103 protein-coding genes (2 of these 103 cut by a window edge) are annotated in these 114,013 nt (G+C 63.4%); 56 read left to right on the forward strand and 47 right to left on the reverse strand.

The window, feature by feature from the left end; genetic code table 11:
- From AC07VH_RS15260 to AC07VH_RS15285, 6 genes are all read right to left on the reverse strand, one after another.
- Positions 1-955, reverse strand: partial view of a TonB-dependent siderophore receptor gene (locus AC07VH_RS15260; RefSeq protein ID WP_494788394.1) — the 5' portion only. The gene continues 1,463 nt to the left of window position 1, outside the view; 955 of the gene's 2,418 nt are visible here — the first part of the coding sequence; the start codon lies at positions 953-955; the stop codon falls past the left edge of the window.
- 113 nt (positions 956-1,068) lie between these two features.
- Entirely contained in the window at positions 1,069-2,034 is a 966-nt protein-coding gene (locus tag AC07VH_RS15265) for a FecR family protein (protein WP_494788393.1), read from the reverse strand.
- Positions 2,035-2,046: 12 nt separating this feature from the next.
- A complete protein-coding gene (locus tag AC07VH_RS15270; RefSeq protein ID WP_494788392.1) occupies positions 2,047-2,547 on the reverse strand; it encodes an RNA polymerase sigma factor in 501 nt (166 codons plus the stop codon).
- 339 nt (positions 2,548-2,886) lie between these two features.
- A complete protein-coding gene (locus AC07VH_RS15275; RefSeq protein WP_494788391.1) occupies positions 2,887-4,467 on the reverse strand; it encodes an isocitrate lyase in 1,581 nt (526 codons plus the stop codon).
- A 401-nt stretch (positions 4,468-4,868) separates the two neighbouring features.
- The gene (locus tag AC07VH_RS15280; protein WP_494788390.1) at positions 4,869-5,462 is read right to left on the reverse strand and encodes a cysteine hydrolase family protein; all 594 of its coding nucleotides are present in this window, start codon (positions 5,460-5,462) and stop codon (positions 4,869-4,871) included.
- Between the two features lie 83 nt (positions 5,463-5,545).
- Positions 5,546-6,850: an MFS transporter gene (locus AC07VH_RS15285; RefSeq protein ID WP_489628671.1), complete on the reverse strand. Its 1,305-nt coding sequence runs from the start codon at positions 6,848-6,850 to the stop codon at positions 5,546-5,548.
- A 152-nt stretch (positions 6,851-7,002) separates the two neighbouring features.
- Between AC07VH_RS15285 and AC07VH_RS15290 the strand changes: the two genes are divergently transcribed.
- On the forward strand, positions 7,003-7,719 hold the full coding sequence (locus tag AC07VH_RS15290; protein ID WP_475417419.1) for an SDR family oxidoreductase: 717 nt from the start codon (positions 7,003-7,005) through the stop codon (positions 7,717-7,719).
- A 3-nt stretch (positions 7,720-7,722) separates the two neighbouring features.
- On the opposite strand, the gene AC07VH_RS15295 is transcribed toward AC07VH_RS15290, so the two are convergent.
- From AC07VH_RS15295 to AC07VH_RS15310, 4 genes are read right to left on the reverse strand one after another with little or no spacing between them, the layout of a single operon-like run.
- A complete protein-coding gene (locus AC07VH_RS15295) occupies positions 7,723-8,241 on the reverse strand; it encodes a hypothetical protein (RefSeq protein WP_475417418.1) in 519 nt (172 codons plus the stop codon).
- A 51-nt stretch (positions 8,242-8,292) separates the two neighbouring features.
- Positions 8,293-9,024, reverse strand: coding sequence for an Lcl C-terminal domain-containing protein (locus AC07VH_RS15300; RefSeq protein ID WP_494788389.1), 732 nt, complete (start codon positions 9,022-9,024; stop codon positions 8,293-8,295).
- Positions 9,008-9,529 carry a DUF1993 domain-containing protein gene (locus AC07VH_RS15305; protein WP_494788388.1) on the reverse strand — a complete coding sequence of 174 codons (522 nt, stop codon included), beginning with the start codon at positions 9,527-9,529 and terminating at the stop codon, positions 9,008-9,010. The genes AC07VH_RS15300 and AC07VH_RS15305 overlap by 17 nt, the downstream gene beginning before the upstream one ends.
- A gap of 51 nt (positions 9,530-9,580) precedes the next feature.
- On the reverse strand, positions 9,581-10,075 hold the full coding sequence (locus AC07VH_RS15310) for a hypothetical protein (RefSeq protein WP_494788387.1): 495 nt from the start codon (positions 10,073-10,075) through the stop codon (positions 9,581-9,583).
- Between the two features lie 129 nt (positions 10,076-10,204).
- Between AC07VH_RS15310 and AC07VH_RS15315 the strand changes: the two genes are divergently transcribed.
- The 9 genes from AC07VH_RS15315 to AC07VH_RS15355 all read left to right on the forward strand — a co-directional run bounded on the left by AC07VH_RS15315 (position 10,205) and on the right by AC07VH_RS15355 (position 19,197).
- Positions 10,205-10,636, forward strand: a complete 432-nt coding sequence (locus AC07VH_RS15315; RefSeq protein WP_494788386.1) for a hypothetical protein — start codon at positions 10,205-10,207, stop codon at positions 10,634-10,636.
- Positions 10,637-10,729: 93 nt separating this feature from the next.
- Complete coding sequence (locus AC07VH_RS15320; RefSeq protein ID WP_494788385.1) at positions 10,730-11,686, forward strand: bifunctional helix-turn-helix transcriptional regulator/GNAT family N-acetyltransferase; 957 nt, start codon at positions 10,730-10,732, stop codon at positions 11,684-11,686.
- A 107-nt stretch (positions 11,687-11,793) separates the two neighbouring features.
- Positions 11,794-12,432 carry a TetR/AcrR family transcriptional regulator gene (locus tag AC07VH_RS15325; protein ID WP_035825265.1) on the forward strand — a complete coding sequence of 213 codons (639 nt, stop codon included), beginning with the start codon at positions 11,794-11,796 and terminating at the stop codon, positions 12,430-12,432.
- Positions 12,433-12,548: 116 nt separating this feature from the next.
- Positions 12,549-13,358 (forward strand): alpha/beta fold hydrolase, encoded by an 810-nt coding sequence (locus AC07VH_RS15330; protein WP_489628663.1) that lies wholly within the window; start codon positions 12,549-12,551, stop codon positions 13,356-13,358.
- A 307-nt stretch (positions 13,359-13,665) separates the two neighbouring features.
- Positions 13,666-15,870: a TonB-dependent receptor gene (locus AC07VH_RS15335; RefSeq protein ID WP_494788384.1), complete on the forward strand. Its 2,205-nt coding sequence runs from the start codon at positions 13,666-13,668 to the stop codon at positions 15,868-15,870.
- A 124-nt stretch (positions 15,871-15,994) separates the two neighbouring features.
- Positions 15,995-16,990 (forward strand): extracellular catalytic domain type 1 short-chain-length polyhydroxyalkanoate depolymerase, encoded by a 996-nt coding sequence (locus tag AC07VH_RS15340; protein ID WP_494788383.1) that lies wholly within the window; start codon positions 15,995-15,997, stop codon positions 16,988-16,990.
- Positions 16,991-17,064: 74 nt separating this feature from the next.
- Positions 17,065-17,928: a hypothetical protein gene (locus AC07VH_RS15345; protein ID WP_494788382.1), complete on the forward strand. Its 864-nt coding sequence runs from the start codon at positions 17,065-17,067 to the stop codon at positions 17,926-17,928.
- A gap of 142 nt (positions 17,929-18,070) precedes the next feature.
- Positions 18,071-18,718, forward strand: coding sequence for a hypothetical protein (locus AC07VH_RS15350; RefSeq protein ID WP_494788381.1), 648 nt, complete (start codon positions 18,071-18,073; stop codon positions 18,716-18,718).
- Between the two features lie 38 nt (positions 18,719-18,756).
- Positions 18,757-19,197, forward strand: coding sequence for a DUF695 domain-containing protein (locus tag AC07VH_RS15355; protein WP_070282412.1), 441 nt, complete (start codon positions 18,757-18,759; stop codon positions 19,195-19,197).
- A gap of 117 nt (positions 19,198-19,314) precedes the next feature.
- Here AC07VH_RS15355 and bla read toward each other — a convergent pair whose 3' ends face one another.
- Entirely contained in the window at positions 19,315-20,208 is an 894-nt protein-coding gene (gene bla, locus AC07VH_RS15360; RefSeq protein WP_494788380.1) for a class A beta-lactamase, read from the reverse strand.
- The gene (locus AC07VH_RS15365) at positions 20,201-22,876 is read right to left on the reverse strand and encodes a hybrid sensor histidine kinase/response regulator (protein WP_494788379.1); all 2,676 of its coding nucleotides are present in this window, start codon (positions 22,874-22,876) and stop codon (positions 20,201-20,203) included. Before AC07VH_RS15365 ends, bla begins: the two co-directional genes overlap by 8 nt.
- A 515-nt stretch (positions 22,877-23,391) precedes the next feature.
- Between AC07VH_RS15365 and AC07VH_RS15370 the strand changes: the two genes are divergently transcribed.
- Complete coding sequence (locus AC07VH_RS15370) at positions 23,392-25,623, forward strand: TonB-dependent receptor (RefSeq protein ID WP_494788378.1); 2,232 nt, start codon at positions 23,392-23,394, stop codon at positions 25,621-25,623.
- A 192-nt stretch (positions 25,624-25,815) separates the two neighbouring features.
- On the opposite strand, the gene gluQRS is transcribed toward AC07VH_RS15370, so the two are convergent.
- Entirely contained in the window at positions 25,816-26,742 is a 927-nt protein-coding gene (gluQRS, locus tag AC07VH_RS15375; RefSeq protein WP_494788377.1) for a tRNA glutamyl-Q(34) synthetase GluQRS, read from the reverse strand.
- 317 nt (positions 26,743-27,059) lie between these two features.
- Complete coding sequence (locus AC07VH_RS15380) at positions 27,060-27,872, reverse strand: outer envelope protein (RefSeq protein WP_326458616.1); 813 nt, start codon at positions 27,870-27,872, stop codon at positions 27,060-27,062.
- A 452-nt stretch (positions 27,873-28,324) separates the two neighbouring features.
- Between AC07VH_RS15380 and AC07VH_RS15385 the strand changes: the two genes are divergently transcribed.
- The 6 genes from AC07VH_RS15385 (at position 28,325) to AC07VH_RS15410 (ending at position 35,650) form a co-directional block, all read left to right on the forward strand.
- The gene (locus AC07VH_RS15385; RefSeq protein WP_494788376.1) at positions 28,325-29,839 is read left to right on the forward strand and encodes an ABC transporter ATP-binding protein; all 1,515 of its coding nucleotides are present in this window, start codon (positions 28,325-28,327) and stop codon (positions 29,837-29,839) included.
- Positions 29,832-30,914: an ABC transporter permease gene (locus AC07VH_RS15390; protein ID WP_494788375.1), complete on the forward strand. Its 1,083-nt coding sequence runs from the start codon at positions 29,832-29,834 to the stop codon at positions 30,912-30,914. The genes AC07VH_RS15385 and AC07VH_RS15390 overlap by 8 nt, the downstream gene beginning before the upstream one ends.
- On the forward strand, positions 30,907-31,836 hold the full coding sequence (locus AC07VH_RS15395; protein WP_494788374.1) for an ABC transporter permease: 930 nt from the start codon (positions 30,907-30,909) through the stop codon (positions 31,834-31,836). The genes AC07VH_RS15390 and AC07VH_RS15395 overlap by 8 nt, the downstream gene beginning before the upstream one ends.
- Before the next feature lie 21 nt (positions 31,837-31,857).
- Positions 31,858-32,943, forward strand: coding sequence for a BMP family ABC transporter substrate-binding protein (locus AC07VH_RS15400; RefSeq protein ID WP_494788373.1), 1,086 nt, complete (start codon positions 31,858-31,860; stop codon positions 32,941-32,943).
- A 120-nt stretch (positions 32,944-33,063) separates the two neighbouring features.
- On the forward strand, positions 33,064-33,900 hold the full coding sequence (locus AC07VH_RS15405; protein ID WP_326458580.1) for an HDOD domain-containing protein: 837 nt from the start codon (positions 33,064-33,066) through the stop codon (positions 33,898-33,900).
- A gap of 136 nt (positions 33,901-34,036) precedes the next feature.
- Positions 34,037-35,650 (forward strand): M28 family peptidase, encoded by a 1,614-nt coding sequence (locus AC07VH_RS15410; RefSeq protein WP_494788372.1) that lies wholly within the window; start codon positions 34,037-34,039, stop codon positions 35,648-35,650.
- 170 nt (positions 35,651-35,820) lie between these two features.
- Here AC07VH_RS15410 and AC07VH_RS15415 read toward each other — a convergent pair whose 3' ends face one another.
- Together AC07VH_RS15415 and AC07VH_RS15420 are read right to left on the reverse strand one after the other, a co-directional pair.
- Positions 35,821-37,035, reverse strand: a complete 1,215-nt coding sequence (locus tag AC07VH_RS15415) for an MFS transporter (RefSeq protein ID WP_494788371.1) — start codon at positions 37,033-37,035, stop codon at positions 35,821-35,823.
- A gap of 171 nt (positions 37,036-37,206) precedes the next feature.
- Positions 37,207-38,205, reverse strand: coding sequence for an LLM class flavin-dependent oxidoreductase (locus AC07VH_RS15420; protein WP_494788370.1), 999 nt, complete (start codon positions 38,203-38,205; stop codon positions 37,207-37,209).
- A gap of 216 nt (positions 38,206-38,421) precedes the next feature.
- Here AC07VH_RS15420 and AC07VH_RS15425 point away from each other — a divergent pair, with 216 nt between their 5' ends.
- From AC07VH_RS15425 to AC07VH_RS15450, 6 genes are all read left to right on the forward strand, one after another.
- Positions 38,422-39,927, forward strand: coding sequence for a dipeptidase (locus AC07VH_RS15425; protein ID WP_494788369.1), 1,506 nt, complete (start codon positions 38,422-38,424; stop codon positions 39,925-39,927).
- A 69-nt stretch (positions 39,928-39,996) separates the two neighbouring features.
- Positions 39,997-41,100, forward strand: coding sequence for a galactose-1-phosphate uridylyltransferase (gene galT, locus AC07VH_RS15430; protein WP_494788368.1), 1,104 nt, complete (start codon positions 39,997-39,999; stop codon positions 41,098-41,100).
- Entirely contained in the window at positions 41,097-42,203 is a 1,107-nt protein-coding gene (locus tag AC07VH_RS15435) for a M24 family metallopeptidase (RefSeq protein ID WP_475417395.1), read from the forward strand. The genes galT and AC07VH_RS15435 overlap by 4 nt, the downstream gene beginning before the upstream one ends.
- Positions 42,200-43,267: a galactokinase gene (gene galK, locus AC07VH_RS15440; RefSeq protein WP_494788367.1), complete on the forward strand. Its 1,068-nt coding sequence runs from the start codon at positions 42,200-42,202 to the stop codon at positions 43,265-43,267. The genes AC07VH_RS15435 and galK overlap by 4 nt, the downstream gene beginning before the upstream one ends.
- Positions 43,268-43,444: 177 nt before the next feature.
- Positions 43,445-45,181, forward strand: coding sequence for a glycoside hydrolase family 2 protein (locus AC07VH_RS15445; RefSeq protein WP_494788480.1), 1,737 nt, complete (start codon positions 43,445-43,447; stop codon positions 45,179-45,181).
- 54 nt (positions 45,182-45,235) lie between these two features.
- The gene (locus AC07VH_RS15450) at positions 45,236-49,054 is read left to right on the forward strand and encodes an NAD(P)-binding protein (protein WP_494788366.1); all 3,819 of its coding nucleotides are present in this window, start codon (positions 45,236-45,238) and stop codon (positions 49,052-49,054) included.
- Between the two features lie 232 nt (positions 49,055-49,286).
- Here the strand turns inward: AC07VH_RS15450 and AC07VH_RS15455 are convergent, their stop codons facing one another.
- Entirely contained in the window at positions 49,287-49,778 is a 492-nt protein-coding gene (locus AC07VH_RS15455) for a hypothetical protein (protein WP_475417392.1), read from the reverse strand.
- 264 nt (positions 49,779-50,042) lie between these two features.
- Here AC07VH_RS15455 and AC07VH_RS15460 point away from each other — a divergent pair, with 264 nt between their 5' ends.
- Entirely contained in the window at positions 50,043-50,342 is a 300-nt protein-coding gene (locus tag AC07VH_RS15460) for a hypothetical protein (protein ID WP_475417391.1), read from the forward strand.
- Here AC07VH_RS15460 and AC07VH_RS15465 read toward each other — a convergent pair whose 3' ends face one another.
- From AC07VH_RS15465 to AC07VH_RS15485, 5 genes are all read right to left on the reverse strand, one after another.
- Positions 50,343-50,756 (reverse strand): VanZ family protein, encoded by a 414-nt coding sequence (locus AC07VH_RS15465; RefSeq protein ID WP_475417390.1) that lies wholly within the window; start codon positions 50,754-50,756, stop codon positions 50,343-50,345.
- A 542-nt stretch (positions 50,757-51,298) separates the two neighbouring features.
- The gene (locus AC07VH_RS15470; protein WP_035825332.1) at positions 51,299-52,063 is read right to left on the reverse strand and encodes an SDR family NAD(P)-dependent oxidoreductase; all 765 of its coding nucleotides are present in this window, start codon (positions 52,061-52,063) and stop codon (positions 51,299-51,301) included.
- Between the two features lie 71 nt (positions 52,064-52,134).
- Positions 52,135-52,656, reverse strand: a complete 522-nt coding sequence (locus tag AC07VH_RS15475; RefSeq protein ID WP_475417389.1) for a TPM domain-containing protein — start codon at positions 52,654-52,656, stop codon at positions 52,135-52,137.
- Complete coding sequence (locus AC07VH_RS15480; protein WP_494788365.1) at positions 52,656-53,501, reverse strand: TPM domain-containing protein; 846 nt, start codon at positions 53,499-53,501, stop codon at positions 52,656-52,658. The genes AC07VH_RS15475 and AC07VH_RS15480 overlap by 1 nt, the downstream gene beginning before the upstream one ends.
- Before the next feature lies 1 nt (position 53,502).
- The gene (locus AC07VH_RS15485; protein ID WP_070313665.1) at positions 53,503-54,117 is read right to left on the reverse strand and encodes a LemA family protein; all 615 of its coding nucleotides are present in this window, start codon (positions 54,115-54,117) and stop codon (positions 53,503-53,505) included.
- Between the two features lie 167 nt (positions 54,118-54,284).
- Between AC07VH_RS15485 and pyrF the strand changes: the two genes are divergently transcribed.
- The gene (gene pyrF, locus AC07VH_RS15490; protein WP_494788364.1) at positions 54,285-55,109 is read left to right on the forward strand and encodes an orotidine-5'-phosphate decarboxylase; all 825 of its coding nucleotides are present in this window, start codon (positions 54,285-54,287) and stop codon (positions 55,107-55,109) included.
- Between the two features lie 109 nt (positions 55,110-55,218).
- Here pyrF and sbcB read toward each other — a convergent pair whose 3' ends face one another.
- On the reverse strand, positions 55,219-56,667 hold the full coding sequence (gene sbcB / locus AC07VH_RS15495; RefSeq protein WP_494788363.1) for an exodeoxyribonuclease I: 1,449 nt from the start codon (positions 56,665-56,667) through the stop codon (positions 55,219-55,221).
- A gap of 143 nt (positions 56,668-56,810) precedes the next feature.
- Between sbcB and AC07VH_RS15500 the strand changes: the two genes are divergently transcribed.
- On the forward strand, positions 56,811-57,434 hold the full coding sequence (locus AC07VH_RS15500; protein ID WP_494788362.1) for a DUF5610 domain-containing protein: 624 nt from the start codon (positions 56,811-56,813) through the stop codon (positions 57,432-57,434).
- 26 nt (positions 57,435-57,460) lie between these two features.
- On the opposite strand, the gene AC07VH_RS15505 is transcribed toward AC07VH_RS15500, so the two are convergent.
- The 5 genes from AC07VH_RS15505 to AC07VH_RS15525 all read right to left on the reverse strand — a co-directional run bounded on the left by AC07VH_RS15505 (position 57,461) and on the right by AC07VH_RS15525 (position 62,332).
- Entirely contained in the window at positions 57,461-58,426 is a 966-nt protein-coding gene (locus tag AC07VH_RS15505; RefSeq protein WP_475417383.1) for a GGDEF domain-containing protein, read from the reverse strand.
- Between the two features lie 264 nt (positions 58,427-58,690).
- Positions 58,691-59,068: an HPF/RaiA family ribosome-associated protein gene (locus AC07VH_RS15510; RefSeq protein WP_070221366.1), complete on the reverse strand. Its 378-nt coding sequence runs from the start codon at positions 59,066-59,068 to the stop codon at positions 58,691-58,693.
- A gap of 200 nt (positions 59,069-59,268) precedes the next feature.
- Positions 59,269-59,934: a DUF1345 domain-containing protein gene (locus tag AC07VH_RS15515; RefSeq protein WP_494788361.1), complete on the reverse strand. Its 666-nt coding sequence runs from the start codon at positions 59,932-59,934 to the stop codon at positions 59,269-59,271.
- A 31-nt stretch (positions 59,935-59,965) separates the two neighbouring features.
- On the reverse strand, positions 59,966-61,222 hold the full coding sequence (locus AC07VH_RS15520; protein WP_494788360.1) for an MFS transporter: 1,257 nt from the start codon (positions 61,220-61,222) through the stop codon (positions 59,966-59,968).
- 84 nt (positions 61,223-61,306) lie between these two features.
- Positions 61,307-62,332, reverse strand: a complete 1,026-nt coding sequence (locus AC07VH_RS15525; RefSeq protein WP_494788359.1) for a CDP-6-deoxy-delta-3,4-glucoseen reductase — start codon at positions 62,330-62,332, stop codon at positions 61,307-61,309.
- Between the two features lie 12 nt (positions 62,333-62,344).
- Here AC07VH_RS15525 and AC07VH_RS15530 point away from each other — a divergent pair, with 12 nt between their 5' ends.
- From AC07VH_RS15530 to AC07VH_RS15545, 4 genes are all read left to right on the forward strand, one after another.
- Positions 62,345-63,262, forward strand: a complete 918-nt coding sequence (locus AC07VH_RS15530; RefSeq protein WP_494788358.1) for an SDR family oxidoreductase — start codon at positions 62,345-62,347, stop codon at positions 63,260-63,262.
- Positions 63,263-63,345: 83 nt separating this feature from the next.
- Positions 63,346-63,606 carry a hypothetical protein gene (locus AC07VH_RS15535; protein WP_475417378.1) on the forward strand — a complete coding sequence of 87 codons (261 nt, stop codon included), beginning with the start codon at positions 63,346-63,348 and terminating at the stop codon, positions 63,604-63,606.
- A 183-nt stretch (positions 63,607-63,789) separates the two neighbouring features.
- Positions 63,790-64,059: a hypothetical protein gene (locus AC07VH_RS15540; protein ID WP_475417377.1), complete on the forward strand. Its 270-nt coding sequence runs from the start codon at positions 63,790-63,792 to the stop codon at positions 64,057-64,059.
- A gap of 242 nt (positions 64,060-64,301) precedes the next feature.
- Positions 64,302-64,541, forward strand: a complete 240-nt coding sequence (locus AC07VH_RS15545; protein WP_029496207.1) for a hypothetical protein — start codon at positions 64,302-64,304, stop codon at positions 64,539-64,541.
- Between the two features lie 87 nt (positions 64,542-64,628).
- Here AC07VH_RS15545 and AC07VH_RS15550 read toward each other — a convergent pair whose 3' ends face one another.
- From AC07VH_RS15550 to AC07VH_RS15560, 3 genes are all read right to left on the reverse strand, one after another.
- Positions 64,629-65,342 (reverse strand): glycine-rich domain-containing protein, encoded by a 714-nt coding sequence (locus AC07VH_RS15550; RefSeq protein WP_475417376.1) that lies wholly within the window; start codon positions 65,340-65,342, stop codon positions 64,629-64,631.
- 185 nt (positions 65,343-65,527) lie between these two features.
- Entirely contained in the window at positions 65,528-67,306 is a 1,779-nt protein-coding gene (locus AC07VH_RS15555) for a CHASE domain-containing protein (protein ID WP_494788357.1), read from the reverse strand.
- 270 nt (positions 67,307-67,576) lie between these two features.
- Complete coding sequence (locus AC07VH_RS15560) at positions 67,577-69,343, reverse strand: glutamine--tRNA ligase/YqeY domain fusion protein (protein WP_489628628.1); 1,767 nt, start codon at positions 69,341-69,343, stop codon at positions 67,577-67,579.
- A 162-nt stretch (positions 69,344-69,505) separates the two neighbouring features.
- Here AC07VH_RS15560 and AC07VH_RS15565 point away from each other — a divergent pair, with 162 nt between their 5' ends.
- From AC07VH_RS15565 to AC07VH_RS15580, 4 genes are all read left to right on the forward strand, one after another.
- The gene (locus AC07VH_RS15565; RefSeq protein WP_010395442.1) at positions 69,506-69,799 is read left to right on the forward strand and encodes a DnaJ domain-containing protein; all 294 of its coding nucleotides are present in this window, start codon (positions 69,506-69,508) and stop codon (positions 69,797-69,799) included.
- A gap of 208 nt (positions 69,800-70,007) precedes the next feature.
- Positions 70,008-70,520, forward strand: coding sequence for a hypothetical protein (locus AC07VH_RS15570; RefSeq protein WP_489628627.1), 513 nt, complete (start codon positions 70,008-70,010; stop codon positions 70,518-70,520).
- Complete coding sequence (locus AC07VH_RS15575; protein ID WP_475417372.1) at positions 70,510-71,310, forward strand: hypothetical protein; 801 nt, start codon at positions 70,510-70,512, stop codon at positions 71,308-71,310. The genes AC07VH_RS15570 and AC07VH_RS15575 overlap by 11 nt, the downstream gene beginning before the upstream one ends.
- A gap of 19 nt (positions 71,311-71,329) precedes the next feature.
- Entirely contained in the window at positions 71,330-72,202 is an 873-nt protein-coding gene (locus AC07VH_RS15580; protein WP_494788356.1) for a hypothetical protein, read from the forward strand.
- Positions 72,203-72,321: 119 nt separating this feature from the next.
- Here the strand turns inward: AC07VH_RS15580 and AC07VH_RS15585 are convergent, their stop codons facing one another.
- Positions 72,322-73,224, reverse strand: a complete 903-nt coding sequence (locus AC07VH_RS15585) for a LysR family transcriptional regulator (protein ID WP_494788355.1) — start codon at positions 73,222-73,224, stop codon at positions 72,322-72,324.
- Positions 73,225-73,327: 103 nt separating this feature from the next.
- Between AC07VH_RS15585 and AC07VH_RS15590 the strand changes: the two genes are divergently transcribed.
- On the forward strand, positions 73,328-74,602 hold the full coding sequence (locus AC07VH_RS15590; protein ID WP_494788354.1) for an MFS transporter: 1,275 nt from the start codon (positions 73,328-73,330) through the stop codon (positions 74,600-74,602).
- A gap of 6 nt (positions 74,603-74,608) precedes the next feature.
- Here the strand turns inward: AC07VH_RS15590 and AC07VH_RS15595 are convergent, their stop codons facing one another.
- Positions 74,609-75,256, reverse strand: coding sequence for a hypothetical protein (locus AC07VH_RS15595; RefSeq protein WP_494788353.1), 648 nt, complete (start codon positions 75,254-75,256; stop codon positions 74,609-74,611).
- A 164-nt stretch (positions 75,257-75,420) separates the two neighbouring features.
- Between AC07VH_RS15595 and AC07VH_RS15600 the strand changes: the two genes are divergently transcribed.
- Positions 75,421-75,747, forward strand: coding sequence for a hypothetical protein (locus AC07VH_RS15600; protein ID WP_141171999.1), 327 nt, complete (start codon positions 75,421-75,423; stop codon positions 75,745-75,747).
- Here the strand turns inward: AC07VH_RS15600 and AC07VH_RS15605 are convergent, their stop codons facing one another.
- A complete protein-coding gene (locus AC07VH_RS15605) occupies positions 75,748-76,590 on the reverse strand; it encodes a LytR/AlgR family response regulator transcription factor (RefSeq protein WP_475414296.1) in 843 nt (280 codons plus the stop codon). It lies immediately after the preceding gene.
- Positions 76,587-77,690: a sensor histidine kinase gene (locus AC07VH_RS15610; RefSeq protein WP_475414297.1), complete on the reverse strand. Its 1,104-nt coding sequence runs from the start codon at positions 77,688-77,690 to the stop codon at positions 76,587-76,589. Before AC07VH_RS15610 ends, AC07VH_RS15605 begins: the two co-directional genes overlap by 4 nt.
- Before the next feature lie 201 nt (positions 77,691-77,891).
- Between AC07VH_RS15610 and ugpQ the strand changes: the two genes are divergently transcribed.
- A complete protein-coding gene (ugpQ, locus tag AC07VH_RS15615) occupies positions 77,892-78,635 on the forward strand; it encodes a glycerophosphodiester phosphodiesterase (RefSeq protein WP_489628620.1) in 744 nt (247 codons plus the stop codon).
- 163 nt (positions 78,636-78,798) lie between these two features.
- On the opposite strand, the gene AC07VH_RS15620 is transcribed toward ugpQ, so the two are convergent.
- Positions 78,799-80,856 carry a TonB-dependent receptor domain-containing protein gene (locus tag AC07VH_RS15620; RefSeq protein WP_494788352.1) on the reverse strand — a complete coding sequence of 686 codons (2,058 nt, stop codon included), beginning with the start codon at positions 80,854-80,856 and terminating at the stop codon, positions 78,799-78,801.
- Between the two features lie 157 nt (positions 80,857-81,013).
- Between AC07VH_RS15620 and AC07VH_RS15625 the strand changes: the two genes are divergently transcribed.
- From AC07VH_RS15625 to AC07VH_RS15650, 6 genes are all read left to right on the forward strand, one after another.
- Complete coding sequence (locus tag AC07VH_RS15625) at positions 81,014-81,469, forward strand: Fur family transcriptional regulator (protein WP_475414300.1); 456 nt, start codon at positions 81,014-81,016, stop codon at positions 81,467-81,469.
- Positions 81,470-81,589: 120 nt separating this feature from the next.
- Positions 81,590-84,202, forward strand: a complete 2,613-nt coding sequence (alaS, locus tag AC07VH_RS15630; RefSeq protein ID WP_494788351.1) for an alanine--tRNA ligase — start codon at positions 81,590-81,592, stop codon at positions 84,200-84,202.
- 237 nt (positions 84,203-84,439) lie between these two features.
- On the forward strand, positions 84,440-84,667 hold the full coding sequence (locus tag AC07VH_RS15635; protein ID WP_010395510.1) for a sulfurtransferase TusA family protein: 228 nt from the start codon (positions 84,440-84,442) through the stop codon (positions 84,665-84,667).
- A 256-nt stretch (positions 84,668-84,923) separates the two neighbouring features.
- Positions 84,924-85,673 carry an electron transfer flavoprotein subunit beta/FixA family protein gene (locus AC07VH_RS15640; protein ID WP_070221859.1) on the forward strand — a complete coding sequence of 250 codons (750 nt, stop codon included), beginning with the start codon at positions 84,924-84,926 and terminating at the stop codon, positions 85,671-85,673.
- Between the two features lie 42 nt (positions 85,674-85,715).
- Positions 85,716-86,648, forward strand: a complete 933-nt coding sequence (locus AC07VH_RS15645; RefSeq protein WP_034781780.1) for an electron transfer flavoprotein subunit alpha/FixB family protein — start codon at positions 85,716-85,718, stop codon at positions 86,646-86,648.
- Positions 86,649-86,741: 93 nt separating this feature from the next.
- Entirely contained in the window at positions 86,742-88,532 is a 1,791-nt protein-coding gene (locus AC07VH_RS15650) for an acyl-CoA dehydrogenase (RefSeq protein ID WP_494788350.1), read from the forward strand.
- A gap of 134 nt (positions 88,533-88,666) precedes the next feature.
- Here the strand turns inward: AC07VH_RS15650 and AC07VH_RS15655 are convergent, their stop codons facing one another.
- Both AC07VH_RS15655 and AC07VH_RS15660 read right to left on the reverse strand, forming a co-directional pair.
- Positions 88,667-89,293: a glycine zipper 2TM domain-containing protein gene (locus AC07VH_RS15655; protein WP_070221856.1), complete on the reverse strand. Its 627-nt coding sequence runs from the start codon at positions 89,291-89,293 to the stop codon at positions 88,667-88,669.
- A gap of 136 nt (positions 89,294-89,429) precedes the next feature.
- Positions 89,430-89,864: an NINE protein gene (locus AC07VH_RS15660; RefSeq protein ID WP_475414304.1), complete on the reverse strand. Its 435-nt coding sequence runs from the start codon at positions 89,862-89,864 to the stop codon at positions 89,430-89,432.
- A gap of 277 nt (positions 89,865-90,141) precedes the next feature.
- Between AC07VH_RS15660 and rpsP the strand changes: the two genes are divergently transcribed.
- The 10 genes from rpsP (at position 90,142) to AC07VH_RS15710 (ending at position 97,522) form a co-directional block, all read left to right on the forward strand.
- Positions 90,142-90,393, forward strand: coding sequence for a 30S ribosomal protein S16 (gene rpsP, locus AC07VH_RS15665; RefSeq protein ID WP_076567307.1), 252 nt, complete (start codon positions 90,142-90,144; stop codon positions 90,391-90,393).
- A 13-nt stretch (positions 90,394-90,406) separates the two neighbouring features.
- The gene (gene rimM, locus AC07VH_RS15670) at positions 90,407-90,964 is read left to right on the forward strand and encodes a ribosome maturation factor RimM (RefSeq protein WP_475414305.1); all 558 of its coding nucleotides are present in this window, start codon (positions 90,407-90,409) and stop codon (positions 90,962-90,964) included.
- Between the two features lie 50 nt (positions 90,965-91,014).
- On the forward strand, positions 91,015-91,761 hold the full coding sequence (trmD, locus tag AC07VH_RS15675) for a tRNA (guanosine(37)-N1)-methyltransferase TrmD (protein ID WP_489628617.1): 747 nt from the start codon (positions 91,015-91,017) through the stop codon (positions 91,759-91,761).
- A gap of 134 nt (positions 91,762-91,895) precedes the next feature.
- Complete coding sequence (gene rplS, locus AC07VH_RS15680; protein WP_035825414.1) at positions 91,896-92,279, forward strand: 50S ribosomal protein L19; 384 nt, start codon at positions 91,896-91,898, stop codon at positions 92,277-92,279.
- Between the two features lie 80 nt (positions 92,280-92,359).
- Positions 92,360-93,019, forward strand: a complete 660-nt coding sequence (locus AC07VH_RS15685) for a CoA pyrophosphatase (RefSeq protein ID WP_099410619.1) — start codon at positions 92,360-92,362, stop codon at positions 93,017-93,019.
- Between the two features lie 97 nt (positions 93,020-93,116).
- A complete protein-coding gene (locus AC07VH_RS15690) occupies positions 93,117-94,076 on the forward strand; it encodes a CobD/CbiB family protein (RefSeq protein ID WP_475414306.1) in 960 nt (319 codons plus the stop codon).
- Between the two features lie 224 nt (positions 94,077-94,300).
- Positions 94,301-94,630 carry a DUF3579 domain-containing protein gene (locus AC07VH_RS15695; RefSeq protein WP_475414307.1) on the forward strand — a complete coding sequence of 110 codons (330 nt, stop codon included), beginning with the start codon at positions 94,301-94,303 and terminating at the stop codon, positions 94,628-94,630.
- An 81-nt stretch (positions 94,631-94,711) separates the two neighbouring features.
- Positions 94,712-95,161, forward strand: a complete 450-nt coding sequence (locus AC07VH_RS15700) for a CBS domain-containing protein (protein ID WP_070221849.1) — start codon at positions 94,712-94,714, stop codon at positions 95,159-95,161.
- Between the two features lie 88 nt (positions 95,162-95,249).
- Positions 95,250-96,068, forward strand: coding sequence for a GyrI-like domain-containing protein (locus AC07VH_RS15705; protein ID WP_494788349.1), 819 nt, complete (start codon positions 95,250-95,252; stop codon positions 96,066-96,068).
- A gap of 2 nt (positions 96,069-96,070) precedes the next feature.
- Positions 96,071-97,522 carry a nitrilase-related carbon-nitrogen hydrolase gene (locus AC07VH_RS15710; protein ID WP_494788348.1) on the forward strand — a complete coding sequence of 484 codons (1,452 nt, stop codon included), beginning with the start codon at positions 96,071-96,073 and terminating at the stop codon, positions 97,520-97,522.
- 193 nt (positions 97,523-97,715) lie between these two features.
- Here the strand turns inward: AC07VH_RS15710 and AC07VH_RS15715 are convergent, their stop codons facing one another.
- Complete coding sequence (locus AC07VH_RS15715; protein ID WP_034759852.1) at positions 97,716-98,456, reverse strand: GntR family transcriptional regulator; 741 nt, start codon at positions 98,454-98,456, stop codon at positions 97,716-97,718.
- Positions 98,457-98,844: 388 nt separating this feature from the next.
- Here AC07VH_RS15715 and AC07VH_RS15720 point away from each other — a divergent pair, with 388 nt between their 5' ends.
- From AC07VH_RS15720 to AC07VH_RS15730, 3 genes are all read left to right on the forward strand, one after another.
- Positions 98,845-101,529 (forward strand): TonB-dependent receptor, encoded by a 2,685-nt coding sequence (locus AC07VH_RS15720; protein ID WP_475414310.1) that lies wholly within the window; start codon positions 98,845-98,847, stop codon positions 101,527-101,529.
- A 176-nt stretch (positions 101,530-101,705) separates the two neighbouring features.
- A complete protein-coding gene (locus tag AC07VH_RS15725) occupies positions 101,706-104,405 on the forward strand; it encodes a TonB-dependent receptor (protein ID WP_494788347.1) in 2,700 nt (899 codons plus the stop codon).
- A gap of 61 nt (positions 104,406-104,466) precedes the next feature.
- Positions 104,467-105,588: an acyltransferase family protein gene (locus AC07VH_RS15730; protein ID WP_494788346.1), complete on the forward strand. Its 1,122-nt coding sequence runs from the start codon at positions 104,467-104,469 to the stop codon at positions 105,586-105,588.
- Between the two features lie 2 nt (positions 105,589-105,590).
- Here AC07VH_RS15730 and AC07VH_RS15735 read toward each other — a convergent pair whose 3' ends face one another.
- The 8 genes from AC07VH_RS15735 to AC07VH_RS15770 all read right to left on the reverse strand — a co-directional run.
- Positions 105,591-106,793 (reverse strand): DUF5009 domain-containing protein, encoded by a 1,203-nt coding sequence (locus AC07VH_RS15735; RefSeq protein WP_494788345.1) that lies wholly within the window; start codon positions 106,791-106,793, stop codon positions 105,591-105,593.
- Positions 106,794-106,873: 80 nt separating this feature from the next.
- Positions 106,874-108,181, reverse strand: coding sequence for a tetratricopeptide repeat protein (locus tag AC07VH_RS15740; protein ID WP_494788344.1), 1,308 nt, complete (start codon positions 108,179-108,181; stop codon positions 106,874-106,876).
- A 159-nt stretch (positions 108,182-108,340) separates the two neighbouring features.
- On the reverse strand, positions 108,341-109,486 hold the full coding sequence (locus tag AC07VH_RS15745; protein ID WP_494788343.1) for an ABC transporter ATP-binding protein: 1,146 nt from the start codon (positions 109,484-109,486) through the stop codon (positions 108,341-108,343).
- A 14-nt stretch (positions 109,487-109,500) separates the two neighbouring features.
- Positions 109,501-110,823, reverse strand: a complete 1,323-nt coding sequence (locus AC07VH_RS15750; protein WP_494788342.1) for an MFS transporter — start codon at positions 110,821-110,823, stop codon at positions 109,501-109,503.
- 26 nt (positions 110,824-110,849) lie between these two features.
- Positions 110,850-111,686 (reverse strand): carbohydrate ABC transporter permease, encoded by an 837-nt coding sequence (locus AC07VH_RS15755; RefSeq protein WP_475414317.1) that lies wholly within the window; start codon positions 111,684-111,686, stop codon positions 110,850-110,852.
- A gap of 13 nt (positions 111,687-111,699) precedes the next feature.
- Complete coding sequence (locus AC07VH_RS15760) at positions 111,700-112,569, reverse strand: carbohydrate ABC transporter permease (RefSeq protein ID WP_475414318.1); 870 nt, start codon at positions 112,567-112,569, stop codon at positions 111,700-111,702.
- A 7-nt stretch (positions 112,570-112,576) separates the two neighbouring features.
- Positions 112,577-113,836, reverse strand: coding sequence for an ABC transporter substrate-binding protein (locus AC07VH_RS15765; protein ID WP_475414319.1), 1,260 nt, complete (start codon positions 113,834-113,836; stop codon positions 112,577-112,579).
- A gap of 132 nt (positions 113,837-113,968) precedes the next feature.
- A protein-coding gene (locus AC07VH_RS15770) for an SIS domain-containing protein (RefSeq protein WP_494788341.1) crosses the window boundary here: on the reverse strand, positions 113,969-114,013 show its final stretch. Its footprint extends 969 nt past the window's final position; only the last 45 of its 1,014 coding nucleotides appear in the window; its start codon lies beyond the right edge, outside the window; it ends in the stop codon at positions 113,969-113,971.

The following is a 114,013-nucleotide window of genomic DNA, read 5'->3' on the forward strand; positions in this document are numbered from 1 at the left end:
GATAGCTGAAGTCACTGTTTGGGGCTAACGTGTCGCCCAGGTCGATGCCGATCTGCTTGCGATTGAAGCTGCCGTACTGCAGCTCCACCTCGCGTGCCGGCTCGCCGCCTGGCTGCTTGCTGATACGGTTGATGATGCCGCCCGCATCGGCCTGGCCAAACATCACCGAGGCCGGTCCGCGCAGCACTTCCACGCGCTCGAGCAGGTAGGGTTCGGTCATACGGTAGACGATGCCGAAGGGCGTTTGCGACAGGCCATCGCGGAAGTTGCCGCTGTTGCCGCTGAAGCCGCGCAGGGAGATATATTCCCAGCCGCGATTGTCCGGACCATAGGTATTGACGGAAATGCCGGGCGTCTGGGCAACGATGGCCATCACGTCCTGCGCGCCGCGCGCCTCGATTTCCGTGCGTCCGATTACCGAGACCGATTGCGGGATTTCGCGCATGGGCGTGCCGGTCTTGGTGGCCGTGTCGGCGCGGCGGGCAATATAGCCGAAGACGGGCTCGTTGGCCGTTTCCTGTTCGGCCTGGACGGTGATGCCGGGCAGCATCTGCGCTATGGCCTGGCTGGCGGGCACGATTACCATGGCCGAGCCATTCCCGGCCGCCGCCAGGCCGCTGCCCGCCAGGGCTGTCTCGAGCGCCTGTTGCAGCGTCATCTTGCCTTGGATGGCGGGCGCATTCTTCCCTTCTGCCAGCGCGGCGTTCATGGAGATCGCCGTGCCCGCTTGCTGTGCCAGCGCATTGATGGCCTGGCCCAATGGCAGGGGCGGGATGGCGAATTGCCTTTCCACCGCCACCGCGGCAGCGGACGAGGCGCCTTGGGCATGGGCGAACGAAGGATTGCCGAAGATGGCGCATGCCGCCAGCAGCGTTGCCGATAGGGCAGACTGGCGCTGTGCCGTGGTGCCGGCGCGATGCTTGATGGGGGTTCCGCGGATGTGCTGCACAGGCATGGTATGTCCTTGAGGTAAGTTGTTTTGCTGAAGACGCAGAACTCGCTGAATACCGGACAATTATTTTTCAATGCGCCCCAGACCGTTTACAGCGCGGGGCTCGGCCTTACTATTTACCTGGGCAGGATGATGGCTTGCCCATCCTCGTACCGTCCCAGCCTGACCGGCAGGATCGTTGGCAGCACCCGCAGGAAAACGTCGAGCTCGGCGAGACGGAAGCTGCCCGTCAGCCGGAGGCCGGCAAGAGACTTGTCCGTGCCCAGCATCAACGGTCGCGCAAGGTAGTCGTTCCAGCGCAGGATCGCTTCGCCGAGCGGCGTGCGGTTAAATACCATCCAGCCATCTTTCCAGGCGCCAACGCTGGCGGCCGCCACGGCGTGCACTGCGCCAGCGCCATCGGCGCCCATGCGAACCGCCTGCCCCGCGCGCAGGCTGACGCTTGGCGCCCGCGCGGGCAAGTGGCTGTCCTGGCCGCTCCACACGGCCACATGGCCTTCCGCGACTTCGACGAACATGGCGCTGTCGCGCACGGCCACCGTGAAAGTGGTGCCCAGCACCGCCACCTTGCCCCAGCGGGTGTGCACGCTGAACGGCCGCGCGGCATCGCGGCTGACTTGCAGGTGGATTTCACCGGTCTTCAGCGTCACTTCGCGGCGGTCGCGGTAATACGCGACAGCGGCACTGGTGCGTGCGGCCAGATGCAGTTCGCTGCCGTCCCCCATGCGCTGGACCAGCAGCTGCGAGCGGCCAGTGTTCAGTGTGGCCAGCTCCACCGGCTGCAGCCAGTGCCAGCGTCCCACCGCTCCGCTCAGGGAGGCCATGCCCAGCAGGCCCAGCGCCACGACTATCTTGCGGCGTGCAATGCCGGCAGGCAGAGGGCGCGCAATGCGATCCTGCAGCCCGTCGGGACTGGAAGCATGCCAAGCGTCAAGGGCCAGGCGATAGATGGCATCGTTGTCGCTGCTGTGCTCACGCCAGTTGCTCAGTTCCTGCTCGGCAGCCAGCTCCGCAGCCGCACCGCCGCCGTGGCGGCGGGCGATCAGCAGCAGGGCGTGCTCGAAGGACTGGCGCGGAGACATGGCGGGTCAGAATCAATGCCTGGCGTCAGCGAACAGGCGGCTTAAATCGATGCAATCGATGACGCCACGCACGATGTGCTTTTCGATGGCGGCTTCCGTGCACGCCATCTGCCGTGCCGCTTCCGCATGCGTCAGGCCATACAGGCGCACCAGGATGAAAGCCTCGCGGCGCTTGCGCGGCATCGCTTCCAGGCGGGCCAGCAGGCGCTCCAGCTGCTGGCGCGCGCATGCTTCGCGTTCCAGCGAAGGAGCGGCATCGGCGGCGACCAGGGCCAGGGTTTCCAGCATGCGCGACTCGGCCAGCTTGCGCCGGGCGCCGTCGGTGACGATGTTCTTGCCGATGCGATACAGCAGGGCGCGTGGGTTATGCGGCGCGGCGCGCGCTTCCATGGCGATCAGCCGCGCATAGCACTCCTGGACGATGTCGGTTGCCGTGTGACGGTCAGACACGGAGCGGGTGAAGAATCCAAGCAATTCGTTGTAATAATGCAGGGTCACGCGCGCTGCTCCCATGGCGGCTGCCATGCCCGGCGATGCCGTCCCTCGCGGCGCACACGAGCGGCTCGATGGCGTATGCGCGGTGAGACGCTGGGCAGGATGTTGATTATAAATAAGAATCATTCTTATTTAATTATACTGGACTTGATTACTTTTGGTAATGAACTTGAGCATGGCCAAGCATGCCGTTCGGCCAGGACTGAACGGCAAAGTGCAGATCAAGTGTTGATTGCGGACGCGAGTACCGTCAGTTGCGTGTCGGACATGGTAATGCCGCAGCGATGGGGGCTGTTTCGCAGACGCAAAAAAGCCCGCCGAAGCGGGCTTTTGTCACGCTACCGTCAAGCCAAAAGCTCAGAACTGGTTCATGGTGTTGTCTTTACCGGCAGCTTTGAGCGCCGCTTCGCCGCTGAAGTAATCCTTGTGATCGTCGCCGATGTCCGAGCCGGACATGTTTTGATGTTTCACGCAGGCGATGCCCTGGCGGATTTCCTTGCGCTGCACGCCGGCCACGTAGCCCAGCATGCCCTGGTCGCCGAAGTATTCCTTGGCCAGGTTGTCGGTCGACAAGGCTGCCGTGTGGTAGGTCGGCAGGGTGATCAGGTGGTGGAAGATGCCGGCTTCGCGGGCCGAGTCGGCCTGGAAGGTGCGGATCTTTTCGTCGGCGGCGATCGCCAGTTCCGTCTGGTCGTATTCCACGCTCATCAGCTGGGCGCGTTCGTAGGCGGACACATCTTTGCCTGCCGCTTTCATCGCGTCGTAGACCTGCTGGCGGAAGTTCAGGGTCCAGTTGAACGACGGGCTGTTGTTGTACACCAGCTTGGCGTTCGGGATGACCTTGCGGATTTCGCTGACCATGCCGCCGATTTGCGCGATATGCGGTTTTTCCGTTTCGATCCACAGCAGGTCGGCGCCGTTTTGCAGCGAGGTGATGCAATCCAAGACGCAACGCTCTTCGCCGGAACCGGCGCGGAACTGGAACAGGTTGCTTGGCAGGCGTTTTGGACGCAGCAGCTTGCCTTCGCGCTTGATGATGACGTCGCCATTGCCCAGCGCGTCGGCCGACACTTCTTCGCAATCGAGGAAGGAGTTGTATTGGTCGCCCAGATCGCCTGGCTCATTCGTCACGGCGATCTGCTTGGTCAGGCCGGCGCCCAGGGAGTCCGTGCGGGCGACGATGATGCCGTCGTCCACGCCCAGTTCCAGGAAGGCGTAGCGGATGGCGCGGATCTTGGCCAGGAAATCTTCGTGCGGCACCGTGACCTTACCGTCCTGGTGACCGCATTGTTTCTCGTCGGATACCTGGTTTTCGATCTGGATGCAGCAGGCGCCCGCTTCGATGAACTGTTTCGCCAGCAGGTATGTTGCTTCGGCATTGCCGAAACCGGCGTCGATGTCGGCGATGATGGGCACGACGTGGGTGACGTGGCCGTCGATCTTGGCCTGGATGGCTTGTTTGTCAGCACCTTGGGCCGCGTCCAGCTGGCGGAACAGGCCGCCCAGTTCACGGGCATCGGCCTGGCGCAGGAAGGTGTAGAGTTCCTTGATCAGGGCCGAGACGGCGGTCTTTTCATGCATGGACTGATCCGGCAGCGGGCCGAACTCGGAGCGCAGGGCGGCCACCATCCAGCCGGACAGGTAGAGGTAGCGGCGGTCGGTGCTGTTGAAGTGTTTCTTGATCGAGATCATCTTCTGTTGACCGATGAAACCGTGCCAGCAGCCGAGCGACTGGGTGTATTTCGATGGGTCTGCATCGTAGGCAGCCATGTCGTTGCGCATGATCTTCGCCGTGTACTTGGCGATGTCCAAGCCGGTCTTGAACTTGTTCTGGGCGCGCATGCGGGCGGCGGACTCGGGATTGATGGCGTTCCAGGCGCTGCCTTGTTGGTCTTTCAAACCAGCAACAGCCTTGATGTCGTCTTGATATTGGGACATGTGAATCTCCTAAAAAGAAAAGCTATGTTTGAGAAAATCGCCGAGTGCGCCACAACGTCTTGTCGAAGCAAACTGCATGACTAAATAGTAGGCCGATTCGCGCCGATCTTCAAGTCTTATATAAGACATATAACTTAAATTAAGTCTTTGTTTTTCAATGGCTTAATTATTGTTTTTCATGATATGAAATGAATTTTCAAAAAGTGAGAGGATTTATTGATGAGTCTGCTGTTCGGAATTCCGCGATGTGAAACGTCTTTTCAGAATTTGGTGCAGCGCGACAAAATCGGGGCGAAAAAAAGCCACCCGAAGGTGGCTGTGGCTTGTTTATGCCTGTTTGCAATGTGGAAAGGGCACTGCGCCATTGCTTTTCAGTGCAAGTGTCGCGTGCCAGCTACAGCTTAGCGGACAAGCTGCCGTCCTGGCGCAGGAGCAGGGCTGGGCAGCCCTTCAATCACCTGCGCCGTCGTCACCACTTGCGCATACTCGCCGTGCAAATTGGCCAGCGCCATCGCATGCACCTCGTCCGCCGTTCTTGGCGTGCCCGCATAATCGATTTGAGCAAACGCAAAACACGCATCGGCGACCACCTGCGTGGCAAAGCCCAGATTACCCGCCGTGCGCGCGCTCGATTCCACGGAATTGTTGGTGCTGACGCCCACGATGACCAGCTTGCTGATGCTGCGCACGCGCAGCCAGCGTTCCAGTCCCGAGTGGATGAAGGCATCTGGCACATTTTTCTCCACGACATGCTCTTCCGGTAACGGCGCCAGCGCTGCCTGGAATTCCACGCCGGACTGGCCGGGCCAGAAGGGCGAGCCTGGCGTTCTGGAAATGTGGCGCACATGCACGACGGTGGTGTCCGCTGCGCGCCAGGCTTGCAGCAGGGTGGCGATTTGGCGTTCCGCGGCGGGATTGTTGCGGCTTCCGGCGGCAGGGCTGGCCATGCCTTGTTGCATGTCGATAATAATCAGGGCGGGAGTGTGGAGATGCATGCTGGCAGCCTGGAAATGATGGCAGGCGCACCTGGCGCCTGCCTGGGGAAATAGTGTTGCGGTGATTGCCGCAGGGCGCGAATCTAGCGTCCCACCGTCTGCCGCTGGTCCTTGATGAACAGCGCCGTCAGCATGCCGATCACGCACACGCCGATCACATAATAGGCGGGGCCCAGCACGTTGTTCTTCAGCATCAGGGTCACGACCACGGGCGTCAGGCCGCCGAATATCGCGTACGACAAGTTGTAGGAAAACGACAGTCCCGAGAAGCGCACTTGCGCCGGGAACGCCTGTACCAGCACGTAGGGCACGGCGCCGACGACGCCGACGAACAGGCCCGTCATCGCGTACAGGGGCAGCAGCAGGTCGGGGCGGCTGCCTATCGTCGTGTAGAAGATATACGTGCTGATGGCCAGCAGCACGGAGCCGGTGAAGATCACGCGCTTGCCGCCCAGGCGGTCGGCCAGCATGCCGGCGATGATGCAGCCGAAGGCCAGGCACAGGGTCGCCACGGTATTGGCCACCAGCGTGGTGCGCGGCGCGATGTGGTGGATCTTTTGCAGCAGGGCAGGCGTCATCAGGATGACGACGACGATGCCGGCCGACAGCATCCACGTCAGCAGCATCGACACGACGACGGCGCCGCGGTGGCTGCGCAGCACGGATTTCAAAGGCATTTCCGTGGCCAGCGCCTTGCGCTGCTGCATTTCCGCGAAGACCGGGGTTTCATGCAGCCAGCGGCGCAGATACATGGCGCCAAAGCCGAAGATGCCGCCCAGCAAGAACGGATAGCGCCAGGCGCCTTCGGTGATTTCTGCCGGCGTGTAGACGGTATTCAATCCCGTCGCCACGAGCGAACCGAGCAGGATGCCGACCGTCAGGCCGGCCGTCAGCACGCCGCAGGCAAAGCCCGTGTAGCGGCTCGGCACGTGTTCGGAGACAAACACCCAGGCGCCCGGCACTTCGCCGCCCACGGCCGCGCCCTGGAAGATGCGCATCAAGAGCAGCAGCAGCGGGGCGGCCAGGCCGATGCTGGCGTAGGTCGGCAGCAGGCCGATCAGCAGGGTCGGCACGGCCATCATCAGGATGGAGAGGGTGAACATGCGCTTGCGGCCGAGCAAGTCGCCGAAGTGGGCCATGACGATGCCGCCCAGCGGACGCACGACGTAGCCGGCGGCGAAGATGCCGAAGGTTTGCAGCAAACGCAGCCAGTCCGGCATTTCCGGCGGGAAGAACAACTGGCCGATGGCGTTGGCAAAGAAGACGAAGATGATGAAATCGTAGAACTCCAGCGCGCCGCCGAGGGCGGCCAGCGACAGGGTCTTGTAGTCTTGTTGCGTGAGGGGACGGCTTGCGGCGTTGCTTGCGGCGGTGTTGGAGGTAGGCATGTGTCTCGTTCTTGTGTGTTATCGGAGATTGCCCGATCTAGCATACGCATTTCCGCCGCGTGAGTAAACGCGGCGCGTATGGGGAGCCGCCTCAGCTGTGCTTAATACAACGCCGCTATCATCCGCGTTGACTTCATTGGAAAGGACACAGTATGCATATCATGATCGTGGGCGCCAGCCGGGGCCTGGGACGCGCGCTGGTGGACGGTTTGCTCGCTGACGGCCATGCCGTCATCGGCGTATCGCGCCAGCAACCCGCCGACTTGCCTGCCGGCCAGGACACACGGCTGCAATGGATCGCGGCGGACCTGGCCGCACCCGCCGAGGCCGTCGAACGCATCGCGCGTGAAGCGCCGGCTACGCTGGACGCGGTGATCTACAACCTGGGCATATGGGAAGAAAAGGCCTTCAGCGATGACTACGCGTTTCTCGGCGATGCGGATGACACCATCGTCGACATGGTCAATACCAACATCACGTCGACCATTTTGCTGCTCAAGCGCCTGGTGCCGCGCTTGCTGGCCAGCAGCAAGCCGCAGCTGATCCTCACGGGCTCGACATCCGGCCTGCGCCAGAGCGGCCGTCCGGAAGTGACGTTCAGCGCCTCGAAATTCGCCCTGAACGGCATCGCCGATGCCTTGCGTGAAGGTTTCCGTGCACAGGGGCTCGCCGTGACGGCGCTGCAGCTCGGTTATCTGAATACCTACGACGGCTTGTCCGTTCCGCTGGCGGACGCCGCCGCGCGGGGCGAGGGCGAGCTGATCCCCGTGCATGACGTCGTCGCCGTCGTGCGCATGTTGCTGAACCTGTCGAATGCCTCGTTCGTGCGCGAACTGGTGCTGCCGGCGCTGCGCGACGAGCGTTTTTAGCCGCTAGACGTCTGCGCCATAGACTTCGGACCAGCCGAGACGCTCTTCCAGCCACTCGTCCGCTTCGGACGAGTCCATGTGCAGCAGCAGGGCGCCCAGGCGCAAGCTGCCCTTGGCCAGGGCCAGCACGGCGAACACGGATTCGAGCATGGCGGGGTCCAGCTGGCCCTGCAGGTCGCGCGCGGCGATGGCGGGCAACTGCGTCCAGGCCGCCTGATAGCTGGCGGCCAGCCAGTCCGGCAGCGGCGGATTGTGCGGGCGGTGGCGCTCCAGCTCGATCAGGGCGATGAGCGCATAGAAATCTTCCTCGCGCGAATCGGCGCCGCCCAGCAGGTGGACGAGCTGGGGCACGGCCGCATACGAGGCGACGCCCACGTCGCCCTGGTGGTGCAACTCTTCCCACAGCTCATGCCAGACGTCCTCGCCCGCCTGCATGGCCTTGAGCGCCCCGGCCACGTCATAGGGCATGCGGTAGCCGCCTTCCAGGGTTGGCCAGATGGGATCGTCGAGTGATAGCAGCATGGGTTTCCTTGATGGGACGGCTCGGGTGAGCAAACGCGCACTATACAAGCGCTAAGCAAGCACGCGGCGCACGCAGCGCGCATAGCCGTCAAATTCGCGCGCGTTCTGGTAGGCGACGCCCGTGTCGAAATCCTTGCACCAACTTTCGCTCTCGATGTCGCCGGGCTCGCTCGACCAGTGCCAGTTCGGCCGGAATGCGTCTTTCAAGGTCGCATACAGCAAGGTCTGCTCGCGCCGATCCGGCAGGCTGTGGCCCAGGCTGGCGGCCCAGTTGGATGCGGCTTGCCAGGACTGGTATTCCGGCTCGCACTCGTCCGGCAGCAGCAGCAGGTGGTAATCGGGTGCGCCATCCGTACCGAGGATCAGGCCGGCGTAGCGTTCGCCCTGCCGCAAGGGGACGGGCGCGGCGGCCGAGGGCGGCAGTTCGGCCCGGCGCACGGCGCAGGCGCGGCCAGAATAAGTCTTGCGATAGTTGTACTGGGTGCCGTTGTCGAAATCGTGGCTCCAGGCCATGCGTGGCAGGATGGCGTCCGCTTCCGACGACCAGTACCAGGCATCCGGGACGGCGTGGCCCAGGTTGGCGTGCAGCAGGGCCAGTTCGCTGCGCGTCGGCAAACAGGCGCCGCGCGCCGCGGCCCAATCCAGCGCGGCTTGCCAGGGCAGGGCATCGGCCTCGCCGGGCAGCAGGAACAACTGGTAGCCGGCGGCGCCATCCTCGCCAGGCATGACGCCCGCGTAGCGTTCGCCGGCAACGGCTACCTCGTGGCTATGCCGGGCGTGCATAGGCAAACATATGTTGTACGTACTCGGCCTTGCCAAGCGGCACGCCGTTATGGCGCAGGATGTTGTAGGCCGTCACCAGGTGAAAATAGAATTGCGGCGTGGCCCAGTTGAGCGCGTATTCCAGGCCCGTCATGTCGAACGTCAAGCCGCCAGCCAGGGTGATCGACACTTGCTGCTGGGCACTGTCGTCGATTGCGCTGCGGTCCGCGGCGGCCAGCAAGTCCAGCGTGTGCGCGATCAGCGCCTTGGCTTCCGCCATGCTGGCGGGCGTGGCGAGCCGGGGCAGCGCTTGCCGCGTCAGCCGGCACACGGCTTCCTGCGCCTGCGTACACGTGAATTCCACCTGCCGCGCCAGGGTGTGCATGTCGGGCGCCAGGCGCGCATCGAGCAGGTTCTGCGGATCGAAACCCAGCGCCTGGGCGCGCTCCTCGCCTTTAGTTAACAGCGTCGTCAGGGAGCGCAGCATCTGTGCAAAGCTGGGGATGGTGATGGCGTAGACCGACATTGATATTCCTCAAGTAGTTATATGGACAGGGAGTGGAAAGGCAGGCGGTCCCTACGGATGCCCCAGCACGCCCGGGCAATGCTCGAACCAGCCATCGTCTTCTTCCTCGGCAATAAAGGCCGCGACCAGCGCCTGGGACTCGGGCGGCGCGCCGGCCAGCAGGGCGTTGAAGCAGGCAATAGCCGAGGCGTGGGATGTGCCGGCGCCGTTGGCGATACCGACGAGAAAGTCGCCGGCCCAGTCGGGCAAGGTGGCGATCAGGCGCGGCAATTCGTGCAGCAGGGCCGTGCAATACGCGGTCTCGCCGAAGCGCCAGGCGGCGCGGTTGGCCGTCTGGTAGGCGCCGTAATCGTGCTCGGCCTGCACGGATTGCAAAACGGCCAGCGCGTAGTGCGCGCCTTCATTCCCCGTCAGCGCATCGAGCATGGCGCAGTAGCGCTGGAAGCGCCGCTGGGCTTCATCGGGCGGCGTGGTGCTGTCGCCATCCTGGACGATATTGCCCACAATTAGTAATTCGGCTTTCCAGAGTTCAAAGGCGGTTGGCATGGCTGTGGCTGGCGAGAGTGGCGTCGGCCATGATTATGCCCCGTTCATTGGTCTTTCAGCGTGCTGATTGAACATGCTACAGTCCGCCTTTGCCGCCAGCCTGGCGCTGCACTACCTGGATCAAGATTGATGCCCACCTGGACTTCCCCGCCCCAACTCGTCGCCCTGGCCGCTTTTTATGCGCAAGCGCAAGCCCATCCTGAAACGATCAGCGACGCGGCCTTCCTCGATGCCGTCAAGGCTGCCCACTGGCCCAGCAACTGCTGGAGCTACGTGGAAGCGTCGTTTGCCATCATCGCGCCCGCCTGCCTGCTGCGTCCGCATCTGACCGCCGAGCTGATCGCCTTGCCCATAGGCGCCATGATCGCCGGCGGCCTGGACGATGCGGGGCAAGTCATCGCGATCGGCCGGGCCTGCGCCACGCGCGATGCGCCGTATGTGGAGATGAGCGAGGAGGGCAGGCGCTGGCTGACACAGGTGTGGCCGGGGCTGGGGGAGGTCGTCGATACCGTGTTCCAGGCCAGGCTGCAGGCGGCGCTGGCCGATGACGATGATGAATAAGCGATGAACAAGCGATCAACAAACGCCGACGCTTGACGTCGAAAGCCCGTTTACGTTAGGGTATACGTAACTACTTACATATATTCTGATCACATGTCTTCCAATCTGCAAACCTACGGCTCGCTGATGCTGGCCAGCCGGCTGCGCCGTCTTTCCGATCAACTGTATGCTGGCGTCGATACCAGCTATCTGGCGGCCGGCGTCGAGCTGACGTCGCGTTGTTTTCCCTTGTTATTGCTGCTGCGCGACAACGGCCCCACGTCGATCACGGCCCTGGCCGCGCAGATCGGGCAGACGCATCCGGTGGTGGTGCAGCTGGGGCGCAAGCTGCTCGATGCCGGCGTGGTGGCGGAGCTGCCGGACGCCAAGGATGAGCGCCGCCGCCTGCTGGCGCTGTCCGACGCCGGGCAAGCCTTGCTGCGCAGCATGGCGCCCCTGTGGGATGACGTGCGCGCCGCCGTCGATATGGTGTTCGAGCACGGCACGCCGCAGCTGATGGCCAGCCTGGACCGGGCCGAGGCGCGCTTGCAGGCGCAGGGTTTCGGCGAGACGATCGCCGCCTGCCGGCGCCAGCGCGAGCGGGCCGCCGTGGAGATCATCGATTACGCCGCACCTTACGCGGCCGATTTCAAGCGCCTGAATATCGCCTGGCTGGAGCGCTACTTTTATGTCGAGGCGCTGGACGACAAGGTGCTGTCCGATCCGCAACGCTCGATCCTCGACGCTGGCGGGCAGATTTTCCTGGCGCGCCTCGATGGCCGCATTGTCGGCACCTGCGCCCTGATCCGTGCCGGCGGAGACAACATCGAGCTGTCGAAGATGGCCGTCACGCCCGAGTGCCAGGGCCTGGGCATCGCGCGCCGGCTGATCGAACGGGCCTTCGACGCCTTCGAGGCCAGCGGCGCGCAACTGCTGTTCCTGGAGTCGAACAGTAAGCTGGCGCCCGCCATCCGCCTGTACGAAAGCAGCGGTTTTAGCCACGTGGCGCGGCCCGCCGGCGACGTCCATTACCAGCGCGCCGACGTCTACATGGAGTGGCAGGGCAGGTAGCGCGCGCCAGGGCGCCACGCGGCGCTCCCCATCGGCCGTCTCCCGCGTTACAATACGTGCTCCCATAACGGAACCACGGTTCCACTATCGAGAGACGCCGACGCCGCATGCCTTCCTTTCCGATGCCCTTCCCGCAGATGATCGTTCCCCCGGAGCCCACCCAGGCGCGCAGCAAGCAGGCGTTCGAGCGCCTGTTGCAGGTGGGCGAACAGTTACTGGCGGAAAATCGTTTCGATGAAATCGGCGTGGCCGACCTGGCCAAACTGGCGGAAACCTCGGTGGGCACGTTTTACCGTTTATTGGGCGACAAGGACACCCTGAGCCGCTTGCTGCTGCAGCGCTTTTTTTCCGACATGGTGGAAAAGGTCGAAACCCTGACGGAACTGCGCCAGTGGGAAGGACGCAGCCTGGAAGAGTTCATCCGCGCCATGGTGGCCATGTTCGTGGCCGTGAATGGCGGGCGCAGCGGCGTCCTGCGCGCCTTGATCACGCGCGCGTCGCAGGATGCGCAATTCCGCGACAGGGTGCACCAGATCAACCATCTGATTTCACAGCGCACGGTCGCCGTGCTGGCCAGCAAGTCGTCCAGCATCCGCCACCCGAACCCCACGCAGGCGATGATGGTGGTGCCGCCCGTGCTGCTGGGCATCCTGAACCAGCATACCTTGACGGGTTCGCTGTCCTTTTTGTCGGGCGCGGCGCTGGAAGATGAACTGGTGCGTGTTGCTTTAAATTACCTGACCTGAGATATTTAGCGATTTAACTTGAAATCGGAATTCGGATTCCGTATTATGTTTTCCAACAGCAGGAAAACATATTCCTGCACCTGAACACAAAGCATGTTCAACAGCAAGGAGACAGAATGCGGCGTCACACGACATCCGATGTTCCATTGCATTACCTCGACCTGGGCAGGGAGCAGGGAGATCCTGCGCAGTCAGAGCCTATTTTCCTGCTGCACGGCCTCGGCTCCTGCGCCGAAGACTGGCGCCCGCAAATCGATGCCCTAGCCACCAGCTATCGGTTGATCGTGCCCGACCTGCGCGGCCATGGCGCCAGTCCCGCGCCAAACGGCGACTGGCAGATCGGCGACTTCGCCAACGACCTCTTCAACCTGATGGACCAGCTCGACGTGCCGCGCGCGCACATCGTCGGCTTTTCCCTGGGTGGCATGGTGGGCCTGGAAATGGCCAACCGCGCCCCTGGCCGGGTGGCCAGTTTGTGCCTGATCAATTCGCAACCGTTTCAGGGCAGCAAGCCGGCGTCGCTGCTGTTTGCCTACTGGCTGCGGCGCACGGTGATCGCCACCTTCGGCCTGAAAGCCATGGGCAAGATCATCGGCAAGAAACTGTTTCCCGATCCTGCACAGCAAGCGCTCGTCGAGCGCTTCGCCACGCAGATGGCGGGCATGGACAAGCGCGCCTACCTGGCCGCGCTGGACGCCATTTTCCACTGGGATATCGACATCCATTTCCAGGCCCTGGTCATGCCCGTCTTCATCATGGCGGCCGACCAGGATTACACGCCCGTCGCCAGCAAGCGGGCCTTTGCCGCACAGTTTCAGCAGTGCGAGATCGAGATCATCGCGAACTCGCGCCATGCCACGCCCCTGGACCAGGCGCAGCGTGTGAATACCTTGTTGCAGTCCTTCCTCGCCACACATTCAAAATAAACAGGCCACTCGCCGCACGGGCAGGGGCCGGGAAACAGTCATCGCAGGGCAGGTGCTCGCTAAGTAATCCTCAGGAAATTATTGTGAATTTATCACGAACAGAACCGGATGCTGTGCAAGGCGCCTGCAGCGACGCAGTGCGAGCACTGCTAGCTGCGGGCAACACCGCACAGCGCCGGTTATGGAAGTCAGAAATCACAATAATTTATTGGGGGTTACTTAGATGCGCGCGGGTACCGTGACGTCTTGCGATTCTGCAAACCGGCCGTCTTCCCTGGTGGTAAGCAAGCCTGACATTGGAGACGCTATGAAACTTGCTTTGAAATTAATGCCCGCCGCCCTCGCCGTTGCCAGCGCGTTTGCCACCCAGGCCCAGGCGCAGGAAACTAGCCCTGCCACTGCTGTCAGCGCCCAGGAAGCCAGCGATGCGAAAGAACGCATGGAAACCGTGACGGTCTCTGCCCGCCGCCGCGAAGAACGGCTGCAGGACGTGCCGCTGGCCGTCACGGCGTTTTCCGCCAAGGCCCTGGAACGGGCGAATATCCAGAACCTGGCCGACTTGCAGGAGCGCGTGCCGAACCTGACCGTGTACGCTTCGCGCGGCACGAATACCACCCTGACCGCGTTTATCCGCGGCGTGGGCCAGGCCGACCCCGTCTGGGGCGTGGACCCGGGCGTGGGTATTTATTTTGACGACGTCTACATGGCGCGTCCGCAAGGCGCGCTGCTCGACGTGTTCGACGTGCAGCGCATCGAAGTGCTGCGCGGCCCGCAAGGCACCTTGTACGGCAAGAACACCATCGGCGGCGCCATCAAGTACATTTCGCGCCCCCTGGCAAAGGAAAATGGTGCCTCGGCGGAAGTGGGCCTCGGTAATTACAATCAGCGCAACTTCAAGGCCGCCTTCAATGTGGCCAACGAGAGTGGCACCTGGCGCGCGCGCCTGGCCGCTGCCAAACTGGACCGCGACGGATTCGGCCGCAACACGTTTAACGGCGAACAGGTCAGCGACCAGGACAGCACGGCCGCGCGCCTGTCCGTTGGCTACTTTCCGCAGGACATCCCCCTCACCGTCGTGCTGAGCCTGGACGCCACGGACGACAAATCGGGCGTGCGCGGCTTCCAGCGCATGGGCGTGAGCGCTTTCGATCCGCTCAAGCGGCCCGCCAGCACGGATGCGTATGACATCCAGAGCGGTATGCCGGGCAACAACTTCACGCACAACCGGGGCGGTTCGCTGGTGGCCAATTACACGCTGTCGAATGACTGGTCCGTGAAAGTGATCGGCGCCAAGCGGCGCAGCACGTCCGAGCAAACCATCGACTTCGACGGCTTGCCGCAACCGATTGCCGACGTCTTCGGCGATTCGCGCGACGAACAGAAGAGCCTGGAATTGCAGGCCTCGTACAGCGGCGACTATGGCGCCGGCGTGATCGGCCTGTACCGCTTTGAAGGCACGGCCGGCGGCGGCATCTACAACAACTTCCTGGGGCGCCAGTTCACGGCCGCCGTCAGCACGGTGGAGACGGACAGCACGGCGCTGTACACGGACTGGACCTGGCCGCTGGGCAAGGTGTGGAGCATCAATGCGGGCTTGCGCCATACGCGCGAGGAAAAGCGCGCCATCGTGCTGAACCGCGCTTTTGCCGACGTGGGCTTCACGCGGCCCATCCAGACGGCGGCCGACTTCGACAAGTCCTTGTCGGTGAGCAATACCTCGCCGAAAATCTCCGTGCGCTATGAAGCGTCGAAGACGACGAATTTCTATAGCAACCTGTCGCGCGGCTTCAAGTCCGGCGGCTACAACGTGCGCGCCAACAACCTGGTGGTGCCCGATTCCGCGCGGCCCTACAAGGATGAAAAACTCGACGCGCTGGAAGTGGGCATGAAGTATGCGGCGCCCGACGACACCTTCGACGCCAATGTGGCCCTGTTCTACAACCGCTACAAGGATATTCAATTGTCCGTCTTCACCAGCTATGTGCAGCCGGGCGGCGTGCCGGGCTTCTATGGCGACTTCACGAATGCGGGCAAGGGGACCGTGAAAGGCGCCGAGTTCGAGTTTTCGTGGCGGCCGAACCGCCAGTGGGAAGTCAACGGCTTCCTCGCCTTGCTCGATGCCAACTATGACGAGTTCATGAGCGGAGGCAAGAACATTGCGGATACGCAAAAGTTCAGCAATACGCCAGCCCGGCAAGTGGGCTTGAACGTGACGCGCACGGACCGCGACGTGTTCGGCGGCGCCTTGCGCAGCATGCTCGGCTATGGCTACCGCAGCAAGGTGTATCCGACGACGGACTTGAGCGAAACCCTGGCGCAGGGCGGCTACAGTATCTGGACGGCCGGCGTCGTGTGGGAAGCGCCGAAGAACTGGACCTTCAGTTTGCACGGCAGCAACCTGGGCAACAAGCGCTACCGCACGGATGGCTACAACATACCCGCCGTGTTCATCCTCGACGGTTTCTATGGTCCGCCGCGCCAGATCATCGCCAAGGCTGGCTACAAATTTTAAAGTTCTTCACTGCCGGGGCTGGACCCGCTGGGTCCGGCCTCGCCGGCCGGAAGTGCCGGCTTGACGGGCGTCAAGCCGGGTCGTTGTCGCTGTTTTCGTCGTGAATAATAATCAGGAGACTGGCATGGCAAATCTGCATCAGCAACTGCGTCATTTATTTTCTGCACTGATCGCCGCCTGCGGCTTGCTGGCCGCGCTGCCGGCTTCTGCTGGGCAGTGGGACTTCGGCCTGTACGCGAGCCTGTGGGGTTCGCGCGAATACCAGGTCTGGCTACCGAGCAATTACAATCCGAACACGCCGCTGCCCGTGGTGCTGATGCTGCACGGCTGCGGTTCGGAACCGAACAGCATGGCTGCCGTCAGCCGCTACAACCAGCTGGCCGACAGTGAAAACTTCATCGTCGTCTACCCGCGCCAGAACGTCACGGCCAATCCCATGCGCTGCTGGAATTTCATGTTGCCCTTGAACCAGGAGCGGGGCACGGGCGAGCCGGCCGTGCTGATGGGCATCTTGAACAAGGTCAAGAATAACTACGCGGTGCAGGACAGCCGCGTGTACGTGACGGGCATCTCGGCCGGCGGCGCCATGGCGTCCATCATGGCCGCTTGTTATTCGGACGTGTTCGCCGCCGTGATGGTGCATTCGGGCGGCATGTACAAGGGCGCCACAGGCCTCGTCACGGCCGCCGACTCGCTGTTCAACGGCAGCTCGTTCGACCCGAAAGTGCGCGGCAAGGATGCCTGGCGCTGCTCCGGTTCGCCGCGCCGGCTGATGCCGACGATGGTGTTCCACGGCACTTCCGACATCGTCGTCAACCCCGTCAACGGCGAACAGACCATCGAACAATTCCTGCAGACCAGCGATTACGGCGACGATGGCCTCGACAATGATAGCGTGCGCTATCGTGCCGACAGCATCGTGCGCCAGACCGTGCCGTACGGCCGCAGCTATTCCATCGACACCTACCTGCACAACGGCGCCGTCATCGCGCAAAAGTACACGGTCGAGGGCATGAACCACGCGTGGAGCGGCGGTCCTCCCGGCTGGCCATTCAGCGACGAGCTGGGCCCGGATGCCACCGTGATCAGCTGGAATTTCTTCAAGAATTACCAGCGCTGATGCTGTAAGGAACTAGCAGCTTGTACAATGGGGCGCAGCGATTGCGCCCCATTTTTATGCCTGTGAAAGATCCCATGCCTGCTTGCCGTTTGCTGTCCTGTCTTGCCGCCGTACTGCTGTCCGCTTGCGCCGGCACCGGCCCGTCCGCGCCATCGGCGGCCGGCCTGCAAGCGTTCGAGCGTGCCGCCCAGCAAGACAGCATGCGCAGCGAGTGCGACTGGAACGTGCGTTATGCGCCCGTCGCGCCACAGGACGCCAGCGTGGCGCAACTGCAGGCCATTGCCACGGCACGCCTGGCGGCCCTGCAACTGGCGCCCGCCTGGACCTTGTCCATGCCCGGCAGCGCGGCGCACGCCTTTACGGAGTCGGAGCAGGACCGTGCCGGGCTGCAATTGCTGCTCAGCATCGTCCTGCCTGCCATGGAGCGCTACCCGGCCGGCGTCTTCGCGCGCACGGGCTTGCGCCACGTCGTGCTGGTGAAGGACTTGAGCGTGGACGGCCAGCGCCGCCTGGCCATGCCGGCGCCGGACATTGACAGCGTCGTCTACGCCGACAACCTGCTGGCCGCACTGTGTCCATCCGGCATGGAATTGCGCGTGCACCACGAGTATTACCACTTCATCGAATACCGCCTGTTCAACGATTTCTATTACCGCGACCCCGCCTGGCTGGCCTTGAACCCGCCCGGCATGGCCTATGGCCAGGGCGGCGCCACGGCCTACGGCAAGGGTTTCCAGAACCTGGGCCACCCGCAGCCCGGGCTGGTGAGCCTGTACGCCGCCTACGGCCCCGAGGAAGACAAGGCGGAAGTGTTCGGCTGGATGATGGCGCCCGCATATGCGTTGCGGCTGGAACAGTGGACGGCGTTTGATCCAGCCTTGCTGGCGAAGCGGCAATTGTTGATGGATGTATTGAGCAGCAAGACAGATTCTTACTAAATATCAAGTCTGTTTCGCCTTTGCCACCTTGCGCACGTCCTGACGGCCGTCCGCCTGGCATTTCCTGGTAACTATATAATCGGCGCTTGGGCGATACCCGCCCCTGAACGTCGATTGAAGGAATGCCATGCCAGGATATTTCATGCGCTCTGCAGCGCTCTTTACCGTATCGGCCGCGTGCCTCTCTGCCAGTGCCGCCGAGGCGGTGGCGGTGGATGCGCAGCAGCGCGCGTCCTTGCTGGATTTTTATGCGCAGCAATATCCGGGCGAACCGGCCACGCGCACCGTGTTCGAGAGCGTGCCCGTGGTCGGTGGCCGCGGCAGCGAAGTGGTGGGCAGCGTGGAAGCGCCGCCGTATCGCGGCCATGGCGTGCTGTGCCGGACGCAGCGCACCAAGTTCGTGCTGCACGGCGAAGGCAAGCAGGCGCGCTGGCAGGAGGCGGGCATGGAGTATTACGCCTGGCTCGACCGTGGCACTTGCCGCGCGGTGGCCGAACCCGTGCGCATGCTGCAACGGCTTCCCGATGTGGAACTGGAAGGCGTGTTGCTGTACCAGAAGCCGCTGCTGGAGCGGGCGCGATTATTGATGGCGGGTAACACAGCCTGCGCCCCATTGCGCGCGCTGAAGTTTACGCTGGCAGCCGTCGACGTGGGCGCCGCCGCACCGCGTGCCGAAGAGCGCTACGCGCTGGTGTTCAAGAGCGACCGCGACAGCTACGCCCGCGTCTGGCTGCGCAAGAGCGGTGCCCAATATGACGCCTGGAATGTGACTTGCCCGCCAGTGCTGTAAGCTGCGCTCCCTCGATTTATTTTTTGACTGTTGCAACCATGAACGAAAATTCCACTTCCGCCCGCAGCTGGGGCACCATCGTCACGCATAGCGACGAGATGGCCATCATCTACCGCTATGTCGACGCCTTCCATGACGACTGGGACCTGTCGTCGCAGCCGGACCGCATCATCATCGCCTGGCGTTACGAAGACGAGACGGGCATGCCCGCGCCGAATGAGCGCGAGCACATGGAAGAGCTGGAAGCGGCGCTGGCGCCCGTGGTGGAAGAAGACGGCTTCGCCACCCTGGCGCTCGTGTCGACGGGCGAAAACTTGCGCGAATGGATTTATTACACGCAGTCGGGCGAAGAATTCTTCAACCGCCTGAACACGGCGCTGGCGCCGCGTCCAAAGTTCCCGATTGAAATCCGCAGCGCGGCCGACCCCGCCTGGTCCACGTACGCGGGTTTCATGGCCGCACTGCCCCCAACGACCTGATAAACCCTGCTGCGCGTCGTGATCTGCCGCCTGCGATGCTCACTGTGCTAAAGCACAGTTCCGCTCTCGACGACAGCTCCCTTCCGCTCGCGACGGTTTTATCAGGGTTGGATCTAATTAGGCCAACGCGGCCGTCGCGATACGCGTGGCGGCCGTGATGATGTCCTGATTCGTGTCCGCGTTTTTCTGTTCGCGCGTGTAGTACACAGCGATGAGCAGCGGCGCGCCGCTGGGCGGGTAGGCCACACCGATGTCGTTGACGCTGCCGTAGGCGCCCGAGCCCGTTTTATCCGCCACCTGCCAGCCGGCAGGCACGCCGGCGCGGATGCGCTTGTCGCCCGTCGTGTTGCCGCGCATCCAGACGTCCAGTTGCTGGCGCTGCAGCGCCGGCAAACTATTTCCCAATAATAATTGCTGCAAGCTGTGCGCCATCGACGCGGGGCTGGCCGTGTCGCGCACTTCGCCGGGAATGGCGCTGTTGAGTTCCGTTTCCCAGCGTTCCAGCTGGAATACCGTGTTGCCGATGCTGCGCGCAAACGCCGTCACGGCTTGCGGCCCGCCCAATAATGTCATCAGGAAATTGGCCGCGCTATTGTCGCTGTACTGCAAGGTGGCGGCGCACAGCTCGGCCACGCGCATGCCGTCGGCCAGATGCTTTTCCGTGATGGGCGAATAGGTGACCAGTTCCTTTTTTTCGTAACGCACGTGCTGGTCCAGCAAGCCCGGCTGGCTGACGCTGCGGGCCAGCACGGCGCCCGCCAGCATGGCCTTGAAGGTGCTGGCCAGGGGAAAGCGTTCATCGGCGCGGTAGGCCACGCGCAGTTCGCTGCCCTGGCGCCAGGCGGCAACGCCGAGGCGTCCGCCGGCGGCCTCTTCCAGCGCGGCCAGCTGCGTGTGGGCGGCGGCGATGCCGGTGGCGGGCGCGGCAAACAGCAGCGGCGTTGGGCACAGCAGGGCGACGCCGCTGGCCAGCAGGAGGTGGCGGCGGACGTGGTTCGGGGAGTCAGTCATGGTCTGTAGGTATTTTGGGAGTGGAAAGGGTAGCCAGCAGTTCGCCGATGGCGAGCAGGTTGGCCGGTTTGGTCAGATGGTGGTCGAAGCCGGCCGCGCTCGACTGGCTGCGGTCGTTTTCGGCACCCCAGCCCGTCAATGCGACGAGCACGACGCTGGCGCCGGCCGGTATCCGGCGCAGCGCGCGCGCCACTTCGTAGCCGTTCATGCCGGGCAAGCCGATGTCGAGGAAGATGACGTCAGGCAAGAATTGCGGCGCCACGGCCAGCGCCTGGGCGCCATCGTGGGCCACTTGCGTGGCATGGCCCATCATGTCGAGCACGGCCGCCAGGGTATCGGCCGCATCGACGTTGTCGTCGACCACCAGCACGCGGAAATGGCGGGCGCTGGCCACGGGCGCGGGCGCATCCGGTGCGGCGGGGGCTGTGGCTTTCTCGTTCAGCAGCGGCAGGCGCACGGTAAATGTGCTGCCCAGGCCGGCACCGGGACTGGCCGCCGTGGCGCTGCCGCCATGCAGCTCGGCCAGGCGCCGCACCAGCGACAGGCCGATGCCCAGGCCGCCCTGGGCGCGGCCCATGTTTTGTCCCACCTGGGTAAACATGTCGAAGACGGTGGCGATCGATTCGGCGGGGATGCCCACGCCGCTGTCCCTGACTTCGATCAAGACCTCGTTGCCATCGCGTACCGCGCGCAAGGCGATGTGGCCGCCGGCCGGCGTGTACTTGGCGGCGTTGTTGAGCAAATTGCCCAGCACTTGCGCCAGCCGCGTGGGGTCGGCCTCGAGTGGCAGCGCCTGCTCGTCGAGCACCACTTGCAACTGGTGGCGGCTCGCTTCGATCAGCGGCGTGCTCGTTTCCACGGCGCTGGCGATGATGGTTTTCAAGTCCGCGCGTTCGAGCTTGAGTTCGATCTGGCCCCGCGTGATGCGGGCCACGTCCAGCAAGTCGTTGACCAGGTGCACCATCTGATTGACTTGCCGCTCCATCACATCGCGTACGCGTGATACGGTGGCGGGCTTGTCGGCGGCCAGGCGCATGATTTGCAAGCCGTTGCGGATCGGTGCCAGCGGGTTGCGCAGTTCGTGCGCCAGGGTGGCGAGGAATTCCGTCTTGCGCCGGTCCATCTCGGACAGGTTGTCGGCCAGCTGGCGCAGCTGCTGTTCCGAGCGCTTGCGTTCGCTGATGTCGCTGAACAGCACCGTCAGCAGGCGGCTGCCGGGGCCGCCCAGGCGCGCCGCAAAAACTTCGAACCAGCGCTCCATGGCCACGGCTTCGTTTTCGTAGCGCACGGGCTCGCCCGTCTTGACGACCTGGTCGTACAGGTCGAACCAGTGCTGGTCGTGGTCGGGAACAAAACTGCGGATGGTCTTGCCGATGGCATTGTCGAGGCCCGATTGCTTGACGAAGGCGGCGTTGCCTTCCAGGTAGCGGAAGTCCACGGGACGACCTTGCTCGTCGTACAGCATTTCAATGACGCAGAAGGCCTGGTCCATCAGCTCGATCAGGGTGCGGTAGCGTTCCTCGCTGCGCCGCAGCGCATCTTCCACTTGTTTCTGGCGCGTGATGTCGAGCAGCACGCCAGGAAATTGCAAGGGCGTGCCATCGGGCGCGTATTCCGCGCGGCCCCGCGCGATGACCGAGCGGTACTGGCCATCGCCGGCAGCGACGCGGTAGCTGGCCTCGAACGGCGCGTGCGCCTGCAGCGCCTGGGCAATCTGCGCGCTGACTTGCTCGCGGTCATCGGGATGGATGATGTCCAGGTAGCGCGCCAGCGGCGGCGCCGTGGGCGCGTCGGCATTGACGGGGAACAAGCGCGCCATATTACTGTCGGCCGTGACGCGGTCGGCAACGATGTCCCAGTTCCAGGTGGCCACTTCGCCGGCCGCCAGGGTCAGGCGCAGGGTTTCCTCGTTTTGCTTGCTGGCCGTCAGGTCGAGCGAGATGCCGGACAGGGCGATCACATTGCCGGCGCCGTCGCTGGCGCAGGTCCCGCGCATGTGCGCCCAGTGCAGCGAACTGTCGGGCCAGCGCACGCGGATATCGATCTCGAAATCGCTGGCGCTGGCGATGGCCGCGTGCACCACCGTTTGCCACTGCTGCAGGTCGCCGTCGAGCATGGCGCCCGTCAGCTGCGCGTAATCGATGTGGCTGGCAGGCGGCAAGCCCAGGTTGGCCTTGAAGGCGTCGGAGCAAGCCATGCTGCCGCTGCCCAGGTCGATCTCCCACGTGCCCATGCGGCCGCCCTGCATGGCCAGGCGCAGCCGCTGTTCCGTCTGCCGTTGTTGCGTCACGTCGCAATGCGAGCCCAGCCATTCAACGATGCTGCCGTCGGGCGCCAGCACGGGCAGCATGCGCACGAGCATATTGCGGTAGCTGCCGCTGACGTGGCGCAGCCGGTATTCCGCTTCGAACACGCTCGTCAGATGTGACGGCATGACGTAAGGCAAGTTGCGGTCGTCAGGATGCAGGGCATTGAGCCAGCCGCGGCCCAGCAGTTCGGCCTCGCTCTGGCCCGTGAAGGCGCGCCAGGAGGGCTGGTCGGCATCGAACTGGCCGAAGGTTTTCGTGCTCCAGACGATGTCGCAATGGGCACCCAGCAGCATATGCGCGGCCTGCGCGGCGGCGGGGGAGGAAATGATGTCGTGGCTGTGCTGGCTCGGTTCTGGCATGGATAAGGTCGGCAATGGTACTGCGCGCCGCCGCTGCACTGGGATGTGGCAGCACGGCAAGGTCAAGTATGGCGATATTACAGTCAAATACCGGCCGGAGCCTGTCTTGCAGGCAGCATTTTGCCGCCGCGGCGCAATGGCGGCGCCAGGGCCGGAAAATGGATAAAACAGCAAGCTCCTGAGCGTATTGTGGCTGAATAACCACTAGTCAGGCTTTTATGTTGGTGAATAAATATTTTACATAACAATATTCTTGCAGCGCATAAGCCGCTTGAATTAAATTGGCGCCTTACTCAAAAGTTGGTGTTCATCAGACATCCCAGAGATGCGGCCGGAACCGCTGTCAACTTGAGTGACAGACAGGACAGAGCCAGTGACGCCGAGAGCGGGGGAACATCCGCTCGCGCTGCTGCACCGTGATGGTGCAAACGATCGTCCAGCGCCGTAAATAACCCGGAGACAGGTTGCAAGAAAGACAGATTTCGTAATTCTTTTTTAAACTTCTGGGAAACCACATGATCAAGATGTCCAAGATGCACAAGCGTTTGTGCGCCAAAAGCGCTGCTATGCTGGCACTGTCCGCTGCCTTGCCTATCGGCTCGGCTTATGCTGATGAAGTCGCTGTTGATACGACCCCTGCTGCCAGCCAGCTGGAAACCGTGACCGTGACGGCACAGCGCCGCAAGGAAAATATCCGCGACGTGCCCGTCTCCGTGTCGCTGCTGCGCGACGAGAAGCTCGACGTGCTCGTATCCAGCGGCCAGGATATCCGTGTGCTGGCCGGCAAAGTGCCGAGCCTGAACGTGGAATCGTCGAATGGCCGCACCTTCCCCCGCTTCTACATCCGCGGCTACGGCAATACCGACTTCAACATCTTTGCATCGCAACCTGTTTCCCTGATTTACGACGATGTCGTGCAAGAAAATCCTATCCTCAAGGGTTATCCGATTTTCGACGTGGCTGGCGTGGAAGTGCTGCGCGGCCCGCAAGGTACCTTGTTCGGCCGCAATACGCCGGCCGGCGTGGTCAAGTTCGAATCCGTCAAGCCGAAGCTGGACAAGGTTGAAGGCTATTACAACGTTTCCGCCGCCACGCACAACACGACCAACTTCGACGGCGCCGTCAACGTGCCGCTGAGCAAAGAATGGGCGCTGCGCTTCTCGACCCTGCGCCAGCACCGCGACGATTACGTCGACAACACGTTTACGGGCCAGAAAGATGCGCTGGACGGCTACAACGAACATGCGGAACGCGTGCAATTGCTGTACGCACCGAACACCACGTTCAACGCCCTGTTCAATGTGCACCAGCGCAACACCACGGGCAGCGCGCGCGTCTTCTACGCCAACATGATCAAGCAGGGCACGAACGATATCGTTGACGGTTTCGACCCGAACAAGTCGTTTACGAATGCGCCGAATTTCCAGCGCCTGCGCACCAACGGCGCCAGCGCCCGCCTGAGCTGGGACCTGGACGGTATTAAACTGTATTCGATCACCGGCTTTGAGCAGGTCGGCAATTACGTGTCGCATGGCGACATCGACGGCGGCACGCCGACGGGCCCCGGCTTCATTCCTTTCCAGGTTGAAACGGCCGGCGGCATCACCAGCGTGAAGCAATACTCGCAGGAATTCCGCGCCGAATCGAAAAATGCCGGTCCCCTGAACTGGCAGGCAGGCGTGTACTACTTCAATGAAAACGCCAACGGTTTCACTGACAACTTCGATACCAGCACGCACGTGCTGACCACGCACCTGGCCAGCCGCCAGAAGAACTCGGCCTGGGCCACCTTCGGTTCCGTCAACTACGCCGTCAACGATGACTTCATGTTGCGCGCCGGTTTGCGCTACACCAAGGACAAGAAGGATTTCGACACGGTGGAAGCGACCAACATCGTGCAGGTCAACCCGACCAGCGCCGATGTCAGCAAAGCCAAGGTCAACTGGGACTTGAGCGGCACCTATAAATACAACAAGGACGTGAACTTCTACGCGCGTATCGCCACCGGTTTCCGCGCGCCAAGTATCGCCCCGGCCAGCACCAGCGTGCCCGTCACCGTGGCCGATGCGGAAACCATCACCTCGTACGAAGCGGGCATCAAGGCCGACCTGTTCAACCGCCGCGCCCGCGTCGCGTTCAGCGTGTATGACTACCAGGTGAAAAACCAGCAGCTGACGGTGGTGGGCGGCACGTCGAACATCACGCGCCTGATCAATGCCGCCAAGACGAACGGTCGCGGCGCCGAGCTGGAATTGGAAGGTTTTGTCACGCCGAGCCTGAAGATGTCCCTGGGCGGCAGCTATAACTTTACGGAAATCAAGGACCCGAGCCTGTCGATCGCTACCTGCGCGCAGACGCGTTGCAGCGTGACGGACCCGCTGACCACCGGCAACCGCGCCATCATCGACGGCAATCCATTGCCGCAAGCGCCGAAGTGGACGATCACCGCCACGGGCCGCTATTCGATCCCGATGGAAAACGGCGAATTCTTCGTCTTCACGGATTGGGCTTACCGCAGCAAGATCAATTTCTTCCTGTATGAGGCAACCGAGTTCACCGGCAAGCCGATGGTCGAAGGCGGCTTGCGCGTGGGTTACACCTGGGATGCCGGCAAGTATGAAGTGGCCGCATTCGGCCGCAACATCACCGACACCCAGCGTATCACGGGCGCCATCGACTTCAACAACCGCACGGGCTTCATCAATGAGCCGCGTCAATTTGGTGTGCAGTTCAAAGGCAACTTCTAAGAACACATAAGCAAACCTGCTGCGCGTCGTGATTTGCGGCCTGTGATGCTCACTGTGCTAAAGCACAGCTGCGCTTCTTGGCCGCAACTCACCGCCGCTCGCTACGGTTTTCTTAAGTGTTCGGTTCCAGGCGCCGGCCATGTGCTGGCGCCTGCATTGCTACCCGCCCGGCTCGCGCCGCGGCGGGTTTTTTTATGCGTGCCCGGGAAGGCGCGCCAGCCGCTGCGCCCAGGCGGGCACGGCTTGCCGCCAGAAGTCTTCCACATCGTCGGCGCGCACGTCGAGCCCGAGGAAACGGGCGGCCGGAAGCAGTGCCGATGCCAGCAGTTCTGCCGCATCGGTGCCCGTATCGAAGGCGAGGGCGCCCGTCTGTTTCGACAGTTTCTCGCCGCTGTCATTGTTGACGACAGGCACGTGCAAAAAGCCGGGATGGGGCAAGCCCAGCACGTCCTGCAGATACAGCTGGCGCGGCGTGGAATCGAGCAGATCCGCCCCGCGCACCACCTGCGTGATGCCCTGCGCGCCATCGTCGACCACCACGGCCAGCTGATACGCCCAAAAGCCGTCACCGCGCAGCACGATGAAGTCGCCCACCTCGCTGGCCAGGTCTTGCCGTTGCGGACCAGCCCAGCGGTCGGCAAAGCCGTACACGGCTTGCGGCCCCTGCGGCACGCGCAACCGCCAGGCCCGCGCCGCCTTGCCCGGTGCCAAACCATGGCGGCAGGTGCCCGGATACACTGCGGCGCCGCCCTTGGGCGCACCCGCCTGCAGCACCGAATCCTGGATCTCCTTGCGCGAACAGCCGCACGCATACACGAGCCCATCATCCTGCAACTGTTTCAGCGCCGCCTCGTACAGCGGCAGCCTGCGGCTCTGCCACGTCGCCTCGCCATCCCAGTACATGCCGCAGCGCCGCAGGCTGGCCAGGATACCCAGATCGGCACCCTCGACATTGCGGTCATAGTCGAGGTCCTCGATGCGCAACAGCCACGTGCCCTGATGCACCTTGGCATCGAGATAACTGGCCATGGCGGCAACGAGCGAGCCCATGTGCAGGGGACCGGAGGGGGAGGGGGCGAAGCGGCCGATGTAGGGGGCGGTGGGGGTGACAATATTCATTCGTGCTGGCAAACGTGACTACAAGGTAGTCTGCGCTTGTGTAGTTGGTACAGATGAGAACAAGTATCGGGGAGGGCGCGAGGCCTGTCAAATCGTGTGGGGTGGCAGGTGATGCCACGCACCTGCAATGTGATCCCGTCTTGCGACATGCACGGGATGGACGTGATTGGATCGTAGCGTAAGGTGTTCGAGCGACCGGGTGAGCGGTATGTTAGATGATTCGCAAGCCCTTGTTCCACGGTCGCGCTCTCCGCCAGCAGGAAAGCTTCATGCTGGCATCAGGCGCGACGGTGGGTGTTGATGCGTGACAATGATTCTTAGAAATGATACTCCGCGCGTATCATCGGCGTCTTCGCCGTCTGGCCCACGTTGCCCGTGGTGGCGGGCGAGTTGCCGAACTTGTTCTTCCAGTACTGGTATTCCAGGCCCACGCGGAAGGTGTTCTTGGCGCTGCCCAGGGCTGCGCCCACGTCGTACATCACTTGCATGTCGATATTCGTTTCCACCGCCGTGTCGCGCCCCACTTCATCCTTGCCTTTCGAGTCGATGAGGTTGAAGAAACCTTCGAACGAGAACAGCGGCGACAATGGGATGGCCCAGGCGCCCGTCAGCATGGCGTGGGTTTTATACGTGTAGCGGCCCGTTACTTGCGAGATGGGCGGGAAGGCGCCGCTGGGAGCATTGCTTTCGCGCAGCAACAGCAGGCTGGTGTTGAAGAAGCCGGGCACGTCCCACATCAGGGTGGGGCCGGCCACCAGCATGCGCTTGCGCGAGTTGTAGCCGACGTCATTCTTCGTGTTGACGTCGAAGCCCAGGGTCACGCCGACGCCGCGCACGGGGCCGAACTTGATGTCGCTGCCGCGCACCTTGCCGATGTCGATGGTGTTGCGGTACACCAGGTACGCCTCTTGCGCGCCGGACGTCTTGCCCAGTGCGCCAGGGTCCTTGCTGTCGGAGATCAGGAAGTCCAGGTTGACGAAGTTGCTGCCGTATTTGTAGCCGCTGGCGTGCGTGATGGCAAAGATATTTTTCTTGATGTCGTCCGGATTGAACGGTTCGCGGTAATCATTGCCGGCGCGCCAGCTCAGCGCGGTATCGCTCCATTCGGCAGCCTGGGCGGTCGCGCCCACGCCCAGAGTGGTGGTGAGGCAGAGCAACAGACACGGTATGGTTTTTGGCACTTTCGGCTCCTGATGGCGGTGTTGGAAAACGGGAACTGGGATGGCTGGGCGCAGGGGGGAGCCCACTAGCGCATGAAGCGCGGCGATGGGACATTGCGCGCCGTTCAATCCATGATGCGAGAAGCGCCGCACTGGGCGATATGTCTTGTCTGCATACTTACTATCAGTTCCTGCATATAATCATCGCACCTTCCCGCCCTTGCCGGGCAAGGCGGCCGCTGTAAAGCTGATAATTTTTTTCAGAATTGTAGACAGGTGTTGTTTTTTTGCGGAAATAGAAATGCGTGCCGCCACGCCATCCCCCAAGCGCCGTGGATGCCGATACGATAGAGACAAGAGCTTGAATTTTTCCTCCACCGGCGACCAGGCCGGCGACCCCGCAGCGAGGCACGAAAAAAACAATGACGGCACGCCTGGAATTACACGATATCAGCAAGCGCTATCCGGCCGTGGTGGCCAATGACGGCATCGATCTCACCGTCGCGCCCGGACAAATCCACGCCGTGCTCGGCGAAAACGGCGCCGGCAAATCGACCCTGATGAAAATCATCTACGGCGCCGTGCAGCCCGACGGCGGCCGCATTGTGTGGAACGGCCGCGAGGTCGAGATCGCCAACCCGTCGGCCGCGCGCGCGCTCGGCATCGCCATGGTGTTCCAGCACTTTTCCCTGTTCGATACCTTGACGGTCGTGGAAAACATCGCCCTCGGTTTGCCCGCCGGCACCAACATGGCGGAGTTGGCGCAGCGCATCGAAGACACGGCGCGCCAGTACGGCCTGGACCTGGAACCGCAGCGCCACGTGCACACGCTATCCGTCGGCGAATGCCAGCGCGTGGAAATCGTGCGCGCCTTGCTGGCCAAGCCGCAACTGCTGATCCTCGACGAACCGACGTCCGTGCTGACGCCGGGCGCCGTGGAAAAGCTGTTTGCCACCTTGCGCCAGTTGGCGGCCGAAGGCTGCAGCATCCTGTACATCAGCCACAAGCTCGACGAGATCCGCGCCCTGTGCCATACGTGCACGGTGGTGCGCGCGGGAAAGAATGCGGGCGTGTGCGACCCTTCGCAAGAGTCGGCGGCCAGCCTGTCGCGCATGATGATCGGCGCCGAACCGCCCGCCGTCACGCGCGTGGCGCGCACGCCCGGCGCCGCCATGCTGAGCGTGCGCAATCTGCATTTGCCGAAGAGCCATCCGTTCGCCACGCAATTGATCGATATCCATTTCGACGTGCGCGCGGGCGAGCTCGTCGGCATCGCGGGCGTATCCGGCAATGGCCAGCAGGAATTGCTGGCCGCCCTGTCGGGCGAGGACCTGCGCGCGGCCCCCGCCAGCATCGTGCTCAACGGCATGCCTGCCGGGCGCCTGCCGCCGGGCCGCCGCCGCGCCCTCGGTTTCGGCTTCGTGCCGGAAGAACGGCTGGGGCGGGGCGCCGTGCCCGACATGGGGCTGGCCGATAACGTGCTGCTCAGCTTGCAGACCCCCGCCACCATCCGCCACGGTTTCCTGCGCCGTGGCGCGATCGCGCAGCGGGCGGCCGCCATCATCGCCCGCTTCCAGGTGAAGGCGGGCGGGCCGCAGGCGCTGGCGCGCAGCCTGTCGGGCGGCAACTTGCAGAAATACATAGTCGGACGCGAAGTCATGCGCGAACCCACGGTGCTGGTGGTGGCGCAACCGACCTGGGGCGTGGACGTGGGCGCGGCCGCGCAAATCCGCGCCGAATTGCTGGCGCTGCGCGACGCGGGTTGCGCGCTGCTGGTCGTATCGGAAGAACTCGATGAATTGTTCGAGATCAGCGACCGCCTGCTGGTGATGGCGAAAGGAAAAATTTCACCGTCGCTGGACGTGGGCGAGGCCAGCGTGGATCTAGTGGGGCAATGGATGAGCGGGCTGTGGCCGCAGGAGGCTGCCCATGGCTAAGTTCGCCTTGCGCCTGGAAGCCCGGCCCGCACCGTCGCGGCTGATGTCGTGGCTGTCGCCGGTGCTGGCCGTGCTGCTGACCGTGCTGTGCGGCGCTTTGTTATTTCTTGCGCTGGGCCACGATCCGCTGGCCGGCCTGGCCGTCTTCTTCGTGGAACCCTTGCGCGACGCGCACGGCTGGTCCGAACTGGGGATTAAAGTCGCCCCTTTGCTGTTGATCGCCGTGGGCCTGGCCATCTGCTTTCGCGCCAACATCTACAACATCGGTGCGGAAGGGCAGCTGACCCTGGGCGCCATCTGCGGCGGCGCGGCGGCCCTGTACCTGGACACGGGCGATGGCGCGGGCGGCGCGGCCATCATCGGCATTTCCCTGCTGGCCGGCATGGCGGGCGGCATGGCGTGGGCGGGCCTGGTGGCCTGGCTGCGCGACCGTTACAACGCCAGCGAAATCCTCGTCTCGCTGATGCTCGTCTATATCGCGCAATTGCTGCTCAGCTATCTCGTGTACGGCGTGCTGCGCGACCCGGAAGGGTTCAATTTTCCTCAGTCGAAACTGCTGTCGGACGGCTTGCTGTTGCCGATGGTGATCAGCGATACGCGCTTGCACGTGGGTATCGTGTTTGCCCTGCTGGCCTCGCTGGGCGGCTGGTTGTATCTGTCGCGCAGCATTGCCGGTTTCCGCCTGCGCGTGGGCGGCATGGCGCCCGCCGCCGCCCGCTATGCGGGTTTTTCTTCGCGCAAGACCTTGTGGTCGTCGCTGCTGATCTGCGGCGCCCTGTCGGGCCTGGCGGGCGCCTGCGAAGTGCTGGGACCGATGGGGCAGCTGACGCCCACGGTCTCGCCCGGCTACGGCTTTGCCGCCATCATCGTCGCCTTCGTGGGGCGGCTGCATCCCGTGGGCGTGATTTTCTCCAGCTTCGTCATGGCCCTGTTCTATATCGGCGGCGAACTGGCGCAGTCGCGCCTCGGCTTGCCCAGCGCCATCACCGGCGTGTTCCAGGGCATCTTGCTGTTCGCCTTGCTCGCCTGCGACGTGCTGATCCAATACAAATTGCGCTGGAGAAAATATGGATAACCTGGCCCTGACGATAGCGCCCTTGATTGCCGCCAGCATCAACGCGGGCACGCCGCTGATGCTCGCCGCGCTCGGTTTATTGGTGAATGAAAAGGCGGGCGTGGTGAACCTGGGCGCGGAAGGCATGATGCTGGTCTCGGCCATCACGGGCTTTGCCGTGGCCGTCAACACGGGCAGCCCCACCCTGGGCTTCCTGGTGGGGGCAGGGGCCAGCATGGTCCTGTCGGGCTTCTTTGCCTGGCTGACCGTGTGGCTGGGCACGAACCAGTACGCGACGGGCCTGGCTTTATCTCTGTTCGGCGCGGGCGCGTCCACGTACATCGGCCTGAAGTACGTGGGCAACAGCCTGCAGAACGGCCGCTTCGGCATCCCTGTACTGGAAGACATTCCCGTGCTGGGGCCGGCCCTGTTCCGCCAGCATCCGATGGTGTATCTGTCGCTCTTGCTGTGCCTGGCCATCGCCTGGTTCCTGTACCGCACGCGGGCAGGATTGGTGCTGCGCGCCGTGGGCGAGTCGCCGTCTTCCGCGCATGCGCTCGGCTATCCCGTGCGACGCATCCGCCTGGTGGCCGTGCTGTTCGGCGGCGCCTGCTGTGGTCTGGCCGGCGCATTTTTGTCGCTCGTGTACACGCCGCTGTGGGTCGAGGGCATGGTGGCGGGACGGGGATGGATCGCGCTGGCGCTGACGACCTTTGCCACCTGGCGCCCGGCGCGCGTGGTGGGCGGCGCCTACCTGTTCGGCGGCATCACGATATTGACGTTCCACGCGCAGGCGCTGGGCGTGCCCATCGCCTCGCAACTGCTGTCGATGCTGCCGTATGTGGCGGCCATCGTCGTGCTCGTGCTCATTTCCAGCAATGCCAATTACATCAAGCTCAACATGCCCGCTTCGCTGGGGAAAAATTTCAATCCCGGAAATTAATCACTCACCACAAGGAAAACCATGTCCAAGAAATTACTGTGCGCCGCCGTCTGCAGTGCCACGCTGATGTCCGCCATGCCTGCCATGGCCGCCGCGCCGGCCGCCGCTCCATTGAATGTCGGTTTCGTTTACATCAGCCCCATCGGCGACGCGGGCTGGACCACCCAGCACGATCAGGCGCGCAAGGAAATGGAAAAGGCGCTGGGCAACAAGATCAGCACCAAGTATGTGGAAAACGTGCCGGAAAGCGCCGATGCGGAGCGCGTGATCCGCGACCTGGCACAAACGGGCAGCAAGCTGGTCATCACGACTTCGTTCGGTTACATGAATCCCACCTTGAAAGTGGCGAAGCAATTTCCTAATGTGAAGTTCATTCATTTGACGGGATACAAGACGGCCGTCAACGTGGCCAACACCAACGCCCGGTTCTACGAGGGCCGCTACCTGGCCGGCGTGTTGGCCGGCAAGATGAGCAAGACCCATGTGGCCGGCTACGTGGCGGCGTTTCCCATCCCGGAAGTGTTACAGGGAGTGAACGCCTTCACGCGCGGCATGCGCAGCGTCGACCCGAAGGCGGAAGTGAAAGTGGTGTGGGTGAATAGCTGGTTCGACCCGGGCAAGGAGCGCGACGCGGCCATCACCCTGATCGGCCAGGGCGCCGACGTGGTCACCCACCACACGGACTCGACCGCAGTGGTGCAGGCGGCGGAAGAGAAGGGCAAATATGCGATCGCCTACCACTCGGACATGAAGAAGTACGGGCCGAAGGCGCAGCTGGCCGCCGTCACCCACCATTGGGGCGAGTACTACACGAAGCAGGCGCAGGCCGTGCTGGACGGCACGTGGAAGTCCAGCAGCACCTGGGGCGGCATCAAGGATGGCATGGTCAAGCTGGAAGGCATCAACGCTGCCGTGCCTGCCGACGTGAAACAGTTTGTATTGGCGCGCGAGAAAGACTTGGTTGCTGGCAAGCTCAATCCGTTCAGCGCGCCGATCAAGGATAACGATGGCAAGGTGCGCCTGGACAAAGGCGTGCTCGACGATGCGGCGCTGACGAAGATGGATTATTTTGTCGAAGGCGTGGCAGGGAAAGTTTCCGGAAAGTAATAGGGTTGCGTATAAACTTGCTGTAATATTGCCGGAAACGGGAGCCAGGCCGGGGATACATGCGCGTTCCCGGCCCACCCACACAGCAGAGCCTAATAGGCCCGTACCGGAGATCGACCCATGGACAGACTGGAAGTATTCAAGATTATCGCGCTGCAAGCGAGCAAGGGCGAGCTGACGTTCCCCGCCAACGTCAAGGCCACCTTGAAGCTGCAGGAAGCGCTGGACGACCCCGATTGCCATATCGAAGCGGCCGCCCGCATGGTCATGGCCGAGCCGCTGCTGTCGGCGCGGGTCGTGGCATTGGCCAACTCGGCCGCCTACAACCGTTCCGGCAATGAAATCGCCAATGTGCGCGCGGCCGTTTCGCGCCTGGGCTTTGCCACCTTGAAATCGATGGTGGCGTCCGTCATCGTGCGCCAGCTGGGCAGCCAGATCACGGACCCGCAATTGCGCGCCAAGGCGGCCAAGCTGTGGGAACACACGGCCCACGTGGCCGCGCTGAGCCAGGTGATTGCCAGGAAAGTCACGCATGTGGACGTGGAAACGGCCATGTTCGCCGCCATCGTGCACGAAGTGGGCGGCTTTTATCTGCTGTCGCGCGCCGAGGAGTATCCGGGTTTGCTCGACGACAACACGGAAGATTGGATCGAATACGGCGAAAAACTGATCGGCCGCGGCGTGCTGCGCCAGCTGCAAGTGCCGGACATGGTCTTGCAGGCCGTGGAAGGCATGTGGCACGGCGGCAGCACGTTCCCGCCCCGCACCCTGGGCGCGACCCTGGTGCTGGCCAACGATCTGTCGCCCGTCGGCTCGCCTTTGCACCCGCCGGAAAGCGCCGCGCGGCGCCAGGCGGCGGCGAAGATCGACTTCGGCATCGGCGGCAGCACCCTGCATACGATACTCGAGGAATCGGCCGAAGAGATCGAATCGCTGGCGGCCGCCTTGCTCGTGTAATTTACTCGGCCATGACATCCCCGCCCTCGCCGCGGGGATTTTTTTCGTCCGCATTTTGCCGCGCCTGCCCCATGGCATACAATCGCCGGCTCGGCCATCCGCCGGACTGAATGTCTCCTCTTATCCAAAGGATCTTATGCAGAAGCTGTTTTCTTCCCTCGCCTTGACCGCGCTGGCGTTTTCCGCCCAGGCCGCCACCGGTTTGCCCGTGGTGCAGGAAGCGCCCTTGCGCGCCCACCTGGCCTTCCTGTCCAACGACTTATTGGAAGGCCGGGGCACGGGCCAGCGCGGCGCCGACCTGACGGTGGCGTACCTGGAAACCCAGGCGCAGATGGCCGGATTGCAACCTGTGCGCGGCAACAGTTACCGCCAGAGCGTGCAGATCGCCGGCGTGAAGTCGCTGCCTGCCGAGAGCAGCCTGCAGGCGGTGGCGGGCGGCAAGGCCGTGCCGCTGGCCTTTGGCCCCGACTGGGTCTGGGCCACGGGCGACTCCGTTGCCGCGCACACGTTCGATGCGCCGCTCGTGTTCGTCGGCTACGGCATCACGGCGCCGGAAGAGGGCTGGAACGATTTCAAGGGCGCCGATGTCAAAAACAAGATCGTCGTCATGATGGTCAACGACCCGCAGCCGACCGCGCTTGATCCGAACCGCTTCGCCGGCAAGGCGCTGACCTATTACGGCCGCTGGACCTACAAATTCGAGGAAGCCAAACGTCAGGGCGCGGCGGGCGTATTGCTGATCCACACGAAACCGTCGGCCTCGTACGACTGGAGCGTCGTGCAGAACAGCTGGAGCGGCAGCGAACGTTTTCAATTGGCCGACCGCACTGCCGGCACGCCACTGCAGGGCTGGATCGCGGAAGACGCGGCGCGCCGGCTGTTTACGGCCGGCGGACAGGATCTGGACGCCTTGCGCGCCAAGGCGGAAAGCAAGGATTTCCAGGCCGTCGCCTTGAACGCCAAGCTGTCGGGCGAGATGAAGTCCATCGTGCGCAAGGTGGAGCAATTCAATATCGCCGGCATGGTGCCGGGCACCGACCCGACATTGAAAGATGAAGCCGTCATCTACAGCGGCCACTGGGACCACCTGGGCAAGCAAGGTGACTCTGGAGACACGATCTACAACGGCGCCGTCGACAACGCGTCGGGCACGGCCGGCTTGCTGGCCATGGCGCAGGAAGCCGTGAAAAAGCCTGCGAAGCGCACGCAGATATTCCTGTGGGTGGCGGCCGAGGAACAGGGGCTATTGGGCAGCGCCGCCTACGCGGCCGATCCGCTGTGGCCGCTGGACAAGACGGCCGCCGCGTTGAACCTCGACAGCCTGAACTTCGTGGGCGCCACGCACGACATCGGCGCGCAGGGCAGCGAGCGCACGGAGCTGGGGGCGATGGCGGCGGCAACCGCCAAAGCCATGGGCATGCACATTGCGGCAGCGCGTCCCGACCTGGCCGGCGGTTATTTCCGCAGCGACCATTTCAGCTTTGCCAAGGCGGGCGTGCCCGCGTTTTCCATCAATGGCGGACGCGAGTACATCAAGGACGTGGCAGCGTCGAAAGCCAAGGCCGCCGCGTATGGCCCCCGCTACCATCAGGTCACCGATGAGTACGACGCCAGCTGGGATCTGTCCGGCATGACGCAGCAGGCGCAATTTACCCTGAATCTGGGGCAAGCCGTGGCGAATGCGGCGAAGATGCCGGCCTGGAAGGCGGGCGATGCGTTTGGCAAGGCGCGCGGGCAGGCCGCGAAATAAGACGTGGTCCGTGCAAGCAACGTTGTCGGATTACGCGCGGCCTCGCCGCACCTCGGCGGCCCCGCTAATCCGACCTACGCCCGTTCGCTTGGAGCAAGTGCGTAGGTCGGGTTAGCGCGCCAGCGCGTAACCCGACAACATTGTTGGCGCCGCAGCCCCGCAGCGCCGGATCAAGCCGTCCGTTCCAGCTTGCGCTGCGCGTGCCGGTACTTGCTCCACACCAGCAGCAGCAACAGCGGCATGGCGCCGCCCACCATGCACAGGGCGGGCCAGCCGCCGGCGGCAAAGCTGGCGCTGGCCAGGGCCGAGCCGGCCGACGCGCCGATGAAGCCGCCCGCGATGAACACGGTGGTGACCCTGGCCCGTGCGTGCGGCGCCAGTTTATAGATGATGGACTGGTGCGTTACTTGCAGGCCCATCACGCCCATGTCCAGCAGGACGATGCCGATCAACAGCAGCACCAGCGAATGGGCGCCGAAGCCGATCAGGGCCCAGCCCGCGATCGAGGCGACCGCCAGCAGCCAGGTGGCCTGGCGCGCATAGCCGCGGTCGGCCATGCGGCCCGCCGTGTTGGCGGCAAAGGCGCCCGTGGCGCCCGCCAGGCCGAACAGGCCGATCTGCATTTCCGAGTAATGATACGGCGCGCCGCTGAGCAGGAAGGTCAGGCCCGTCCAGAACACGCTGAAGGTGCCCAGGCCCAGGCCGGAGAACAGGGCGCGCTGGCGCAGCAAGGGTTCCTGGCGGATGATGTCAGCCAGCGAGGCCATCAGCTTGCCGTATTGCAGCGTGCCACGTGGCGCCTCGTTGGGCAGGATGCGGCGCAGCATGACGAGCAGGGCGGCCACGACGATGGCGGCCAGCACGTAGACGGTGCGCCAGCCGCCGCTGATCTGCGACACGGTGCCGGAGACGGTACGCGCGAGCAAGATGCCCAGCAATAAGCCCGTCATGACGGTGCCCACCATGCGGCCCCGGCTGTGATCGGGCGCATACGAGGCCACCATGGCCGTGACCACCATCAAGGCGCTGGACGTGATCCCCATCAGGACGCTGGCGATGGCAAAGACGATGATGTTCTGGCTGGTGGCGGCCAGCAGCAGGGCACCGATCTTGGCGATCAGCATCCACGTCAGCAACTGGCGGCGGTTCAGCACGTCACTGAGGGGCACCAGAAACACGATGCCCAGCACGTAGCCGATCTGCGTCGCCGTGACCAGGTAGCCCGCTTGCGGCACGCTGACGCCAAACGAGGCGGCCAGCATGGATGTGAGCGGCTGCACATAGTACAGGCTGGCGACGAGCACGCCGGCGGACAGGGCGAACAACAGGATGCGGGTGGAGCTCAGCAGGGCGCTGGCATCGACGGACGAGGGTGCAGATTTCATGCGATACAACTTTCTTGGAATGATGCTTTTGGATGAGCATGATAGCGGGGCTGCGCATTTCTTGCCGGGCGCGGCCGATTTTGCGGCTGGGCGTGAGCAAAAAAATCCCGGCGATCGTTGCCGACGGCCGGGAAAAGGGTATTTGGGGAAATACCGGGGGAGACAGTGAAGTTACTGCGCGCGCGCCAGCTCCGCATGCACCTGCGCCGTGATTTCATACGAGCGCAGGCGGTGCTGGTGCTCGAAGATCTGCGAGGTGATCATCAATTCGTCGGCACCCGTTTCGGCGATGAAGGCGGCCATCTTCGCCTTCACCGTGTCCGGCGCGCCGATGGCCGTGCAGGACAGGACGGAATCGAGCATGGCGCGTTCCTGCGGGCCCAGCTGTTCCAGGTAGCCGGGCACGGGCGGTTGCAGACGCGACGGGCGGCCCGTGCGCAGGTTGACGAACGCCTGCTGCATCGACGTGGCGCGCAAGTGCGCCTCGGCATCCGTGTCGGCGGCGAACACATTAAAGCCCAGCATCACGTACGGTTGCGCCAATTGTTTTGACGGCTTGAAGTGTTCGCGGTAATAGGCCACGGCTTGCATCATCATCTGCGGCGCGAAGTGCGAGGCGAAGGCATACGGCAAGCCCAGGTGGGCTGCCAGCTGGGCGCCGAACAGGCTGGACCCCAGTATCCACACGGGCACTTTCGCCCCCTTGCCGGGCACGGCCAGCACGCGCTGGCGCGGTTCGTCGGACATATAGTCGATCAATTCCAGCACGTCCTGCGGAAACTGTTCCGCGTCGGACTGCAGGTCGCGGCGCAGGGCGCGCGCCGTCGTCTGGTCGGAGCCGGGCGCGCGGCCCAGGCCCAGGTCGATGCGGCCCGGATGCAGCGCTTCCAGCGTGCCGAACTGTTCCGCGATGACCAGCGGCGAGTGGTTCGGCAGCATCACGCCGCCCGCGCCCACGCGGATGGTCTTGGTGCCGGCCGCCACATGGGCGATGACGACGGCCGTGGCGGCGCTGGCGATGCCGGGCATGCCGTGGTGTTCGGCCAGCCAGTAGCGCTTGTAGCCCCAGCGTTCGCCGTGCTGCGCCAGGTCCAGCGTGTTCTTGAACGACTGGCTGGCGTTGCTGCCTTCGGCGATGGGCGCGAGGTCGAGTATGGAAAATGGAATCATGGTAGCGATATCGGGACGTGGTGGAAAATCACAATGGACGATTTGTCTATCCCCTGACGCTGGCAGGGTCACCCATGACGGCGTGGTGGGGAAGACAGGCTGGACACATGATAATGCGAATCGGGAATTTGCGTACTGATCGGTAAAAAACTCGTGTCGATTGGAAATCGGCGCGGGCGGTGCTAGAGTGGGCCTCCCCACTTTACGCGTCCCGCCATGTTCAAGAAACCCCTGCTGTTGTCCCTGCTTGGCCTGCTGCTGCAGCCTTCCGTTCACGCCGCTCCCGTCAGCCCGCAGGCGCAGGAGACGGCCCGCTACGCGCTGGCCACCTATCCCGAACCGCTGATCGCCAGCCTGGCGAAGATGATCAGTTTCAACACGGTGGCCGACCCGGCCGTGCCGTTTGCGGACAATCCCCAGCACACGGGTTTTAAACGCTACCTGGCGGCCGAGGCGCAGCGCCTCGGTTTCGATTTCCACGATCACGGCCACGTGCTGGTCATCGGCATGGGCAAGGGCAGCGAGCGGGTGGGCGTGATCACGCACGGCGACGTGCAGCCCGTCAATCCCGCCAAATGGGCCCGCTCGCCATTCGAGCTGGACCGTACCAGCGAACCGGGCAAACTGCTGGGACGGGGCACGGAAGACGACAAGGGCCCCATCGCCACGGCCCTGTACGCGATGAAAGCCATCCAGGACAAACAGGTGCCGCTGAGCAAGCGCATCGAGCTGTACGTGTACATGGCCGAGGAGTCGGACTGGGAACCGCTGAAACAGTTCCTCAAGACCCACACGCCGCCGCAGCTGAACATCACCATCGATGCGGAATACCCGGTGGTGACGGCCGAGAAAGGCTATGGCTCCATCAAGCTGACCTTGCCGCCGCGCACGGCCATGCCGGCCGACGGCGGCCCCGTGCTGAAGAGCCTGACGGGCGGCTTTTTCGGCAGCCAGATTCCGGAAGACGCGCAAGCCGTCATCGAACGCGCGCCGGCCGCGCTGGAAGCGGCCATCCGCGCCCGCGCGCAGCAGCAGAAGGGCATGCGCTACAGCTACGCGCGCGAGGGCGGCGCCTTGACGGTGACGGCGCTGGGCGTGTCGGCCCACTCGTCGAAGCCGGAAGACGGCGTCAACGCCATCAGCATGCTGGCCGACGCGCTGGCCGTGCAGCCGTGGCAGGGCACGCAGGCGGCCGACATGCTGTCGTTCCTGAATGAACTGGTGGGTACCGGCATTTACGGCGAGCGCTTCGGCCAGATCGCCTACCGCGACGGTTTCATGGGCCCGATGACGGTGGCGCCTACCGTGCTCAAGCAACAAGGCGGAGAACTGGAACTGAATATCAACTTGCGCCGTCCGCAAGGCAAGACGGCGGCCGTGCTGCAGCAGCAGGTGACGGCCGCCTTCGATGGCTGGAAGGCGCGGCGCCAGGTGCCGGCCGCGTTGCAGGTGCAGATCGGCGAGCCGTGGCTGCAGACGGCGGCGCCGCAGATTCCCACCTTGCTGTCCGTCTTCGAGCACTACACTGGCATGGCGCATCCGCAACCGGTGTCCATCGGCGGCGGCACCAATTCGCGCCTGTTCCCGAATGCCGTCAGCTTCGGCCCCGCCATGCCGCATACGGTGTACACGGGCCATTCCGAGCATGAGTTCATCACGGAAAAACAGTTGCTGCTGAATTTGCAGATGTACACGGCCGTGCTGATCGAACTGGCGAAATAAACGTCTTCGCCGGAACTTTTTTCGGCAGTGCCAGTCTTAAGAATTCGTGTCTTAAGATTGCGAAACATCATGTATTGCAAGCAACTCGCCAAGCCCGACGGGCGCCAGCTGACCCTGTACAGCCGGCGTCCCATCGTCGTCGCCGGCGTTGCACCGAGTCCCTTCCCCGCGGCGCAGGAAGCCAATCCGCACTTGCGCTGGCATCCCTTGCGCGGCGAATGGGTGGCCTACGCGGCTTACCGCCAGGGCCGCCCCTTCCTGCCGCCGGACCGGTACAACCCGCTGGCGCCCACGCGCGATCCCGCGCAGCCGACGGAATTGCCTGCCGGCGATTACGACATCGCCGTCTTCGACAACCGCTTTCCCACCCTGGCGCCGCACGCGCATGATCCGCCCGACTTGACGGTCGCCACGGCGCCCGCCCGCGGCCATTGCGAAGTGGTGGTGTTCGCGCAGGATGCCGGCGCCTCGCTGGGCACGCTGGCGCTTGGCCACATGGCCTTGCTGCTGCAGGTGTGGGGGGAGCGCACGGCACAGCTGGCCAGCCGGCCCGGCATCGCGTACGTGCTGCCGTTCGAGAACCGCGGCGCGGAAGTGGGCGTGACCCTGCACCATCCGCATGGCCAGATCTACGCCTACCCCTTTGTTCCGCCCGTGCCGGCGCGCATGCTGGAGCAGGAACACGCATATTTCGCCAGCCATGGCCAGGCCCTGCTGGTCGACATGGCGCGGCGCGAAGCCGATGACGGCGCGCGCCTGCTGTACCTGGGGCCGGAAGCGATCGCCTTCGTGCCCGCCTGCGCCCGCTATCCGTACGAGGCGTGGGTGATGCCGCTGCGGCAGACGGACAGCTTTACGGCCTTGTCGGCGCGGCAGCGCGACGACCTGGCGCGCGCCCTCAAGACCGTGCTGCTGAAATACGACGGCTTGTGGCGGCGCGCCATGCCTTACCTGATGGCCTGGTACCAGGCGCCGCCAGACGGCCGCGCGCACCCGGACACGCAGCTGCACGCACAGTTTTATCCGCCGTACCGCACGCGCGAACGGCTCAAATATCTGGCCGGCACCGAGCTGGCCGCCGGCATGTACGCCATGGATGCCCTGCCCGAGGAATCGGCGCGGCAGCTGCAGCAAGTGCGCGTGGCATGGGAAATGGCAGAGGAAATCGCATGAACTGGAATGTCGAACTGGAAATTGCGCACAAACTGGCGCAGATGCGTGGCTGGCTGGAACAGGAAAGGGCCGGCGCGTTGCGCCTGCGCGGCGTGGACTGGTTCGCCTGGGCCACGGCGGGCGCGTCGGGCAGCAGCTGCCAGACGGCCGAGTGCGGCTGTGCCGAGGTGCTCGTCACGCGCGATGCGGCCTACATCCTCACCGATGCGGCCGAGGCGCAGCGGCTGCGCCAGGAAGAGGTGCGCGGCAGCTGGACCTGGCAAGTGACGCCGTGGATGCAGCCCCGGCTGGCTGAATTGCGCGAGCATTTCGTGCAGCATGCGGCGGGAGGGCGGCCCGTGCTGTGCGACCGGCCCGGTCTGCACGAGCGCTGCCTGCCCGTCGCCTTGCGCGAGGAGCGCCTGCCCCTGCTGGCGCCGGAACAGGCGCGCTACCGCGAAGTGGGCCGGCTGGCCTCCGCTGCCGCCAGCGAGGCGCTGCGCGCCGCGCGGCCCGATTGGAGCGAGCAGGAACTGGCCGGCGCCTGCGCCCGCGCCCTGTGGTCGCGCGGCCTGCATGCCGTGTACGTGCTGGCGGCGGGCGCCGAGCGCTTCGAGCGCTACCGGCGCGCGCCGCCCGCCGCGTCGCCGCTGGGCGAACGGGCCGTGCTGGCGCTGTGCGCGCAAGGCTTCGGCCTGTGCGCCAGCTTGAGCCGCCAGCGCCGTTTCCGCCCCGCGCGCGACGGCATCGGCGAAGCCGACGCGGCCATCCTGGCGCTGGAAGCGGTGGCGCTCGATGCCTGCGTGGCGGGGCATGCGCTGAGCATGGTGTATCACGCGCTCGACAGCGCCTATGCGTATGCGGGCCAGCCCGATACGGTGCAGGAATTCCGGCAGGGCGGCATCGCCGGCTACCGCGCGCCCGAGGTGGCCGCCGGCGCGCATACGGAAATCGCCCTGAAGGACGGCATGGCCGTGGCCTTCCATCCCAGCCTGCCCGGCAGCATGGTGGAAGACACTTTCCTGCTCAGCGGCGGACGCCTGCACAACCTGACCTGCGATCCGGACTGGCCGGCGGCAACGGTGCAGGGACGGCGGCGTCCGCTGACCCTGGAAGTGCAATGATCACTCCCGACGCATATTTCGGCGCCGTCCCCGTGGTGGCGGCCTCGGCGCCCGGAAGGGTCAACCTGCTGGGCGAGCATACGGACTACAACGACGGCTACATGCTGCCGTGCGCCACGCCGCAGCGCACGCGGGTGATGCTGGCGCCGGCCGCCGACGGGCACCACCAGTTCTATTCGGCCACTCTTGACGAACTCGTGCGTTTCGAGCGCCAGAGCGCCGCGCCGCCCGGCTTCGGCCGCTACCTGGAAGGCTGCATACGCCTGTTCGAGGAGCGCGGCGTCGCGGTGCCGGCCGTGCGCGGCCACATCGATTCGGACGTGCCGCCGGGCGCCGGCCTGTCGAGCAGCGCCGCGCTGGAGATCGCCATGCTGCGCGCGCTGCGCCAGTTGCTGGGGCTGCAGATCGACGACGTGTCGCTGGCGCTGATGGGGCAGCAGGCGGAAATCCGCTACGCGCAGGTCAATTGCGGCGTGATGGACCAGATGGCGTGCAGCCTGGCCGACGAGCATCACATGCTGCTGCTCGACGCGCGCACCCTGCGCCATGCGCTGCTGGCGCTGCCCCACGACAGCGAGGTGCTGGTGGTCGACAGCGGCGTGCCGCGCACCCTGGCCGGCAGCGCCTACAACGTGCGCCGCGCCGAGTGCGAACAGGCGGCGCGCCTGCTGGGCGTGGCGGCGCTGCGCGACGTGCGCGAGCCGTCCGTGGTGGAAGGCTTGCCCGAGCCGTACCGCCGCCGCGCGCGCCACGTGGTCAGCGAAAACCTGCGCGTGCTGCAGGCTTGCGGCCAGCATGGTCCCGTGCTCTTCGGCCAGCTGATGGCGCAGTCGCACGCCAGCCTGCGCGACGATTACGAGGTATCGCTGCCGGTGCTCGATGCGCTGGTGGCGCTGCTGTCGGCGCAGTCCGCCGTGTACGGCGCGCGCCTGACGGGCGCCGGTTTTGGCGGCGCCTGCGTGGCCCTGTGCCGCAAGCAGGGCGCGGCCAGCGCGGGGCGTACGGTGGTGCAGCGCTTTAACGCCCTGGGACACCACGCACGCATGGTGGTTCCGCTCGACTGAGCATGGTTTGATCCTGCTCATGCGTTACAGGGCAAGCCCCATACGGCGGAACTTGCCCCATGCCGCACGCATCCAACTGGCATGCTCGACGACCATCTCTCCCCACCCCATACGGATGACGGCCAGGCCGGTATCGCCCTGCCTGGCGCGGGCGGCTTTGCCTATCCCCGCCCGCAGATGGTGCGCGAGAACTGGCAATCGCTGAACGGCGCCTGGCGTTTCACCTTCGACAATGAACGGCGCTACCGCCTGCCCGACGGCGGCATCGGCTGGACACACGAGATCATCGTGCCGTTTCCGCCGGAATCGCAGGCCAGCGGCGTGGGCGACCGCGGTTTTCACCGCGTGTGCTGGTACCAGCGCGACTTCCTGCTGCAGCCGGGCGGTCCCCGCGTGCTGCTGCATTTCGGCGCCGTCGACTACCATGCGAAGGTCTGGCTGAACGGCCACGTGGTGGCTGAGCATGAGGGAGGCCACACGCCGTTTGTCGCCAACATCAGCCATGCCCTGCTGGCCGACGGGCCGCAGGTGCTGACGGTGCGCGTCGAGGACGATCCGCACGACCTGGCCAAGCCGCGCGGCAAGCAGGACTGGCAACTGCTGCCCCATTCCATCTGGTATCCGCGCACCACGGGCATCTGGCAAAGCGTGTGGATCGAGCGCGTGGCCAGCACCTACATCGGCAAGCTGCGCTGGACGCCCGTGTTCGAGGGCTACGAAATCGGCTGCGACGTGTTCGCCATGGGCGAGCTGCACGACGATCTCATCGTGGGCGTGCGCATCTGGCATGGCGACAACCTGCTGGCCGACGACCAGTACAAGCTGATCGAAAACGAAGCGAGCCGCAAGATTGCCCTGTCCGATCCCGGCATCGACGATTCGCGCAACGAACTGCTGTGGAGCCCGGAGCGGCCCATCCTGCTCGATGCCGAAGTCACGCTGCGGCATGGCGACGAGCTGCTCGACACGGTCAGGTCGTACACGGCGCTGCGCTCGGTGGCGATCAACCGCGACCGCTTCATGCTCAATGGCCGGCCGTATCCGCTGCGCCTGGTGCTGGACCAGGGCTACTGGCCCGACACCCTGCTGGCGGCGCCTTCCGATGCGGCCTTGCGGCACGACGTGGAACTGGCCAAGGCCATGGGTTTCAACGGCGTGCGCAAGCACCAGAAGATTGAGGACCCGCGCTACCTGTACTGGGCAGACCGCCTGGGCTTGCTGGTGTGGGAAGAAATGCCGTCCACCTACCGCTTTTCCGGCAAGGCGATCACGCGCATGGTGCGCGAATGGACGGACGTGATCGAACGCGATTACAGCCACCCGTGCATCCTCGTCTGGGTACCGTTCAACGAATCGTGGGGCGTGCCCAACCTGACGGCCATCCAGGCCCACCGCAATGCCGTCGAGGCGCTGTACCACCTGACGCGCACGCTCGACCCCACGCGGCCTGTGATCGGCAACGACGGCTGGGAAGCGTCGGCCACCGACATCCTCGGCATCCACGACTACGACTGCGATCCGGAACGCCTGCAGGCGCGCTATGCGATCAGCGATTCGGCCCGCACCACCTTGTTCGACCAGCGCCGCCCGGGCGGGCGCATCCTCACGCTCGACGGTTTTCCGCACCGGGGCCAGCCCATCGTCCTCACGGAATTTGGCGGCATCGCCTTTGACCGGGAACAGGGCGATGCCGATACCTGGGGCTATGCGCGCGTGAGCAACGAGGCGGCCTTCCTCGATCTTTACCGGCGCCTGATGACGGTCGTCAACACGGCGCAAATGTTCAGCGGCTTTTGCTACACGCAGTTCGCCGACACGTTCCAGGAAACCAATGGCCTGCTGACGGCGAACCGAACGCCGAAGGCCGCGCTGGAACTGCTCAGCGCGGCCACCCGCAATATCCGGCTCAATTGAACGCAAGCCGGGCCTGGCAGTTTTCATCCGGTCCCTACATCAAGAGGAGCAGGTATGGCCGATACCGATGGCGCGGCAGCGCCGTTCCCTACTTACTGGCAGGCGGGATACGAGGGCGCCGACCACGTCACCCATGGCGGCCAGGCGCTGGACATGAACCGCGCCACGGGCCACCTGGACCGGGTGCGCGAAGACTACCTGCTGCTGCGCCAGTTCGGCATCCGCAGCGTGCGCGAAAGCATAGGCTGGCGCCTGGTCGAACGCGACGGCCGTTTCGATTTTTCCTGCATCGAGGAGCGCGCCGCCGTGGCGCGGGAACTGGGCCTGCAGGTCAACTGGACCTTCTGCCACTACGGCTGGCCGCCCGACGTCGACCTGTTCTCGCCGGACTTCGTGCCGGGCTTTGCCCGCTATTGCCGGGCGGCGGCGCAGTTTCTCGCGCCCTATGCGGGCAGCGCGCCCGTATATTCGCCCATCAATGAAATCTCGTTTACCAGCTGGGGTTTGTCGGTGCACATGTTCCAGTGCCTGAACATGCAGCGGCCGGACGCGGGCCACGAAGGCAAGCGGCAGCTGGTGCGCGCCACCGTGGCCGGCTGCGACGCCATCCGCGCCGTCAGCCCGCATGCGCGCTTCCTGCAATGCGATCCCCTGATCCACGTGATCGCGCCGCCGGGACGGCCGGACTGGGTCGCCCAGGCGGCCGCCTGGCGCGCCTCGCAGTTCGAGGCCTGGGACATGCTGTGCGGGCGCCTGTCCCCGGAACTGGGCGGCGCGCCGCGCTACCTGGACTTGATCGGCCTGAACTACTACCACAGCAACCAGTGGGAAAGCGGCAGCAACCTGCGCCTTTGGTGGCATCTGGGCGAGCCGCGCCGCATGCCCCTGCACCAGCTGCTGCTGGAAGTGGGGCGGCGCTATGGGCGGCCGCTGCTGCTGGCGGAAACGAGCCACGTGGGCAGCGGGCGCGGCGCCTGGATACGCGACGTGGCCGCCGAGGCGGCGCTGGCCGTTCAGCACGGCGCGGACCTGCGCGGCATCTGCCTCTATCCCGTCATCGACCGTCCCGACTGGGACGATGCCAGCCACTGGCACCGCAGCGGCCTGTGGGATGTCGGCCTGGAAGGCGAGGGAGGGGAGCGGCTGCGGCGCATCCTGTCTCCGCCTTACGCGGCGGCGCTACGGCAGGCCCAGCGCCTGACCGCACACCTTTGTTCAACGTTTGCCCCGGCGGGGCAGAAAGGAACTGGCATGCGAACCATTATCGTCTTTTCACACCTGCGCTGGAATTTCGTGTATCAGCGTCCGCAACAGCTGCTGTCGCGGCTGGCGCAGTTCTACCGCGTGGTCTTCATCGAGGAACCCGTCTGGCACGACGGGCCCGGCACGCTGGAACTGTCCACCCCGGCACCGAACGTGACCGTGTGCCAGCCCCGCACGGCCGTGCGGGCACCCGGTTTTCACGACGACCAGCTGGCCGTGCTGCAACCCTTGCTGGCCCAGATCACGCCCGCCGACGACCCCATCGTCTGGTTCTATACGCCGATGGCGCTGCCGCTGCTGCCGGCCCTGCACGCTGGCCTGGTGGTGTATGACTGCATGGATGAACTGGCCGCATTCAAGTATGCTCCCCGACAATTACTGCAGCGCGAAACGGCCCTGCTGGCGCGCGCCGAACTGGTGTTCGCGGGCGGCCCCAGCCTGTTCGAGGCGAAACGCACGCGCCATGCGAACGTGCATTGCTTCGCCAGCAGCGTCGACACCGTGCACTTCGAACAGGCGCTGGACCGCCACAACGGCCATCCCGCGCAAGCGGAGATCGGGCGGCCCAGGCTGGGCTACTACGGCGTGATCGACGAGCGTTTCGAGCCTGCCCTGGTGGCGGCGCTGGCCGATGCCCATCCCGACTGGCAAATCGTGCTCGTCGGCCCCATCCTCAAGATCGACCCGGCCAACTTGCCGCAGCGGCAAAATATCCATTATCTGGGCCAGCAGCCGTACCAGGCGCTGCCGCACTTCCTGGCCGGCTGGGACGTGTGCCTGCTGCCCTTCGCCAGGAACGAGGCGACCCGCTTCATCAGTCCTACCAAGGTGCTCGAATACATGGCGGCGCAGTTGCCCATCGTCAGCACTTCGATCACCGACGTGGCCGTGCCGTATGGCGGCATCGTGGCCATCGCCGACACACCCGAGGCCTTTGTCGGCGCCTGCGAGGCGGCCATGGCCGCGACGCCGGAGCAGCGCGCGGCCATGGCCGCCGGCATGCGCGCCATCGTCGCGGCTACCTCGTGGGATGCCACGGCCGAGCAGATGCGCCACTTGCTCGACACGACGCCGCCGGGACAGGGAGCCCGCCAGGCGTTGCCCGCCGCCAGCACGGCACAGGCCGCCGCACCGGGCGCCGCCGTCAACCTCCTGCATCCCCCCGGTGCGCCGCAAGCCGTGGCCTGCGCCATCATCGGCGCCGGCCCGACGGGCTTGAGCGCCGCCTATCACCTGGGCGCCGACACCTTGTTGCTGGACAAAAATGCCGCGGTGGGCGGCTGGTGCCGCTCCATCGTCGACCGGGGGTTCACTTTCGACCATGCGGGCCACATCATGTTTTCCAACGACGACTATGTGCTCGACATGTACCGCACCTTGCTGGGCACCAACCTGCACTGGCAAAACCGCGAAGCCTGGGTGTACAGCAAGCAGGTCTACACGCGCTATCCTTTCCAGGGGGCGCTGTACGGCTTGCCGCCGGCCGTCATCAAGGAATGCATCGTCGGTGCCGTCGAGGCGCGCTACGGCAAGGCGCCGGCCGTGCCGGGCCATGCGGCGGCGGGGGCCTGCGCCGTGGAGGACTGCTGCGCCGACGGCGGCACGGGACTGGAACAGGCGCACGATGCCGTGGCGGCGCCGCCCCAGGCGGGACTCAATTTCGAACAGTTCATCCATCAGGTATGGGGCAGCGGCATCGCCCGCCATTTCGCCATTCCCTACAACAGGAAATTGTGGACCGTACCGCTGGCCGAGATGGAAACGTCGTGGCTGGGCGGGCGGGTACCCTTGCCGAACCTGGAAGACATCATCGAGGGCGCACTCGAACCGGTGGCCAGGCCGATGGGCCCGAATGCCCGTTTCGGCTATCCCTTGCGCGGTGGTTTCCAGGCATTGATGTCGGGCTTCCTGCCGCATCTGCAAGGCCAGCTGGAACTTAACGCCGAGGTGGTGCAGATCCTGCCGCGCCAGCACCTGATCGTGCTGGCCGATGGCCGCCGCTTCCGTTACCAGCACCTGCTGAGCACCATGCCCTTGCCGGAGCTGGTGCGCCTGAGCGGTGAGCAGGCGCCGCAGCAGGTACGGGCGGCGGCGCGCGCCTTGCGGCATATTTCCGTGCGCTGCGTCAACCTGGGCGTGGCACGTGAACACATCAGCGAGAAACACTGGATTTACTACCCGGAAGAGACGATATTTCACCGTATCTTCCTGCAAGGTAACGCCAGCCCCCACTGCAATGCGCCGGGCGGCTTTGGCCTGACGTGCGAGATCAGTTATTCGCCCTGGAAGCCGTTGCCGCTGGATGGGCAAGCCCTGATCGACCGCTGCGTGGCCGATTGCATCGCCGTGGGCTTGCTGCGCGACGATGACCGGCTGCTCGCTGCCAGCCAGGTGGACATGCCCTACGCCTACGTCGTGTACGACCACGCGCGGGCCGCCAACGTGGCGCTGGTGAAGGCTTGGCTGGCCACGCAGGATATCGTGCTGGCGGGACGCTACAGCGAATGGGAATACTACAATTCTGACCATGCCTTCCTGGCCGGGAAAAAAGCGGCGGAACAGATCGCCGGGCTGGCGGCCAGCCAGCGCAAGGTGAGCATGGTGGAATAGGCGCTTGCGCCGGGGGCCTGGAACGGTGCTCCCGGCGCGCCGTGGAAAGGTAAGCAGGGAAAAGGCGCAAATAGGGAAAAGACAACAGGCAAACGGCAACAGGCAAACGGCAACAGGCAACAGGCAACAGGCAACAGGCAACAGGCAACAGGCAACAGGCAACAGGCAAGGCAGATGAAATACCTGTCTTGCCTGTGCCCGGACGCTAACGCCGCATCGAGATGCGCTATGCCTAGTAGCGCTGCAGCAAGCCGTTGACCACCTTGACGTGGTCGCCGATCTGGTAGCTGGGCTGGGAGTTTTGCATGAGGGTCTGTGTGCTGCCGTCGTCCAGGCGCAGGGTGACCCGGTACTGCGTGTTGCCCGAGGTGCTGCCCGCTGTGCCGGAACTGCCGGATTGCATGTCGCCGCTGCGCTGCTCCATACCGCGCGGCACTGGCTCGATCGATTGCACCGTGGCAGAGGCAATGCTGACACCCGTCTGGCTGCCGTCCATGTTCATGGCGTTGTTGGCCGTGGATGTGCCGGCGGTATTGACCCCTGTACTGCTCATGGTGCTGCTGGTGCTGGTCCCGGCCGTAGTGCTGCCCGTCCCGGCCGTATTGCTGTAGCTTTCACCGCTGCGGCCATTCGTGCTGCTCATGCCGGTGTTGTTCGGATTCGAACTGCAGGCGGCCAGCGTACACAGCAGGCCGGCCAGCGCCATGGTTTTTTTTGCTCTCATCTTGTTCTCCTCTTGGTCTGACAAAGTGGTAACCCGGTTTTCAGGGTGTGGCGGAGGTCAGCGTCAATGGCGCATGCCAGGCATGGCCGTAACTACTGCTAGTAAGAGAGCAGGGGAGGAAAGATGTTCGATCCTTGTTATTTCACATTGAGATACATCAAGCGCTTCAATTGTCGAGCTTGGTATAAAAGACATTCTTGTACGAACGTGCACAGCGTCAGCGCTGTCCCGCTGTCCTTCCCGCTGCTTATCTCAGGAGAATAAATGGCTTCCGATTCCACTAGCGTCAAGCTGATCAATGAGTTGGTGATTGCGGTGTACGGTGCGCCGGGCACGGCGAACGATATGCGCGCCCGCTATGCGTTGACGCAGGCCCTGCATGCCTTGACCCGGCTGTCGCGGTCGGAGCAGTTGATGGAGATGCAGCGCGATGCGGCGCGCGCGGCGGGAGCGCACAGCCGGCGCGAGATGCACGCGGCCTTGCGCCGCATTGCCGGCCGGGCCGCGACCGGCCAGGGCCAGTTGCCCCTGGCGCTGAGCACCGGCGACGGCGCGGCGCCCTGATCAGCCGCGCGACTTCTTCAGCGCGGCGGCGGCCATGCCGGGCCAGAGGAAGTACAGCGGCAGCGCCACGGCCGTGGCGGCCGTGATATCGACCACCCAGTCGCTGACGGCGCCATGGCGATAAGGCAGGAAGCTCTGGATGAATTCGTCCAGCGCGCCCATGGCCGCCACCATCAGCACCGACAGCAGCGCCCGGCGGGCCATGCCGCCGCCCGTGCCGCTGAACAGGATCAGGGCCAGCACGCCATAGCCGAAGGAATGCAGCACGCCGCCCGACGCATATTGGCCCACGTCGGCGCGCACGCCGGGGATGTCGCCGATCAGGATCACCAGCACATACAACACCAGGGCCGTGCGGTAGCGCAGGCGCTCGTAGCGGTCGGCAAAACAAAGTTCGGGCAAGGGTACAGGCATGATGCGTCAGGATGGGTGGAAAGGCAGTCACAATATCATGGGCGTGGCGGGGCACCGTGTTTTTGCGCAAGAGCTTGCCGGGCAGGCAAAAAAAAGGCCCGCGGGGGCGCGGGCCAAAAACCCAAATGAAATGGGTCAAGAGTTGAGAGTTGCTCGGTACTCGCCATGTCGCGCGCCTTGCCGGCGCCCGCCACGGCATAAAAGGGGAGTGGTGTGCCATCGCGGCACACCTGTCTGTAGTCAGGCATATCGGTTGCCTGTACAGCAGATGAAGCAAGTATAGGGGGCGAAAATGACGGGCTGATGACACGCCGCAACATTTTTTTGCGGCAGGCAGAATGAGCGGGAAGATTGCGGGAAATGGCAAGAATGGCCATGTTGCAGCAGCGATGGCAAAAAAAAAGCCCGCTGGTGAAAGCGGGCTTAAAACTATTTTCTTGGAGGAGAATAGTGGAGACAGGTGCATTATGCTGCGTCGCACGATATGTGTCTAATGATCTTTTTAGATATGCATTATTCTTTTTTGATATAACTCGATTGCATCACTCTTTCACGGCCACCGTGTAGTTGAGCGCCATGCGTCCGCCATCGACGTAGATGGTCTGGCCCGTCATGTAGGTGGCGTCGTCGCTGGCCAGGAAGGCGGCGATGCCTGCCACTTCTTCCGGCTCGCCGCAGCGCCCCAGCGGCGTGCGCGACAGAATCGTGTGGCGCGCTTGCGGGCTCGACAGTACCGCCTGCTTGGCCAGTTCCGTCAGGATGGTGCCCGGCCCGATGCCGTTCACGCGCACGCCGTGCGGCGCCAGGTTCAGGGCCATGACCTTGGTCAGCTGGTTGATGGCGCCTTTCGACACCACATACGGCACCTGGTTCGGAATGGCCAGTTCCGCATTGACGCTGGACATATTGATGATGCAGCCGCTGTTGCGCTTGACCATCTCGCGCGCCACGGCCTGGCCGCACAGGAACATCGATTTCAGATTGATGCGCATGACCCGGTCGAAATCGTCCTCGCACACGTCGAGGAAATCGGCCGCGTGCGTGACGCCCGCATTGTTGACGAGGATATCGATGTGGCCGAACTGCGCCAGCGTTTCCTTCAGCATGGCGTCGACGTCCGCCTTCTGGCTGACGTCGGCGCAAAAGAAACGCGCCTGCGGGCCGAGGGCGGCCGCCGCCTGCGCGCCTTCTTCCTTGATGTCGACCAGCATCACCTGCGCCCCTTCGGCGATCAGGCGGGTGGCGCAGGCCAGGCCGATGCCCTGCGTGGCGCCCGTGACGATGGCGGTTTTATTGACCAGTTTCATGTATTCTCCTCGGCGGTTGGGGGCGCCGCCATGCTGCGGCGCCATGGCGGATTTTAATCCCTGTCCGGGATTCAGAGGAGGATGGGTTCGTTCGGCAGCTGGTTGCCGCGCGTCCCATCGGCAGGGAAGTGGCTTTGCAGCAAGGCATTCAACTGCTGCAAGGCATCGAGCGTGCTGTCGTGGTAGTTGCCCTCCTTGAAGCCGCCCGTCATGGTGCGGCATACGGCTTGCCACTGTTCCGGCGTCACGCGCCGGCCCACGTTGCGGTCGGCCACGATATCGACCTGGTGTTCGGCCAGGTTGATATAGATCAGCACGCCAACGTTGTCTTCCGTATCCCACACGCCATACTGGGCGAACAGTTCGCGCGCCCGCTCGCGGTTGCTCACGCCCTGGTAAGCCATGCCCGGCGTCAATGCCGCCTCGACGATCAGGCGCACTTCCGCCCGGTGCATCGCTTCACCATCGGCAATCGCCGTTTCGATGGCTTTCAGGGTGCGCTCGGGAAAGGCCTGGCGCGCCGTCGCCGGCGTGCCCCGCAAATGTTTCAGAGCCCGTCCGCAGCGTTGTCCGAATGTCAGTTGTTTCGTCATTACCAATCTCCCGAGGCGCCGCCGCCGTCAAAACCGCCGCCGCCGCCACCGAAACCACCGCCACCGCCAAAACCACCGCCACCGCCAAAACCACCGCCGCCGCCGAAGCCGCCACCGCCACCGCGGTTGTTCAGCGCCTGGCTCAAAATGCTGCCCAGCACGACGCCGGTGGCGCCGCTGGACCAGTTGCTGCCGCGCTGCAGCCGGTTCGGGCCGCCGCGCGAGCGGAACACGGTCAGGAGCACAAGAAAGCCGAAGAACAGCAGCGGCAGCCAGAAGGTCAGGCCGCCCGCTTCCACGGTCGCCGGCGCCTTTTGCTGGGCGGGAGCGGGGAATTGCTCCTGGTTCAGCAGGGTAGCGATGGCGCCGATGCCAGCCACCAGGCCGCCGTAATAGTCGTTCTGCTTGAAATGCGGCGCGATCACGTCTTGCAGGATGCGTTTCGATTGCGCATCCGTCAGCACGCCCTGCACGCCACGGCCTGCCTCGATGCGCAGGCGGCGCAAGGACGATGGGTTGTCCTTCGCCACCATCAGCAGCACGCCGTCATCGACGCCCTTGCGGCCCAGCTTCCAGGCATCCGTCACGCGGATGCTGTATTGCTCGATGGCTTCCGGTTCCGTGCTCTTGACCAGCAGCACGGCGATCTGGCTGCCCGTCTTGGCTTGGTAGTCGGCCAGCACGCCTTCCAGCGCCGCGTTCTGCTTGTCATCGAGCATGCCGGCGTTGTCCGTCACGCGCGCCGCCAGCGGCGGCACGGGCTGCAAGCCCTGCGCGCCGGCGGGCAAGGCTGTCCACAGCAGCAGCGCCGTCGCCAGCGTCGCCAGATAAGACCAGGCTTTCATCTTATTTGCCGAAGTTGACGGTCGGCGCGGTCGAAATGGCTTTTTCGTTTTCCACCGTGAACGACGGCTTGACCTTGTAGCCGAAGACCATGGCCGTCAGGTTGTTCGGGAAGCTGCGCGCATGCACGTTGTAATCCTGCACGGCGGCAATGTAACGCTGGCGCGCCACGGTGATGCGGTTTTCCGTGCCTTCCAGCTGCGACTGCAGGTCGCGGAAGCTGGTGTCGGCTTTCAGGTCAGGATATTTCTCGGACACCACCATCAGGCGCGACAGGGCCGACGACAGCTGCCCCTGCACTTGCTGGAATTTTTCGAAGGCGGCCGGGTCGTTCAGCACTTCGGGCGTGATCTGGAAACTGGTGGCGGCGGCGCGCGCCTTGGTCACCGCTTCCAGGGTTTCGCGCTCGTGCGTGGCATAGCCCTTGACGGTATTGACCAGGTTGGGGATCAGGTCGGCGCGGCGTTGGTACTGGTTGACCACTTCGCCCCAGGCGGCCTTGGTGGCTTCGTCCTTGCTCTGGAAGTCGTTGTAGCCGCAGCCCGTCAGGATGCCGGCCAGGACGGTGACGCTCAGCGCCAGGCGCAGCCATTTGGTGAATTGATTGGTGATTTGCATGATGGGTTCCGTGCTGAGTAAGGGAGGTGAGGCAAATATACCTGAAACGGCCCGCCATGTCGGTTTAATAAGCGCCGGCCGCCGCCTCCGGCTGCCTTGAGACGCCGTGGCAAGCTTGCGCCGCGTTACAATACGGGGTTTGCAACTGAATATAGAGAAGGTGTGCCGTGAATTTCATCAATAAATTATCCGCCGCATGGACGGCCAATAATTCCCTGCTGTGCGTGGGCCTGGACCCGGACCTGGCGAAACTGCCGGCGGACCTGCGCGACTTGCCTGATGGAATCACCACCTTTTGCACGCGCATCATCGACGCCACGGCCGACCTGGCCTGCGCCTTCAAGCCGCAGATCGCCTATTTTGCCGCGCTGGGCGCGGAAAAGCAGCTGGAAGACATCTGCCGCTACGTGCGCGAAAACTACCCGCACATCCCCCTGATCCTCGACGCGAAACGGGGCGACATCGGCGCCACGGCCACGCAATACGCGCGTGAAGCGTTCGAGCGCTACGGCGCCGACGCCGTCACCGTGAACCCCTACATGGGCGAGGATTCGCTCGATCCCTACCTGGCGTGGAAAGACCGCGGCGTGATCATCCTGTGCCGCACCTCGAACCCGGGCGGCTCGGACCTGCAATTCCTCGACACGGACGGCGAACCGCTGTACCAGCGCGTGGCGCGTCTGGTGGCCGAGAAATGGAACAAGAATGGCCAGTGCGCGCTCGTCGTCGGCGCCACCTTCCCTGAAGAACTGGCGCAAGTGCGCGCCATCGTGGGCGACATGCCGCTGCTGGTGCCCGGCATCGGCGCCCAGGGCGGAGATATTGCCGCCACCGTCGGCGCGGGCCAGACGGCGAACGGCATGGGCATGATGATCAGCTCCTCGCGCGCCATCATCTACGCCACGCCGCAAGCGGGCGAAGACTTCGCCGACGCGGCGCGCCGCGTGGCGATCGAGACGCGCGATGCGATCAATCAACACCGTGCAGCATAGGTCGGATTAGCGGCGACGCCGCGTAATCCGACAACACCAGTAACGTCAACAATGTTGTCGGATTACGCGGGGCCTTGCCCCGCTAATCCGACCTACCCAGCCTGGTCCTTCAGTCGCGCATGGGCGCCACCATCTCCGCATAATCGTAGAGTTCGCCAAGAATCTCTTCCCCACGCTCATCGACCGATTCCGACAGCACGTCGATTTCCGTAAACAGCATTTCGATGGTGCGGGCGCCGCCGTCGCCGTCGAACAATCGGGCGGCGCGGTGCTGTTCCCAGCGCAGGCTTTCCGCTTCGCTCAAGGTTTGCGGGAAATTGCGGGCGCGGTAGCGGAACAGCAATTCCTGCAGGCGTTCGTCGGCAAACGAGGGGCGGGCCGTGGCCAGTTTGGCCGGCGTGTCGCGGCGCAAGGATTCGAGCAGGCGGCGGTCGTCGTTGCTGACGAAACCGTTGTACAAATCCTCATCCACGTCCAGCGCGGTGTTCGCGCCCGGACGCTGGAACACTTCGGCCCAGATGGCATCCATGTTCGGCGCCGTGGCGGCCAGCTGGGCGTTGACCTTCGCCGCATCCACGTCGATGCCCCATTGCGCGGCCATGGCCGGCGACAGGGTCTTCAGGTTGCCCACCAGCATGGGCGACTTGTTCAAATGAACGCTTTTCACGGGCAGGCGCGTCATGCCTTCCGGCATGGATTCCTTGCGCGTGAATAAACGCGTGCGGATGGTGTCGGCGTCCAGTTCGAACAGTTCGCGCGGGTCGTAGGCGCAATCCCAGACGAGGATTTCATTTTTATTGCTCGGGTGCGTGGCCAGCGGCCAGACGACGCCCAGGCAACCGCGTTCGGCCGGGAACATGCCGGACACGTGCAGGAAGGGCTGGCGCTCGCCAGCGGCCAGGTGCATGCCCATTTCGCTGGCGACCCTGTCCTTCTTGTGCAGGGCCAGGCAGAATTCGAACAGTTTCGGCTGCTTTTCGCGGATCAATCGCGCCAGGGCGATCGTGGCGCGCACGTCGGACAGCGCATCATGCGCCGCTTCGTGCACGAGGCCATTGGCCTTGCTCAAGTGTTCCAGTCTAAAGCTGGTCTGGCCATCGTCGCGCTTCGGCCATTGAATGCCTTCCGGGCGCAGCGCGTGCGTCATGCGCACCACGTCGAGGATATCCCAGCGGCCGCAATGGTTCTTCCATTCGCGCGCATACGGGTCGATCAGGTTGCGCCAGAACAGGAAACGCGTGACTTCATCGTCGAAACGGATGGTGTTGTAGCCCACGCCGATGGTGCCCGGTTCCGAAAAGGCCGCTTCGACGGTAGCGGCGAACTGGTGTTCGGGCACGCCCAGCTGCAGACATTGCTGCGGCGTGATGCCCGTGATCAGGCACGATTGCGGGTCGGGCAGGAAATCATTGGCCGGCTGGCAATACAGCATGATCGGTTCGCCGATCTCGTTGAGGTCCGCATCCGTGCGGATGGCGGCGAACTGGGCCGGGCGGTCGCGGCGCGGCTGGGCGCCAAAGGTTTCGTAGTCGTGCCAAAGAAAGGTCTGGGTAGTCATTGATGGTCGTTGCTTGCTTAATTGTTATCTTAATTGTCCGGGCCGCTTCAGTTTTCTGAAAACCTGCCGATACTACACGAGAGGATGGTCATCATCGCGTTTCCCGCATGGTGGCATACATTGTCCGTTCAAGGAGGTCTATCGTGTCAATTCCCATCGCCGCAAGCGGCAATTCCACTGCTTCCGTGACTTCCGTCAGTACGGGTGTTGCCGGCAAGGACGATAAAGTCCAGCACGGCGTCAACGCTGAAATGAGCGTGAACGACCGCAGCAAGCTGCAATTGAACGCCTCCATCATGCAGGCGTCGCTGAACGTCTCCATCGGTTCCGAGAACGAACCGCTGGCGCTGCTGTACAAGACGGCCATCACGAATATCAATGAAGCGCTGAAGGGCCAGTACGGCGAAGACGCGATCCAGAACGCCGCGTCGCAGGACAACAGCGCCGAAGCGACGGCGAGCCGCATCGTCTCGCTGTCGACGGGTTTTTTTGAGGCGTTCAAGAAGCAGAACCCCGGCCTGGACGACGATACGGCCCTGACCAAGTTCATGGACACCATCAGCGGGGGCATGGAAAAAGGTTTCAAGGAAGCGCGCGACATCCTGGGCGGCTTGAAAGTGCTGAACGGCGATATCGCCGGCAATATCGACAAGACGTATGAACTGGTGCAGAAGGGCTACGCGGATTTCATCGCCGCGCACAGCAGCAAGAAGGATGATGCCGCCAAGCCGGATGCAAGCAAGCCGGCCGACAGCAAGGCTGCCTGATAATTTATATGAAGCGCCTGAGAATATCAGGTGCTTACGCGGTTGCGGCCCCCGGCTTTGGCCCGGTACAGCGCCGCATCCGCAGTGGCGATCAGCGCTTCGTCGTCCTGTTCCGCCGCCAGGCTGGCCACGCCGAAGGAACCCGTGATGTGCGGCAGCGCGCTGCGCATGTCGGCGAAGATGACGGCTTGCCGCATGCGCTCGCACAGGCGCTCGGCCACCCGCAAGGCCACGTGTTCGCTGGTATCGGGCAAGATCACCATCATTTCCTCGCCACCATAGCGCACGGCAAAATCCGTGGGGCGCAGGGCCGCGCCCAGCACTTGTGCGGCGATGCGCAGCGCCTGGTCGCCCGCCTGGTGGCCGTGGGTGTCGTTGAAGCGCTTGAAATGGTCGAGGTCTATCATCACCAGCGACAGCGGCGAGCCGCTGCCGTGCGCCGTGACGATCATGTTCGGCAATAAATCAGTGAGCCAGGCACGGTTGTACAGGCCCGTCAGGCTGTCGACCATCGACAGCTGGCGGTAGAATTCGCCCAGTTTCTGCCGGCGGCGCAGCAGGGCGTTGGCGGCGCGGATGCGGAAGGACAGCAAGCGCAGCAGGTTGCGTGCCAGGCCGTTCGATTGCTCGATCAATTCCCAGACGACGGCCGCGTCGATCACCAGCAAGTCGGTTTCTTCCAGAGCGGAAATGGCGGCCAGGTTGCTCGCTTCATCGAGCACCGATTGTTCGCCCACGCTTTCGCCGGGCAAGACCTTGCTGACGGTGCCGTCATCCATGCCCGTGTGGGTGTCGGCGGCCACAGCCAGCGAACCGCGCAGGACGATGTACAGGCTGGCGCCCTGTGTGTCGGCAATGGCTTCGCCCGCTTCGAGGCGCATGACGGGGCAGGGTGCCAGCATGGCGGCCGTCTGGCTATCCGCCCCATCGCGAAATAGCTGTAAATCGCCGATGTTGCAGCCTGAAGCGCCAAAGTTGCCGATCTGTTCCACAATCACACTTTCAAAAAGCCGGCGCGCGCGAGCAGAGAGCCGGTAGCTTCATGATAGCGTAAAGCGGCCTAGGCTGTAACGGCAAAGGCTTGCTTGGTGTCACTTACTGTGGGAAATGCGACAATTATTTCATTGCTGTGTTAATAAGCTGAAATGATGGTGGTTTTACTATGCTTGTTGCCGCAGGCGAAAGGCGGGCCCGGATGTGCAAAGGCAGCCTTGAACGGCTGCCTCAGTCTCTGGAAATCCTGCGGGTGGGGGGAATTACTCGGCGGTTTCTTCCGCTTCGGCCGTATCGATCACGGCATTCTTGCCGGTGGCGTGGCGCTTGCTGTCTTGCAGGCGGCCCAGGGCGCTATCGATGGCGCGTTTCAGTTTGTCGGTGGCGCCGGCAACGGATTGGTGCACGGTGGCGTTCTGTTCGGTCACGGCAATCGGTTGATAGCCAGCAACGCGTGCTTCCATGACGCAGCGGATATCGTCGGCGCCGCCTTTCGGGCCATTCGTGTCGCTGATGTGGACTTCGATGCGGGTCAGGTTGTCGCGGAAGCGGCTCAGTGCGCTTTCAAGTACGGATTGCACATGTTCGTTCAGTCCAGCGGTGTTGGCGATGGTGCTGTCGGTATGAATATTGATTTGCATATGCTTACTCCTGTCAATTCAAAAAAAACCCATCTCAGGCGTGCTGCGGCCTGGTTGCTGCCTCATGCACATGACCTCGTGCATGGAACTTATCTTACTCCTCTTTCCAGTATTTCAAGAGGGTGCGCACGATTAAGATGAGCTTAACCCTACACCCAGGTCAAGTTTCCTCGCAGAATCTTTTCAAGCCGGCCTCAGCTTTATCCATTGATCAGGCCGGCGGCGATATTGATCGACAGCCCCAGCACGACCAGATTGAAGAAAAAACTCAGCACGGATTGCCCCAGCACGATCTGCCGCATCGGCCGCGTCTGCACGGAAACGTCCGACGTCTGCACGGCCACGGCGATGGTGAAGGCGAAATACAGGAAATCCCAGTAATCGGGATTCTGCTCGTCGTCGGGAAACTTCAGGGGGCGCAGCGCGGGGGCGGCCTGGTAATACAGGTGGGCGTAATGAAAGCAGAACAGGGTGCCGACGAGGAACCAGGAACCGACCAGGGTGAGGATCGTCAAGCCGTAATGCAGCGCGCGCTCGTCCGGCGCCATGTCTTTCATCGAGGACAGCTGCGAGACGATGGCCACCAGGCTCATCACGGATGCGACGGACAGCGCCGACAGCACCGTGGCCGCCCGCTCATCCTGGCGCGCCGCCATGGCCTTGACCTTGTGATGGTTGGCACGCATCATCATCCAGGCCATCGTCGCCAGGTAGAACCAGACGGCCACGTTCCACGCCGTCAGCAGACGCGTCATCTGTTGCCACGCTGCGGGCAGCAGCAGGCCGGCCGCCACGCCGATGGCCGTGGCCATGCTCAGGTGGGGGCGGCTGCGGATGAAGCTGTGCAAGGGCAGCGTGATTTTCATGGGGCGGCTTAGTCAGTGGCAATAGCGCATCTTAGCCCTTAAGTGCCCGCTCCGGTGACCGTCCTGCGGCCGCTTCCTTTTCGTGGTGGGGGAAGCGGTCCATGCGCGACAGCACGGGGAACAGTACGGCCCACATGCCCGTCACGGCCAGGGTGGCGGCGCCGCCAAACAGCACGGCGCGCACGAGGCCGAACCAGCCGGCCGTCAGGCCCGATTCGAATTCGCCCAGCTCGTTCGAGGCGCCGATGAAGACGGCATTCACGGCGCTGACCCGGCCGCGGATCTCGTCCGGCGTCTCGAACTGCACCAGCAGGTGGCGGATGTAGACGCTGACCATGTCGCCGGCGCCCATCAGGAACAGCGCCGCCAGCGCCAGCGGGAAATAGCTGGTGCTGCCCAGCACCAGGGTGCCCAGGCCGAAGACGGCCACGCCGCCGAACATCCAGGCGCCGACCCGGCGCGTGATGGGAAAGATGGCCAGCGCGATCGAGCACAGGGCCGCGCCGGCGCCCGGGGCCGTGCGCAGCAGGCCCAGGCCGCCGGGGCCGATATGCAGCACGTCATGCGCGAGCGCCGGCAGCAGGGCCGTGGCGCCGCCGAACAGCACGGCGAACAGGTCGAGCGAAATGGCGCCCAGTACGATGGGTTTCGACCAGACGAAGCGCAAGCCTTCGAGCAGGGTGTGCCAGTTGACGGGTTCGCGCTTGACCACTTGCGGCGCCGGCGTGGTGGCGCGCATCAGCAGCACGGACAGCACCAGCAAGGCCGACGAGATCAGATACACCACCTTGGGGCCGAAGTAATACAGCAAGCCGCCCAGGGTCGGGCCCAGGATGATGGCCACGTGCGAGCTTGACGAGCTGAGCGCGACGGCGCGGCTGAAGTGTTGCGTGGGCACCATGTTGACCAGCACGGCTTGCGTGGCCGGCATCATGAAGGCGCGCGCGCTGCCGAACAGCACCAGCACGGTGAACACGGGCCAGACGATGGAAAGATTGCTTAACGTAAACGCCAGCAGGGCCAGCGCGCAAGCGAGCTGCGCCGTCAGGCACCAGGCGATGATGTTGCGGCGGTTGTAGCGGTCGGCCACGTGGCCGGCCGGCAAAATCAATACGAGGAAGGGCGCGAACTGCGCCAGGCCGATCAGGCCCAGGTCGAACAGGCTGCCCGTGATCTGGTACACCTGCCAGCCGATGGCCACGCTTTGCATCTGCACGGCCACCGTGCCCAGCAAGCGGGCGGAAAGATAACAGGCGAAATTGCGGTGACGCAGGATGGAGAGAGACATGAGATTTCCAGGAAACAGCGGGGTGGGGCGGGTGGCGGCAGCGGATGCCGCGCCAGCAGCGCCCCGCTGTCTGGAAGGAGATGCTTACTTGGCCAGGTCGGCTTCGCTGGTGAAGGCGTCCGCGTAGAACTCGTCGGCTGGCAGCTGGCACTGCTGCACGAAATCGCGGTGGGCCGCATCGACCATCACGGGCGCGCCGCAGGCATACACCTGGTAGCCGGACATGTCGGGCAAGTCGGCGATGACGGCCTGGTGCGCGAAGCCCGTGCGGCCGCTCCAGGCGTCTTCCGGCAAGGCGTCCGAGACGACGGGCACATAGGTAAACTGCGGCAAGTCGGCGGCCCACTGGCGGCACAGCGCATCCATGTACAGGTCGTGCGGACGGCGGCCGCCCCAGTACAGGGTGATCGGGCGCGTGGATTGCCCGCTGATCATGTGCTCGACGATGGCTTTCAACGGGGCAAAGCCCGTGCCCGAGGCCAGCAGCACGATGGGCTTGTCGGAATCTTCGCGCAGGAAGAAGGTGCCCATCGGGCCTTCGAAGCGCAGGATGTCGCGCTCTTTCATGCTGCCGAACACCTGGTCGGTGAACAGGCCGCCCGGCAGGTGGCGGATGTGCAGGGTCACGGGGCCGCCGTCGGCAGGCGCGCTGGCCATGCTGTAGCTGCGGCGCTTGTTGTCGCGCAACAGGATTTCGATATACTGTCCGGCGCGGTAGTTGAGGCGCTCGCTGGCCGGCAACTGCAGGGTCAGCACGACGACGTCGGGCGCGACTTTCTCGATGGTGGTCACGCGCGACGGCATTTTCTTGATCGGGTAGTCGCTGCTGCCCGCCACTTCGCGCGCCTCGATGACGAGGTCGGCGTGCGTGGTGGCGCAGCAGAACAGGGAAAAGCCGGCCGCTTCCTCTTCCGGCGTCAGGGCGCGCTGCTGGTGCGCCTTGTGCTGGACGGTGCCGGCAACAACCTTGCCCTTGCAGGAGCCGCAGGCGCCATTTTTACAGCCATACGGCAAGCCCACGCCGGCGCGTATCGCCGCCGCCAGCACGGTTTCGTCCGCTTCGCAGCTGAACTGGTGGCCGCTGGGCTGAACAGTAACTTGAAAAGTCATACAATCCTTGAGATGAAAAATATGTTAATGCACTCTTTGCGCAAGCCCTCTGGCTTGCCGCGCCTGCTGATCCTGGGCTGCGGCGACGTCGGCATGCGCCTGCTGCCCCTGCTGCGCGCGCGTTTTCGCGTCTTTGCCGTCACCAGCCAGCCGGCGCGCTGCGCGCAGCTGCGGGCGGCCGGCGCCGTGCCCATCGTGGCCAACCTCGACGACCGCGCCAGCCTGAAACGGCTGGCGGGACTGGCGACGATGGTGGTGCACCTGGCGCCGCCCCTGTCGTCGGGCTTGCTGGACCGGCGCACGCGCAATCTGGCCGCCATTTTACCTGAGCATGCACGCATGGTGTATGTGAGCACCAGCGGCGTGTATGGCGATTGCGGCGGCGCCTGGGTCGATGAAACGCGGGCTGTGGCGCCGTCGAACGCGCGCGCGAAGCGGCGCGTGGACGCCGAGCAGGTCTTGCGGGGCTGGGGCGCGCGCCGTGGCGCCAAGGTGGCCATCCTGCGGGTGCCGGGCATCTATGCGGAAGACCGCCTGCCCCTGAAACGTTTGCGCGAAGGCACGCCGGCCCTGGCCGCGGGCGACGACGTGTACACCAACCATATCCATGCCGATGACCTGGCGCGCATCATCGAACGGGCCTTGTGGCGGGGCAAGCCGGGACGCGTGTATCACGCCAGCGATGACAGCGAACTCAAAATGGCCGAGTATTTCGATGCCGTGGCCGAAGCCTTCGGCCTGCCGCGCCCGCCGCGCCTGCCCCGTGCCGAGCTGCGGCAAGCGGTCACACCGATGCTGCTGTCGTTCATGTCCGAATCGCGTCGCCTGCACAATACGCGCATCAAGCGCGAGCTGGGCGTGCGTCTGCGCTACGCGCGCGTGGCCGATGCCTTGCAGGCGCTGGCAGCCGGCGGGGTCCGCATCGGGTAAAATGGCCGGTTATCTGCGCACTTTGCTGGGCCGGCGCGCAGCGCGCCGTTCCGGCGTTGCGCCATTCACTTAAGGATTACCGCATGAGCACCCTCACTTACGAAGCATACCTGGACGAGGTCACCACCGTCCTGACGGAACTGTACGACCTCGACGACGACGCCGCCATCAAGCTGGTCGTGGCGGCGCAGGACGCCGAATTTTTTGTTCCGCACGATGCGCATGAGGAAATGCGTACCCTGGAACAAGCCAAGAAAGATGCGGTCACCCTGTTCGAGCGCAAGCAGAACCGCCAGCAGACGCAGGAAAAGCAGCAACAGCGCGTGCGCCAGCAAAAGAAATAAGGACGGCCGCCAGGCCGTGGGCAGCATGGGCTTCGGTGCAACACCGTGGCCTTGCCATTTGATGCGGCGCAAACGCGTCATGGCGCGCTGGCGATATGGTGAGCGATGTCGTCACGCGTTTCAGCTATTTGTGGCGGGCTCTACAATTAGCGCGACGCTGTTTTCCGCCAGCAGGAGCGAGCCATGCGAGCTACGAATCACCCCAGCAAGGAACAGGTGCGCGCCTATATGCGCCGCCGCGAACATGCGCGGCAGCCGCCGCCGCCGCCCGATGAAATTCGCCGGCAACTGGCCTGGTGCCGCGTGGATAGCGCGCCGGGCACTTGCCTGCTTGCCACCCCGGCCGGCGTGGCCGTGCAAGGCTGGCATTTATCTACGGAAATAGCCCGCCTGGGCGCGCTCATGGCGATTGCCTGGCTGATGCGCAGCGGCGTTCCTCATTGTAAAAATTGATGACTTGCAGCAAATTTTTCCGATTTGGGTTATCCTCTAGCACATTCCAAGTGCGTCAATTCTCTTCAATTATCACAATTTTGCTTTAAGTTACGCAAAAATCAACAATAGCGTGTATTATATTGTTTGCGGCGTAAAAGCCGCATAAGTGATGGCGCTTTTTAGTGTGTTTACCCTGAATTATTGCAAAAGAGGCATTCGGTTTCTTTTTGCACTAATACAACAAGTACGGATTTTTGATCATGTCTCTCAAACAAATTACCTCTTTGCCTACCTACAACCCGAATCGCGTCCTCGATGCGATCATCGACAAGCTGCAGCTGAAAAATGATGCCGCCTTGTCGCGAGCTCTGGAAGTGGCGCCACCTGTTATCAGCAAGATTCGTCACAACACCTTGCCGATCGGCGCCACGATCCTCATCCGCATGCATGAAATCAGCGATTTCAGCATCCGTGAACTGCGCGAGTTGATGGCTGCCTAAGAGCGCCTGACAGACGGCAAACTGAGAGGTGCCGTCTGGGTAAGTCAGGCTTGCCGCGTGCGGCAGCCACATCTGTTTTCCGCTTTTCTATTGCGGGTCGCGGTTCAGTACCGGACGATCGACATAGAAACGCCCCATCTCCAGGCCGGTCGTGGACGACTTGACCACCGCAGCGGCCAGTGTGGCAGGCGCGCTGGAAAATGCGGTGCTGGCAGCGCCCGTCGCGCGGCCCGAATATGCCGTCGCCTGCACGGCCGCACTGGAAAACGCCGTCTGCACGGCCCGGCCCGAGTAGGCGGTGGCCTGTACCGCGGCGCTGGAAAATGCTGTTTGTACCGCCCGTCCCGAATACGCCGCCTGTACCGCCCGTCCCGAATACGCCGCCTGTACGGCACGCCCCGAATACGCCGTTTCCGCGCGGATATAATCTTCCCCGAACGTTTGCTCATACAGCTGTTTCATGCGCTCGCCCACGCGATGGTGCGCCGCTTCGTCGTCTTCGCCGCGCAGGCCGATGTACGGGAAATGATGCAGGAAGTAGCCGAAGACCTGTTCGCAGTCGGCCGCATATTTCAGGGTGTCGAGGATGTGGTAGTGCCAGAAGGTATCGACGTCCATCAGCGGCGCCGTTTCTTCTTCCGGAAACTGTTTCATCAGGATCAGGAAGCGGCGGTATTCGAATTCCACCGCATTCGCCTTCTCCAGACTCCATCCTTCGCCTGACTCCCGGTGCATCAGCTTGACCTTGATCGCGTCCAAATTCAAATCGGCAATTGCCTTGAAACTGTCGTTCGTATCCATGAATGTCCTTTTGTAAAGAGCGTTGTGGGAAATACGGTAAAACAAGGGAAAGCGCTGGGTATATACTCCTGGCAAGTAGTCGATGAATGCCTGGCCCATGGTGGGCAGGGGTTTAGTTGTTCTACATCAATATTGCATCTAATTACGAAATATGCAAGCTGAGCTTGCTTCATGCGGTCCGCCTGTCAGGCGCTGGTCCGGCTGTCTTCCTGGTAGGGAAACGCGGTGGCGTCCGCGCCCAGCGGTACGCTGACGTGCACGCTCATGCCGGCGCCGGGGCTGCTTTCGATGTAGAAAGTGCCTCCCAGCAACTTGATACGTTCCTCGATCCCCACCAGGCCAAACGAGCCCAGCTTGTTGCGCCCGTCGATGGCCGCGCCCACGCCGTTGTCGCTGATGCTCATCGACACCGTATCGCGGCACTTTTCCAGCTTGACCTGCACGCGGCTGGCGTTGGCATGCTGGGAAATATTGCTCAGTGACTCTTGCAGGATGCGGAACAGTGCCGTCGCGCACTGGTCGCTCAGGCAAATGTCGTCATGGCTTTCGCTCACTTCGCAAGCGATGCCCGTGCGCTGGCGAAATTGCGCCACCTGCCATTCGACGGCCGCATTCACGCCCAGGTCCAGCACGGTAGGGCGCAGGTCGTTGATGATTTGCCGCACGCTCTTGATGGTGGCGTCGATCTGTTCCAGGGTTGAGCGGGCGCGGGCGTTCAGGCGCGGGTGGCGGCGCTGCGTGCGCGAGGCCAGCATGTCGGCATCGATGCGCAGCACCAGCAGGTTCTGTCCCAGGTCGTCGTGGATTTCGCGCGCGATGCGCTTGCGCTCTTCTTCCTTGATCTGGTCGGCATGGGCCGCCAGGCGGCGCAGTTTCTGGTGCGACAGCTGCAGGCGGATCTGGCTGGCGCGCAACTCCTCCGTCATGCCCGTCGCCATCTGGATGGCGCGCCGGCGCGACGACGCCAGCGTGTGGAACAGGATGTACAGCAGCATGGTGCTGGCAAAGCCGATCAGCAGGGCCAGCCACGGCAAAAAGGCGTCGAAGCGCGTATACAGGTCGCTCTTGCGCACGCTGAACAGCGCTTGCCACATGCGGCCATTATGTTCGATCAGCATCGTGCTGCTCAGATAGCGGCCCGAGTTGCCTGGCAGCCACCATGGCGCGTGCATGCCCGCCGTCGTGCTGTCGAAAATGGGGCGCATGTCGTGCGGCAGTTGCAGCGGCGCGCGCGCCTGCGGGCCGATATCGAACAAGGTCAGGCGCACGTTGCGTACCGGCATGTCGGCCAGCGCGCTGCGCATCATCGTCACCAGGTCGTAGCCGATGCCGACGGAACCCTGGTAAGCCGCGCGCCTTTGCTCCACCGTGTCGATCGGCATGCCGAAGCGGTACACGGGCAGGCGCATGGCCATGCCCGTCATCTGCGGCCGCCCTTCCATGGGCACGGGCACGCCGGAATTGCTGATCTGCCCGGAATCGCGCGACTGCGCCAGCGCTTCGGCGATCAGGGGGCGCTCGGCGATGTCATAACCATACTTTTCCGGGGCGCTGGCAACCGGCTCGATGTACACCAGCACGGAATACTGGGCGCGCGGGGCGGGCGGATGGATGGCGAACGCCGGATAGCCGTCGCGCCCGGGCGGATAGTCGCGCCGCATGGCCGCTTCGAAGGCGCTGCGCTGCGACTCGTCGAGTTCCTGGCTGTAATTGAGGTTCATCACGCCCGGATAGTTGTGCTGCAAGGCGATGTTTTCCACGTAGCGGTGGAATTGGTCGCGGCTCACGTGTTCGTTGGCGCGGAACAGGCTGGCCGTGCCGCGCAGCAGGTTGGCATACGAGCGGACGCGCGATTCGATATTTTTCTGGGTATTGCGCGCCAGATTGTCGAACAGGTCGCTGGCATCGTTCTCGACCGACAGCGCGGCGGCCATGTAGAACAGCAGGCCCACCATCATCGACATCGCAAAGCCAAGCAGCCAGAGCGGCCTTTTTTCAGCAGATAAGGGGTGTTCGCCAGCAGTAGAAGACATCGCCATCCACATCAGGAATAGGAATCGGGTGCCGCCTCGGTGGCGGTGGCTAGACTGAGTTGTACAAGCACTATCGACATTGTAAATTGCTCAACAGGTGCATAATATACAAAACTATCGTGATTATAGTCAACAGGCAATATTTTTCTCTGAAACGAAAAAAAACCGCCGCAGCGGTTTTTTCGTGAGTGGTCCGGCGCCTTATTTGGCAGGCTGCCAGCTGTCTTTCAGGGTGACGATGCGGTTGAAGACGGGCTTGCCCGGCTGGCTGTCGACGCGGTCGGCCGCGAAGTAGCCGTGGCGCTCGAACTGGAAGCGCTGTTCCGGCTGGGCCAGTTCCGCGCCCGGTTCCAGCCACGCCTGCACCACTTCCTTGGCCAGCGGATTCAGGGCCAGCTTGAAGTCCTTGCCGCCCGCGTCCGGCTGCGGGTCCGTAAACAGGCGGTCGTACAGGCGTACTTCGGCGGCAATCGCCGTCGGCGCGCTGACCCAGTGCATATTGCCCTTGACCTTGTAGTTGGCGCTGCCTTCCGTGCCCGACTTGCTGTCCGGGAAATAGTTGCAATGCACGGCGATGACCTTGCCGTCCGCATCCTTGTCAAAGCCCGTGCACTCGATCACGTAGCCGTAGCGCAGGCGAACCTTGCTGCCCGGCTTGTCGTCGATCGGCGGATACAGGCGGAAATAGCCCTTGTTCGGCACTTCCATGAAGTCGTCTTCCTCGATCCACAGCTCGCGCGAGATGGGGAAGGTGCGCAAGCCGCGCTCGGGGAAGTGCGGATGCACGGGTGCCGTGCATTCCACGCTCTCGCCTGCGGGGAAGTTGTCGATGATCAATTTCAACGGGCGCAGCACGGCCACCGTGCGCGGCGCCTTCGGGTCCAGGTCTTCGCGCAAACAGCCTTCGAGCACGCTGTAGTCGATCCAGCCGTCGGATTTCGTCACGCCCGTGCGTTCGCACATCAATTGGATCGCTTCCGGCGTGTAGCCGCGGCGGCGCATGCCCACCAGGGTCGGCATGCGGGGGTCGTCCCAGCCGTCGACGATTTTTTCTTCCACCAGCTGGCGCAGCTTGCGCTTGCTGGTGACGATGTAGGTCAGGTTCAGGCGCGAGAATTCGAACTGGTGCGGCACCGGTTGCTGGAAGAAGCCGCCGGCGGCCAGGGTTTCCAGCAGCCAGTCGTAGAACGGGCGGTGGTCCTGGAATTCCAGCGTGCAGATCGAATGCGTGATGTTTTCCAGCGCGTCCGAGATCGGGTGCGTGTAGTCGTACATCGGATAGATGCACCAGGCGTCGCCCGTGCGGTGGTGGTGCGCGTGGCGGATGCGGTAGATGGCCGGGTCGCGCAAGTTCATGTTCGGCGAACTCATGGCATCTTCGCTCATCTTCGCGCGCAGGATGTGTTCGCCATCCTTGAACTGGCCCGCCTTCATGGCGCGGAACAGGGCCAGCGATTCGTCGCGCGGACGGTCGCGGAAAGGCGAATTCTTGCCGGCCTGGCCGAAATTGCCCCGGTTGGCGGCCATGTCTTCGGCGCTCTGGCTGTCCACGTAGGCAAAGCCGGCCGTGATCAGGTATTCGGCCATCGCGTACAGCTGGTCGAAATAGTCGCTGGCGTAGTGCAGGTGGCTCTGGCCATCGGCATGTTTCGGTTCCCAGTCAAAGCCCAGCCATTTCACGCTGTCCATGATGGTGTCGACGTATTCCTGCTCTTCCTTGGCCGGATTGGTGTCGTCGAAGCGCAGGTTGCACTGGCCGGCGTAATCGCGCGCCAGGCCGAAGTTGACGCAGATCGACTTGGCGTGGCCCACGTGCAGATAGCCGTTCGGCTCCGGCGGGAAACGCGTGATCACCTGGGGCAGGCCGGGACGCACGTGGGCGCCGGCAGCCAGGTCGGCTTCGATGATGTTACGCAAGAAATTGGGCGCCAGCGCTGGCGCGGCGGTATTCGGTTTATCGTTGCTCATTGATCAATGCGGAAGAGTGACAGTAAAAAGCATTTTACCGTACCGCAAGCGCTTTATAAGCACGTATTTGGCCCCATTTCCCAGCATGCAAGCGACGCGGGCGCCGTTCTATAGGATAATTCGCCTTTAATTAGCAAACAAAACGTGACCCCGGAGCCATTTATGGAAAATTTGTATAACGTCCTCGGTGTCGCGCCCAATGCCAGCGACGATGAAATCAAGAAAGTTTACCGTTCGCTGGCCATGCGCTTCCACCCCGACCGCAACCAGGCCCCCGGCGCCGAGGCGCGCTTCAAGAGCGTCACCAAGGCGTATGAAATCCTGGCCGACCCGGCCAAGCGCGCCGAATACGACCAGAGCGTGAACCACCGCATCATCATCGATCCGGAAGCGGAAGCCTATGCCCTGTGGTGCGGCGTGTTCCGCCTTCACGGCACGGTCCTTCCTGCGGACTGAGGGCGTCTCACATAACCTACTGCGCGTCGTGATTTGCGGCCTGCGATGCTCACCGTACTAAAGTACGGTTGCGCTTCTTAGCCACAACTCACTGCCGCTCGCTACGGTTCTGTGAGACGCGGTACAGTTGGGATGATTTAAAAAACAACAAACAATGGTGCTTTTGCCTTTATGTAAAAGTACCAAGCATCACATTGGAAAGCACAGCATGAGAAGAGTACACCCTGAATTCGCGTACCAGTCGCGCGAGCTGGAAGGCCAGATCGAAGGCATCCTCGGCGACCCGCCGAACCGCAAGAACTACAAGAGCATGGTCGACGCGCTGGTCGGCGAGTACGCCAGCGGCGGCGGCATCGAAGACGTGAATATGCTGGCCTTCGCGCTGGTCGACCACATCACCTTCAGCGACCCGAAAGGCTTGCTGGCCGAAAGCGAAGACTACGAGTTCGGCGACCCGGCCCGCGTGTTTTCCATGGCTGCCTGCGCCGCGCCGGAAGCGGCGAAGATGTACGCCGCCATCGAAGAGAGCTTCCCCGACCTGGCGCGCCAGGCCATCATCACGGCCTTCCTGCACAAGAATCCGCGCCTGTGGGACGACGACGACCAGTCGCTCGACCAGCTGGCCGCCAATGACGACGGCGACGACGAGATTGATGAAGACGAAGCCACCGACGATTTCGCCCAGATGTTTGACCAGGATGGAGATGACCATGGCCGATAACAAGGATCAAAATGCGGATCAAAAAAGCAATCTGCCCGCGCTGACGAAGCAGGTCACGGAATTGGTGCTGTCCGGTTCGCTGGGCCACGCCGAGCAGGCGTTTGCCGATGCGGCCGACCAGTACGGTGATCTTGCCGTGGTGGAAGTGCTGAGCGCCATCCCGCCGCAAGTGACGGCCCTGCACCTGGCCGGCTTCGACGGCGGCAAGATGTCGCTGGCGACCCTGCTGGTGCCGCCCAAGGCCTGGGCCGACAGCCTGGCCTTCATCGCCGCCACCTGGAGCGACGACCAGATCGAGGACGATCCGGAGCGCATCGCCGAGTCGCTGTTCGCGCATATCCACGGCGTGGTGTTTTCCACCGACGACGCAGAGCGCCGCCGCGAGCTGCTGCTGGAAGCATCCGCCACCGACTGGGGCGCCACGGCGTTCGCCATTTTGTTTTCGATGGCGCCGAAGGAAATCCTCGAAGTGGCGGGCGAGATCGTCATCAAGGGACCGTACGTGACGGGCGTGACCTCGTCCGACAACGACGTCGTGCCGCTGGCCATCGAGCTGGCGCAAGCGAATGAAGACGGCTGGGACCGCTCGCTGTTTGAGCTGTTCCCCGACTTCCGCCACAGCGCCGACCTGGCCGACGCGGAATACTCGGACGACCCGGACGAAGAACCGACCATGTTGCAGCGCAGTACCAAGGAATTGCTGTACCGCCTGCGCAAGCAAGTGCCGAGCACGCGCAGCGCGCCGCGTTCCAGCACGCGCCGCAGCCTGGGCACGGGCATCTTCTCGTAATGAAAGCAGGGAATCACTAATGCTGCCAGCAATTGTTGTAGAGAATCTTCCGCGCCTGGTGCGCGCCATCAAGCTGTTGCCGGGTGACCCGCGCGAGGATGCGGCGCTGAACCTGGCCGACGAATTGACGGGCATCACGGCCATGGTGGCCGAGAAGTTCACGAATGAACGCACGGCCGACGGCATCCAGAAGGCGCTGTACCTGACGGTGGGCGGCGTGTCCTTGGGCCTGGAGCAGGCCGTCACGCATGAGGGCGATCAGGCCGCGCTCGACTTCCTCGTCGAGCACGGCGCCGAGCACGCGTTCCAGGTGGGTTTTCGCCTGATCAAGGACCTGTCGCAGCTGCCGGAAGACGCCCTCGTCGGCGAATACGACCAGGACCCCGTCTACCTTGCACGCCGTTTGCGCGAGCTGTTCATCGATATTTGCCAGGCCGACCCGAACCAGAACTGGGCCGGCTATGAAAAGTATGCGTTGCAGTTGCAACAGCGCAAGGAAGTGCAAGCCGTCGTGCGCCTGGCCGGCTGGCTGCGCCGCCACCACGACAACGGCCCCGTCAGCGACAGCGACTTGAATGCCGAGGGCGTCATCGCGCTGGCCATCATTTTCGCCATCGAAGGCGGCGGGCGCATCGTTGCGCGCACGGGGCAAAAGGAGTTCGAGCGTTTCGTGCGTTCCGTGCGCAAGAACAAGCCGGACTTCGAGGAAGGCTGGGCCGCCCTGGTGGCCAAGGTGCCCGTGCAGCATCACCCCGTGCTGCTCGACCGCATCGCCGCCTACCGCCGCAGCTGCACCGTGGTGCAGAAAATCCTCACGCGGGCCAGCATGAAGAGCTTGTTCGAGGACCTGGAAAACTACGCGGGTTCCGAGCTGGACGCGGATTATTCGTGATCGCTGGTGTCGGATTACGCCCTCCGGGCCTCGGCGGCCCCGCTAAGCCGACCTACGATGGCGTGTTCCGTAGGTCGGCTTAGCTGCGGCACAGCCGCAGCGTAAGCCGACACGCCGGCCTACGCTCCCCCTTCCAGCGCCGCTTCCTCGGCCAGCTTGACGAATGCCGCTACCAGCGGCGACGTCTCTTCTTCCCGTTGTGCAAGTAATAAACTGGTGCTCGCCTGCGGGTCGGCGATGGGGCGGTAGCACACGCCATCCATGCGGATACGGTCGAACGAGGCGGGCAGCACGGAAATGCCGCAGCCGGCCGCCACCAGGCCGATGATGGTCGACGCCTCGCCCGCTTCCTGCGCCACCTGGGGCACGAAGCCGGCCGCCTTGCACAGGCGGAAGATCTGCGGATAAATCCCCGTGCCCGCATCCCTGGGATACATGACAAAGCCTTCGCCCGCCATGTCGGCAATGGCGATGCTGTCCTTGGCCGCCAGCGCGTGGGCGACGGGCAGCACGAGGAACAGCGGGTCCTGGCGCAATTCCGTCAGACGGATGTCGTCCGGATACGTCGTTTCCGGCGGGCGCACGAAACCCAGGTCCATCGTCCGGCCCGAGATCGCTTCCAGCTGATGCAAGGTCGCCATTTCGTGCAAGGTCAAGGTGACGTGGGGAAACTGCTGGCGGTAGCGGTTGATGACGGTCGCGAAATACGGCGTGAACGGCGTGGAAAAGGTAAAGCCGATGCGCAACTCTCCCGCTTCGCCCCGCTGGGCCCGCCGCGCCGTCACGGCCGCCTGTTCCGACAGGGCCAGGATGCGCCGCGCATCGTCGAGAAACAACGCACCCGCTTGCGTCAGCCGCACGGAGCGCTTGTTGCGCTCGAACAACTGCGCACCGAGTTCCCTTTCCAGCGCCTGGATTTGCTGGCTCAGCGGCGGCTGGCCGATGTGCAGGCGTTCGGCCGCGCGCGTGAAGTGCAGCTCTTCGGCAACGGCGACAAAGTAACGCAGGTGGCGCAGTTCCATGTCAGTAATCGTTTTAAAGTATGAGTTGGGCCTTGAATATATATTGGACGATATGAGTTGGCAATCCTAAGATGAAGACTCGCTTCCTTTCCGAAACACGGCCATGTCTGATTCATCGCTCGCTTTTGCCCCCGCCACCCCTTCCGCCATTCCGGTTTCCGCTCCCGCTCCCCGCACGGCCATCGCCAAGGGATCCATCGAGTTCAAGCGCAGCAACCGCGCCCTGTTCTTCGGCGGCTTTTCCACCTTCAGCTTGCTGTACTGCATCCAGCCCCTGTTCCCGCTGCTGTCGCAGCAGTTTCATCTGACGCCCGCGCAAAGCAGCTGGTCGCTGTCCGTGTCCAGCGGCTTGCTGGCCATCTCCTTGGTGCTGCTGAGCGCCGTCTCGGACCGGGTGGGACGCAAGCCGCTGATGGTGGCGTCGATGTTTTCCGCCGCGATATTGACGATCTTGTCCGCCTTCGCCCAGGATTACGCGCAACTGCTGGCCATCCGCGCCGCGCTGGGCATCGCCTTGGGCGGCATGCCGGCCGTGGCCATGGCTTACCTGGGCGAGGAAATCGAGGGGCCGTCGCTGGGACTGTCGATGGGGCTATATATCGCCGGCAGCGCGTTCGGCGGTATGTCGGGGCGCTTGATCGCTTCCATGCTCAGCGATTTCCTCTCGTGGCGCTGGGCCCTGGGCGTGCTGGGCGTGGCCGGCGTGCTGGCGGCGGCGGAATTCTGGCGCAGCCTGCCCGCGTCGAAGAACTTCGTGCCCAGTACCAAGGGTTGGAACGCCTTGCCGCATGCCATCAAGCAGCATTTTTCGGATAAGGGCTTGCCGTGGCTGTTTTGCCTGGCGTTTCTGCTGATGGGCTGTTTCGTCAGCCTGTATAACTACATCGGCTACCGTTTGCTGGCCGCGCCGTTCAGCTTGCGCCAGAGTACGGTCGGCTTGCTGGCCTTTCTGTATCTGATCGGCATCTTCAGCTCCGTCTGGGCGGGCCGCCTGGTGGACCGGCTGGGCCGGCGGGGCGTGCTGTGGATCATGCTGTCGGTGATGCTGTCTGGCATTGTATTGACCCTGTTCGACTCGCTGCCGCTGATCGTCTTCGGCATGGCGCTGGCCACCTTCGGCTTCTTTGCCTCGCATTCGATCGCCAGCAGCTGGGTCAGCCGCCGCGCCCGCGCACCGCAGGCGCTGGCCTCGGCCTTCTATCTGCTGTTCTATTACCTGGGTTCCAGCCTGATCGGTTCCGCCTCGGGCATGATGTGGGGCTTCGACGGCTGGACGGGCGTCATCATCATGCTGGGACTGTGCCTGGGCGGCGGCGTGCTGATCGCCCTGCGCCTGCGTCACTTGCAGCCGCTGGGCGCGCGCGAAGCGGTGGGCTGAGCCCGGCTATTTGGGGCAGTTGCCGATCATCGTTTCCCCCTGCTTGCCCGCGCGCGTGGTCACGCACAAGGTGCCCAGCGCGCTGGTGATTTTATACGTGCGGCTGCCCCTGGCCTCATTCGCGCCCACCTCCTCGATTTTCGACGCCTCGTACCATTTCGGCGGCACGGCCGCGTAGGCCTCGGCAAACCCTTGCTGCATGCGTTTGAAGCCCGTGTCCTCCAGTTTTTGTTCTCCCCGCTGGGGGAATTCCTTGCGCAGCTCCCTGTCGATCTTGCCCACGTCGCGTTTGGCTTGCGCCAGGATGTCGGCGGCGCTCGGTGGCGCGACGAGCGTGATCGCTTCGGGCGTTGCCGGTGCTGGCGCCGGCTCGATGGCAGGTGGCGGCAAGGGGCGGCTGACGGGCGCGGGTATGGTTCGGCGCGGCACGCTTTCAGCGGCCGGTTTTGCGCTGGGCAAGGCTGCCGGCCTGGACGGCGCAGGGGCCGTGTGGCGCAGCCAGGCGATGGCCGGACCCTGCGGCAGGTTCTCGTCAGCGGCAAGGCGGGGGTGCGACTGCAGCACGACATAGGCCAGTCCCGCGTGCAGCAGGACGACCAGCAGCAGGCCGGGAGCGCGGCGGGGCAGGAGTGGCAGCGAGGTCATGGAGGGCATGGTGGTTCGGGTACGCCAATGTATCTGAAGGATTTGATCATTATCTAGAATGTCACAAGCGCTTACAAAAAAGTGCCTCATGGAAATTTCAATGCCATGGCCGCTGGCGGGGAACCCTGGACCGGCCTGACGATCCAACTCCAGATACCATGGGAGGACAGATCATGATGCAGGTAAAGGAAGTGGCACGGCGCTTTGGCGCCATCGAACACGCGATCGGCCAGGCGGCCCAGTTGTGCGGCAAGCAGCAGGGCATGCCGATGGATTTGAAGGATTGCATCAACCAGCTGGACCAGCAAAAGAGCGCCGTGCGGCAAGCCATCGACACGCAGGACGATGCGCGCATCCGGCAAGCCGTTGACCAGATGGAATCGCTGGGCGACCGCGCCAAGCGGGCGTGCGGCACGGCGTCCAGCGTGACGCCGGAAATGAAGAGCGCCGTGCTCAAGGTGCACGATGAACTGTCGGACCTGAAGCACCAGCTGCACTAGCTACATCTGCCGGAACAGATGGGCATATAAGGGGCTGACGCGCAGCTGCGCCGGATGCTGGCGCAGGGTCAGCGACAGCTTGCCCGCCTCGTCGCGCACGGCCGTGGCGATGGCGCTGGCATTGACGATGGTGCCCCGGTGGATTTGCCAGAACTGTTGCGGGTCCAGCTGGGGCAGGAGTTCCTTCAGGCTCGTGCGTATCAGCGCTTCGCTGTCCTGGCACACGACGTTGATGTATTTGTCCAGCGCCTCGAAATACACGACGTCGGCCAGGGCGATCATGCGCACGCTGTTGCCGACGGCCGCCCGTATCATGTGCAGGCGCGGGGCGGGCGGCACCATTGCCTGCAACTGGGCCAGCAGGCGGGTCAGGTTGTCGTCGCCGGTGGGCGCTGTGACGGCCGCCGTCACCGGCGCCGTCGTGGCTGCCGCTGGCGTTGCTGTCCCGCTGTCGCGCAAGCGCTGCCGCAGCCGTTCCACCGTCTTGCCCAGGCGCGCATCGTTGACGGGTTTTAAGACGTAGTCGGCGGCCGCGTGCTCGAAGGCGGCCAGCGCGTATTCATCGTAGGCGGTGACGAACACGATATGGGGGAAAGCGACGCCGTCCGGCCACTGCTCCGCCAGTTCCTCGGCCGCTTCCAGGCCCGTCTTGCCCGGCATCTTGATGTCGAGAAATAATATGTCGGGCTGCAGCGCCAGGCCTTGTTGCAAGGCTTCCACGCCATTGGCGCAGGTGGCAACGATGTCGAGTTCCGGCCACAGCCGGCGCAGGGCATGCGCGAGGGCGGCGGCGAGTATGGGTTCGTCTTCGGCGATCAGGGCGCGCGGGGTGGGGTTGCTCATGGCGTGGGGCTCGCGGTGGTGGGGTGAATGGGAAATCGCAGGCGGGCGACGACGCCTGCCGGGGTGTTGGCGGCCAGCGACAGGCTGGCGGCATCGCCATGCATGCCGTGCAGCCGTTCGCGGATGTTCGCCACGCCCAGCTGCGTGCCCTTGGTCTGGCCCGGATGGTCGAGGCCCAGGCCATCGTCGGCAACCGTCAGGATCAGCATGCCGTCGTCCGTGGACGCCTGCACGTGGATATGGCCGCCTTCGATCTTCGGTTCCAGGCCGTGCTGGATGGCATTTTCCACCAGCGGTTGCAGCAGCATGGGCGGCACCTTGATATCGCGCAAGGCCTCGGGCAAGTCCAGCGTGTAGCCCAGGCGCGCGCCCATGCGTATCGACATCAGGCCCAGGTAGGCTTGCATGAGGGAGAATTCTTGCTCCAGCGTAGTGGCGCCGGCGCGCGAGGATGAGAGGGTGGCGCGCAAATATTGGATCAGTTGATCGAGCAGCAGCTGGGCGCGGTCCGGATCAAAGCTGATCAGGCCCTGCAGGTTGGCCAGGGTGTTGAACAGCATGTGCGGTTCGATCTGCGCCTGCAGCAGTTGCAGCTGCGCCTGCATGGCCTGGCGCGCCACGGATTCGGCGCGGGCCTTTTCCTGGGCCGCCTCCATTTGCAGGCGGGCGATTTTTTCGCGGCTGCCAAAGAACAGGATGGCCGCTCCCGCCACCGCCAAGGTGAACACCGTCATGCCGACATTGCGTGACGACATGGAGACGGGCGCGGGAACGTCGATATTGGCCAGCCAGCCGAACAGCATGGTGCCGCCTACCTGTGCCACGGTGGCGCTGACGATGATGAGGGCAGTGAAGGGCAGTCTTGGGGGGCGGCGTCCCTCGCCCCACCAAGCCAGGCGGATGCCGTCGATGAGCAGGAAGGCGATGCCGCCTATGCACATGGATGCAAGCAGGTTGAGCCAGAAGCTTTGTCCGCCGCTCAGCACGAAGGTGATGAAGAGGGCGCACAGGACATTGAGCAGCAGCGCATAACGGGCATCGCCCAGAAGGCGTCGGTAGGGAAAGCCCGTCTTGCGGGGGGCGGTGTCGGTAGTGTGCATGCGGGACCGCTTTCGGGGGAGCGTTCGGGTTGGCAATGCGGCAATTATGGGCGGCTCTCCATGCGGGCGCAACGCCGTTGCGACGAAAGCGGGCGGAGACGGCGCCAATCGCATGATCGCGTCCTTTACATGGTGGCGCTTGCACGCGATGATGGCAAGACGTCCCCATTGAAAACCTCATCATGATAATAAAGGAACACCATGTGGCCCTATCCACGCACCCTGGCGCACCGCGGCGGCGGCACCCTGGCGCCTGAAAACACCCTGGCCGCCCTGCGCTGCGGCCTCGCCTACGGCTACCGCGCCGTGGAATTCGACGTCATGCTGGCGTCCGACGGCGTGCCCGTCGTCGTGCACGACCCCGAGCTGGGGCGTACCGTGGCCGGCAGCGGCCAGGTCAGCGATTACACGGCCGCGCAGCTGGGGGCCATGGAGGCGGGCGCCTGGTTCGGCCCGCAGTTTGCGGGCGAGGGCGTGCCCACGTTCGAGGCCGTGGCGGCGTATTGCAAGGCGCAGCGCATCTGGATGAATATCGAGATCAAGCCGGCGCCCGGCTTCGATGCGCAGACAGGCACGGCGGTGGCGCGGGCCACGCGCGATTATTTCGCAAAGGAAATTGCTGCAGGAGAATTACTGCCGCTGCTCTCGTCGTTCAGCATCGCCGCCCTGGAAGCGGCGCGCCAGGCGGCGCCGGAACTGGCGCGCGGCTGGCTGGTCGAACAGATACCGGACGACTGGGCGAACACGGCGCAGCAGCTGGAGGTGGTGGCGCTCCATTGCGATCACCAGCAACTGACGCGTGCGCTGGCGCGAGAGGTCAAGGGGGCGGGATTGGGGCTGTTCTGCTACACCGTCAACACGCCCGAACGGGCCAGCGAACTGCTGGCCTGGGGCGTGGATGGATTTTGCACGGACAGGATAGATTTGATCGGAGCGACGGAATAATGCGATGCATACTCAGTGGAAATCCGGGGTCAGTCCCTTCGGGAGTGGAATTTTCCCCATTGGAAAAAATTCCCCCGGACGGGTCTGACCCCGGCAGTTGTCCGGACCATGGTGTTGTCGGCTTACGCGCTTGCGCGCTAAGCCGACCTACGTTTCAAGCGGCTTAGAAAGTCACGCGCACGCCTGCCGTAATATTACGCCCCGTCAACGGCGCCGCATTCTTGATGAACGAGGTGTGGCTGTACGCCAGTTCATTCGTCAGGTTGTTCGCCTTGATGTAGAACTGGGCCGGCGTGGTGCCGATGCGCGTGTCGTAGTTGGCGGACAGGTTCAGCATGTTGTAGCCCGGGGTTGCCGTCTCGAACGCGGCGACCTTGTTTTGCTTGCCCACGCGGTAGAACTCGGCGACGCCGCTCCACGCCTGCCAGTTGGCGTCCACCTTCACGCCGACGCGCTGGGCGGGGATGCGCGGCAAGTTGCCACCGCCGTCGGCCAGCTTGGCCCGCACGTAATCGCCGAACACGCTGGCGCCGAACATGGGGTTCAATTGCTGACGGACTTGCCCTTCCACGCCCGTGAACGTGGCGTCGCGCTGGGCGTACTGGATCAGCTGGAAACCTTCGTGGCTGTCCAGGGTGCTGCCGAAGATGTAGTTGTCGACCTTGTTGCGGTAGGCGCTGGCCGAGAAGGTCGTGGCGCCCGCGTATTTGCGCAAGGTCAAGTCGATATTGTTCGACGTTTCCTTGCCCAGGTTTTGATTGCCCAGTTCATACGTGGCCGTGGCCATGTGCACGCCGTGCGCATACAGTTCCTCGGCGCTGGGTAAACGATGCGTGCGGGAAATGGTCGAACCGAGCGAGTACTGGGGAGCGAATTTCCACACGGCGCCCAGCGAGACCGACGTGCCCTTGGCGCTGCGGTCCTGCAGGGTGGCGCTGTCGACCGTGATGTCTTGCCATTCATGGCGCAAGCCCGCTTCGAAGCGCCATTGGTCGAGCTTGTATTCTTCCACCAGGAAGGCCGCGTGTTTCTTCGTTACCGTCGGCGCCACGTAGGCTTCCTCGCCCAGGGCCGAGAAATCGCGCTTCGACGTTTGCAGGCCCACCACGCCGCGCCAGCCGAAGACGGGATGGTGTTCCATCTCCAGGCGCGCGTCGTGACCCTTGTTTTTAAATGTGGTGGCGATTTCCGTGCCTTCGATTTCATCGTGCTTGTAATCGGTGAACGCGGCGCGCAGGCGCAGCTTGGAGAAGCCGGGCACGGGATCGCGCAATTCGCCGCGCACGTCCCAGCGCTCGCTCTTCAGTTTCACGTAGGGCACGCTTTCGTGTTCATGCTCGTGCTCATGTTCGTCTTCGTCGCCATGGCCGTGGCCTTCATGGCCGCCGCAATGCAGGTGGGTGCCGTGCGGGTGGCAACTTTCGAATTCGTGGTTGTGGCCAGGCAAGCCGTATTCCGCGTGCTGGCTGGTGAAGGCCAGGCCCAGGAAACCGCGTTGACCCACCCACGACACGCCCACGCTGCCCGTGTCCGTCTTGTTGTAGCTGCCGGCCACCTTCGAGCCGCCTTCCCAGCCGCTGCCGACCTTGTATTCCTTCGCGTCGCGCTTGACGCCTTCCGCGTGGAAGGCGATGTTGCCGGAGCCGCCAGTCACTTCAAAGGCGCCCGCCTTTTCGCGCGCGGCCGAGTTGGCGCGCACTTCCGCGCTGCCTTCGAAACCTTTCGCCGGCACGCGCGTGGGGATTTTCTTGTCGATCACGTTGACGACGCCGCCGACGGCGCCGCCGCCGTAGGCCAGCGCGGACGGGCCGCGCAAGACTTCAATCTGTTCCGACAGCATCGGTTCGGCCGCGACGGCATGGTCGGGGCTGATGGTCGAGGCATCCTGCACTTCGGCGCCGTCCGACAGCACCTTGACGCGCGGGCCATCCATGCCGCGGATGATGGGGCGGCTGGCGCCGGCGCCGAAATGGCTGGACGTGATGCCGGGCTGGCCCGCCAGGGTTTCGCCCAGGGTCGCTTCGCGGGCGCGTACCAGTGCCTCGCCTTCCAGCACGGTCACGGGGGTGCTCATGTCGTCGCTGCCCAGGGCCAGGGCGCTGGCCGAGACGGTGACGGCGGGTAAGGTTGTCGTCTGCTGCGCCAGGGCGCCGGCGGGAGCGGCAAAGGCCAGCATGATGGCCAGCGCGAGGGGAGTGGGTTGGTGAGGACGGACGGACATGGGCAAGGTTCCTTATCGGCTATCGGTGTTGGCAGGGTTGGGGCAGCGCGTGAAAAGGAAATAGCCTGCCCTAAGATGATAATGATAACCCATTATCATTACTGTGTGACAGTTTTTCCGGACGGTAGATATAGTCGGATGGTGTATTCTGTCGGCTATGGAACGCACAACACGTCAAAAAACCGCTATTCAAGCCGCCATCGAGTCGGCCCAGCGCCCCCTGTCGGCGCAGGAAATCCTCGAACAGGCCAGCTTGCAAGTGACGCAGCTGGGCATCGCCACCGTCTACCGCAACCTGAAATCGCTGGTGCTGGAAGAAAAAGTGCACGTGGTGACCTTGCCGGGCGAAAACCCGCGCTACGAGTCGAACACGGCCGCCAATCACCACCACCACCATTTCCAGTGCACCACCTGCCAGCGCGTGTTCGACGTGCATGATTGCCCGGGCGACTTGAAGCGCATGGCGCCGCAAGGCTTTGTCGTCGAACGCCACGAATTGACCCTGTACGGCCGCTGCGCCGACTGCAATGCCGCCACTGCCGTTGCGGCGGGCGCCGCGACCAAGGTTATACCCGCCCCGCACGCCTGCGCCGGCAGCCACGATCCGGCCTGAACGGGCAGGCTCGCATCTGTGGGCAGGCTTGCAACAATGCCCGTGCCCGCCGTCAATGCCGCACCCCATATCACGTATAATCTTCCCTTTAAAGCTGCCGCCACTCTTTGCCAAAAAAACATGAAATCATCTGAAATCCGCGACAAGTTCCTCAAATTTTTCGAATCCAAGGGCCATTCCATCGTCCGTTCCAGTTCCCTGGTGCCAGGCAACGATCCGACCTTGCTGTTGACGAACAGCGGCATGGTGCAATTCAAGGATGTGTTTACGGGCACGGACAGCCGTCCGTACACGCGCGCCACCTCGGTGCAGCGCTGCGTGCGCGCCGGCGGCAAGCACAACGACCTGGAAAACGTCGGCTACACGGCGCGCCACCATACCTTCTTTGAAATGCTGGGCAACTTCAGCTTCGGCGACTATTTCAAGCGCGACGCGATCCAGTACGCATGGGAACTGTTGACCAAGGTGTACGGCTTGCCGGCTGACAAGTTGACGGTCACCGTCTACATCGAGGATGACGAGGCGTACGACATCTGGGCCAAGGAAATCGGCGTGCCCGTCGAGCGCATCATCCGCATCGGCGACAACAAGGGTTCGCGCTACGCGTCCGACAATTTCTGGCAGATGGCTGATACGGGCCCATGCGGCCCATGCACGGAAATCTTCTACGACCACGGCGCCGACATTCCTGGCGGCCCGCCGGGCTCGCCTGACGAAGACGGCGACCGCTTCATCGAAATCTGGAACCTGGTGTTCATGCAGTTCAACCGCGACGAAGCGGGCGTCATGCACAAGCTGCCGAAGCCATGCGTCGACACGGGCATGGGCATGGAGCGCCTGGCCGCCGTGCTGCAGCACGTGCATTCGAACTATGAAATCGACCTGTTCCAGCACCTGATCAAGGCTGCCGCGCGCGAAACGGGCGCCACCGACCTGGAAAACAAGTCGCTGCGCGTGATCGCCGACCACATCCGCTCCGCCGCCTTCATGATTGTCGACGGCATCATTCCGGGCAGCGAAGGCCGCGCCTACGTGTTGCGCCGCATCATCCGCCGCGCCCTGCGCCATGGCCACAAGCTGGGCCAGACGAAACCGTTCTTCTACAAGCTGGTGGCCGATCTGGCCATCGAGATGGGCGGCGCCTATCCGGAGCTGGAAGAGGCGAAAGAAAACGTCGCCAACATGCTCAAGGCCGAGGAAGAGCGTTTCGGCGAAACCCTGGAAACGGGCATGAAAGTGCTGGAAGCGCAACTGGCCAAGGATGCCACCGGCATCGACGGCGCCACCGCTTTTACTTTGTACGAAACCTACGGCTTCCCGCCGGACCTGACGGCCGACATCTGCCGCGAACGCGACATCACGTTCGACCAGGTGGGCTACGATGCGGCCCTGAAGGAAAGCCAGGAGCTGTCGCGCAAGGGCGGCAAGACGCACAAGGACAGCAAGGTCGAGTACACGGGCGAGAAAAACACCTTCGTCGGCTACGACCAGTTGACGTTCAGCAGCAAGGTCGTCGCGCTGTACGCGGCCGGCACGCCGGTGCAGGAGCTGAAGGCGGGCCAGGACGGTATCGTCGTGCTCGACACCACGCCGTTCTACGCGGAATCGGGCGGCCAGGTGGGCGACCAGGGCGTGATCGCCTCGGGCGCAGGCAGCTTTGCCGTCAGCGATACCCTGAAAATCCAGGCCGACGTGTTCGGCCACCACGGCATGCTGGAATCGGGCGTGCTGAAGGTGGGCGACGCCGTCTCGGCCGAAGTCGACACGGCCAAGCGCGCGCGCACGATCCGCAACCACTCGGCCACGCACTTGATGCACAAGGCCTTGCGCGAAGTGCTGGGCAGTCACGTGGCGCAAAAGGGCTCGCTGGTCGATCCGGACAAAACCCGCTTCGACTTCAGCCACAATGCGCCAATGACGGTCGAGCAGATCGCCGCCGTGGAAACGATCGTCAACAAGGAGATCCTGGAAAACCGCGCCACGCAAGCCCATTTGATGTCGTTTGACGACGCCGTCAAGCATGGCGCGATGGCCTTGTTCGGCGAGAAGTACGGCGACGAAGTGCGCGTGCTCGACATCGGCAGCTCGAAAGAGCTGTGCGGCGGCGTCCACGTGCAGCGCACGGGCGATATCGGCCTGTTCAAGATCATCGGCGAAAGCGGCGTGGCCGCCGGCATCCGCCGCGTGGAAGCGGTGACGGGCGAGGGCGCGCTGGCGCTGGTGCAAACCATCAACCGCCGCCTGGTCGAAGCGGCCAGCGCCCTGAAGGCGCAGCCGGAAGAATTGACGGCCCGCATCGTCCAGGTGCAGGAACACGTGAAGGCGCTGGAGAAGGAACTGGCCGCGCTGAAATCGAAACTGGCCTCGGGCCAGGGCGATGAGCTGGTCACGCAAGCCGTCGATGTCAACGGCATCAAGGTGCTGGCCGCCGTGCTGGACGGCGCCGACGTGGCCCGTTTGCGCGAAACCATGGACAAGCTGAAGGACAAGCTGAAGACGGCCGCCATCGTGCTGGCCAGCGTGGCGGACGGCAAGGTCAGCCTGATCGCCGGCGTGACGGCGGACGCGACTGGCAAGGTCAAGGCGGGCGAGCTGGTGAACTTCGTTGCACAGCAAGTGGGCGGAAAAGGCGGCGGACGCCCCGATATGGCGCAGGCCGGCGGCACCGATCCGAGCGGCCTGGCGAACGCCCTGGCCGGTGTGCCGGCCTGGGTCGGCGAACGCGCGAAATAAGGCGTAAGCTAGAGGGCATGCGGGGTTTTCGCCCCACAGCCCCTTGAAAACGGCCCGCAGACGATGTTTGCGGGCCGTTTTGCCGTGTGGAATCTCGTTGTGACACCACAACAGCCGATGAACTATTTTGGTGCAGCGCGTCAATGCCCCTGATTTAGAGTAGTATGTCGAAAATCAGTACAACAAAACAATGGTGGGATATTGATGATGAGCGACACACTACTTGATACCGAGATTATGGAATTTCACAAAGAACTCGACGCGCGGGGCTTGAATTGCCCGTTGCCGATTCTGAAGGCGAAAAAGGCTTTGTCAGAGCTGCAGAGCGGGGAAGTGCTGCGCATCATGGCAACCGATCCCGGTTCCGTGCGCGACTTCCAGGCTTTCGCCAAGCAAACGGGCAATGCCCTGCTGTCGCACGTGCAGACGGGCACCGAATTCGTCTTCCTGATGCAACGTAAATAATTCTGCCGGCCGGGGCCGCCGTGGCGCGGCCTGCCTGATACCTTGCCGTGTGCGTGACTTTTGCGTTCTTTTGCTGCCCTGCAGCGTAGCGGCGGACTCCCCTGAAATCCCCGAAGCTGCACAGTTTAGATGGATTGCTCTAACAAAAAATCGCACGATCGTGCTTAAATTCGGTTCAGGATTCAAATTTCTCTTATAATCGAACGCACAATCAGCACTTGATCCGTCATTTTTATAATTTCCCAAAGGCATAGCTATGAAAGTCTTGGTACCCGTCAAACGCGTGGTCGACTATAACGTCAAAGTCCGCGTCAAGAGTGACGGCACTGGCGTCGATACCGCCAACGTCAAAATGTCGATGAACCCTTTCGATGAGATCGCGCTGGAAGAAGCGATGCGCCTGAAAGAGGCCGGCAAGGTCACTGAAGTGGTCGCCATCTCCTGCGGCGTGACGCAGTGCCAGGAAACCCTGCGCACGGCCATGGCCATCGGCGCCGACCGCGGCATCCTGGTGGAAACGACGACCGACCTGGAACCGCTGGCCGTCGCCAAGCTGGTGAAATCCCTGGCCGAGAAAGAACAGCCGCAACTGATCATCCTGGGCAAGCAGGCGATCGATGACGACAGCAACCAGACCGGCCAGATGCTCGCTGCCCTGCTGGGTTGGCCGCAAGCCACGTTCGCTTCGAAAGTCGTGCTGGAAGACGGCAAAGTCACCGTCACGCGCGAAGTCGACGGCGGCCTGGAAACCCTGGCATTGACCTTGCCAGCGATCATCACCACCGACCTGCGCCTGAACGAGCCACGCTATGTGACCTTGCCGAACATCATGAAGGCAAAGAAAAAGCCGCTCGAGACCGTCAAGCCGGAAGATCTGGGCGTCGATGTCGCGCCACGCCTGAAGACCCTGAAAGTCGTCGAGCCAGCCAAGCGCTCGGCCGGCATCAAGGTGCCGGACGTCGCCACCCTGGTCGCCAAGCTGCGTACCGAAGCCAAAGTCATCTAAGCGCGGCCTCGCCGTTTATCCAGAACAATTACAGGACACATCATGGTCGCATTAGTTATTGCTGAACACGACAACGCTACCTTAAAGGGCAGCACCCACCACACCGTGACCGCGGCTGCCCAGTGCGGCGGCGACGTGCACGTACTGGTCGCAGGTTCGAACGCCTCGGCTGCCGCCGCTGCCGCCGCGCAAATCGCCGGCGTGACGAAAGTCATCGTGGCCGACGCGCCCTATTTTGCCGACGGCCTGGCCGAAAATGTGGCCGAGCAAGTGCTGGCCATCGCCGGCAACTACAGCCACATCCTGGCGCCAGCCACCGCCTACGGCAAGAACATCCTGCCGCGCGTGGCCGCCAAGCTGGACGTGGCGCAAATCTCGGAAATCACCAAGGTCGACTCGCCTGACACCTTCGAGCGCCCGATCTACGCCGGTAACGCGATTGCTACCGTGCAATCTGGCGACAAGATCAAGGTCATCACCGTGCGCACTACCGGTTTCGACGCCGCTGCCGCCACCGGCGGTTCGGCTGCCACCGAAACCGTCGCCGCCGTCGCCGACAATGGCAAGTCCGCCTTCGTGGGCCGCGAACTGGCCAAGTCCGACCGTCCTGAACTGACCGCCGCGAAAATCATCGTGTCGGGCGGCCGTGGCATGGGTTCGGCCGAGAACTTCCACATCCTGGAACCGCTGGCCGACAAGCTGGGCGCTGCCATGGGCGCCTCGCGCGCCGCCGTCGACGCCGGCTTCGTGCCGAACGACTGGCAAGTGGGCCAGACGGGCAAGATCGTCGCGCCATCGCTGTACATCGCCGTCGGCATCTCGGGCGCGATCCAGCATCTGGCCGGCATGAAAGACTCGAAGACCATCGTCGCCATCAACAAGGATCCGGAAGCACCGATCTTTGCCGTGGCCGACTACGGCATCGTGGGCGATCTGTTCGAGATCGTGCCGCAACTGGTCAAAGAACTGGGCTAAGTCGTACCCACATTCGGTTTTGTATATTGCAAAGCCACGCCGGCCCGCCCCACACGGCGAGCCGCGCGTGGCTTTTTTCTTGGAGAAAAGAAGATGAGCTATCAAGCCCCGCTGAAAGACATGTTGTTCGTGATGAACGAACTGGCCGGCCTGGCCGAAATCCATACTTTACCCGGCTGTGAAGACGCCACGCCCGACACGGCCGAAGCCGTGCTGGAAGAGAACGCCAAGTTCTGCGGCGGCGTGGTGGCCCCCTTGAACGGCCCCAGCGACAAGGAACCGAGCTTCTGGCACGACGGCCAGGTCACCACCTCGAAAGGCTTCAAGGAAGCCTTCAAGGCGTATGGCGAAGCGGGCTGGCAGGGCGTGCAGCATCCGACGGAGTTCGGCGGCCAGGGCTTGCCCAAGCTGCTGGCCACGCCGTGCATCGAAATGCTCAATTCGGCCAGCATCTCGTTCGCCCTGGTGGCCCTGCTGTCGGACGGCGCCATCGAGGCGCTGCTGACGGCCGGCAGCGACGAACAGAAAACCACCTATTTGGAAAACCTGGTGTCCGGCAAGTGGACGGGCACCATGAATCTGACCGAGCCGCAGGCGGGTTCCGACCTGGCCGCCGTGCGCACGCGCGCCGTGCCGCAGGGCGACGGCACCTATAAAGTGTTCGGCACGAAGATTTTCATCACGTACGGTGAACACGACATGGCGGAAAACATCATCCACCTGGTGCTGGCCCGCACGCCGGACGCGCCGGCCGGCGTGAAAGGCATTTCGCTGTTCATCGTGCCGAAGTTCCTCGTCAACGCCGATGGCAGCCTGGGCGCGCGCAATGACGCGCACTGCGTGTCCATCGAGCACAAACTCGGCATCAAGGCCAGCCCGACTGCCGTGCTGCAGTTCGGCGACCACGGCGGCGCCATCGGCACCCTGGTGGGCGAGGAAAACCGCGGCCTCGAATACATGTTCATCATGATGAACGCGGCCCGCTTCGGCGTGGGCCTGCAGGGCATCGGCCTGGCCGAGCGTGCCTACCAGCAGGCCGTGGCGTTCGCCAAGGACCGCGTGCAGTCGCGCGACCTGGCCGGTTCCGCCGGTCCGGTCTCCATCATCCACCACCCGGACGTGCGCCGCATGCTGATGTCCATGCGCTCGCAGACGGAGGCGGCGCGCGCGCTGGCCTACGTGGGCGCGGCCATCAGCGACGTGGCACACCACCATCCGGACGCCGAGGTGCGCGCGGAAAGCCTGGCGACGTATGAATACCTGGTGCCCGTGATCAAGGGCTGGGCCACGGAAATGTCGCAGGACGTCACGCGCGACGGCGTGCAAGTGCATGGCGGCATGGGTTTCATCGAAGAGACGGGCGCCGCCCAGCATTACCGCGACGCCAAGATCCTGACGATCTACGAAGGCACGACGGCCATCCAGGCGAACGACCTTGTGGGCCGCAAGACGGTGCGCGACGGCGGCGCCGTGGCGAAAGCCATGATCGCCCAGGTGCGCGCCACGGAAGCCCAGCTGGGCGAGCTCTCCGGCGCCGACTTCCAGGCCATGCAGCGTCACCTGGCCGAAGGCAGCGCCGCGCTGGAAGCCGTGGTCGAGTATGTGGTGGCGAACATGAAGACGGACATCAGGGCCGTGTTCGCGGGCAGCGTGCCCTACCTGAAGCTGGCCGGCATTGTGCTGGGTGGCTGGCAAATGGCCCGCGCGGCCATCGTGGCGCAGCAAAAGCTGGGAGAGGGCAGCGGCGACGCTTCGTTCTATAAGGCAAAGATCGCCACGGCCCGCTTCTTTGCCGACCACATCCTGTCGCAGGCCCCCGGCTTGCGCGCCACCATCATCGACGGCAGCGCCGGCGTGATGGCGCTGTCGGAAGAGCAGTTTTAAGTTGAAACCGTGCCGGCGGGAGCCGGCTGAAGGCAAAAAAGCGCTGGAGACTACTCTCCAGCGCTTTTTTTAACCACAAAGACAAATGCTGGGGTCAGACCCGCCGGGTCTGACCCCAGATTTACTCTGCGTTCCTAGCGGCGGGCGATGCCGTTGCCGGAATTGCGTACCAGATCGCCGGCCGCCAGGCCAGGGTCCTGGTCAAACGCGAAATCGGCCTTGGCGCCCGTTTCGTATTGCACGGTGACGGTCCATGTCTTGGCGTTCTTCATGTGGCCTTCGACTTGCTTGCCCGCGTAGGCGCCGCCGGCGGCACCGGCCAGGGTGGCCAGGTCCTTGCCGCGTCCGCCGCCCACCTGGCGGCCCAGCAGGGCGCCGGCCACGCCGCCGCCGATCATGCCCAGCGCGCCGCCTTCACCCGCTTTTTCAGTGACGTTGACTGCCAGCACCTTGCCGCAATCGGCGCAAATCTGGTGCTGCGGCTGCTTGGAAGGCTGGCTGGCGTAGGAATTGCCCGCTTTTTGCGCGGCCTTGGCGTTGATGATCGCCTGGTCGTATTCGCCCTTGGCGTCGCGCAGGCATTGCATGCGGGCTTTCGAGCTGCTTTCTTCTGCGCACAATTTCTTGTCGTCCGCGTAGCGCGTGTTCGCCTGTTTCGTGTCGTACGCGTATTGCGCCTTCGGCGACAGGTTTTGCGCGAAGGCGGAGGTGCTGAACAGCGCCGTGACGGCGACTGCGAGGATGAGTGGGCGACGAATCATGATCTTCTCCTAGGGGGTGTTAAATGTGCCAGTAATGTCGGCATTGTGAATGCAGTATAGAGGAAAATCATGATTGCTTACCAACACTTACATGTGCGTGCGGCGGGGGCTCTCTGATGCCATTCCCACACGGAAATTAACCGTAGGCGCCGCCCGTATACAGCAAGTCGAACAGGCGCGCCATGGTGGCGATCAGCACGCCTGCGCCTAGCATCAAGGTAGCGACCAGCACCACGGCCAGCGGCCAGCCCGTGTCCGACAGGCGGCCTGATGCGGCGTTGTAGCGGGCATCCCACTTGTCGTCCGGCATCAGGCCCAGGACCAGCGCTTCCAGGAAGCCGCCCAGGGCGGACAGGGTCAGCGGCAATATCTGGTAAAACCAGTCGGCCTCGGGAAACAGCTGGTGCAGCAGTACGCTGGCGGGCAGGGCGGTCAGGTGTAGCCAGCCCCAGCGGTCTTTGGCGCCGTGCAGGTAGAAGCGGTGCGCGCCCAGTGTGCCCAGCAAAAAGGCCAGCAAGGTGGTGAATGCCTTGTTCTTGTGCGACTGTTGCAAAATGGTAGCGGTGGTCATGGGACTCCAGAGTTGCTCATCAGTAAAGATTGCCAGTATCGGCCATTGCCTCGCGCAACGATAGCACTTTCCTGTGGCGTTTATGCAATGATTTCGCGTGAGTTCACGCCATGGCCGGCACGATAGGCGCAGACGCCTATTGCGTCTTCGGTCATGACTGGTCATAATGTTTGATTAGCCCAAATTACACGCCCGTCATCATAACGCTTGCTGCCTGGCGGTAAAGCGCGCTATAATTTGCGGCTTTTTCCGCCTCAGCACACTTTTTGGAAATATTATGGTCGTTATTCGTTTAGCTCGTGGAGGCGCCAAGAAGCGCCCGTTCTTCAACATCGTCGCTACTGATTCGCGCAATCGCCGCGATGGTCGCTTCATTGAGCGTATCGGTTTTTACAACCCGATGGCGCAAGGTGGCGAAGTTCCACTGCGTATCACCGCAGACCGTCTGGCCTACTGGCAAGGCGTTGGCGCACAATTGTCGCCAACCGTTGCTCGTCTGGTTGCCAGCAACGGCAAAGCAGCAGCTTAATTAGATCACTGGTTTGACGGTCAAGACTGCATCCGGGGTGAAAGTCCCCGATGACCTGGTACAGGTAGGCTATGTCTCCGGTGCCTATGGCATTGCTGGCGGGGTCAGGATCACTCCTTTCTCCGACGATGCGGATGCATTATTAAGCGTCAAAACCTGGTGGTTTGATAAACCGACCTTGCATGATGTTCAAGTCAGGCAAGCGAAGTTACACGGCGGCGACGTCGTGGCCCAGCTGGTGGGTGTGGTCGGGCGGGATGCCGCAGAAGCGCTGAAAGGCGTCTCTGTGCAAATTCCGCGTAGCCATTTCCCGACGCTGTCGGCCGATGAATTTTATTGGTCCGATCTGATCGGACTGACAGTCGAGAATTTGCAAGGCGAGTGCCTCGGCACCGTGCACGACATGATGAGCAATGGTCCGCAGTCGATCTTGCGCGTTACGCCCGTCGCCACTGCCGATGAGACCGTTGAAAAGGCGCCTGAGCGCCTGATCCCGTTTGTTGGCCAGTTTGTCATTCACGTTGACAAGGCTGCCAGCAAGATCACGGTCGACTGGGGCCTCGATTATTAAACCGCCTGCGCATAACTTTGCGCCGGGCAAACGTTGCAGGATGGTGAACGATGCAATTTGATGTCGTGACCCTGTTCCCGGAAATGTTTGCCGCGCTGACGCAGTCGGGTGTGACCCGGCGCGCCTTCGAGCAGGGGAAATGTGGCTTGTCTTTGTGGAATCCCCGTGATTTCACGACCGACAATCACCGCACCGTGGATGACCGCCCGTATGGCGGCGGCCCCGGCATGGTGATGATGGCCCGTCCCCTCGAAGCGACAATTAATGCCGCGAAGCAACGTCAGACCGAACTGGGACTGGCGGCGCCCCGCGTGGTGTTCATGTCGCCGCAAGGCCGTCCGCTGACGCATGCGCGCGTCACGCAGCTGAAAGCCGAACCTGGTTTGGTGATCCTGTGCGGCCGCTATGAAGCCGTGGACCAGCGTTTGCTGGACCGGTGCGTCGACGAGGAAATCAGCATGGGCGACTTCGTCCTGTCGGGCGGTGAATTGCCCGCCATGGCGCTGATGGATGCGGTGATTCGCCTGTTGCCTGGTGTCTTGAACACGGAGGCATCGGCCATCGAGGACAGCTTCGTCAATGGCTTGCTCGATTCGCCGCACTATACGCGGCCGGAAACATATGAAGGCATGGCTGTGCCGCCCGTCTTGATGGGGGGTAATCATGCCGAGATCGTCAAGTGGCGCCGCCAGCGCATGCTGGAAGCGACCGCGACAAAGCGGCCTGACCTGCTGGTCAGTGCGCGCGCCGCCGGCTTGCTCAGCAAGGCCGATGAAAAATTCCTGGCCAGCCTGTAAGCCGTCTCCGGACGGCAAGCAGGGTGGCCTTGCAGTGCCGGGCATGTTGCCCAAATTGGTAATACCCATCCTCTACCGGGCGGATAGTACGCTATCCACAGTGCGCCGGCATGATGGTTTTCGGAGTTATAAAAATGGACTTGATTCAACAATTAGAGCAAGAAGAGATCGCCCGTCTGGGTAAATCGATTCCTGACTTCGCACCAGGCGATACCGTTATCGTCAGCGTCAACGTAGTCGAAGGCACGCGCAAGCGCGCCCAGGCTTACGAAGGCGTCGTTATCTCCCGTCGTAACCGTGGCCTGAACTCGAACTTCATCGTTCGCAAGATCTCGTCCGGCGAAGGCGTCGAGCGTACGTTCCAACTGTACTCGCCGCTGATCGCTTCGATCGAAGTGAAACGCCGTGGTGATGTTCGCCGCGCCAAGCTGTACTATCTGCGTGAGCGTTCGGGTAAATCGGCGCGTATCAAAGAAAAATTGCCAAACCGCCGCGTTGTGGCGAAAGCAAGCGCGTAATATCAGCGTCTGCGTTGGGAAAAGGGGTACCGTATTGGTGCCCCTTTTTTTATTTAGAATTGCTAATGGGACAAGCTGCCATGGCCACCATCGCATTTGATCCAAAACAACTCGCCATCGATTCGATCGCCGGCGAGGCGGCGCTGGACGCCGTGCGCCTGACGCCGGACTGGCTGCGCCAGCGCCTGGCCGAACAGCCGGACTGGCAGCCCGAGATCACCCAGGATTTCCTCTCCGCCCGCGCCGTGCCCGTGCGCGCCGCCGTCCTCATTCCCCTGGTGCAACGCCCACAGGGCTTGACCATCTTGCTGACCATGCGCACGGACCACCTGAGCAGCCATGCGGGCCAGGTCAGCTTTCCCGGCGGGCGCAGCGAGCCGTTCGATGGCTCGCCCGTGGCCACGGCCCTGCGCGAAACGGAAGAAGAAGTGGGCCTGGCGCGCGAGCATATCGAAGTGCTGGGCTGCCTGCCCGACTACCTGACGGGCACCGGCTACCAGGTCAAGCCCGTGGTGGGCCTTGTGACGCCGCCGTTCGAACTGCGCGCCGACCCGTCGGAAGTGGCGGAAATCTTCGAGGTGCCGCTGGCTTTCCTCATGGATGGCATCAACCATCAGCGCCTGTCGGTGGAATTGCCCGGCGGACGGCGCTCGTTCTACGCCATGCCTTACGAGCGCTTCTATATTTGGGGCGCCACGGCCGGCATGCTGCGCAATCTGTTTCACCTGCTGCGCGCGTAAAATGGCGCCGCGCACGTAATAAGTTTGATTCCAGCACGGCACTGCGCTATCGTAGCGGGCATTGCGGTATTGCTGAAAAAGACAAAAAGGACGTTTGATGACATTTCTCTCCATACTTTGCGCATTGCTGATCGAGCAGCTCAAACCTTTGCGCGCGGATAATCCCATCTACGCCGAAATCAAGAGCCTGGCAATGCGCATGGAGACCTGGTTCAATGCCGGCCACGCCAGTCATGGCCGCATGGGCTGGTTCCTCATGATCGGCGCGCTGATGGTGCCGACGGCGGGCGTGTACTGGATCTTGCTCCACTACCAGCTGACCCTGCTGGCCTTTGCCTGGAACGTCCTCATCGTCTACCTGACCCTGGGCTTTCGCCATTACAGCCATTACTTCACATCGATCCAGCTGGCCCTGAGCGCCGGCGACGAAGCGACGGCCCGCACCTTGCTGGCCGATTGGACCAAGCTCGACACGGTGGGCATGGAAGCGAGCGAAATCGCCCGCATCGCCGTGGAAAAAGCCCTCGTCACCACGCACCGCAACGTGTTTGGCGTGTTCTTCTGGTTCCTCATGCCGCTGGGCCCTGCCTGCGCCGTGATGTACCGCGTCGCCGAATACCTGGCGCGCGCCTGGAACGAACCCGAGCACATGCGCAATGAAGCATTCGGCCAGTTCGCCGCGCGCGCCTTTTACTGGATCGACTGGATCCCCGTGCGCCTGACGGCCGTCGCGTTTGCCGTGGTCGGCAATTTCGAGGACGCCATCTACGCCTGGCGCAATTTCGCCCAGCGCTGGCAGGACGAGGCCATCGGCATCATCCTGACGGCCGGCGGCGGCGCCATGGGCGTGCGCCTGGGCACGCCAGCGGAAACGGCCGCGCGCGTGATGGTCACGCCCGACATGGCCGTCGATGACAGCGACAGCGAAAGCGATATCCTGCCCGGCGAAGAGCCGGGCGCGCGCGCCTTGCAGAGCACGGTGGGCCTCGTGTGGCGCGCCTTGCTGCTGTGGATGCTGTTGCTGCTGTTGATGTCGGGCGCCGTTTTCCTCGGCTGATGCGGGCGCACACGCGCCATCCATGCGCCTTGCGCGTGGAACAAGGTTAAAATAGGGGCTGGCGCGCAAGGCGTGCCGGCCCCTGTTTGCATCGCCAGGACAGATCGAGGTAGAACCCAAGTCTTCTATAAGATATAATACTGGCTTACCGCAGCAAACGTAGTTGACTACCAGCCCGGCTTACCCGCCGGGGCCATTCACGCAATCCAGTCCCGACAAGCCACATGGCCGAGTTATCTCAAAACGAACTCTCAGACGAGTTCTTCATCCTTGGTCTCACCAGCAATGGCAAGCAATTCCGACCCAGCGATTGGGCCGAGCGCCTTTGCGGAGTGATGTCCTGTTTCAATCCCGACGGCGGCGGGCGCAATGCGCACCTCCAGTATTCGCCCTACGTGCGCCCGACCGTGGTCAACGGCGTCAAGTCGGTGGTGGTCAACACCAAGCTGCGCGAGATCGAGCCGATGGCGTTTCACTTCGTGCGCGAATTTGCCAAGGATAACGACTTGCAGATCGTCGAAGCCTGCTTCCTGCCGCCCCCCGAAGAAAAGTAAGTCCGTTTCAATTGATTTGCCTCAAACCCGCCCCGGCGGGCTGGCGTAGCGTGGACACTCTGCCTCAAACGGAGTGGCGACATGCGCATCGGCGACATCTGTACCCTGCATACCATCCATTGCCAGCGTGACACCAGCGTGCAGGACGCCGCGCTGCTGATGCGCCAGCACCACGTGGGCGACCTGATCGTTGCCGAACAGCCGAACGGCGAACGCGTCCCCATCGGCATCCTCACCGACCGCGACATCGTCATTTCCGTCATCGCCCTCGGTCTCGACCCCGCCAGCCTGCTGGTGGGCGACATCATGAGCGCGCAGCTGCTCACCGCCAGCGAAGACGAAGACGTCTACGACATCATCGAACGCATGCGCGTCAACGGCATCCGCCGCCTGCCCGTGGTCAACAGCCTGGGCGCGCTCTCCGGCGTCGTCAGCATCGACGACCTGCTGGCCTTCCTGGCCCAGGAAATGGCCGAGCTGGCGCGCATCAGCAGCGGCCAGCTCGTTCACGAAAAGCGCACCAGAAAATAGGAAGCGCTTGCCGGTTATTGCGCAATTCCGGTCAAGCCACGGCTTGCTGAAAATGCTACAGTCGCTGCTCGTTCAACGGGAAGCGCTCATGCACTATCTGGCCAAGGCACTCTGGTATATCGAATCGCATTTTGCGGACGATCTCTCGCTCGGCGATATCGCCCAGGTGGGCGGCGCTTCGCCCTGCCACCTGACGCGCGCGTTCGGCCTGGCCACGGGCCACTCCGTGATGCGCTATGTGCGGGCGCGCCGGCTCAGTGTCGCGGCGCACGCGCTGGCGCAGGGCGCACAAGACATCCTTGCCGTCGCCCTGCAGGCCGGCTACAGCTCCCATGAAGCCTTTACGCGGGCCTTCCGCGACCAGTTCCACATCACGCCGGAAAAGGTGCGGGCCCAGCGCCACGTCGCCAGCCTGGCGCTGGTGGAGGCCATCAAGATGGATGTGGCGCCGGGCGAGCCTTTGGCGCCGCCCCATTTCGAGCAAGGCCCCGCCTTGCTGCTGGCGGGCCTCGTCGAACGCTATTGCGCGGAAACGTCTGCCGGCATTCCCGCCCTGTGGCAGCGCTTCCTGCCCCACGTGGCGCCTGGCCAGCTCGTGTATGGCGTGTGCTGCAACAATGACGACGCGGGCAATTTCGACTACCTGTGCGGCATGCCGCTCAGCGATTTTTCCCAGGCGCCCGATGGCTGGACGCGGCTGCGCATCGCGCCGCGCCGCTACGCCGTGTTTCATCACCGCGGGCATATTTCCACCATCCGCGCCACCTGGCATACCGTATGGAACGAGTGGCTACCCCAGTCCGGGCTGGAAGCGGCCGATGCGCCCGACTTTGAACGCTACGACCGGCAATTCGATCCCGTCAGCGGCATCGGCGGAGTGGAAATCTGGCTCCCCTTGAAAGCATAAGCATGCTCCACACCTTGTCTGCGCCGGTTGCCGGCAGTAGCGCGCTGCGCCAGCGCCTGTCGCAAATCGCCGCCGCGCTGGCGGCGGGCCTGCCCCTGTACTGGGTGCTGGGCCCGCAGCCGCTGGGCCCGCTGGCCTGGTGCGCGCCGCTGCCCGTGCTGTGGCTGGCCCTGCGCGCGTCGCGCCGCGACGCGGCCTGGATGACGTTTCTGGCTGCCGTGCTGGGCCTGTCATCCAACTTCAGTTATTTTCGCCTGCTCATGCCCTTGCCGGCCGTGCTGGCCGTGATCGTCGTCAAGGCACTGTTGTGGCTGCTGGTGGTGCTGGCCGCGCGGCGCCTCGTGCTGCGCTACCGGGCGTCGTGGACGGTGCTGGCGTATCCCGTGCTGTGGGTGGCCGTCGATACCGTGATGGCGGCTTTGCTGCCCGATGGTAACTGGGGCAGCCTTGCATATTCGCAAGCCGATAACCTTGCCGTGCTGCAGGTGGCGGCCCTGGCCGGCGTGCCTGGCCTGCTGTTCTTGCTGTGCCTGGCGCCGTCCGCGCTGGCCTTGCTGCTGGCCGGCGGGCGCGCGTATGCGCCAGCGGCGGGCGCGGCCGTGCTGCTGCTGGCGGCCGCCTTTGCCGCTGGCGCCTGGCGCGTGCCAGGCGCACCAAGCCCAGGCGGGCCGCTGGCGGGGCTGGCGGCCATCGACGACTTCATCGGCCCGGCCACGCCGCCGGCGCGCGCGCAAGCCGTCTGGGACCAGTACGCGCGCCACATCGAACAGCTGGCCGGGCAGGGCGCCCGGCTGGTGCTGTTGCCGGAAAAGATAGCCGTGCTGGCGCCCGCGCAGGCGGATGCCGTGCGGCAGCGTTTCCAGGCGCTGGCGCGCGGCACGGGCATGTGGATCGTTCTCGGCATCGGCGTGCAGGACGTTGCCGGCCGGCGCAACCTGGCCTGGCTGTTTTCCCCCGATGGCGTCGCGCCCGTCAGCTATCAGAAACATCACCTGGCGCCGCCCGAGCGCGAGTTTCTTGCGGGCAACGCGTATGCAGTGCAGCCGGTGGCGGGTCTGGCCATGGGCCTGGCCATCTGCAAGGACATGCATTTCGCGCCCCTGGGACAGGCGTATGGCGCGGCCGGGGCGCAGGTGATGCTGGTGCCGGCCTGGGATTTCCAGTTGGACGGCTGGATGGGGGCGCGCATGACGGTGGTGCGCGGCGTGGAAAACGGCTATGCCGTGCTGCGCGCGGCGCGCGAGGGGGTACTGACGGTCAGCGACGCGTATGGCCGCGTGCTGGCGGAGCGGGCCAGCAGCGCCATGCCGGGCAGCACCTTGCTGGCGCCGTTGCCGGCACACCCGCCCGTCGCCACTTGGGCAGGATGGCTGGGACCGCTGTTCGGCTGGCTGTGCGTGGCGCTGGGCGTGATGTTGCTGTGCGCGGGACGCCGCGCCGCGCCCGCTGCCTGACGGGGAATGTCAGGCTTTGCTGCAATGCGCAAAATCGCATTGCGCGGCGCTTTTTATATTTGCCATAGGCTGGCTACATAATCGCCGCCGATGAATTCACCATTGCCGTGCATATATAGTCGGCGCTGCCGGAATATATATTGCACTGCAATAAGTGGTGTTATCTGGTATTTGTGAAATGGGGCGATTGGTATTAATTGGTACTTAATTCAGCCACGAAGTCATACATATCGCCGCGGAAGTAGGAGCGGCAAAATTCCACGGCGCGGCCGTCGCGCAAAAAACCCAGCCTTTCCACCGACAAGCCCGCGTCGCCTTCCTCCGCCTGCAGCAGGCTGGCCTGCTCCCCTGTCAGCAACAAGGCGCTGAGGCGCTGCAAGGCGCGCACGGGCCGGTTGCCCGCCTGTTCCAGCGCGTCGTACATCGAGACGTCGACGGCGTCGAGCGCCGGCAGGCAACTGGCGACGATGGTCGCGTATTCCAGGCACATCGGTACCTCGTCCGCATAGCGGATGCGGTGGAAGCGGTACACGGGCGCGCCCGGCGACAGCCGCAGGCGCAAGGCTTCTTCCGGCGTCACCGTGCCTTCTGCGCGCTTGAGCCACACGCTGCGCGGCGTGCGGCCGCGCGCCCGCATGTCCTCCGAAAACGAGGTCAGCTTGGCGAAGTTTTTCTCGATGCGCGTATTAATGAAATTGCCCGAGCCGGGGCGCCGCACGAGCAAGCCTTCGTTGACGAGGCCATCGATGGCCTTGCGCACGGTGATGCGCGAGACGGCCAGGTCGCTGGCCAGCTGGCGCTCGGCCGGCAGGGCTTCGTCGGGGCCGAGGATGCGCTTGTCGATCGCTTCGCGCAGCGCGCGCTGCAGTTGCTGGTACAGGGGCAGGCTGCTCGTCTGCCCCAGGCCTTGCATGATGTGAGCCAGGGTTGTCATACGCTGAGGGTCTCCGTTACGGCGCGTTGCAGACGCGCTCTGTATCTGTTTTGTGTCGCTGGATAATACCAAAAAAGACCGTTGTAAAACCAATTTGAATTATCAGGCCGGCAATTTATGCCTGCCCTCGCTGATATTTAGGCCGGCTGTACGGGCTACGGATTGATTCAGGTGAAGTGGTCTGTGTGATTCAAGCAACGTTATAAAAAAAAAGTTGCAACTGGTAGTATTCTGGTATTGGATAGTAGTATATTGGCGTTGAATTGGTTTTGTAAGTGGTTGTGCCGAAGGGTCTGCAGCATGCCGGCGAGAGTGGGCGGGCTGGAAAGAAGACCTACGTTAAAAATGAAAAGGCTCCAATCCTGGAGCCTAAATCAAGGGGGAGTACATGAAACGCAATTTGACACCTGCAGCTGCCGTCGTGAAATCCGGTTCGCGTAGCCGTACGCCGATCGCTGCGGCCGTTGCCGTGATGGTCGCCGGTCTGTCCTTTTCGGCGCAGGCGCAGGAAGCGCCCGCCGAAGACGTGGCCACCGTGGTGACGGTGACCGGCGTGCGTGCCTCGCTGGAAAAATCGCTGAAGCAAAAACGTAATGCGGATTCCGTGGTGGAAGTGGTGACCGCCGAAGATATCGGCAAGATGCCGGACCGTAACGTGGCTGACGCGATCCAGCGCCTGCCAGGTGTGAATACCCAATCGTCGGCCGGTGGCGAAGGCGGATTCGGCGAAAACGACCGCGTCAGCCTGCGCGGCACCAGCCCCAGCTTCCAGCAAACCCTGTTCAACGGCCATGCCATCAGCACGGGCGACTGGTTTGTCTTGAATCAATTTGGCGGCAACGTGGGCCGCAGCAGCAGCTTCTCCTTGCTGCCATCGGAGTTGGTGAGCTCCGTTGTCGTGCACAAGAGCGCCACGGCTGACCTGCCTGAAGGCGGCGTCTCGGGCGTGATCGACGTGATCACCCGTCGTCCGCTGGAATTCAAGAATCAGATCACGGCCGAAGGCTCGATCCAGGCTTTCCATAATGACCTGGCCGGCAAGACGGACCCGCAGTTCTCCGGCCTGGTGAACTGGAAGAATGACACGAATACCCTGGGCATCATGGTGCAGGGTTTCTCGCAAAAATCGACGGTGCGCCGCGATGGCCAGGAAATCCTCGGCTATACGCCGATCTCCGCTACCAGCAATGCGGCCTTGGCCCATCCTGAACTGGCCGGCGTAAAAGTGCCGACCTTTATCGGCGCCAGCCTGTTCGAGCAAAAGAAAACCCGCGAAGGCGGTGCATTCGACATCGAATTCAAGCCCAGCAAGGACCTGACCCTGGACGTGAACGGCTTCTATTCGCAACTGAAGGCACCGCATCAAAACACCAACTGGCTGGCTGCACCGGCCAACTCGGTGAACAGTACCAACGATAAAGGTGTCTCGACCGGTCAGGTGCCGACCAACTACACGGTCAAGAATGGCACGCTGACAGGCGCTACCTTCGCAAAAAACTCTGGCGAAGTGGACAATATCTACCGTCCTGATGCTGGCGGCGAATCGTACTACCTCGATTTCAACTTCAAATACCGCGCCACCAAGGACCTGACCCTGACCGGCAAGCTGGGCAAGACCCATGGCGTCGGCTATGACCGCGACGATGTGTACTACCAGAACAACGTCGATGGCGGCATGGTGTATCAATTGAACGGCATGAGTCCGGCCAGTGTTTCCTATCCGGGCGGCACCACCACCAAGCCAGGCTCGACGGCATGGGCCGGCGGCGGCGAATCGCGTTCCGTCGACCAGGAAAAATATGCGCAGATCGATGCGGAGCTGCGCCTGTCGTCGGGTATATGGGATTCCGTCAAGTTCGGTGGCCGTTTGACCGATCACAAGCGCGATGCGGAGCATCCGTTCGAAACCCGTCCGGGCGACCTGGGCTTCTCCAATCCGGGCCCCGTGTGGAATGGCACGATGTACCCGAGCGACTTCGCCAACAACCTGGGCGGCAACCTGTCGAGCAACTACTTCAAGTACGACGGTTCGGCACTGGGTGCGTGGGGCGCGGCACCGGGCAACCGTCTGTTCGACTACGTGCGTCGCCATAACTGGACCGACGAATTCAAGCTGAAGGAAAAAACCTCGGCAATCTATGCCATGGCCAACCTGACGGGCGACAACTGGAGCGGCAACTTCGGCCTGCGCGCCGTTCACACCAAGCAGTCGACCCTGGTGAACCAGGCCGGCGGCCCGATCACCGGTTCCGACTGGGGTGCCTACTCGCAGCATCTGTATGAGCGCAGCTACAACGATTTCTTGCCTAGCGCCAACATCAAGTTCGATGTGCGCAACGACCTGGTGGTGCGCGCCGCCGTGGCCCGCACCATCGCCCGTCCCGACTACAGCGCGCTTGGTGGTTCGGTATCGCTGAACGACGATGCATTGAGCGGCAGCGGCGGCAACGTCAACCTCAATCCGGTGAAGTCGGATAACGCCGAAGTCAGCGCCGAATGGTATTTCGCACCGAAGTCGGCCTTCTCGGTGGGCCTGTTCTACATGGACCTGAAATCGGTCGTGTCGAACGGTACCGTCAACGCTACCTACTTCAACAGCAAGCGCAATGCCAACGCCGTGTACCAGATCACGTCGCCATTCAATACCAGCGGCAAGAACAAGGGCGCTGAGTTCAGCTATCAGCAACCGCTGTTCGGCGACTTCGGCATTTTGGCCAACTACACCTATGCCGATGGCAAGCTGGACAATGGTGATGAACTGGTCAATGCATCGCGCAGCACGTACAACCTGACGGCCTTCTACGAAGCCAATGCCCTCAGCGCACGCCTGGCCTACAACTACCGTTCGGCTTACAAAGCGGGCGTGGACCGTGGCGCCAGCCAGCACGTTGCCGGCGCCGGCGGCCTGGCCGGTTCGCTCAACTACAAGATCAACGAACATTTCACGATCACGTTCGATGCGCTTAACTTGACGAACACGACCATCAAGATGTACGCGGAAAACAAGGATCAGCCACGCGCTTTCTATAGCAACGGCCGTACTTTCTACCTGGGCCTGCGCGCCAAGCTGTAAACAAGACGATCTGGCCTGATGCGCACGCGTCTGGCCGGGTCTTCCTCGGTCTTTTCAAGGCAAGTTCCTGTTTCGGGAGCTTGCCTTTTTTTTCGGCGCCATGGCAGGGCGCCTGCCGTCTGTACTCATATAAAACCGTCCCGCCATCTGCGGGCATACCTATAATCGAGGAGTCTATGAACAGTCGTTTGCATCCCGTATTACATCCCATCGCCGCCGCCGCAGCCTTGCTGTCCATGAGCATGGCTGCCCAGGCGCAGCAAGCCCCCATGCAGGAAGTGGTCGTCACTGGCATCCGCGCCTCGCTGGAGCAATCGCTGAGCCAGAAGCGCAACAGCGATTCCGTGATCGACGTCGTCAGCGCGGAAGACATCGGCAAGTTGCCCGACAAGAACGTGGCCGATGCCGTGCAGCGCGTGCCTGGCGTCAACATTTCCTCGTCGGCCGGCGGCGAGGGTGGCTTCTCGGAAAATGACCGGGTCAGCATCCGCGGCACCAGCCCCAGCCTGACGCAAACCCTGATCAACGGCCACGCCGTGGGCACGGGCGACTGGTTTGTCACGGACCAGGTGGGCACTGTGGGGCGCAGCGTCAGCTTTGCCTTGCTGCCGTCCGAAATCGTCAGCCGCGTCACCGTGCAAAAGAGCGCGCAGGCGGACCTGGTGGAAGGCGGCGTGGCCGGCTCCATCAATATCGAGACGCGCAAGCCCCTCAGTTTCAAGCAGCCGTTCACGGCCGAGCTGGCCGTGCAAGCCATCTACGCGGACTTGCCGGGCAAGACCGATCCGCAAATGAATGCCCTGTTCAACTGGAAGAACGAAGCGAAGACCATGGGCGTGCTGTTCCAGGTGTTTTCCGAGAAGCGCCACGAACGCCGCGACGGGCAGGAATTCTTCGGTTATGGCGCCATCGACGCCAATAGCCCGGCCGCGCAAAAGCATCCGGAACTGGCCGGCGTGCTGGCACCGCTGGGCATCAACTCGGCCCTGTTCGAACAGGTGCGCAAGCGACAGGGCGGCAGCATCGACCTGCAATTCAAGCCGACGTCTGATTTGATGCTGGACGTCAACGGCTTCTATTCCAAGCTGGACGCAGCCAATTACAACCGCAGCTTTTATAACCAGCCCGGCGCCAACCTGAATGCCGTCGACAATGACGGCAAGCATGTGGGCGTGATTCCCAGCGCGTTTACGGTCAAGAACAATACCCTGGTGGCGGCCGACTTTCCCGCGTCGCAGTTTCCTGCCGCCAATTCCACCACGCCCTATAACGGCCAGCTGTATCCGGCCCTGGTCGATCAGATCTACCGCCCCGGCTCGAACTCGTCGACTGCGTATGTGGACTTCAACGGCAGCTACCGCGCCAGCGAGCGCCTGCGCATCACTGGCAGCCTCGGCTACACGCGTGGCATCGGCGAGACGCCCGTCGACCTCGGCTATGAGGCGGGCTTGACGGGCGTGGGCGTGTCGTACCAGCTGAACGGCCTGTCGCCGGCCAGGCTGAATTTCCCCGGTCTCGACGTTTCCAGATTCTCCAATGCGGTGACGGCATCGGCCTGGGGTTCCCATGTGGAAACCCTGGACACCGAGAAATATGGCCAGGCCGATGGCGAACTGAGCATGGATTACGGCGTGCTGGAATCGCTGAAGTTCGGCGCGCGCTACGCGGAACACCACCGCAATGTGGCGTGGCCGGAAAACCGCAGCTGCGCCGTGTGCGACGGCACGACGAATGCGCCCTTGCCGAAGTGGAATGGCGGCACCTACCCGGGCGACTACGGCAAGGGCCTGGGCGGCAATGCGCAGGGACGCTACTGGCAGCTCGATCCGGCCGACCTGGTGGCGTGGGCCAACAAGTACGACAATACGGGCGGCCCGAATTCGCGCAATTGGCCGGCCGAGCTGGACGTGAAGGAAAAGGATAGCGCGGCCTATATCATGGCCAATCTGGCGGGCAACAAGTGGCGCGGCAACGTGGGCGTGCGCGTGGTGCGCACGCAGCAGACGACGGTGACGAACGTGCCGGGCGGCGAGAACCCTATCGGTCAGGAAAACATTTTCGGCCCCTACACGCCCACCGTCGTCAAGCACAGCTACACGGATATGCTGCCGAGCGCAAACATCAAGTTTGACTTGAGCAAAGACCTGGTGGCCCGCGCGGCGGTGGCGAAAACCATGGCGCGCGCCGACTACAGCGCCCTGGTGGGCGCCGTCAACCTGAACGACCAGTTGCTGACGGGAACGGGCGGCAATCCGGACCTGAAACCGATACGCTCGACCAACTACGACGCCACCCTGGAATGGTATTTCGCGCCGAAAGCCATGCTCTCCGTGGGCGCCTTTTATATGGACATGAAATCGTACGTGACGTTTGGTACGGCGCCCGTGAGCTACTACAATAATACCTTCAAGAAATTCAACACCTATGTGATCCAGTCGCCGACGAATATCGGCGCCAAGAACAAGGGTGTGGAACTCAGTTACCAGCAGGGCTTGTGGGGCGGTTTCGGCGTGGTGGGCAATTACACCTATACGAATGGCAAGGCCGACGATGGCGCCGCCGTGGTCGGCAGCTCGCGCGGCACCTACAACCTGGAAGGCTATTACGAGGACGAGCGGCTGAGCGCGCGCCTGGCCTATACCTACCGCTCCAGCTTCCTGGCCGGCCTGTTCAGCAGCTCGCCCCAGTATGTGCATGGCGTGGGCAACCTGGCCGCATCGCTCAACTACAAGATCGACGAGCGCTATTCGCTGACCTTCGATGTGCTGAACCTGAACAATCCGGTGCTCAAGTATTACGGTGCCAACCAGGACCAGCCGACGGCCCTGTATTCGAACGGCCGTCAATTCTATTTTGGCCTGCGTGCCAAGTTGTAGTTTTTTACCGGCTTTCCGTCACAAGCGGGGAGCTGGTTTTTATCTTTTGGAATTGTTTGACATGACTATTGCACCTCAACGCTACCTCGCCCTCGACGTCCTGCGGGGCCTGACCGTCGCCCTGATGATCGTCGTTAATACCCCTGGCGACTGGGGCAGCGTGTATGCGCCTTTCCTGCATGCCGAATGGCATGGATTTACCCTCACGGACCTGGTCTTTCCCAGCTTTTTGTTTGTCGTCGGCAATGCCTTGGCCTTTGCGCTGGGCAAGTATGAACACCTGGGGCACGGCGCCGTGCTGGCCAGGCTGTGCAAGCGCAGCGCGCTGATCTTCTTGCTGGGATTCTTACTGTACTGGTTTCCCTTCTTCAAGATCGACGACGCGGGCCAGTTCGCCTGGTCGCCCCTGTCGCACACGCGCATTCCCGGCGTGCTGCAGCGCATCGCCGTGTGCTACCTGGCCGCCGCCCTGATCCTCCATTACTGGAAGACGCGCGGCGCACTGGTCTTCAGCGCCTGCGCCTTGCTCGGCTACTGGGCCATCCTGGCCTGTTTTGGCGACTACAGCCTGCACGGCAATGCGCCGGCCAAGCTGGACCTGATCTTGCTGGGCGACAGCCATTTGTACCACGGCGAGGGCATCGCCTTCGACCCGGAAGGCGTGCTCGGCACCTTGCCGGCCATCGTCAACGTCATCGCCGGCTACCTGGCGGGCAGTTTCGTGCGCCAGGCGGCGCCGGCACGGCTGCGCTCCAGCTTGTATCAACTGGCCGTGGCCGGCGTCATCTGCGTAGCCGTGGCCTTGTGCTGGAATGAAGTGTTTCCGATCAATAAGAAGCTGTGGAGCAGCTCCTATGTGATGCTCGGTATCGGTCTGGACTTGCTGCTGCTGACGCTGCTGATGTTCGTCATCGACGTGCGCAAGAGCACGGGCTGGACGTATTTTTTTGAAGTCTTCGGCAAGAACACCCTGTTCATCTACCTGGTGTCGGAAGTGCTGGTGATCATCGCGTTTACCGTGCGCATCGGCGGCGGCAACCTGTACCAGTGGCTGTACCAGCACTGGTTTACGGGCTGGGCGCCGGCGCGCGTGGGCTCGCTGCTGTTTGCCGTCAGCTTCATGCTGCTGTGCTGGCTGATCGCCTATGCGATGGACAAGCGCAAGATTTATATCAAAGTCTAGCGCTAGAACTTCAGCTTCAGCCCGCAACGGGTGGCCACGGCGGTCAACAGCAGCATCAGGGCGGTGACGGCGGCGGCAACCCACAGGCCGGCCGCGCCGCCCGTTTCCCAATACTGCCACCAGAAGCGCGGCAGGTGCAGCACGGCCGCCAGCTGCTGCCACAGGTCGGGCACGATGTAGGCGAACAGGGCATTGGTGCCGGCCGGCAAGAGCACCACGGCCCAGGCGCGCCAGCGCCACACGTCGATGACGATATAAAACACGAGGAACAGGGCCAGGATGAGGGCGCTGCACACGAGTGTGTAGGATTCCGTCGCCGCGATCTTGTTGATGTGGTGATACGGCCGCAGCAGCAGGCCGGCAGCGAACAGTCCCAGCGCGAACCATGCCATGAAGCGGATGCGCTGCCCATGGCTCAGGGCGGCGCCGCGCAGGAACAGCTGGCCCACCAGGGTGCCGGCCAGTACATTGGCGGCCGTCGAGCCGAGCACCTGCGGCACGTTGACGAAGGCATTGATGCCTGCAGGCAGGAAATCCAGGCTGCCCGCCGTGCCGCCCATGTACAGCACGAGCAGCAGGGCAAATATGCCCATCAGGGCCGTGCCGCTGCCCCGGCACGCCAGGTAAAGCAGGCTGCACAGCAGGTAGGACCAGCCTATCATGCCGAGGATGCCCCACCACGACGGCTGCAGCCAGGTGCTGGAAAACTCGCTGTTCAGTTCTCCACGGAACGTCGCCAGCAGGAACAGCATCAGCGCTCCACCCACGGCCAGCTCCAGCTTGCCCGCGCCCTGGCGCCACAGCAGCATCATGGCCACATAAAACAGCAGGAAGTAGACGGCGTGCGGCAGCGGCGCCGCCTGCGCATCGTAGCGGTAGGCATTGGCCAGCACCACGCCGGCCAGCATCAGGCTGCCGGAGCGCCACAGCAGGCGCCCCAGCAGGGCGGGCGTGACGTGGCCGCAATGGCGCTGCAAGGCCAGCGGTATGGCCATGCCGACCATGAACAGGAAGCCGGGAAAGACCAGGTCGGGCAGGGTGATGCCGTCGGCGCGCGGACCCGCATGCTCGAGCCACCAGGCGATGCCGGGCATGCCGGCCAGATAGTTGACCCAGATCATGACGACGATCACGCAGCCGCGGAAGGCGTCCAGGCTGGTCAATCGTTCGGCGGCGGTGGCAGTGGCGACAGTGGCTGGCGGCATGGAAGGAGGGCAAAGGTCGAAAAAAAAGCAGCCCCGGCGTGAGCCGGGAACTGCCTTGCGCATGCTGGCGGGAACAGGAATTACTGTGCCGCTGCCGCCGGTGCCGCCGCTGCCGTGGCAGGACGGTTCAGCCACAGGATCCAGTAGCGTGCCAGGTCGGCCACGCCATCGCCGCCCTTGACCGTTTCCAGGACCTTGATGGCGTCATCTTTCTTGCCGGCCATGGCGTAGGAATAACCGAGGCGCAGTTTGGCGTCTTCAGGACGCTTCAGGCCGCCCTTGGCGATACCTTTCTGGATCAGGTCGATACCTTTGTCGAACTGGTCCATCGTCACGAAGGCGTAGCCGAGGTTGATCAAGCCCGTGCCATCCTTGCTCTTCATGGCCGACGCTTCGCCGCTGGCGATGTTCTTCGCATCGTCGGCGGCAGCCTTGTTGGCCTGGTCGCGCAGTTTCTTGTGCTTGGCGGCATTTGCGCCCGTGCCCAGCACGCCTTTGGCAAAGCCGGCGTCCAGCACTTTTTTCGCTTCCGTCGGGAAGGCATTCTGCAAGGCAATTTCAGCCATGTCGCTGTAATCTTGCGGCGGCATGGTGCCCACGGCCTTGAATTGCAGGCGCAGCACGTCCAGCGCGAAGCGGTCGGAATAGCCGGCCTTGCCTTGCGTGCGGCTCAGCAGATCGCTCCAGTAGTCATCCGACGGGTAGTAGCGCACCAGGTTTTCCATGGCGACCAGGTAGGTAGCCGGGTCCTTGCTTTTCGAACCCGTATTGGCCAGCAATTGCAGTTCTTCGATGGTCGGCGTCTTGCCCGCTTGCTGCTTGGCCGTCAGGTCGGCCATCAGTTCCTGTTTCGCGCGCGCGAAATCATTGCTGAAGTAGTAGGCGCGGATGATGTACGGGCGCATGGTGGCCACGTCGCCTGTTTCCGTCTGGTAGCGGGTGAACCACTTGATGGCGTTTGGATAATCCTTGGCGTTGTAGTGGTAGTTGGCCAGCGCCTGGATGAAGTCGCCCTGGGCTTTCTTGTCCAGCTTGCCCGATTCGATGACCGCTTCCAGCGCCGTCATGGCCATCGGTGCATTGTTCGTGGTCGAGGCCAGTGCCACGCGCAGGCGGTTCAGCACGAACGTTTCATACGGCGTCAGGGCGGGAATGGCGGCAGCCTGGTCGATGCGGCTTTGTACGTCGGCGTAGTTTTTCGCATCCATCGATGCCTTCACGGCAACCGGATCGAGCAGCTTGAACACTTCAGGACGCACCGAGTCGGCCGGCGCGGCAGCGGCAGCGGCGGCCGGTTTGGCATCCTGCGCGTGCGACAGGGCTGGCAGGACGTTCAGGCCGATGGCGGCCAGGAGCAGGCTAAGACGGGCAAGGCGGAATTGGGACATGGGTTATCCTTCAATCAATAACAAAAATACGCTCCGGTACTGGTTGCCGCAACAGTGTGCGGCGGCATTTGCCGGGGGCAGGGAATCTTAAAAAAACACGTATTCTGCCATCCTGACCGCACAAGTCAAAGGGCGGCAGCATGGTAAACAACGGCATTGTCACATAAACGGCTGGGCTGGAGCGCCAAACGTGCGCGCCAGGGCTTGCCCTTTGGCATTGAACAGCAGGCAGCGCTGCGGCGGCAGATGCAGGCGCATGGCGTCGCCCGACTGGCGCAAGCCATCCTCGGCCGGCAGCTTGACGGCCAGCATCTCGCTCACGCCCGGCATGCTGGCGTAGACGATGGCCACGTCGCCCAGGTATTCGACATGGCTGACGGCCGCGTCGACGACGTTGTTTCCCGCATGGCCGCCCGCCGTCTCCCTGTCCTGCAGACTGACGTGCTCGGCCCGCACGCCCAGGGTCAGCCGCTCGCCCGGCGCCACGCTCTCGCCGTGCGCTTCGACGTCGATCACGGCGCCGCCGGGCAGGCGCACGGCCACCGTGCCGGGACCGCAGGCGACGGCGTCGCAAGCGATGAAGTTCATCTTCGGCGCGCCGAGGAAGCCGGCCACGAACAGGTTGCCGGGATTGTTGTACAGCTCATGCGGACTGCCCACCTGTTCGATGCGCCCGCCATTGAAGACGACGATGCGCTCGCCCAGGGTCATCGCCTCGACCTGGTCGTGCGTGACGTAGATCATGGTGGTCTTGAGCTCCTGGTGCAGGCGCGAGATTTCCACGCGCATCTGCACGCGCAGCGAGGCATCGAGGTTCGACAGCGGTTCGTCGAACAGGAAGACCTGCGGTTTGCGCACGATGGCGCGGCCGATGGCCACGCGCTGGCGCTGGCCGCCCGACAGATCCTTCGGCTTGCGCTTCAACAGTGGCGTGATCTGCAGGATCTCGGCCGCGCGCTCGACGGCGGCGCGCACCTCGGCCTTTTTATGCCCGGCCAGGGAGAGGGCGAAGGCCATGTTCTCGTACACCGTCATGTGCGGATACAGGGCGTAGCTCTGGAAGACCATGGCCAGGCCCCGCTCGGCCGGCGCGATGTCGTTGGCCAGCTGGCCGCCGATATGCAGCTCGCCGTCGGTGATGTCTTCCAGCCCGGCGATCATGCGCAGCAGGGTCGATTTGCCGCAGCCGGACGGCCCCACGAAGACGACGAATTCGCCGTCGCGGATATCGAGGTCGATGCCGTGGATGACGGGGTGCTTGTCGTCGTACAGCTTGACGATATTCTTTAAAGCGATGTGTGCCATGGGTTGTGCGATTCCTAGCTGGCGCTGGCCGGCGCGGACGTGGCGCCGGCGTCAGACGGGTCGGAGGTATCCTTCGGGCCGATGCGCATGAAGCGCGACAGGATCAATACGGGCACGGCCGACACCAGCACCCACAGGAAAAAGGTCTTGTAGCCGAGCGCCGTCTGGATGTCGCCGCTGATCATCTTGAACAGCACGAAGCCCAGCTGCATCACGCCGGTGGCGAACGCATAGTGGGCCGTCTGGTACTTGCCGACAGAAACCACCTGCATCATGAACAGGATCAGGCCGACGAAGCCGAAGCCATAGCCGAACATCTCCACGCTGAGCGCGGCCGTGATCAGGGTCAGGTCGGTCGGCATGCTGTGGCTCAGGTAGTAGAACACCAGGTTCGGCAAGTTCATGGCCAGGATCAGGAAGAACATGGCGCGCTTCAGGCCCAGCCACGACGTGAAGTAACCGCCGCCTATGCTGCCCAGCAAAAAGGCCACGGTGCCGGCCGTGCCGTACACGGCGCCCACTTCCGTCGTCGACAGGCCCAGGCCGCCCAGTTCGCGCGCTTCGCGCAGGAACAGCGGGCCGATGGTCTGCACTTGCGCCTCGCCCGCGCGGAACAGGATGATGAAGGCGATCATGCCCCAGATGCCGGGCTTTTTCAGGAAGTCCACCAGCACGTCCCACAGCGTGCGGCTGATGCCCGCCACGCTCTTGTCGGCCACGGCCGCGTTGCGCACCTGCGGCAGCGCCCACAGGTGGTAGGCGGCCAGCGACAGCATCATGGCGCCGATGATCAGGAAGATCACCGACCAGGCGGGCTGGATGCCGATCTTTTTCTCCAGGTAGCCGGCCAGGATCACCAGGCCGCCCAGCGAGATGAATTTGCCGGCATTGAAGAAGGCGCCTTGCCAGCCCGCGTAGGCGGCCTGCTGCTTGTCCGACAGGCTGGCGATGTACAGGCCGTCGCAGACGATGTCGTGCGTGGACGAGGCCAGCGCGGCGACGAACAGCACGGCGATGCAGGCGGCGAACCAGAGCGGCGTTTGCAGGGCCAGCGCGATCAGGCCCAGGCTCAGGCCACCGGCGAACTGGAACAGCACCACCATGGTCTTCTTGCTCGACGCCAGCTCGAGGAAGGGACTCCACAGCGACTTGAACACCCAGGCAAAGCCGATCAGGCCCGTCCAGCGGGCGATCTGGTCGTTCGGCACGCCCATGCTCTTGAACATCAGGCCGGCCACCAGGGCCACCGCGTAGAACGGCAAGCCCTGGGCGAAGTACAAGGTGGGCACCCAGGTGATCGGGCTGCGTTTGCTGATGCTGATGCGCTTGTCGTGCATGGAGGCTTCCTTATCGAGAGACGTTTTCATTTGACGGCGCCGTCCATGCCGCGCATGAAGAAGCGTTGGGTAAACAGGAAGGCGAGCAGGGTCGGCACGATGGTGATCAAGGTGCCGGCCGCGATCACGCGCGTGCTGCTGCCGAAGGTGCCGCGCAAATACAGCACGCCCACCGACAGCGGGAACTCATCGGGCTTGCTCATGACGATGGACGGCCAGATGTACTCGTTCCACGATTCGACGGCCGTCAGGATGCCGACGGTGGCCAGCCATGGCGTGATCAGCGGCAGCATGATACGGCTGAAGATGACCCACTCGGACGCGCCATCGACGCGCGCCGCGTCGATCAGGTCTTGCGGCACTTCCTCGAACGCCTGCTTGAGCAGCAAGATGGCCACGGCCGTCACCACGTTGGGCAGGATCACGCCCGTGTAGGTGTCGACCAGGCTCATTTGCGTGATGGTGATGAAGTTGACGAGGAAGTTCACTTCCGACGGCAGCACCAGGGTTGCCAGGATCAGGCCGAACACCAGTCTGCGGCCACGGAATTTCAGGCGCGCCAGCGGATACGCGGCCAGTGAACACAGCAGCAGCTTCCAGAACACGGTCAACACGGCGATCAGCACGGAGTTCTTGAAAAAAGACCAGATGGGAATCGCGTTGAATACTTCGACGAAGTTCTCAAAAGACGGCGCCTTGGGCCAGAAGGTGGGCGGGAAGGCGAAGATATTGCCTTGCGTGGAAATGGCCGTCACCAGGGTCCACCAGAACGGGAAGACGCAGACGACGGCGATCGCGCACAGCACGGCATAGTGGCCCAGCATGTGCAGACGGGTTTTCAGGGGACGGGAACGTTTTTGCATGGTCTTGTCCCGGTCAGCGGTGCTTGGGTTTGAGGTAGCGCAGGCACAGCAGGGCGATGGCTATGCAAAACAGCGAGACGACGAAGCTGGCCGCTAGCGCGCGCGGCAGTTTCAAGTGCTTGAGGCCCTGGTCATACGCGTAATACAGCGCCGTGAAGGTGGAATTCATCGGGCCGCCCTGGGTCAGCACGTCGACTTCCTGGTAAGCCTTCAAGGCCGCCAGCACGGACAGGATGGAGCACAGCATGATGGTCGGGCGCAGCATCGGCACGGTGATCTTCCAGAAGCGCTGCCAGCGGCTGGCGCCATCGAGCATGGCCGCTTCCTGCATGTCCGACGGGATCGATTGCAGGGCCGCCAGGTACATCACCATGTACCAGCCCAGGCCCCGCCACAAGGTGACGAACATCACGGCGAACAGGGCCAGGCTGTCGTTCGTCAGCCAGCCCACGGGCGCGTTCACCAGTTTTAACGTCATCATCACGTAATTGAGCGCGCCCTGTTCGTGGAACATGAAGCCCCACATGATGCCGACCACGGACACGGTGGTCACCACGGGCACGTAGAAGGCGGCGCGGAACAAACGGATGCCGGGCAGGCGGTTGTTCACCAGCACGGCGAGAGTGATGGCGCCCACCTGCACGAAGGGCACCATCAGCAAAAACATCAGCGAATTCTTCAGGCCCGAGACGAACATCTCGTTGTTGAAGATGTAGCGGAAGTTGTCGAGGCCGACGAAGCGCGTCTCGCGTATCAGGCTGTAGTCGGTGAAGGCCAGCACGGAGCCGTAGCCGACGGGCCAGAAGGAAAAGGCGGCCAGCAGCAGCAGGGCCGGGGCGAGGAACAGCCAGGCTTGCAGGGTGTGGCGGTGGGCGAGTTTCATGGTGTCCTTAGTGGCGCGGCAGGGTGGCCAGCTTGCGGTTCCAGATGGCGACGGCCTGGTCCAGCGCCTGCTTCACGTCCTGCTTGCCCGTCACGCCCGCCTCGACGGCTTTTACCAGCGAGCGGCGCAGTTCGTCGTAGTCGTCGATGCCGGCCACGTACAGGGTGCGCGAGTGGCCCATCGACAGGGCGCCGGCGGCCACCGCTTTTTCGGCCGCGCCCGCGTTTTGCGGCGTGGACAGGAAAAACGGATCGGCCGCCGCCTTGACGGTGGTGGGGAAGACGCTGGCCTGGCGCGCGAACGCCAGCTGGTTTTCGTCGTTCGTCAGGAAGCGCGCGAACTTGCCCACCGAGGGTAGCTGGCGCGCCGGCACGCCTTTCGGGATGGCGAAGTGCACCAGCCAGCCGCCATCGGCGATGCCGGTGGGGCCCAGCGGCGCGGGCGCCACGTCGGTGATGGCGTAGATGTCTTTCGCGTCGCCGCGGATGCGCTGCATGGCCGTGGGGGGCGCCAGCAGCATGCCCAGGCGGCCGCCCTTGTAGGCGTCGATGACGGCCGGGAAGTTATCTTCGGCGAACAGGCTTTCCTTCAGCAGGCCGCCGACCTTGTAGGTGTCGGCCAGTTTCTGCACCAGCGCCACGTGCTGCGGCGAATTGAAGACGGCGCGCTTGTCCGTGATGACGGCCAGGCCTTGCTGCATGAACAGGCCGTCGATCTTCGACAGCGCCGGGGCGATGCCGGCCTTGCCCGTGCGTTGCGCGATCTGGCGCGCGAACGCCAGCTGTTCATCGAGGCTGGCAGGGCCGCGCATGAGTCCCGCCTGTTTGAAGATATCGGTATTGAAGGCGATCACCGCGACATTGCTGTACATGGGAAAACCGTAGGTGCGGCCCTTGAAGCGCAGGTCGTCCAGGGCGCTGGGAATGTAGCTGGCGCGCGCAGGCGCGATCAGGTCATCGACTTGTGTGAGCAAGCCGTCGCGCGCAAATTCGTCGGCCCAGGGCACGTTCAGGCTGACCAGCGCGGGCGGCGTGCCGGCCACGATGCGCGTGACCAGCTTGGTCTGGATGACGTCCCACGGGAAGTCGATCCATTCGATCCTGACGCCGGGATTCTGCGCCTCATAGCGCGCCACCACCGCATTGAAATACGGCGTGAACTTGGGCTTCATGCTGAAGGTCCAGAATTCGATTTTCTCGGCAGCCCATGCCTGTGGCGCGAGCAGGCCCGCGCAGGCAACAACCGCCAACAGTCTCTTGATCGTCATTTTTATCCTGGAGCGTGGCGCTCCAATGTCCATGAGTCTGCGGCGCGGGTACATGCCCTTGCCGTCGCTTATATTCGGGTCCTGCGGACGGCAGCTTCGCCCCGTGCCTGGGGCGCAGCTGCCGAAGAGTGCCTAGTTTGTTTTTGTTACTTTGCTCAGGTGGCGCGGCGCATCCGG

It is taken from the genome of Janthinobacterium sp. GW821-FHT03C10, from assembly GCF_059420865.1.

Coding starts and splice junctions, on each gene's coding strand:
- AC07VH_RS15265 (WP_494788393.1), bottom strand. CDS start 2,034: ATGTCTCCGCGCCAGTCCTTCGAGCACGCCCTGCTGCTGATCGCCCGC.
- AC07VH_RS15270 (WP_494788392.1), bottom strand. CDS start 2,547: ATGGGAGCAGCGCGCGTGACCCTGCATTATTACAACGAATTGCTTGGA.
- AC07VH_RS15275 (WP_494788391.1), bottom strand. CDS start 4,467: ATGTCCCAATATCAAGACGACATCAAGGCTGTTGCTGGTTTGAAAGAC.
- AC07VH_RS15280 (WP_494788390.1), bottom strand. CDS start 5,462: ATGCATCTCCACACTCCCGCCCTGATTATTATCGACATGCAACAAGGC.
- AC07VH_RS15285 (WP_489628671.1), bottom strand. CDS start 6,850: ATGCCTACCTCCAACACCGCCGCAAGCAACGCCGCAAGCCGTCCCCTC.
- AC07VH_RS15290 (WP_475417419.1), top strand. CDS start 7,003: ATGCATATCATGATCGTGGGCGCCAGCCGGGGCCTGGGACGCGCGCTG.
- AC07VH_RS15295 (WP_475417418.1), bottom strand. CDS start 8,241: ATGCTGCTATCACTCGACGATCCCATCTGGCCAACCCTGGAAGGCGGC.
- AC07VH_RS15300 (WP_494788389.1), bottom strand. CDS start 9,024: ATGCACGCCCGGCATAGCCACGAGGTAGCCGTTGCCGGCGAACGCTAC.
- AC07VH_RS15305 (WP_494788388.1), bottom strand. CDS start 9,529: ATGTCGGTCTACGCCATCACCATCCCCAGCTTTGCACAGATGCTGCGC.
- AC07VH_RS15310 (WP_494788387.1), bottom strand. CDS start 10,075: ATGCCAACCGCCTTTGAACTCTGGAAAGCCGAATTACTAATTGTGGGC.
- AC07VH_RS15315 (WP_494788386.1), top strand. CDS start 10,205: ATGCCCACCTGGACTTCCCCGCCCCAACTCGTCGCCCTGGCCGCTTTT.
- AC07VH_RS15320 (WP_494788385.1), top strand. CDS start 10,730: ATGTCTTCCAATCTGCAAACCTACGGCTCGCTGATGCTGGCCAGCCGG.
- AC07VH_RS15325 (WP_035825265.1), top strand. CDS start 11,794: ATGCCTTCCTTTCCGATGCCCTTCCCGCAGATGATCGTTCCCCCGGAG.
- AC07VH_RS15330 (WP_489628663.1), top strand. CDS start 12,549: ATGCGGCGTCACACGACATCCGATGTTCCATTGCATTACCTCGACCTG.
- AC07VH_RS15335 (WP_494788384.1), top strand. CDS start 13,666: ATGAAACTTGCTTTGAAATTAATGCCCGCCGCCCTCGCCGTTGCCAGC.
- AC07VH_RS15340 (WP_494788383.1), top strand. CDS start 15,995: ATGGCAAATCTGCATCAGCAACTGCGTCATTTATTTTCTGCACTGATC.
- AC07VH_RS15345 (WP_494788382.1), top strand. CDS start 17,065: ATGCCTGCTTGCCGTTTGCTGTCCTGTCTTGCCGCCGTACTGCTGTCC.
- AC07VH_RS15350 (WP_494788381.1), top strand. CDS start 18,071: ATGCGCTCTGCAGCGCTCTTTACCGTATCGGCCGCGTGCCTCTCTGCC.
- AC07VH_RS15355 (WP_070282412.1), top strand. CDS start 18,757: ATGAACGAAAATTCCACTTCCGCCCGCAGCTGGGGCACCATCGTCACG.
- bla (WP_494788380.1), bottom strand. CDS start 20,208: ATGACTGACTCCCCGAACCACGTCCGCCGCCACCTCCTGCTGGCCAGC.
- AC07VH_RS15365 (WP_494788379.1), bottom strand. CDS start 22,876: ATGCCAGAACCGAGCCAGCACAGCCACGACATCATTTCCTCCCCCGCC.
- AC07VH_RS15370 (WP_494788378.1), top strand. CDS start 23,392: ATGATCAAGATGTCCAAGATGCACAAGCGTTTGTGCGCCAAAAGCGCT.
- gluQRS (WP_494788377.1), bottom strand. CDS start 26,742: ATGAATATTGTCACCCCCACCGCCCCCTACATCGGCCGCTTCGCCCCC.
- AC07VH_RS15385 (WP_494788376.1), top strand. CDS start 28,325: ATGACGGCACGCCTGGAATTACACGATATCAGCAAGCGCTATCCGGCC.
- AC07VH_RS15390 (WP_494788375.1), top strand. CDS start 29,832: ATGGCTAAGTTCGCCTTGCGCCTGGAAGCCCGGCCCGCACCGTCGCGG.
- AC07VH_RS15395 (WP_494788374.1), top strand. CDS start 30,907: ATGGATAACCTGGCCCTGACGATAGCGCCCTTGATTGCCGCCAGCATC.
- AC07VH_RS15400 (WP_494788373.1), top strand. CDS start 31,858: ATGTCCAAGAAATTACTGTGCGCCGCCGTCTGCAGTGCCACGCTGATG.
- AC07VH_RS15405 (WP_326458580.1), top strand. CDS start 33,064: ATGGACAGACTGGAAGTATTCAAGATTATCGCGCTGCAAGCGAGCAAG.
- AC07VH_RS15410 (WP_494788372.1), top strand. CDS start 34,037: ATGCAGAAGCTGTTTTCTTCCCTCGCCTTGACCGCGCTGGCGTTTTCC.
- AC07VH_RS15415 (WP_494788371.1), bottom strand. CDS start 37,035: ATGAAATCTGCACCCTCGTCCGTCGATGCCAGCGCCCTGCTGAGCTCC.
- AC07VH_RS15420 (WP_494788370.1), bottom strand. CDS start 38,205: ATGATTCCATTTTCCATACTCGACCTCGCGCCCATCGCCGAAGGCAGC.
- AC07VH_RS15425 (WP_494788369.1), top strand. CDS start 38,422: ATGTTCAAGAAACCCCTGCTGTTGTCCCTGCTTGGCCTGCTGCTGCAG.
- galT (WP_494788368.1), top strand. CDS start 39,997: ATGTATTGCAAGCAACTCGCCAAGCCCGACGGGCGCCAGCTGACCCTG.
- AC07VH_RS15435 (WP_475417395.1), top strand. CDS start 41,097: ATGAACTGGAATGTCGAACTGGAAATTGCGCACAAACTGGCGCAGATG.
- galK (WP_494788367.1), top strand. CDS start 42,200: ATGATCACTCCCGACGCATATTTCGGCGCCGTCCCCGTGGTGGCGGCC.
- AC07VH_RS15445 (WP_494788480.1), top strand. CDS start 43,445: ATGGTGCGCGAGAACTGGCAATCGCTGAACGGCGCCTGGCGTTTCACC.
- AC07VH_RS15450 (WP_494788366.1), top strand. CDS start 45,236: ATGGCCGATACCGATGGCGCGGCAGCGCCGTTCCCTACTTACTGGCAG.
- AC07VH_RS15455 (WP_475417392.1), bottom strand. CDS start 49,778: ATGAGAGCAAAAAAAACCATGGCGCTGGCCGGCCTGCTGTGTACGCTG.
- AC07VH_RS15460 (WP_475417391.1), top strand. CDS start 50,043: ATGGCTTCCGATTCCACTAGCGTCAAGCTGATCAATGAGTTGGTGATT.
- AC07VH_RS15465 (WP_475417390.1), bottom strand. CDS start 50,756: ATGCCTGTACCCTTGCCCGAACTTTGTTTTGCCGACCGCTACGAGCGC.
- AC07VH_RS15470 (WP_035825332.1), bottom strand. CDS start 52,063: ATGAAACTGGTCAATAAAACCGCCATCGTCACGGGCGCCACGCAGGGC.
- AC07VH_RS15475 (WP_475417389.1), bottom strand. CDS start 52,656: ATGACGAAACAACTGACATTCGGACAACGCTGCGGACGGGCTCTGAAA.
- AC07VH_RS15480 (WP_494788365.1), bottom strand. CDS start 53,501: ATGAAAGCCTGGTCTTATCTGGCGACGCTGGCGACGGCGCTGCTGCTG.
- AC07VH_RS15485 (WP_070313665.1), bottom strand. CDS start 54,117: ATGCAAATCACCAATCAATTCACCAAATGGCTGCGCCTGGCGCTGAGC.
- sbcB (WP_494788363.1), bottom strand. CDS start 56,667: ATGACTACCCAGACCTTTCTTTGGCACGACTACGAAACCTTTGGCGCC.
- AC07VH_RS15510 (WP_070221366.1), bottom strand. CDS start 59,068: ATGCAAATCAATATTCATACCGACAGCACCATCGCCAACACCGCTGGA.
- AC07VH_RS15515 (WP_494788361.1), bottom strand. CDS start 59,934: ATGAAAATCACGCTGCCCTTGCACAGCTTCATCCGCAGCCGCCCCCAC.
- AC07VH_RS15520 (WP_494788360.1), bottom strand. CDS start 61,222: ATGTCTCTCTCCATCCTGCGTCACCGCAATTTCGCCTGTTATCTTTCC.
- AC07VH_RS15525 (WP_494788359.1), bottom strand. CDS start 62,332: ATGACTTTTCAAGTTACTGTTCAGCCCAGCGGCCACCAGTTCAGCTGC.
- AC07VH_RS15530 (WP_494788358.1), top strand. CDS start 62,345: ATGAAAAATATGTTAATGCACTCTTTGCGCAAGCCCTCTGGCTTGCCG.
- AC07VH_RS15535 (WP_475417378.1), top strand. CDS start 63,346: ATGAGCACCCTCACTTACGAAGCATACCTGGACGAGGTCACCACCGTC.
- AC07VH_RS15540 (WP_475417377.1), top strand. CDS start 63,790: ATGCGAGCTACGAATCACCCCAGCAAGGAACAGGTGCGCGCCTATATG.
- AC07VH_RS15545 (WP_029496207.1), top strand. CDS start 64,302: ATGTCTCTCAAACAAATTACCTCTTTGCCTACCTACAACCCGAATCGC.
- AC07VH_RS15550 (WP_475417376.1), bottom strand. CDS start 65,342: ATGGATACGAACGACAGTTTCAAGGCAATTGCCGATTTGAATTTGGAC.
- AC07VH_RS15555 (WP_494788357.1), bottom strand. CDS start 67,306: ATGTCGATGATGGTGGGCCTGCTGTTCTACATGGCCGCCGCGCTGTCG.
- AC07VH_RS15560 (WP_489628628.1), bottom strand. CDS start 69,343: ATGAGCAACGATAAACCGAATACCGCCGCGCCAGCGCTGGCGCCCAAT.
- AC07VH_RS15565 (WP_010395442.1), top strand. CDS start 69,506: ATGGAAAATTTGTATAACGTCCTCGGTGTCGCGCCCAATGCCAGCGAC.
- AC07VH_RS15570 (WP_489628627.1), top strand. CDS start 70,008: ATGAGAAGAGTACACCCTGAATTCGCGTACCAGTCGCGCGAGCTGGAA.
- AC07VH_RS15575 (WP_475417372.1), top strand. CDS start 70,510: ATGGCCGATAACAAGGATCAAAATGCGGATCAAAAAAGCAATCTGCCC.
- AC07VH_RS15580 (WP_494788356.1), top strand. CDS start 71,330: ATGCTGCCAGCAATTGTTGTAGAGAATCTTCCGCGCCTGGTGCGCGCC.
- AC07VH_RS15585 (WP_494788355.1), bottom strand. CDS start 73,224: ATGGAACTGCGCCACCTGCGTTACTTTGTCGCCGTTGCCGAAGAGCTG.
- AC07VH_RS15590 (WP_494788354.1), top strand. CDS start 73,328: ATGTCTGATTCATCGCTCGCTTTTGCCCCCGCCACCCCTTCCGCCATT.
- AC07VH_RS15595 (WP_494788353.1), bottom strand. CDS start 75,256: ATGCCCTCCATGACCTCGCTGCCACTCCTGCCCCGCCGCGCTCCCGGC.
- AC07VH_RS15600 (WP_141171999.1), top strand. CDS start 75,421: ATGATGCAGGTAAAGGAAGTGGCACGGCGCTTTGGCGCCATCGAACAC.
- AC07VH_RS15605 (WP_475414296.1), bottom strand. CDS start 76,590: ATGAGCAACCCCACCCCGCGCGCCCTGATCGCCGAAGACGAACCCATA.
- AC07VH_RS15610 (WP_475414297.1), bottom strand. CDS start 77,690: ATGCACACTACCGACACCGCCCCCCGCAAGACGGGCTTTCCCTACCGA.
- ugpQ (WP_489628620.1), top strand. CDS start 77,892: ATGTGGCCCTATCCACGCACCCTGGCGCACCGCGGCGGCGGCACCCTG.
- AC07VH_RS15620 (WP_494788352.1), bottom strand. CDS start 80,856: ATGTCCGTCCGTCCTCACCAACCCACTCCCCTCGCGCTGGCCATCATG.
- AC07VH_RS15625 (WP_475414300.1), top strand. CDS start 81,014: ATGGAACGCACAACACGTCAAAAAACCGCTATTCAAGCCGCCATCGAG.
- alaS (WP_494788351.1), top strand. CDS start 81,590: ATGAAATCATCTGAAATCCGCGACAAGTTCCTCAAATTTTTCGAATCC.
- AC07VH_RS15635 (WP_010395510.1), top strand. CDS start 84,440: ATGGAATTTCACAAAGAACTCGACGCGCGGGGCTTGAATTGCCCGTTG.
- AC07VH_RS15640 (WP_070221859.1), top strand. CDS start 84,924: ATGAAAGTCTTGGTACCCGTCAAACGCGTGGTCGACTATAACGTCAAA.
- AC07VH_RS15645 (WP_034781780.1), top strand. CDS start 85,716: ATGGTCGCATTAGTTATTGCTGAACACGACAACGCTACCTTAAAGGGC.
- AC07VH_RS15650 (WP_494788350.1), top strand. CDS start 86,742: ATGAGCTATCAAGCCCCGCTGAAAGACATGTTGTTCGTGATGAACGAA.
- AC07VH_RS15655 (WP_070221856.1), bottom strand. CDS start 89,293: ATGATTCGTCGCCCACTCATCCTCGCAGTCGCCGTCACGGCGCTGTTC.
- AC07VH_RS15660 (WP_475414304.1), bottom strand. CDS start 89,864: ATGACCACCGCTACCATTTTGCAACAGTCGCACAAGAACAAGGCATTC.
- rpsP (WP_076567307.1), top strand. CDS start 90,142: ATGGTCGTTATTCGTTTAGCTCGTGGAGGCGCCAAGAAGCGCCCGTTC.
- trmD (WP_489628617.1), top strand. CDS start 91,015: ATGCAATTTGATGTCGTGACCCTGTTCCCGGAAATGTTTGCCGCGCTG.
- rplS (WP_035825414.1), top strand. CDS start 91,896: ATGGACTTGATTCAACAATTAGAGCAAGAAGAGATCGCCCGTCTGGGT.
- AC07VH_RS15685 (WP_099410619.1), top strand. CDS start 92,360: ATGGCCACCATCGCATTTGATCCAAAACAACTCGCCATCGATTCGATC.
- AC07VH_RS15690 (WP_475414306.1), top strand. CDS start 93,117: ATGACATTTCTCTCCATACTTTGCGCATTGCTGATCGAGCAGCTCAAA.
- AC07VH_RS15695 (WP_475414307.1), top strand. CDS start 94,301: ATGGCCGAGTTATCTCAAAACGAACTCTCAGACGAGTTCTTCATCCTT.
- AC07VH_RS15700 (WP_070221849.1), top strand. CDS start 94,712: ATGCGCATCGGCGACATCTGTACCCTGCATACCATCCATTGCCAGCGT.
- AC07VH_RS15705 (WP_494788349.1), top strand. CDS start 95,250: ATGCACTATCTGGCCAAGGCACTCTGGTATATCGAATCGCATTTTGCG.
- AC07VH_RS15710 (WP_494788348.1), top strand. CDS start 96,071: ATGCTCCACACCTTGTCTGCGCCGGTTGCCGGCAGTAGCGCGCTGCGC.
- AC07VH_RS15715 (WP_034759852.1), bottom strand. CDS start 98,456: ATGACAACCCTGGCTCACATCATGCAAGGCCTGGGGCAGACGAGCAGC.
- AC07VH_RS15720 (WP_475414310.1), top strand. CDS start 98,845: ATGAAACGCAATTTGACACCTGCAGCTGCCGTCGTGAAATCCGGTTCG.
- AC07VH_RS15725 (WP_494788347.1), top strand. CDS start 101,706: ATGAACAGTCGTTTGCATCCCGTATTACATCCCATCGCCGCCGCCGCA.
- AC07VH_RS15730 (WP_494788346.1), top strand. CDS start 104,467: ATGACTATTGCACCTCAACGCTACCTCGCCCTCGACGTCCTGCGGGGC.
- AC07VH_RS15735 (WP_494788345.1), bottom strand. CDS start 106,793: ATGCCGCCAGCCACTGTCGCCACTGCCACCGCCGCCGAACGATTGACC.
- AC07VH_RS15740 (WP_494788344.1), bottom strand. CDS start 108,181: ATGTCCCAATTCCGCCTTGCCCGTCTTAGCCTGCTCCTGGCCGCCATC.
- AC07VH_RS15745 (WP_494788343.1), bottom strand. CDS start 109,486: ATGGCACACATCGCTTTAAAGAATATCGTCAAGCTGTACGACGACAAG.
- AC07VH_RS15750 (WP_494788342.1), bottom strand. CDS start 110,823: ATGCACGACAAGCGCATCAGCATCAGCAAACGCAGCCCGATCACCTGG.
- AC07VH_RS15755 (WP_475414317.1), bottom strand. CDS start 111,686: ATGCAAAAACGTTCCCGTCCCCTGAAAACCCGTCTGCACATGCTGGGC.
- AC07VH_RS15760 (WP_475414318.1), bottom strand. CDS start 112,569: ATGAAACTCGCCCACCGCCACACCCTGCAAGCCTGGCTGTTCCTCGCC.
- AC07VH_RS15765 (WP_475414319.1), bottom strand. CDS start 113,836: ATGACGATCAAGAGACTGTTGGCGGTTGTTGCCTGCGCGGGCCTGCTC.